We start from the raw sequence: 115343 nt of genomic DNA on the forward strand, positions 1-115343 counted from the left end.
AGGTGTGGGCGCGCCGCCGCGAGCAGGCGCTGCGCATGGCCTGAAAGTCTGTGCCATAAGGAAATTCAGACATCGCATCTCAATCAGCCCTCGCCCTGTGCGAGGGCTTTTTGCAGGTGAGCAGTGAGGCGCGCCAGTATGTCCTGCTGGCGGGGAGTCGTGTCAGAGGGCCGCGCAGCGTTCTGCGTCACTTCCTCGCCGAGCTGGGCCGCATTCAGACGCAGGCCGGATTGTTCGGCATTGAACAGGCTGCCGGGCAGGGTAGCGATGCCTGCATTCAGCAGCTCCTGATGCAACTGCTCAAGCTGGCGCGCCTCAAGGCTTGGCAGGCCACACCATTGCAGATAGCCGCCGCTCGGTGGCGGCAGCCAGACGCTGTCACCCAGCGCTGCGCTCAGGTGCGCGCGCAGACGCTCCAGGCGCCTCGCATAGCAGCGTCGCATGCGCTGTACGTGTCGACCGTAATCCCCGCTGGTGATCAGTTCGCTCAGGGCGGCATGCATCCATGGCATGTCGCCCATGCCATTGGCCCAGCGCGCCCGAATCATCGCCTGCAGCCCCAGTGGTGAATCCTGCTCGGGCCGTGACAGCCACAGCCAGCCGCAGCGGGTGCGGGGGTCCAGCGTCTTGGAAAATGATCCGAGACTGATCAGCGCAGGCATCGGCCTGTCGGCATGGCGGTGGGCGAGGTCGGCCAGCCACGGCTGGCGGGTATCGAAGCTCAGCTCGGCAAAGGTGGTGTTCTCGACCAGCAGGATGGCGTGGCGGGCCGCCAGTGCCAGCAGGCGGTGGCGATCTGACGTGCTCAGCTGTCCGCCCAGGGGATTGTGGCCATCCGCGGTCACGATCAGCGCATCCAGCGTCAGGGCGGGCGTCTTGTCATCATGACGTTCGAGCAGGCGCTCGAGCGCCTCGACATCCAGTCCCTGGTGCGCGCGGGCAGGAATGGCGATCGCCTGATGGCCCTGGGCTTCGATGGCGGCCACGATACCGAAATAGCCCGGCGCTTCGACGCCGACCCGACAGCGGCCCTTGGCGGCACGCAGCTGGCCGAGCAGCAGTGACATGCCATGCTGCGCCCCTTGGCTGATCAACAGGGCATCGCTGTCACAGGGATGACCGTGGTGGCTGAGGTGCTGGGCGATGGCAGTGCGCAGCGCGCTCGAGCCCGGCGGCAGGGCATAGGCGCTGGGATGCTGGGCATGCGCCCCGAGCTGAGTGCGCGCCAGACGATACAGGCGACGCACGGCGGGGGCGTCCAGCTCCGGATGAGCGGCACCCAACGGCGCCAGGCGTGGATCACTGGCATTTGCCATCGCCTGCCAGGCCGGGTCACTGATGGTGAGCGTGGTGATGGCACGCGGCCTGTGATGTGCCTCCCGCTGACCGTGCTGCGACTCGCCGGGATGGCGTGATGAAGTCGGACTGGTCTGTGAGCCGCCATTCAGGGCGCCATTCAGGGCATCCGGGGCGTGAGCAGCCTGCGTCGATGGCGCGACCCGATAGCCGGCACGCGGTTCGGCGATGATCAGGCCCGCCGCCTCCAGCTCGCCATAGGCACGAATCACGCTGTTGAGGCCGAGCCCCGACTGCGCCGCCTGCCGCCTGAGCGAAGGCAGGCGCTGTCCTGCGCTCAGTTTGCCCGTCGCCATCTGGGCCTTGAGCCGCTCGACCAGCTGCTGATAGCGCGGCAGCGTCGCGGCAGTGGCGCCTGAGCTGGTGGTTGAGTTGATGGCGTCGCCGGCAAGCGAAGGGCGGCTGGCGGACGAAGCGTGCTCGGCGGATGACATGCCTGTCTGTACCCCTTGAATTGGTGATTATCTGTATCTTGTGCCCCCTTGAGGGTTCGCGGCAAGCTGAAGGCTCATGTCGTGGTCCCGTCGGTGCACGTCCTGCACCTGCCCCCGGGCCGACCGCTTGTCATTTCTCTCGCTGGAGTCTGCGTGATGTGGATGCCACTTTGCTTCGTGTTTCTGTTCGCCAGCGGCTTCATCGCCGCGCGCTTCGGTACCCTGGACGCTGAACCCTTCACCCTGCTGCTGGTGCGCAGCCTGCTGGTGCTGCCGGTGCTGGGAGTGATTCTGTGGCTGCGCCGCAAGCCGCGTCAGTGGGGCCGGCGCAACGACCGTCTGGCGCAGATGGGCATTGGCATGCTGTTGCATGGCGCCTACCTGGGCGGCGTGTTCGCGGCGGTCAAGGCGGGGCTGCCGGCGGGCCTGACGGCGCTGCTGGTCAGCCTGCATCCACTGGTGACGGCGGCCTTGTCACTGCCGTTGTTCGGCGTGCGTCTGGGCGCCAAGCAGTGGACGGGGCTTGGCTGTGGCGCCATCGGCGTCAGTCTGGTGCTGGGGGCAGGGCTTGCCAAGGACGGCGCGGGTACCCTGGAGTGGCCGCTGATCGGCCTCGTCTGGTGCCTGGTGGCGCTGATCGGCGTGTCCAGCTCGACGCTGTGGCAGAAGCGGGTCTCCGGGCGCATGGGGCTGGTCGAGGGGCTGATGTTCCAGTATCTCGGTGCGGGCGCGGTGTTCGTCGTCGCCGCGACCAGTGTCGGCAGCTTTGCCTTTGACCCCACGCCGCGTCTGCTGCTGACCATGGCCTGGCTGGTGATCGCCATCTCGGTCGGTGCCATCTGGCTGCTGATGCTGATGCTGGAGCGGGGCGAGGCCCATCAGGTCGCGCGCACCTTCTTCCTGGTGCCGCCGTGTGCCGCGCTGATGGCATGGTGGCTGTTCGATGAGCAGTGGACCGCGCTGATGGTGGCGGGCGCGGCACTGGTGGTGCTGGGACTGGTGCTGGACCGCCCGCGTCCGGGCAAGGTGAGCAAGGCGCCGGCAGAGGACGCCACGCCGCCTTCGCCTTCAACGCCCTCAACGCCCTCAACGCCCTCAACCTCAACAGCTACAGCAACTTCCAAGGCTTCGGCAACGAACAGCGGGCAGGCCGCCTCGCGCTGAGGCGTGTCGAGCGCACAACTCACAACGCACTCAGTACAAAGCACAACGCCCCGCCGGCCCGAGTTGGGCTGGCGGGGCGTTGTCGTTTCTGGCCAGTCAGAAGCGCTAGCCAGGAAGTGGCTGATCAGAAGCGGTAGCTGATCCCGGCCATGGTCACGATGGGGTCGATCTCGACCTTGTCGTTGACGCTGCCCGCCACGGTGACATCGGAATCGATATCCAGATACCAGGCGGCGACGTTGGCCGCCCAGTGCTCGTTGATCACCAGATCGACGCCGATCTGTGCGGCCGCGCCCCAGCTGTCATCCATCTCGAGCTTGGTGCCATCGTCGAGGGTTTCATCGGAGAAGTGGGTGTAGTTGACGCCCGCACCGATGTACGGCTGGATGCGCGACTCACGTCCGCCAAGCGGGTAGTACTGCAGTGTCAGGGTCGGCGGCAGGTGATCGACGGAACCGGCTTTCTGGCCATTGAGCGAGATGTCGTGGTCGAAATCCTGCGCCGCCAGCAGCTCGATACCGAAGGTGTCGGTGAAGCGATAGCCGAGAGTGAAGGCAAAGGCGCTGTCATCATCGACATCCACGTCGGCACCGATGGCATCGATGCGACCGTTGTCACTCTTCGGCGAGACCTTGGCGACACCCGCACGCGTCCAGAACTGCCCGGCGCCGTAGTTGAGAGAGCTGAGAGAGCTGTGAGAGCTGTGAGAGTTGGCATTCAGCGAGTCGGCGGCCATGGCCGGTGCGGCGCCGAGCATCGCGAGGCCGGTGAGGCCTGCCAGTGCCAGAATCTGCCACGGGCGTACCGCAGAGCGCGGGCTGCGCGAAGTCAGGTGCGCGGGGAGGGAGGCTGAGCGAGAGACGACGTCGGACATGATGGCTCCTCAAGGATGGCGGGAAACAATGCCCTCATTCTAGGTAGCCGAATTTCGAGAAATTTGATCTGGGGCAAGAGTTTACGGGCGTTCTTGCTCGGTCAGGGGCGTGGTTGATCCAGGTCAATTTCTGCGCCGCGCCGGCGAAGATCCGCCGTGTAGCCGTTGGCTGCCCATAACGAAAACGCCGCAGACCCGAAGGTCTGCGGCGTTTGTGTGTGATGCCCATCTGGCGCCTGGACGGCTCGACGTTGCCGAGCTCCATCGCTGACGCTTTAGTGAATGATGCGGCATCACACGGCTTGCAAGGTACTCGCTGGAGGCATGTTCACGCCTCGTGCAAGAACTTAGAAGCGGTAGGTGACACCGGCACCGACAGTGACCGGGTCCAGCTCGGTGTCGTTCACGTCCTGACCGGCAATCTTGGTATCGGCCTTGACGTCGGCGTAACGAGCGAAGCCGTTGACGGCCCAGGCTTCGGTGATCTTGAGGTCCACACCCAGCTCGGCAGCGGCGCCGTAGCTGTCGTCGATGTCCATGCTCTGGCCACCGGCAGACTCACCGGAGAAGTGGGTGTAGTTCAGGCCGACACCGGCGTACGGCTGGACGCGGGCTTCAGTACCGCCCAGCGGGTAGTACTGCAGCATCAGGTTGATCGGCATCTGATCGAAACCACCGGCGCTGTTTTCCCAGTCAGTGCTGAATTCTTCAGTGGACTGCAGGGCGATGGCCAGGTTGTCGTGGAACATGTAGCCCACGGAACCGGCGAAGCCAGACTCGTCCTTGGCGATCAGACCGTTGCCGTTGTTGCTCTTGCCGTCGACCTTGGCAACGCCACCGCGCAGGAAGATGTCACCCTTGCCATATGCCATGGCGGATTGTGCGCCCATTGCCATGGTGCCGGCGATAACAGTAGCGGTCAGGATCTTGATAGCTTTCATGTGTAGTTCTCCTTGAAGCTTGGCTTCGTGAGCTGCCTGTCAGCAGTGCCTCGCTACCCTACGGCTTGGGCCGTGTGCTCTACGTGGCTGCGTCGATCAGGGGACGCTGCGAACTATAAAAAACAGCGTTCTGTTTGGCAAGCATTTTTTTAGAACGTTGTTTGAAAACTTATTAGGCGTCTTGTTAGCGGATGTTACCGATTATTTCAGGGAAGTTTAATGTCTCACGAGTGAGACTTGTGATGACGCATTCGAGCGACATCCCCATTCATCCTCGCGCAAGGTGACCAAGACCTTGGTCGCATGCCGTGCGCGAGGTTAGTACTCACTACGCCAAAGATCGTCGCCGGCCTCTGCAGGCTCAGCGACGCTTGCGTGCGGCGCGTGCTTCCAGCTCTTTCAGCCACTGACTGACCTCGGCGCTCTGCGCATCCGCATCGCGATAGACGGCAAGAAATTGTCGCCATTCATCGTGCTGCCAGCCCTTCAGGCGGCGCCACAGCACGTAGAGATCGCGCAGGCACTCGTGGCGGCGCAGCACGAAGCGGCGCGTCTTCTCGAGGTCGATGATGACGGCGTCCATCTGCCAGGTGCTGGCCGGCGACTCACTCGGCGGGCGACTCAGGAAGAGGTGCTTGGGGAACAGGCAGCCATGCATCAGGCCAGCCTGATGAATCTCGCGCACGAGGCGGGCGCTGGCGGTGATGACCTGAGAGCGCATGCCGGCATCGAGTTCCGCCCAGCGTTCATGCCAGTGGTCCAGATCATCGCGCCCGGCGAGATCGAAGGTGATCAGGATGGCGCGCCATTCCCGGCCTGCGCGCCGCTCGCCGTACCAGCCGGCGTCCACTGCCGGTATTCCCAGCGCGTGATAGTGGCGGATGGCACGCCATTCGCGAGAGAAGGTCGGTTCGCCCAGCGGGCGCGCCAGGCTGCGGCCCAGGTGGTTGGTCTGGCGCTTGAGATAGAGGCGATGGCTGTTGCCGTCCTCATCCTCGAGCGTCAGCAGCGAAACCGTCGAGACGCCGCCGCGTTCACGATTCGGCGCGTCGACGTCGTGGGCTGCCACTTGCCACAGGGCATCGAAGCTATTGAGGTCGTGCTGTTCCAGCAGGCGGGCGAGGCCGGCTTCGCAGTAATCGCCGTGGCCGCGCGGCGCCGTGGCGCTGGGGCTGGTGGTGGCGGTGTGACCAGCAGAGGGATGAATGGGGGAGCGATGCGTCATGTCAGGTAGGAATCACGGTCTCGGGTGATAGGCGGTAAGCGTTCACTGGCAGTCCTTGTCGGTGAGCGCTGCGATGACTGGCCATGATAGTTAGCCTGCTGGGGGAGTGACAGGCCTGCGGCACAAAACTCTCCTTCCCACCGCGTCAATGACGCGGGGGCGTGATGGCTTGCTGCGCGGCGCCTGGCGCCGCTGGGGTGCGCCAGTCGGTCGCAGCGTGGTGCAACGTCGCAGTGTGGTCGATGGTCGCAGCGCGCGCAGGGGTGCGCAGAGTCAGCGTTGAGATGGCGCCAGGCCAGCGAGGCCCGTCGCTTCAGCATCCATGCGGCTTGCAGCGGAGTTGTCCAATGACAATAGGCACTTGGCGGAGGTGGCGGGTGCGACATTCGGCCGGTGAGTGCGACAACCTGACATCTGGAGACTGGCGCGGGAGGGTAGACAATGTCGACCAAGGTCTTGGTGCTACGGTGCCATTGCCTGTGTGCTTGCCGGCGAGAGTCGGCCTGATGTGTCCGTCCGACGTCGGTGGCAAGCGCATGCAGGGACGGCAGCCTGGCCGTCCGCCTTATCGCAAAGGGGTTAAGACATGATCTCCGATACCGTCGTGGAGCTGTCGCGGTTCCAGTTCGGCATGACCGCGCTCTACCACTTCCTGTTCGTACCATTGACCATCGGCATGGCCTTCCTGCTGGCCATCATGGAATCCCTGTATGTCATGACCGGCAAGCAGGTCTACCAGGACATGACCAAATTCTGGGGCAAGCTGTTCGGTATCAACTTCGCCCTTGGCGTGGCCACTGGCCTGACGATGGAATTCCAGTTCGGCACCAACTGGGCCTACTACTCGCATTACGTCGGCGACATCTTCGGTGCGCCGCTGGCCATCGAGGGCCTGGTGGCCTTCTTCCTGGAATCCACCTTCGTCGGCCTGTTCTTCTTCGGCTGGGACCGCCTGACCAAGCGTCAGCACCTGATGGTGACCTGGCTTGTCGCCTTCGGCTCCAACTTCTCGGCGCTGTGGATCCTGATTGCCAACGGCTGGATGCAGAATCCGGTCGGTGCGGCCTTCAATTTCGAGACCATGCGCATGGAGCTGACCAGCTTCGCGGATGTCATCTTCAACCCGGTCGCCCAGGCCAAGTTCGTGCATACCGTGTCGGCCGGCTATGTGACCGGCGCCATGTTCGTGCTCGGCATCAGCGCCTTCTATCTGCTCAAGGGACGTGATCTGGGCTTCGCCAAGCGCAGCTTCGCCATCGCCGCCGCCTTCGGCCTGTTCTCGGTGGCCTCGGTGATCGTGCTGGGCGATGAGTCCGGCTACGAGGTCGGGGATGTCCAGAAGGCCAAGATGGCCGCCATCGAGGCGATGTGGGAAACCGAGCCGGCACCGGCGTCCTTCACGCTGATCGGTCTGCCCAACGAGGAGACCCAGCACACCGATTACGGCATCCATATTCCCTATGTGATGGGCCTGATCGGCACGCGCTCGCTGGATACCGAGATCCCCGGCATCAAGGAGCTGACCGAGGAGCACCGCGGACGCATCCTCAATGGCATGCAGGCCTATGACCTGCTCCAGCAGCTGCGTGATGGCCAGGACGACATCGCGACCCGCAAGGCCTTCGATGCGGTCAAGGATGATCTCGGTTACGGCATGCTGCTCAAGCGCTACGTCGAGACGCCCTCCGATGCCACGCCGGAGATGATCGACAAGGCCGCCGCCGACTCGATTCCGCCGGTCGCGCCGATGTTCTTCTCGTTCCGCATCATGGTCGCCTGCGGCATGGCGATGCTGGTGATCTTCATCGCGGCGGTGTGGATGACCGCCAAGCAGCGCTTCGACGTGCGTCCCTTCCTGTGGATCTGCCTGCTGTCGATCCCGCTGCCGTTCATCGCCGTGGAAACCGGCTGGTTCGTGGCCGAATTCGGGCGTCAGCCGTGGGCGGTGGGGGAGATTCTGCCGACCTTCATGGCGGCCTCGAGTCTGGATGAGTCCGACCTGTGGTGGTCCATCGGTGGCTTCCTGGCCTTCTACAGCCTGTTCTTCGTCATCGAGATGTGGCTGATGTTCCACTTCGCGCGCAAGGGGCCGTCTTCTCTGCACACCGGTCGCTATCACTTCGAGCGCGGCGGCATCCACCATGGCGCCATGTCCGAAGATGACGGCATGTCACTCAATCCTTCGCTGTCATTCAAGGAGTAACGGATCATGTGGGATTACGAGATCCTCAAGCTGTTCTGGTGGGTGGCGGTAGGGCTGCTGCTGATCGGCTTCGTCATCACCGATGGCATGGACATGGGCGCGGCGATGCTGATGCCGCTGGTCAGCCGCAATGACAGCGAGCGCCGTGTGGTGATCAATACCCTGGCCCCGCACTGGGATGGCAATCAGGTATGGCTGGTCACCGCCATCGGCGCGGTGTTCGCGGTGTGGCCGGTGGTCTACGGCGCCGTGTTCTCCAGTTTCTATTTCGCGATGCTGACCATCCTGTTCTCGCTGTTCTTCCGCCCGCTGGGCTTTGACTATCGCTCCAAGCTCGAGAACACCCAGTGGCGTGGCTGGTGGGACCGCGGCATCGTCGCCGGCAGCCTGATTCCCACCGCCTTCTTCGGGCTGATCTTCGGCAACCTGCTGCAGGGCGTGCCGCTGGAAGTCGATCAGTTCATGCGTGCCAGCTACGCCGGCAGCTACCTGGGCCTGTTCAACCCCTTCGCCTTGCTGTGCGCTGCGCTGTCCGTGGTGATGGTGATGCTGCATGGCGGCACCTGGCTGGTGGCGCGTGCCGATGAGGCCGTCGCCGCACGCAGCGCGCGTCTGGTGCAGCCGCTGGGCCTTTTGACGCTGGGGCTGTTCGCGCTGGGCGGGCTGTGGGTGTGGCTGTCCGGCATGGGCTACAGCATCGATCAGATGGGCGATACCGCCTCGGCCTTGAAGCTGCTCGACAAGCAGGTCGGGCCGGGCAGCTGGCTGGATGTCTATGCACGTGAGCCGCTGACGCTGCTGGCACCGCTCAGCGCGGTGGTCGGTGTGCTGGCCGCCATGGTGCTGTCGGCCCGGCGCAAGGGCGGCGCGGCCTTCACGGCAAGCTCCGTCGGGGTAGGGGGCGTGGTCGCCACCGCGGGCATCAGCATGTTCCCGTTCATCGTGCCGTCCTCACGCATGAGCGAGGCCAGCCTGACGCTGTGGGATTCCGTTTCCAGCGAGCTGACGCTCTCCATCGTCACCGTGGCGGGTCTGGTGATGGTGCCGACCATCATCCTCTACACCACCTGGTGCTACGTGAAGATGTGGCGTCGCGTCACCGTCGCGCATATCGAGCAGGACGGTCACAGCCTGTATTGAGGTGCGCTGACCTGAGTTGAGCTGATCTGAATTGAGTTGAGCTAGCTGAGCCAATTGCTCCCATTTGCTATCAATAGGCGAGGGCAGTGCCCTCGCCAGGAGACGACACCATGTGGTATTTCGCCTGGATTCTCGGTGTGTTGCTGGCCTGCTTCGCGGGCATCATCAATGCATTGTGGCTTGAGCAGACCCACACCTTTGACGATGATTGAGTGAGGCGGCCCCCAACGTTACTTCTGCGCCGCTGACCGTTCCGATCAAGGAGAGCTCGATGTCACGACCCTGGTACGCCTCACGACCACCGGCCTGGTGCCGAACTCGACCTGCCCATCTGGCCTCGCTGCTGCTGTCTGCCATGGTGGCCATCTGGATGCTGCTGGGGCCGGATGCGATAGCCTCGATGCAGACAGGGCCGCGCTATCTGATGTTGCTGGTCGCGCTGTGGGGGCTGGGCGCCGGCTTCACGCATGGCGTCGGCCTGGTGCCGCGCCATGCGACCCGCGCCTGGCTGCTGGGGGCGCCGCTGAGCTGGTGTCTTCTGCTCATCACGCTGGTGACCCTCGCGTCCAGCCAGTAACGCGATTGCGCAGGCTCTATTCATTACATCAACAAACACGGCCGCTCCCTGGAGCGGCCGTGTTTGTTTAGGGCTAAAGGCATGGCTCAAGGGCATGGCTTGCGAGCCCTTGAGTGATTCAGGCTTTACTTGTTGAGGCCGCAGGCTCTATAACGCAGCGAGGTGGCGTCGCGTTCATGGACCCTCGCAAGCCCTTGCCGATTTCTGGCGCTGTGCGGGGCTTTCACGGATTCTTGCAGCTGGCAGACCGGTTCGCGCTGGCCGCCATCCGCATTGACGCTGCGTTGTATTCGTCGCCCTCGGCCCCAAGAGGTAATGGAGCGGAGGGAGGAGAGGCGCCGATCGAGAGCGGGAGAGTGTCTGGTAAGCCGCTGGTGCAGCACCTGTGTCCTCTTCACTCTCACCTTGTCAGATGATGATGCCCTGGCGTGCATGAATGACGGGGCTCTCGATGGAGGAAATACCATGCGGTCCTCAGCTGATGCATCCTGCGGCCAGGCGTCTGGCCGGCAGTCCTCGACCTCGTCGGGGCATATCCCCCGCGACATGTCGCGCCGCCTTTCCGGTGACTGGGTCTTGTCGTTGGTGGTGCCGGTGATGAACGAGGAGGAGACCATCGGTCTCTTTCTGGAGGCCATCGAGAAGACCCTGGGCTCGCAGGTGCCGCATCTTGAAGTGCTGTTCGTCGATGATGGCTCAACCGACGGCACCCTGGCGTGTCTGGAGGCCGCGGCGGCCGGCGATGCCCGCGTGCGCTACCTGAGCCTGACACGCAACTTCGGCAAGGAAGCGGCCATGTCCGCCGGCATCGAGCAGGCGCGTGGCGATGCCATCGTGCCGATGGATGTCGATCTGCAGGACCCGCCGGAGGTGATTCTCGAGTTCATCAGCCAATGGCAGGCCGGCTACGACATGGTCTATGGCGTACGCGCCGCGCGTAATGAAGACACCGCCACCAAGCGCAAGACGGCAGGCTGGTTCTACCGCGTCTTCAACCGCCTGACCTTCACCGAGATACCGCGCGATGCGGGCGACTTCCGCCTGCTGGACCGCCGCGTCGTCGAGGCGCTACGGCGCCTGCCCGAGCGCAACCGCTTCATGAAGGGCCTGTTCTCGTGGCCCGGCTATCGCTCGGTGGGCGTCACCTACCAGCGCCCGTCGCGCACGGCCGGCACCACCAAGTTCAACTACTGGAAGCTGTGGAACTTCGCCCTCGATGGCGTGGTGAGCTTCTCGACCTGGCCGCTGCGGGTCTGGACCTATATCGGCAGTGTCGTCGCCGCTCTGTCCTTCCTCTATATCCTGGTGATCATCAGCAAGACGGTGCTGTTCGGCGCCGATGCGCCGGGCTATGCCTCACTGATGGTCGCGATCCTGTTCTTCGGCGGCATGCAGCTGATCTCGATCGGCGTGCTGGGCGAATACCTCGGTCGTCTGTTCATGGAGACCAAGCAGCGTCCGCTTTACCTGATCGACCATGACAGCTTGCACGACAGCCCGCTGGGCAGCGTGTCACCGGACAGGGGGCTCGACAGCGGCCTGAGCACTGCGCGGGTCGTGCGCGGCGCGTCACGCGACGCGGCGCGAGGTGAATCACTTGAGCGCTGATCGTGAGGGCGCCAGCGAGTCCGACAGACCAGTCACTGCGCGCGCCAGGGAGGAGGCGGGCACCGCGACCCGCTTCGGGCTGGTCGGGCTGGCCGCGACGGGCGTGCACCTGGGCGTCGCCGCCTTGCTGCTGTTCCTGTGGCCGCAGCTCAATGAGTTCATCGCCAATATCATTGCCTTCTGCGTGGCCTTTCAGGTCTCGCTGGTCGGCCACCGGCGGCTGACCTTCAAGCGCCAGGGCAGTGCCTGGCGCTTCGGGCTGGTCGCGGCGGGCGGCTTTGCGCTCAACAATGGCCTGTTGGCAGTGCTGATGCAGGGGCTGGATCTGTCGGGCTTTGTCGCCATCGCGATCGCCACGCTCTCGGTGCCGATCGTGACCTATCTGGCCTCACGGCTGTGGGCCTTCAAGGAAGACCATGCATGAATGACAGCGTCACCGCAGGGCCGCGCTCGACGCTGGGGGAGCGCCTCAAGACATTGGCGGCCGAGACGCCGCCCCCTTTTGAGGCACTCGCGCGGGCGCAGGCCGTAAGCATTCCCTGGGGGCACATCCTGCTGGCGCTGCTGGTGACGCGCGCCGTCTGGCTCGCCATCGCGCTGTGGGGCGATCACAGCTATCTGCACGCCATGGCGCAGTTCGACGGCAGCTGGTTCAAGGGCATCATGACGCGCGGCTACGATGTCGAGGCGCGCGGCATGAGCGATGGCGACGCCGCCAACTGGGCCTTCTTCCCGCTCTATCCGGCGCTGCTGTGGCTGGTGACGCTGGGCGGTCAGCTGGACCCCGAGCTGATGGGCGTGCTCCTGAGCAATGCCTTGCTGGCCGTGGCGCTGGGGCTGGGCTGTCGCTATCTGGCCATCACGCGCCCCGGTGCGCCGTTGCTGCTGTTCGTGTGGCTGGCGGCCAGCATGCCGTACAGCTTCTATTTCAGCGCGCTCTATTCCGAGTCACTGTTCTGGCTGCTGTGCCTGGCGTCATTGATCGACTGGCGCTGTCAGCGCACAGGTCGCGTGATGCTCTGGACACTGCTGTTGTCGATGACCCGCGCCACCGGGGTGTTCTGGGTCATCGCGATGGGAATCGAGCTTGTGGCGCGCCTGCGCCTGCGCGCCTGCGCCGAGCTGTGGCGGCGGCCCGATTGGCTGCTGATCGGCGTGGCGGGGCCCTTGGGGTTGTTTCTGTTCATGGCGCTGCTCTATCACCGGACGGGCGATGCGCTGGCCTTCAGCCATGTGCAGATTTCCTGGGGCCGTGAGATGGGCAATCCCCTCAGCAACCTCATTGAAGGGCTGAGCTACTGGCAGAGCGCGCCGGAAACGCTGCGCCCGGCGTGGCAGGCGAGCATGGCGCTGGTCGGTGTCGGCCTGATCGGCTGGCTGGGCCTGCAGCGGCGCTGGCTGGAGATGGGGCTGGCGGGCTTCACGCTGTTCGTACCGCTGGCGACCGGGCTGGACGCCATTCCGCGCTACATGATCGGCATGCCGGTGTTCGTGCTGGCCCTGCATGACCTGCTCACTCGTCTGCCACGCACGCTGGCCTGGGGCCTGGTCATGCTGGGCGCGCTCGCTAATCTCTGGCTGGTGGAGAACTGGTATGACACCGTCTTCTGGCTCGTCTGATGCCCTGTATGGCGCGCCACGCTCGCGCCGCAGCCAGCGGATCTGGTGGCTGCTGGCCACCGTGGTGGTGCTGGCCTTCGAACTCACCCTGCTATGGCTGGCGCGCACGCCCAGGGTCGATGATCACTATCGGCGCTACTTCATCGAGCATGCCACCACCTGTTACCGGCCGATGGGCGAGGTGCCGGTACTGACGCCGGGTGAGCGCTATCCCGTCCGCAAGGGCGAGCCGCTGGGCAATTGCGGCGTGCTGTGGGCCGGTTTCTACTCGCCCCAGCCAGACGTGCCGGTCAGTGCGCGGCTGGCGGAGGTCACCTTGCGCCTGCGGGTCGCGCCCGAGGTCTCGCCGGCAGGCTCGCAGGCCGTGGTCGTGGCGCTTGAGCTGTCACGTTTCCCGGATTCGGCCGCCGCGCTGCCGGTGGAAGTCATGATCGGGGAGCAGACCGTCACGCGCTGGCCGGTGAGCGGTAATTATGAGCGCTTCGAGGTCGAGGTGCCCGCCGCGCTGATCGCGAGCGACGGCAGCTTCAGCCTGACCCTCAAGGGGCCGCCGCCCATCGCGCCGCGTGATGCGGGCCTGGATGCCAACAAGTTTCCCGTGGGCCTGCGCCTGGATGCGCTGACGCTGCGCTCACCGCTGGGACTGACGCCCGCTCGAGCGCAGCCCTGAATGGATGAATGGCCTGTCAGGGCACGCGGCCCCGGGCGCAAGAGCACTGACGTGACGCCGATAGTCAGGTAAATTGTGTGCGCGTGAATACCCAATGATCCGTTCGGCCGAGTGTCAGTGCGTCCCCGGCGCGCGCCTCGTGCCCTATAACGATAAAGCACCCGGTGGTCAGCTGACTGCCACGCAAGGGATGCTCAAGGAGTTGTCGTGGAATTTTTGAATGCCATCCCCATGGATACCAGTCAGCTGTTCGAGATAGGGCTGCAATGGGGCGGAACCCTGCTGTCGGCGCTGGCCGTGCTGGTCTTCGGCATGTGGGTCGCCAAGCGTCTGACTCAGTGGGCGACCTCGCTGCTGCACCGCAAGAGCATGGACGAGGCGGCGGCCGGTTTCGTCGGCCAGATCGCCTACGCCATCCTGGTGGTCATGGTGCTGCTGACCGCCCTGGACCAGCTCGGTGTCGATACCACCTCCATGATCGCCGCGCTGGGTGCGGCGGGTCTGGCGATCGGTCTGGCGCTGCAGAGCTCGCTGTCCAATCTGGCCTCCGGCTTCCTGCTGGTCACGCTGCGCCCGTTCAAGAAGGGCGATTACGTCGAAGCCGCCGGCACCTCCGGTAGCGTCGATCAGATCACCATGCTGCAGACCCGCCTGGTGACGCCGGACAACCGCAAGGTCACCGTGCCGAACTCCAGCGTGATGTCCAACACCATCACCAACTACTCGGCGCTGCCGACGCGGCGTCTGGACCTGGTCGTCGGTGTCAGCTATGACGACGACATCCGTCAGGTCAAGGCGGTGCTCGAGGAGCTGGTCGCCGGTGATGAGCGCATCATGAAGGAGCCGTCCTACCTGATCGCCGTGGCGGAACTGGCCGACAGCTCGGTCAACTTCAATTTCCGCATGTGGTGCAAGGCCTCCGATTACTGGGCGCTGAAGTGGGACATGACCGAACGCATCAAGCTGACCTTCGATGAGCGCGGCATCAGCATTCCCTATCCGCAGCGCGATGTGCACTTCCATCAGGCCAGCACGCCGGCCGAGTAACTTCCGTAGCACGTATGCAGGTCGACAACGCCACCCTCGGGTGGCGTTTTTCATGGGCTTTCGTCGGGGCATTCCATCGCGCCCCGAGTCAGGTACTCTCGACGTCATCCGTCCTGGGTATCGTTCTGATCGGGAGTCCAGTGCATGACAAGGTCGCAGCCGTTGTCCCAAGCGTGTGATGCCGCTGATGCCAGACGGCGTCAGGCATGGCGCATCCTGCTTGCCAGTCTCGTGGTGATCGGCCTCGGGCTTGTGCCGCTGATCGCCACGCGCGCGCTGTATCTGGATGACATGAGCCGTGCGCTGGATGGCTATTACGGCTGGATGCTCAATGCGCGCCCGGCCGCCGAGGGCATCATGCGTCTGCTGGGCTTCGGCGATGTGCTGGTCAATGTCGCGCCCTTGCCGCAGCTGGCGGCCTGGGGACTGGCGGCGGGCATGGCGCTGGCCTGGTGGCGATGGCTGCCGGGACTTTCGCTGGCGGGCTGCGTAGTGGGCAATGCGCTGATCTGGCTGACGCCCTTCACCCTGCAGAATTTCAGTTACGCCTTCGACAGCCTGCCGATGAGCGTGGCGCTGGCCAGTGCCATACTGGCCAGTCTGGTGCTGCGTGCTGGCGGGAAAAGCGGGGCAGAGGGAGAGCCAACCGGAGGGATAAGCGAAGGGCGAGGCCCATGGCAAGTCTGGCAGCCGCCGCTGAGCGCCTTGCTGCTGTTGTTGCTGGCGCTGTGCTGCTATCAACCAGCCCTGAATGCCTTTCTGGTGCTGAGCCTGCTCGAAGCCCTGTTCGCGGGCGCTGCCAGCACGTCACTGTGGTCGCGCTGGCGGATGCTGTTGCAGCGTGGTGCGCTGGCCGCCGTCGCCTTGCTGCTCTATCTGCCCATCACGCGGCTGCTGGTGGCGGGCGAGTACAGTCAGCAGCATGGCCAGATGCTGCCCTTCGCCGACCCTCAGGCCTTGCTGGCAGGGATCGAGCACAACCTGAGCGTGGCGCTGGGCGCGCTGCGTGAGGGGCTGGGGCAGGTCACGTTGCTGCTCAGTCTGGCGCTGCTGGCCGGGGTGGCGCTGTTGCGACTCCTGCCTCACGGCGTGCCTTTACGTCACGCCGAGGCCGCTGGCGCGCCCGAGGGCAGGTCTCGCTCGGCGCGCCAGCTATCGCTGCAGCGCATGAGCTGGGCCCTGTGGGCGCTGCTGCTGGTTCCCGCCCTGTGGGGGCCGATGCTGTTGCTGGCCGAGCCGGTATTTCATTCGCGCACCCTGATCGCTTGGGGACCGCTGCTGGGCGGTGCCCTGATGCTGGCTCAGAGTACGAGTGAGAGTGTGAGAGCGAGCACGGAAGCAGGCGCAACGCCGAGCATGACGGAAGCGGCCAACACGCAGCGCAAGATATCTGTCTGGCGGCGTTTGACGCAGTGCCCGCTGACGCAGTGCTTGTTGATCGTCGCCTGCCTGTTGCTGGTGCGCCATGCGGTGATCTTCGCCGCCTGGAGCAATGCGCTGGCCGCCCAGCAGGCCCATGAAACACAGCTGGCGAGCACTTTGGTGGCTCAGGCGCGGGAACAGGGCCTGCCGCTGGACTCGCCCCGCGACGCCGAGCGCTACCAGCCGCGCGATGCCTTGCCGGTACTGGTGCTGGGCGAGGCGCCAGTGGCGCCGCTGGCGCGGGTCGCTCGCCAGCAGGTGGCGGCCGTAGGCCAGAATCTGGTTGCCGCCTTCACGCCCGACAACTACTGGGCCGTGGTGCGGCTGCGCCTGGCGGGCGCCAGCGCGGTGACCTTGCTGCGCGATGAGGCGCTCAAGGCACGCCTGCAAGCGAATTCGCCCTGTGCGTCGGGCGATGCTGTCAGTCAGTCCTCCGATCAGCCCACCAGCCAGCCCTCAGCCCCTTCATCGGTTCGGTCTCAAGTACAGTCTCAAGTGCCATCGCCAGCGCTGTCACTGCAAGAGGGAGTCTGGGTGATCGATTTCCGCAAGCCTCGCCAATGTGATTAGGCCATATGAGAAAGCCGTGACAGCGAGAGTCAGTGAGGACAAGTTGCCAGGAACGACAACGCCGCCCCGAGGGGCGGCGTTGTCGTATTGCCGATGTGAACGGCAATAACACAGGCTTCAACAGTGTCTTGTCACACCTCGATCAGGCGTGGTTCTCGACCTTGTCGAATTCCGTGGTGATCTCATCAGCCGGTGCTGCGCTCATGATGCTGACCACGTAGATGGCGATGTAGGCGAAGATGACGCCCGGCACGATCTCGTAGAGATCGAAGATGCCACCGGAAAGCTGCTTCCAGACCACTACGGTCACGCCACCGACGATGATGCCGGCCAGCGCGCCGAAGCGGTTCATGCGACGCCAGTACAGCGACATGATCAGAGCCGGACCGAAGGCGGCACCGAAGCCGGCCCAGGCGTAGGACACCAGACCCAGCACGCTGGAGTTCGGGTCCAGCGCCAGGATCCAGGCGATGATGGCGATACCGACCACCGCGAAGCGACCGACCCACACCAGCTCGGACTGGGTCGCATCCTTCTTGAACAGCGCCTTGTAGAAGTCATCGGCCAGGGCAGAGGACGACACCAGCAGCTGGGAGTCAGCGGTGGACATCACGGCAGCCAGGATGGCGGCCAGCAGCACGCCGGCAACCGCCGGGTGGAAGATGAAGTTTACCATGACCATGAAGATCTTCTCGCTGTCGGCCAGGTCCTTCGGCACGTAGACGAGACCCAGCAGGCCGATGCAGATGGCCGCGAACAGACCCAGTGCAGACCAGACGACGGCGATGGTACGTGCCGCGCCGATGTCCTTCTCGCTGCGGATGGCCGCGAAACGCGCCAGGATATGCGGCTGACCGAAGTAGCCCAGGCCCCACGCCAGTGAGGAGACGATGCCGACCAGGGTCAGCGCTTCGCCGGTGGAGGCGTCACGGAACCATTCCAGCAGCAGCGGGTTCTCGGCGGTGATGCGCGAGGTCGCTTCTGCCACGCCACCCATGTCGGTGAGTGCCACGATGGGCACCACGATCAGGGCAACAGCCATCATCAGACCCTGGATGAGGTCAGTCCACGACACGGCGAGGAAGCCGCCGAAGAAGGTGTAGGACACGATGGCGATGGTACCGACGGTCACGGCGATGGTGTAGTCGAGGCCGAAGACGGTCTCGAACAGCTTGCCACCTGCCACCAGACCGGAGCTGGTGTAGAAGAGGAAGAACAGCAGGATGAAGACGGCCGAGATGACGCGCAACATCTTGGAGTTGTCGCGGAAGCGCTTCTCGAAGTAATCCGGCAGGGTCAGCGAGTCGCTGGCGACGAAGCTGTAGATACGCAGGCGCTTGGCGACGATCAGCCAGTTGAGCCAGGTACCGGCCAGCAGACCGATGCCGATCCAGGCAGCGGACAGGCCGCTGAGGTAGGCAGCGCCGGGCAGGCCCAGCAGCAGCCAGCCGGACATGTCAGACGCACCGGCGGAAATGGCGGATGTCCAGGGGCCCAATGAGCGGCCACCCAGGATGTAATCCGACATGTTGGAGGTGCGCTTGTAGGCCAGCAGGCCAATGCCGAGCATCACCGCCAGATAGATAGCGAACGTGATGAGTATGGTGGGGCTGTTATCGACCATCGTGGAGTAAATCCTTTGCATTTATTGTTGTCGGACGGCGAGCGTCGTGATGATTCACTGCCAGTGACGGTTCCTGTCAGACCGTCGCCGGGAGTCCTGCGTCATGCATCGAACGTCCTTCGAGGGCCATGTCGCGGCGGCTCTCGCAAGTTCCTGCCAATCTTGTACGTTCAGACTAGCGCATAAACGAATCTTCTGACGTTCGTCCGTCCCCGCATATTGCCGTCGAGTCAAAAGGGGAAACGGCAACGGACACCGCAGGGCACGAGCATGAGGGGCCAGTCGCTGGCGATTCATGTCCGTGGGCGTCCCTGTCGGTGTCCGGGGCAGATGACGGCCTGGCGTGCTGCCGTCATCCACTGGGCATCGTCCTGATGCCCTGTCACCTGGCTACCTCATGCACGTCCAGCATGCAGTCTTCCGCCAGGCATGACCTCTGCTGCTGCCGCGAGAGCAGGCAGCGTCGGTCATTCGTCGCCCATGGCGAGAAGAGACGCGTTGCCGCCGAGAGCCGTGGTGTTGACGGTACGGGTCTTCTCGGTAGCGAAGCGGTGCAGGTAGTGCGGGCCGCCGGCTTTCGGGCCAGTACCAGAGAAGCCCTGACCACCAAACGGCTGTACACCTACCACAGCACCGATGATATTCCTGTTGACGTAGACATTACCAACACGAATTTTCTGTGCAACGGCATTAGCAAAACTTTCGTTTCGCGAATGCACACCGAAGGTCAGGCCGTAGCCGAGGCCATTGATGGTATCGATGACCTTGTCCACTTCGCCGCCTTTCCAGGTCGCGATGTGAAGGACCGGACCGAACTGCTCGCTTTCCAGGCTATCGATGCCGTCGATGCGCAGGGCGACCGGCGCGACGAAGGTGCCGTGCTCGGTGATGGTCTTGTCGACGGCGGCTTCGGCGATCACGCGGCCCTGGCTGCGATATTCCTCGATGTGCTTGAGCAGACCGGCACGCGCTTCCTCGTCGATGACCGGGCCGACGTCGGTGCCCAGATCACGCGGGTCGCCGATCTTCAGCTCGTCCATCGCGCCCTTGAGCAGGCCGATGACGCGCTCGGCGACGTCTTCCTGCACGTAGAGCACACGCAGGGCGGAACAGCGCTGACCGGCACTCTGGAAGGCGGACTGCACCACGTCATTGACGACCTGCTCCGGCAGGGCGGTGGAGTCGACGATCATGGCGTTGAGGCCACCGGTCTCGGCGATCAGCGTCGGCAGCGGAGCGTTCTCACGCGCGGCCAGCGAGCGGTTGATGATCTGTGCGGTCTGGGTGGAGCCGGTGAAGCACACGCCAGTGATGCGCGGGTCGCTGGACAGCACGCTACCCACGGTCGGGCCATCGCCCGGCAGCAGCTGGACGACATCGTGCGGCATGCCGGCTTCGCGCAGCAGTTCGACCACGCGGTGAGCGACCAGCGAGGTCTGCTCGGCGGGCTTGGCGACCACGGTGTTGCCGGTGACGGCGGCGGCGACCATCTGGCCGCAGAAGATCGCGACCGGGAAGTTCCACGGGCTGATGCAGGCGAAGACGCCCTTGCCGCCGAGCATGATCTGGTTGTGCTCGCCGGTCGGGCCCTGCAGCTCGGTCGGCTCGGCGAAGTCGGCACGCGCACGGTTGGCGTAATAACGGCAGAAGTCGACCGCTTCACGGATCTCGGCGATGCCGTCGGTGAGCAGCTTGCCACCCTCGCGGGAGCACAGGGTCATCAGCTCGGCGGTGTGGGTTTCCATCAGGTCACCGAAGCGCTCGAGAATCGCGGCGCGTTCCTCGACCGGTGTCTGCTCCCAGCGCGGGAAGGCAGCCCAGGCGGCGTCGATGGCCTTGGAGGCTTCCTCGGCGCTGGTCCACTGCACGTGGCCCAGGGTGTCACGACGGTCGAACGGGCAGGTGACGGCCTGACGACGCTCGGCATTGACCTCGACATCGAAGGCCAGCTGCGGACGCACTTCGTAGGTGGTGTCCATGTGCGTGGCCATCTCGTCGATCAGCGGCTGGTACTGGCTATTGATGTTCAGATTGATGCCCCGTGAATTCAGGCGGTCTGCGCCATAGATGTTCGGCGGCAGCGCGATGCGTGGGTTGTGGTAGGTCTGGTACTGATTGAGCGTGACCACCGGGTGGGTGCACAGGCTCTCGACCGGCACGCGCGGGTCGACCAGCTGGTGAACGAACGAGGAGTTGGCCCCGTTCTCCAGCAGACGACGCACCAGGTACGGGAGCAGGTCCTTGTGCGCGCCGACCGGCGCATAGATACGGCACCAGGTCCCCTTGGGGGCACGCTTGAGCGCGGCTTCATACAGGGCTTCGCCCATGCCGTGCAGACGCTGGAATTCGAACTGACGTGTCTCGCCGGCGTTGGCCACATCCAGAATGGTGCTGATGGTGTGGGCATTGTGGGTGGCGAACTGCGGGTAGATGCGTCCGCGAGTGTTCTCGGACAGCAGGAAGCGCACGCAGACCAGGTAGCTGACGTCGGTGGAGGCCTTGCGGGTGAACACCGGATAGCCTTCGACACCCAGCTCCTGGGATTCCTTGATCTCGCTGTCCCAGTAGGCGCCCTTGACCAGGCGCAGCGGGATCTCGTCGCCTTGCAGGTCGGCGATGCGGTTCAGGTACTGCAGGGTCGGCAGGGCACGTGTCGAGTAGGCCTGCACGACGAGGCCGAACTTGCCCCAGCCACGGCAGGTGTCGCTCTCGTAGACGGCGCGGAACACTTCCAGCGAGATCTCGAGGCGATCGACTTCCTCGGCATCGATGGTGATGGCGACGTTCAGCTCGCGGGCGATGCCGGCCAGTTCACGCACGCTTGCCACCAGCTCTTCCAGCACCTGCTCACGACGGCCGAATTCATAGCGCGGATGCAGAGCGGACAGCTTGATGGAGACGGACGGCGACGGGGTGCCTTCCTTCAGCTTGCGCGAGGTTTCGCCGACGGTGCGGATGGCACGCGCGTAGTCGTCGAAGTAGCCCTTGGCGTCGTCGCGGGTACAGGCCGCTTCGCCCAGCATGTCATAGGAATAGGTGTAGCCCTTGTCGAACAGCGGCTGGGAGCGCTTGAGCGCTTCCTTGATGTCGCGGCCCAGCACGAACTGCTTGCCCATCACCTTCATCGCCTGGTACATGGCGCGGCGGATGACCGGCTCGCCGAGACGATTGACCATGCGGTTGATGAAGGTGGCCGGCTTGCCGTCACCCTTGGGCAGATCCATCTTGATGACGTTGCCGGTCATCAGAAGGCCCCAGGTGGAGGCGTTGACGAACCAGGACTCGCTCTGGCCCAGGTGGGACTTCCAGTCGGCCACGCCGAGCTTGTCCTCGATCAGCGCATCGGCGGTTTCCTTGTCCGGAATGCGCAGCAGCGCCTCGGCCAGACACATCAGCAGCACGCCTTCCTGGGTGTCGAGGCTGTACTGCTGCAGCAGCTCGTCGATGGAATCGACGGCGGTGTCCATGGTGCGGATCTCGCGAACCAGCTCGGCCGTCTTGTCACCGATGCGCTTGGCATCCTTGTCTTCGGCGTTCAGCAGCCCGACCAGCTCGCTGACGTAGGCGCTTTCCTCGACCAGGTAGTGGTCGCTTAAGCGCGCGAACAGCGCCTCCGGAGTCTGCTGCCAGGTGCTGGCGGCCAGCATCTGGTCACTGCGCAGGATGTTGTCCTTGAGCACATTGCCCTTGAGAACCCCTTGCTTGTCGTTTGTCGATGACTGGGCGGCTGTGGACGTGGCCGAGGCGATCGCGGCATTCACTGCACTGGGCTGATCGGAGGAAGTGGAGGTGGTCATGGTGCGAACCCCTTGCTGCTGGGCGTCGAAGCGCCGAATGGGATTGCCGAGTCACAGCGCCGGGAGTGATGCAGAACGCATCAGAAAGCGCGACAGCGGCACGTCTGGATGTATGACTGAGAATGTAGGGTGGCGCAGGGGGGCGGGTCTTTCCAATTTCTCGGCTGCGCATGTCAAATTCACGGGCATGTCAGAAAAGTGACACGCTTCTCCGACCTTTGTCGAAGGCTGTGCCGCGAAATGACGCGATCTTGTTAGACCAAGGTGGCAGAGGCTTGAAGGTGAACCGGCTTGCAGCTGAGGGTGGGAACGACGTTGAACGGCGTGCGTCTCCCAAGCGATGTGCTTCCAGAGAGGGTCGAATTGAGGAAGGGCTGGCTAGAGAGAGGAGCGAATCAAGGAGGGCGTGCTAGAGAGAGCGAATCGAAGAGCGGCGAATTCAAGAGCGGCGTGTCAGACACACGGGCGGATCTGACACGCACGCCTCACCGGCTCCTGCCGACTCGATCAGGACTTGCGCAGTGCCGAAGGCGGGAAGCCGAGATGCTTGCGGAAGGCGTGGGACAGGGCGCTCTGGTTGGCAAAGCCGCAGCGATCCGCGATCTGGGACAGGGAAAGCTCGCTGGTGCCCAGCAGCTGGCGTGCCTCCTCCAGCCGACGGCGCAGCAGATACTGATAGGGCGAGAGCCCGGTCAGGACGCGGAAGCGCTCGCTGAAATGCTGCTCGGAGAGATGCGACTGGCGGGCAAGATCCGCCACGCTGAGGCGCTGGCCGAGATTGGCGTCGATGAAGCGGTTGAGCGCGACCAGATCCAGCTGACGGCCACTGGTGCTCAGCGCGCTCATCGGCTCTTCGATGCGCGTGTTCAGGCAGGCGAGGAAGGTGGCGGCGAGCAGGTCGCCCGGCGCCTGCTGGTAGTCGTTGACTTCCGCGAGCATGAATTCCAGATAGCCGCGCAGGCGGGTGTCCAGCGTGAAGAAGCGTGGACGTTCGAACAGACGCTTGAGCTCGCGGTGATGGCCGGTCAGGTAGGGCGCATCATCGGGCAGGTCGAGAATCAGCTGGCGATTCTCGCCGATGCCCGCGTAGTAGTGGACATGATCGGCCGGCACGATGCAGCCGGTCAGCGGGCGAATCTCGCCGCCCTGGCCCTCGATCTCGAACTCGGCCAGGCCATCGAGGCCGATCACCAGCTGGTGGTAGCTGTGATCGTGGTGCTCACGCAGATTGGAGAGCGGGATCAGGCGCATCTCGCTGGCGGCCATCAGGCGCGAGTCTCCGCGACACCGGTGCGGGCACGCAGATGGCCCAGCAGCACGTTGAGCTCTTCACGGCCGGCGCGCGAGAACAGCGCACCGCCCTGGGCCAGCTGCCACGGCCGGGCATGGTTGTCGAAGATGCCCTGGCAGCGGCGACGCAGGCTCTCCAGATACTCATCATGGCGAATCGGGTAGCCGATCACGCTGTGCCACTCGTTCTCGTTGATCTCGCCGCTGATCGCCTGGTCCAGCACGCGGGCGATATCGCTGTAGTCGGTACGAAAGCGCGGCGTACGCGACATCATCAGCATGGCCACGGTGCCGACGGTGACGATCAGGCAGACCACGAAGGTGATGATGAAGATGGACATGAGCGAACCTTGTGCGGACGTAACCGGAAATAGTGTCGTAGCTCACCATTCTACCACGCTGCACGGCCAGTATCGTCAGTGCGACAGGCGCGTCATGTTCTGTCTGTCAGAACGTTATGGCATGATTCAAGTCCATTGAGACGGCATGGCGCACGTTGCCTGTCAGCCTCGTTCTTCACCTGCCGTGGGAGTCCCGCCGCATGGCCAATCAACGTGTGGAAGCGGTCGAGCGTGCCTTGACGCTGCTGGAAGCCTTTACCACCGCGACCCCTCGCCTGACGCTCAATGAGCTGGCGCAGGCCAGTGGTTTCTACAAGAGCACGATTCTGCGGCTGATGGGCTCGCTTGAGCACTTCGGCTATGTGGCGCGTGACAGCCACGGCATCTACTCCATCGGCGCGGCGCTGGGGCGTTTTGCCCAGCTGGCACCGGCGCTGCCGGCCCGCGAGGCTCAGCTGCGCGGCTGGCTGGCGGCGCTGAATGCCGCCAGTGGCGAGACGGCCAGCCTGATGCTGGTCGAGCATGGCCCGCTGGCCGAGGCGCGACCGGTGGAGGGCGTGACACGCCCGCGTCAGGCGATGTGCCAGTACGCGCATGTCAGCCAGTGGCCGCTGCGTCATCAGCTGGAGGAGGGCGAGCTGGTCGATGAGGCGCTATCCGCCTTGCTGCAGCAGTGTGTCGACAGTGGCGAGATCGAGACCGGTGAAGCCGCCGGCCTGTCGGTGGCGGCGTTGGCGGTCAGCGTCGCCCAGCATCACGACGAGGGGCTGGCACCGGCGGAAGTCATCGTGCTCAGTGGCCCGACGGCGCGCCTGACGCCTGCCCAGGCCCACCGCCTGCTCGCGCAGTGGCAGCAGGGCGACTGATGCGCGCTCACCAGTGACAGGAGTCTTGAAGTGCTGAAATGACATCGCCCCCGCCGGTCTTGCCGGCGGGGGCGATGTCATTTCAGAGCGCTGTCATTCAGAGCGCTGTCATTCAGGGCGCTGTCATTCAGGGCGTGGCACCTCATGAGAGGCGCGGACCCTTGCCAGGATCAGGCGTCGGTGGCGGCCTTGGCGGCGCTCATGCGGCGACGCAGGATGGGGCCGACGATCACCGGCAGCAGCAGACCGGCGATGGCGATGCACCACAGGGTCACGGCCAGCGGGCTGCCGATCAGGATGGTCCAGTCGCCGTCAGACAGCTGCATGGCGTGACGCAGGTTCTTCTCCATCTCTGGCCCAAGCAGCATGCCGAGGATGACCGGCACCAGCGGGATGTCCAGCTTGCGCAGGAAGTAGCCGGCGACCCCGAAGGCGACCATGAAGTACAGGTCGAAGGTCGAGTGGCTGATGGAGTAGATGCCCACGAAGGCGACCATGGTCACCACCGGCAGCAGGTACTTGGGCGGCACGGACAGCAGCTTGACGAAGATACCGACCATCGGGATGTTCATCAGCAGCAGGATGACGTTGCCGATCAGCAGCGCCGCGATCACGCCCCACACGATGTCGCCGTGCTGTGTGAACATCAGCGGGCCCGGGGTGATGTTGAGCGAGATCAGCATCGCCAGCAGCACCGCGGTGGTACCGGAACCCGGCACGCCCAGCGTCAGCATCGGCACCAGTGCACCAGAGGCGGCACCGTTGTTGCCGGCTTCCGGGGCGGCCACGCCGCGCGGATCACCTTCACCGAAGTTGCCTTTCTTGCCGAGGATCTTCTTCTCCAGCGTGTAGCTGATGAAGCTGCCCAGCGACGCACCGGCGCCCGGCAACACGCCGGAGATGAAGCCCAGCACACCGCCGCGGAAGGAAGTCGGCAGGATGGCGACGATGTCCTTCAGCTTCAGGGTCATCTTGTTCATGGCGATCATTGGCTTGCCTTCACCGGCGTGCTGTTCGATGAAGAACAGCAGCTCCGAGATGGCGAACAGACCGACGATGGCGATGATGAAGTCGATGCCCTCGAACAGCTCCAGCACATCGAAGGTGTAGCGCTGGGTGCCGGTGGAGCCATCGATGCCGACGGTGGCGATCATCAGGCCGATGGCGGCGGCCATCAGTGTCTTGACCGGGTTCTTGCCGGTGATGCCGCCCAGGGTGGCGAAGGCCAGCACGAACAGCGCGAAGTATTCCGCCGGGCCGAAGGTCAGCGCGAAGCTGGCCAGCCACGGCGCCATCACGATCAGGCCGATGGTGGCGATCAGGCTGCCGATGAAGGAGGCGATCGCCGAGATGGCCATCGCTTCGGCGGCCTTGCCTTTCTGGGCCATCGGATAGCCATCGAGACAGGTCATCATCGCCGGCTCATCGCCCGGGATGTTGAGCAGGATCGAGGAGATGCGCCCGCCGTACATGGCACCGGCGTAGACCGAGGTCAGCAGGATCAGCGAGGTTTCCGGGCTCAGGCCCAGGGTGAAGGCCAGCGGAATCAGGATGGCCACACCATTGGCCGGGCCCAGGCCCGGCAGTGCGCCGATCAGGGTGCCCAGGAAGGCCCCCAGCACGGCGAACATCAGATTCTCTGGCTGCAGGGCGATGCCGAAGCCCTGCATCAAGAAGCCAAGACTTTCCATTACGCCACCTCCAGGATGCCCAGCGGCAGTGGTAGCTCAAGCACGAAGTTGAACAGGGCGAAGACGACGATGCCGCCGAGCAGGCCTGTCACGTAAGCGCGAACCGGCTTGGAGCCCATGCGCCAGCACAGGGTGCCGACCGCTGCGGTGGTCGTGACGATGAAGCCCAGCGGCTCAAGCAGTGCGGTGTACAGGCACAGGATGACGATAGCCAGCACCATCTCGGCGCCGGTGCGGCTCCACGGCCATTGCTGGTCCGGGTCGGGGCGCACGATCAGATACAGGCTGCTCAGCGCCAGCACGATCGAGAGCACCGTGGGGAAGGTTTCGGGCCCGATGGACTCGGCCCCGCCGAAGGGTTCGGGGAACTGCTGGGCACCCCAGCCGTACGCGACGGCCAGGGTGAGCATCAGCAGACCAAAGATGCGGTCATTCATCAGCGAATCAGCCCAATGTCCTTGGAAAGGGTCTGGATGTCCTTGATCTGTGCCTTCACGAAGGCATCAAACTCGGCACCCGATTTGTGGAACGGCATCAGGCCGCTCTTGGTCATCACGTCTTTCCATTCTTCGCTTTCATAGACGCTGTCCAGCGTGGTGGTCCAGTACTGCTCGGCATCGTCGCTGACACCGGCCGGGATATAGAAGCCGCGCCAGTTGGGGGCGACGGCATCGATGCCCTGTTCGCGAGCGGTCGGCACCTCAGCCAGCTTGCCTGGCAGACGCTCTTCGGAGAGCACGGCCAGCACTTTCAGGTCGCCGGATTCCATGAAGCCCTGGATCTCGGAGATATCACCGGTGAAGGCCTGCACGTGGCCGCCGACGACCTGGGTGATGGCTTCGCCGCCGTTGTTGTAGGACAGGTAGGAGACCTTGGGCAGGTTCTCGACATCGGCTGCCTGGGCAGCGATCAGCACCTTGAGGTGATCCCAGCCGCCTGCGGCACTGCCGCCGGCGAACTTGACGGATTTCGGGTCTTTCTTCAGCGCGTCCATCACCTCGCTCAGGGTGTTGTATGGCGAATCCTTGGAGACGGCGATGGCGCCGTAGTCCGCGCCCAGTGCGCCGATCCACTCGACCTGGTCCTGATTCATGCCCGGGAACTGGCCCTGGGCCAGACGGGTGGTGGTCGCGGTGGAGGCGGCCACCAGCAGCTGCTCGTCACCGGCACGCTTGGAGACGGTGTGCGCGAAGGCGACGCCGCCACCGGCACCGGCCATGTTGATGGTCTGCACGTTGCCCGGCACGAAATCGAGCTCAGACAGGATCTTGCCGACGCTGCGGCAGGTGAAGTCCCAGCCGCCGCCCGGGTCAGCCGGAGCGATGCAGTCAACCTTGCCTTTCGGTTCGAAGGCGAAGGCCTGGGCGGACATGGCGGTGACCACCGCGGCTGTCAGGAGTTTGAGTGTCATATGACGTGTCATGGCGACCTCTAGTGTTATTGGATTGTGGTAGCGGCACATGTCGTGGGTCAGGCGCTGGCAGCGGTCGAGCGAGAGACTCGCCCTGCGGCCGCGAACCTGACAGCAACCTTACAATTCTGTAAGGCGGAACTTTATTCTGTATGGTGAAATTAGACTGCCGCCCGATGGCTCGCAAGATACCCATTCGTCGCACCGACCTTGGTCGAAAGGCATATTTACGCACCTTTGCGGTGCATTTTTGTGAATGATCTGGCTGGACGTCGTGCCGGAATCTGGCACTGTCTGGCGCTCTCTTGCTTCTCTCTCGCTGCTCTTGCATGCCTCCCTCGCACCTCTCACAGCAGGCCTGAGCGGGGCGCTTGCGTCGCCTGCGTGAGCTGTGCGTTCACGGGCGTCATGGCTTGCTTGTCGTGTTTGAAACGTTATGCGGCGTTGCAGCAGAAGCGTGGCCATTGGGCTTTGGTCTAGCGTGTAGCCGGTGGCCAGACTGCGTGCTGACCGGGTGCCATCGGCAATCGTGCAAGGGGACAGGGGAGGTGAGAAGACTCATGGCCAAGGTGTTGGGCAGTGTGTGGGCGTTGTTGCTGGGTATCGTGCTGATCATGCTCGGCAATGGCATGCACTTCACGCTGATCGGTCTGCGTGGCGGCATCGAGGGCTTCTCCTCGGCGGAGCTGGCGATCGTCACCTCGGGCTACTTCGTGGGCTTTCTCTCCGGCGCGCGCTATACGCCGGTACTGATCCAGCGGGTCGGGCATGTGCGGGTGTTCGCGGCACTCGGCAGCTTCATCTCGGCGGCCTTGATCGCCTTGCCACTGCTGACCGAGCCCTGGGCCTGGACGCTGCTGCGCCTGCTGATCGGCTTCTGCATGTCGGGCATCTATGTCACGGCGGAAAGCTGGCTGAATGCGGCTGCCAGCAACGAGACGCGCGGCAAGGTGCTGTCGGCCTACATGATGGCGCAGACACTGGGCATCATCGGCGCTCAGGGCCTGTTGACGCTGGGCGACGCCGCGACCTCGGTGCTGTTCATCTGTGCCTCCATCCTGGTGTCGATCTCCTTCGGGCCGATTCTGCTGTCGGCGGCCGTGGCACCGGCGGTCGAGGTGTCGCGCGCCATGTCGTTCGCGAAACTGTTCAAGGCGTCACCGCTGGGTGCCATCGGCATCTTTCTGCTCGGCAGTGTCTATGCGACCCAGTCGGGAATGGGCGCGGTCTTCGGCACCCAGGTGGGCCTGTCGGGCTCACATATCGCTCTGTTCATCGCCATGCTGTTCGCCGGTGCGCTGGTGTTGCAGACCCCGATCGGCTGGCTGTCGGACCGCATGGACCGCCGCGTGCTCATCTGCGGCCTGTCCGCCGCCGGGGCAGGCTCGTGTCTGTTCGGCTGGATGGCGGGCGATGCGCTATGGCCGTTGATCGCCTCGGCCTTCTTTGCCGGTGGCGTGACCACACCGCTGTATGCGCTGCTGCTGGCCTTCACCAATGATTCGCTGTCGGCCGAGGAGATGCCGGGCGCCTCCGGCGGGCTGGTGTTCGCCTTCGGGCTGGGCGCCATCGTCGGGCCGCTGGCGGCAGGTGGCGCGATGGAGGTGATGGACCCCTACGCCTTCTGGCTGGTGCTGGCGACCACCTTCGTGGCCATCTCGCTGTATGCGCTCTATCAGATCACCCAGCGCGAGATGGTGCCGGTCGAGGAGACCGACAGTTACCTCAACATCCTGCCGACGGCGTCACCGATGGCGGTTGAGGTGGCGGTGGAATGGGCACATGAACACGCCGAGGATGAGCAGCTGGCCGCCGAGGCAGCCGAGGCGGCGGCGCAGGAAGAGGCCTTCGAGGTCGCACTGGAAGAAGCCTTCGAGGAGGCATTGGAAGAGGCGCTGGATGAGGCGTTCGAGGCCAACGTCGCACCGCTGGAGGAGGCGGAGCTGGTGGAGCCGGACCACGAGTACGTGGCAGAGCCGCTGCTTGAGGCTGACGCAGACACGGAAATCGCGTTCGAGACGGAGCGGTTGTCCGAGCTGTTGCCGGGAGCGGAGCTGGCAACTGAGACAGAAGCAGAGCAGGAAGCAGAAACAGAGCCTCGGTCACAGACAGATTCAGAGAGAGATTCTGAGCCGCACGAAGAGCGCGACCAGGCATCGCCCTATCAGTTTGACTCCGAACATCAGCCGCCCAAGGGGCCCTGGCCCTCCATGCCCTGAGGTCGCTGGGGCAAGCCAGTCAGTCGCCAAAAGCCGCCACCTCGGCAAACGGGGTGGCGGCTTTTTTAGGGCTGCCATGAGCTATTGTCAGCCTTGAGGTTTGCCAGTCTTGAGCTCTCGCCACAGACGAGCGCGGCGCTCGGTGTCGCAGGGAGTCGGACCTCAGGCTTCAGTTGATCACTGCAGGCCCAGCTCCTGCGACATCTGCTCGACATCGCTGACCTGCTGGGTGATGAAGCGATCCAACGCCTTGCCGGATTTGTGGAACGGCATCAGGCCGTTGTCCTGCATCACCTGCTGCCACTCGGGCGTCTCGGCCATGCGGTTGAGGGTCTGCTCCCACCAGTCGAAGGCGGCATCCGATGCGCCACCCGGCAGGTAGAAGCCGCGCCAGTTGGGCGCGACCACATCGATGCCCTGCTCACGCGCGGTGGGGATGTCGCTGTACTGACCGGGCAGACGCTCTTCACTGAACACTGCCAGCAGGCGCAGGTGGCCGGATTCGACGAAGCCGCGGGCCTCGGTCATGTCGCCGGTGAAGGCTTCGAGGTGGCCGCCCATCACCTGGGTGATGGCGACGGAGCCGGAGTCGTAGGCGAGGTACGGCAGGGCGCGCAGGTTGTCGATACCCGCCTCACGCGCCGCCATCAGCACCTTGAGGTGATCGAAGCCGCCCGCGACATCGCCACCGGCGAAGCGCACCGCCTTGGGGTCTGCCTGCATGGCGGCCAGCAGCTCGTTCAGCGATTGATAGGGCGAGTCCTCGGCCACGGCAATCACACCGTAGTCGGCGCCGAGGGTCATCAGCCAGCGTACGTCGTCGACCTTGCCGTCCTGATAGGCATGCTGGCCCAGGCGGGTGGTGGTCGCGCTCGAGGCGGCGACGATGACCTGCTCATCGGCGTGGCGCTTGGACTTCACATGCGCGAAGGCGACGCCACCGCTGGCGCCGGGCACGTTGAGGGTCTGCATGCCGGCAGGGATGAGGTTCTGCTCATCCAGCAGGCGGGCCACGCTGCGACAGGTGAAATCCCAACCACCGCCGGGCTTGGCTGGCGCGATGCACTCCGTCTTGCCCTGCGGGGCGAAGTCGGTCTGTTCGTTCTGCTCCTCTTGGGCGGCGTTGGCGCTCAAGGGTGCCAGCAGGCCAAGGCTGAGCAGCAGCGCAGTGGGCAGGGCGCCAGCGCGCTGTCGAGCATGCTTTCTGCGTGAGAAGGGATGGCGGGCAGGGGATATGGCGTGCATGGCAATCATGTCCTTGGTGTTCAGCGTCGATCGTTATGGTTATGTCAGTCAGCGCGGCATGGGGCTGGGCGTTGCTGGCTGTCGCACGCTCATGACTGTTGTGGTGAGCTTGCGAGAGTGCGAATGAACGAAAATAGCCTATTTCGGAGAGTCGCGAAAAGGCACGGCAGGCGGGCATCGCGCAGAGAAATCGCATTTCCCGCGCCGTCACTCCTCAAGGTGGTCTCGGGATTGCTAGAATTGCGCCATCAGGCTGTGGTGAGCGCTCCGCGATCTTCCAGCCGCCGCCTTTCATTGAGGAGACGGGCCATGACCCTTACCCCGCGCATGCACGACTTTCTCGCCCGCCTGCCCAAGGTGGAGCTGCACCTGCACATCGAAGGCTCGCTGACGCCGGCCTTGATGTTCGAGCTGGCGGCGGAGCAGGGCATCGAATTGCCCTACGCCACCCTGGAGGAGGTCGAGGTCGCCTATGACTTCGCGGATCTGCCTGCCTTCCTCGCACTCTATTACCAGGGCATGGGCGTCCTGAATGACGAGTCACACTTCTACCGCCTGGCGCAGGACTACTTCCGCCGTGCGAGCGCCGATGGCGTCAAGCATCTGGAGCTGTTCTTCGATCCGCAGGCGCATCTGGCGCGTGGCGTGAGTCTGGAAACCCAGTTCGCGGGGCTGGAGCGCGCCTGCCGTGAGGCGGTGAAGGAATTCGATATCACCTCGGCGCTGGTGCCGAGCTTCCTGCGTTGTCATTCCGCGGCGTCTGCGCGCGAGCTGTTCGATGCGCTGATTCCCTTCGAGTCACGCTTCGTGGGTGTCGGCCTGGACAGCGCCGAGATCGGCAATCCGCCGGAGAAGTTCACCGAAGTCTTCCAGCTTGCGGGGGAGCGCGGCTGGCATCGTGTCGCGCACGCAGGTGAGGAAGGCCCAGCAGAGTACATCCGCACGGCGCTTGAGGTGCTGGGGGTGGAGCGTATCGATCACGGCGTGCGCTGCCTGGAAGATGCCGCTCTGGTGGCGGAACTGGCCGAGCGGCGTATCCCGCTGACGGTGTGCCCACTGTCCAATGTCGCGCTCAAGGTGGTGGAGCGAATGGAAGACCACCCGCTGCCGAAGCTGATCGAGGCGGGCCTCAATATCACCCTCAACTCGGATGACCCGGCCTATTTCGGCGGCGGCATGCTCGACAACTTCATCGCCGTGCAGCAAGCGCTGGAACTCAGCGAGGCGCAGTGGCTCACTCTGTGCCGCAACGCCATCGACGCCGCCTTCCCGCAGCGCGGCGAAGGCCTCGGCATGAGTGACGCCCGCCGTGGCGTGCTGCTGGCGCAACTCGATAGCTGCGCAGCCTGAGAATTATCACTGGCGCTTGAATACTGAATGCAATCAACGGCTTGGCCACCAACATCGCCAGTACGACGCCGCCTGCGGCAACCGCTCCATCAGATGTTGCTTGACCGCGCTAAGTCGTTGAGTACAATGCAGTTCTGGCGTGCGCAATGCACCGCCCTGCGGGTGTAGCTCAATGGTAGAGCAGAAGCTTCCCAAGCTTAAGACGAGGGTTCGATTCCCTTCACCCGCTCCAGATTCTTCAAAAAAGCCTCCCGAAAGGGGGGCTTTTTTGTGTTTGGAATATCGATATCTCCTATTTTGGCTTCTACTCACTGTTCGCGATTATCAGGCACACTGTGTCAGGAGGTTGACTATTCGATGCCATTTGACCCACGTAAAAAAGAGAGCAATATTTAGCGATAAGAAAATAAGGGGTACTTCATGATTCTCGAGTAAGGTTCATGCTGTGATATATGTGAGAGTGGATAGCCTTGACTACTGGTATGCCTTTATTTAGGCCGACTTCTCTGACCCACTTTTCATCTTCGCTAGATATTCTGGAGCCTAAAATTATTCTGCTTGGTGTAGGAGTGGTTATTACTCTGTTATCGATTCTTGGGGCAACTATCCGCCATTCCTTTTCATATGCCCAATCTATGCTCTTGTTAACTGCAGGCTTGATAAATATATGGTTGAGAACATTTTGAGTTGTTTGTTGAAATATAGAGTCAATGGCTAGTTGTGTCGCATCAGCCATGATGTTGCTATAAAGTACAGGGTACATCCTTTTATTGAATATAGAATATATGTCGCCTTTGAGGTTATCAAGATTGTATTCTATGCAAATACCTTTGTGTTCATTTGCATAATGTGACCACATCAGTGTTGAGGTGTAGCATTCAGAAAAGCAAGAGATGAGAATATCATCTCTTATGTTTTTAATTATATTGCTATAGTCTGGAGTTTCATGATGCTCATCCTCGTACTTTTTTAAATAACTTCTCGTGTAGTGAGAGCAATTAGATATTAGTAAGCGGTAGTCTAATTTATGCTTGCTAAAAACAGGTTTCTTCCAGCGTGAAAATATGTTCAAGTAATTATTTGTGCAGTAGTAGTAGATGATAAGATGATTGCTAATTTTACAGGCGCAGTCATACGGATCATTAAAGTTCTCTGGAGACGATAGATATAAGTTGTCATTTTCGAGATTTTGTTTTTCGCGCAGTTTTTTTTCTAAACTTCTATAACGATATAGTTTATTAGGGAGGTGCTTGTTTTTGTAATCATAAGCTTTTTGCGCAGCTTCATCATTTAATGTTTCTGAAAACGATAATCTCTGGTAAAAATCATCTTTCCACGATCTTGTCATTTTAGTGAGCTCCTTGTTATTAATTATATTTTTATTTCTGAATTTGAGTATAACTTTAGTGGTCTTTAGATGCTATGTAATATGAGTTTCTTATAATGGGTGGTTTTTGTCAATGTTAACCTGTGATTTTGTATCTATAATTTGAGGGGACATTTCACGTCTCGGAACATCATGCGAAAATGCGATGTGTTCAAGATGTTTGAATGTTCGATTTGCGTGAATATTGTTTGGAAGAAGTGATTGTCAAACACATATGTAATGCTATATAAATTTAAGTTTATTTGATAGTGGTATATGAGACCGTATTTAGTTTTTCAGAAGAAATTAAGTTGACAATATGGCAATGATACTAGTGGTTTTACTGGGCGCTTTTCACTTCAGCTTAATGGCTGTTTGAGTATCTATGCCGCCAGTGCCGCTAGTTGCGTATCGTCCCCGCACGGGCCATCGGCGCTGACGACGTAGCCATCGTATTCGGTCATGTAGTACTTCATCTTCGAGTTTCTGGCCTGCCATTCGCCTGGCTGTGTGCCATGCAGCGGGATTAGCTTGGCGTGCAGGTGGTTGACGCCGTAACCCTCGAAGATGATGGCGGTGCGTGCTACCCCGAAGTAGGCGTCGAGCTTGTGTGCCACGCGGCGCGTGAAGCGCATCAGGCCGATAATCACCTCATCATCTTGTTCATACACGCAGCTGCCCAGGTGGCGTTTGGGAATGACGACCGTGTTGCCCGGAGTAGAGGGGAAGATGGAGAGAAAGGCCAGGAAGTGCTCATCTTCGGCCACGACATGGCTTTGACTGTGGCCTGCAACGATCTGACAAAACACGCAGTCACTCATGGTTCTTCCCTGGTAGTTAAGTGTCGCCAGATTCGTCCTGAATCTGGGGCAGAGTTCTGTGATCAGAGCCCTTGTGATCAGAGCTTTTGTAAGCAGGGCCCTTGTGAGCAGGCCCCTTGTGAATAGCGCCCTTGCAAAGAGAGCTTGGCAGTCTCCTTGCTTGAGTGAAGTGTGATGGAGACTGGTTGTCAATGCCTGGCAGCCCCCGCAGAAGTGGTTACCGGCAGCAACAACATGCTCAAAGAGGGGAGCGGCTGTCTTGCCGAGCTGATCGGAGCGAAAAGTGTTGCTGGCGTGGCGTAGAGCCGCGATATTGGCAGGTCACCTTTCAGCAGTTCGTCACTCGTTGAACGACAAGGAACCCCAGTGGAACTCACCGTCTGGCTGGCATATGTCAGCGTCATCACCGCCTTGATCACCTTTCCCGGACCGTTTGCGTTGCTGTGCATGGATCATGGTCTGCGCCACGGCCGACGCCGCTCGTTCGCGACGGTGGCGGGCGGGGCGGCGGCGTCACTGGTGTTGATGGCCTTGTCGTCGCTGGGCCTCGGCGCGGCATTGGCGGCCTCCGAGACGGGGTTTCTGGTGCTGAAGATCGTTGGGGCGCTCTATCTCATCTATCTGGGCATTCAGGCCTGGCGGGCGCCATCCCAGCCGGTGGTGTTCGATGCTGTGGGGGAAGACGGGCAGATGCGCGCCCGAGCCACGCGTTGGCAACTGTGCCGCAAGGGCTTCAGTATCGGGATCAGCAACCCCAAGGACCTGCTGTTCTTCGGCGCGCTGTTTCCCAACTTCATCGACATGGCCCAGCCGCAGCTGCCCCAGTTCGTGGTGCTGGCGCTGACCTGGCTGGTGGTGGACCTGCTGACGATGAGCACCTACGCCCATGCGGGTTCCAGCATCAGTCGCTGGTTTGATAGCCATCGGCGCGTGCGGCTGTTCAACCGCACCACGGGCAGTCTGTTCGTCGTGGCCGGCGCGGGGCTGGCGGCGTCGCATCGTTGAGCCGAGCCCTATTGCACAAGACGTGAAGCGCACGCAGACGACAACGGCACCCGAGGGTGCCGTTGTCGTGTCTGGAGTCTGTCGATCATCAGTGCTTTCGGGCTCAGCGCTCAGGGCGTGATTCGAGATACCTGCTCAGCAGTTCGCGATCTTCACTGGTGACCTTCTGCTTCCAGCTTTCCACCACATGCTGGCTGGCTTCCTCGAGGGCATCCTGCAGCTCAGGTGGGGCCGGGGTGATCAGCTTCGCGCCGTTCTCCTGCAGAGTGGCGTAGGCCTCGTCCAGCACGCTGTGGGTGGCCGTCCAGCCGGCAGACTCGGCGGCATGCGCGGCATCGATCAACGCCTGCTGCTGCGCCTCTGTCAGGTCGTCGAAGCTATCGCGATTCATGTGGATGATATTGAGCGGCATCGCGTAGTTGAGCGTGGTGAAGTGGGGCATGTAGCGGTAGAGCTCCGCACTGACACCGCCCATCGCGGAGGTCAGCGCGCCGTGGAAGCTGCCACTGGGAAGCAGGGGTTTGAGCTCTCCCCAGCTCATGACCTGAGGCGCCGCGCCCAGATTGAGCAGCACACGCTGCGTGTTGCGGTCGTAGGTGCGGATCGGCATGTCCTTCAGGTCATCACCGTCAGCGATGGGCGCTTTCGACCACAGGCCGCTGGGCGTCCACGGCAGGGCATACAGCAGGATCTGGTTGTACTCGGCGAGCAGTTCCTCGTAGCGCGGCTTCGCGACCACGTAGAGGCGGTGAGCTTCATCGAGGTCGTAGGCGATCGCCGGCAGCGAGGAGATGCCGAAGAAGGGGGCTTCCTCGGCGAGCGCGCCACTGAGTGTCGCGGCGATGTCGATGACACCGCCGGTGGTGGCCTGCAGGTGACTGGCGGAGCGAATGTCCGAGCGCAGCGTCAGCGTCAGGTCACCTTCGGACTGGCTGGCGACCTGCTGGCTGAATTCGGCAGCGCGTTGGCCCATCATCGTGTCGGGCTCGTAATCGCTGCTCATGCTGAGGGTCGTCTGAGCGTGCGCGCTGAGTGCGCCGATCAGGCCTGCCGCTGCCAGGCCAGCGGACAACAGGGTGGAGATACGTGAAGAAGGCGTCATGGGGAGTCCTTTCTTTTTGTCTTTTATCTATGCCCGCTAGGGTAGAGCATGCCTGCGTTTATGCTCAGCTGAATCGTGTCTACGCGGTTTTTTCAGCGTTGCCGGGGAAGGTGGCCGTCGTGGCGGCGGCCGTCATGGCCAAGGTTGGAGGCACGGGCGCGCGCCTGACTCAGAGGGTATCGCGTTGTGCGAGATAGCGATCCAGCAGTTCGCTTTGATCGAGGTCAACCTTGCTGCGCCAGCTCTCGATCACGCTGACACTGGCGCGTGCCAGTGAGCGCTTGAGTTCGGGCGAGAGCGGATTGCTGACCGTCACGCCGGCCTCCTCCAGCTGGGCATGGGTCTGCTCCAGGACGCTGGCGATGGCGTTCCAGCTGGTGTCTTCAATCTCGGTCGCGGCGCTGAGAAGGGCCTCGCGCTGGGTCTCGTCGAGCGCTTCGAAGCGTGACCGGCTCATGTGAACGATATTGAGCGGCATGGCGTATTGCAGCGCGGTGTAGTGATCCAGCGTGCGGTTGAGCTCCGCCGTCAGGCCGCCCAGGGCCGAGGTCATCACCGCCTCGATACGGCCTTCGGCCAGTTGCTGTTGCATCGACTCCCAGCCGAGCACGGTGGCGATGGCGCCAAGGTTGAGCAGCACGCGTTGGGTATTGCGGTCGTAGGCCCGCACGGGCACGCCCCGGAGGTCATCGCGTGTGGTGATCGGCTTGCGCGACCACAGCCCGCTGGGCGGCCAGGGCAGGGCATAGAGCAGAATCTGGTCATGCTCTTCCAGCTGCGCTTCATAGCTGGGGCGCGCCAGGCGGTAGAGTTCGCGCGCCTGATGCGGGTCATCGACCAGGGTCGGCAGCGAGCTGAGGCCGAACAGCGGCATTTCGGCGGCCAGCGCGCCGCTGTGGGAGTCGGCCAGCTGGATGATGTCGGCGTTGATGGCCTCGAGATGATTCACCGAGCGCAGCCGACTCAGCGGGCCTTCTCCGAAGGAGATCTCGAGCTCGCCCCCGCTGAGCGATGCCACCTGATCGACGAACTGCTGGGCGCGCTGGCCCATCATGGTCTGGGGGCCGTATTCGCGGCTCATGGTCAGCTCGACAGGCTCCGCCTGGGCGGGCGTGCCCAGGGCGGAAAGCCCCAGCGCCAAGCCCACGCCGAGCGCTCTCTTGATGCCGAAAATTCTCTTCATGTCGAGCACTCCCTGCATGACAAGCACTGCCTTCATGCCGCTACGCTGTCCGATTGGCATTCGTCGTCATCCATCCATCCATAGGGGGTAAATCAAGTATCTCTCAAAAGCGCAGGGCGTGCTGTCGCTGTCTCGGTCAACGCTTCCTGGTTGGCCTGTTTCACGCCTGCACCGGCACGATTCGGAAGGGGCAACGGGCGTTGAACTGCCAGTTGGCGCAATGTGGTCTACGCTCAGAACATGGCTGTGCAACTGCCCTGACACGAACTCCGCGCCGGGACCGCATGGCCGGATTGTCGACGACTGTCAACGGGAGGTAGACCACATGCTGACCCACGTATGGGGCTTGATGGCGCATCCGCAACGGGAATGGCAGACCATCCGCAAGGAACACGAATCCATCACCCACCTCTACGCACATCATGTGCTGCTCATGGCGCTGGTGCCTGTCATCTGCGCCTATATCGGGACCACGCAGTTCGGTTGGAGCCTGACGGAAGGCCATGCCATTCTTCTGGAGCCACTGGATGCCTTCTTCGCCGGTATCGCGTTCTATATCGCCATACTGACAGCGATCGGCTTCATGGGCACTGTCATTCACATGCTCTCGCAGCGCTTCTCGGGGCACCCCAGTCGCCGGCGTTGCATCATCTTCGCGGGCTATGTCGCCACGCCGATGTTCCTCGCGGGGCTGGTCGCGCTCTATCCCGTCATCTGGGTGTGTATCCTCGCGGGCACCATTGGCCTGTGTTACAGCGCATACCTGCTGTATCTGGGCATTCCGCCACTGCTCGACATCTCCAACAAGGAAGGCTTCCTCGTCACCGGGTCGACACTGGGGATCGGGGTGCTGGTTCTCGAGGGCCTGCTGGCGGTCACCGTGCTGCTGTGGGGGTATGGCGCACGCTGGTTCATGTAGTCCTTCGCGGCACGCCGGCGTCTGTCAGCTGATGCCATCGGCGCGAGAAAAGCGCCTCTGCAACGCCTCGCCTTCATCGGCGGGGCGTTGTCGTTCTGTGCGCGGGTTGGCGCGTGGCACTTGTGCTCGGTGGCGGCGGCGTGGAAAGTGTTGGTCTCAATCGACAGTGTGGAAGAAAGCGCATGGACAAGTTTGAACAGCGACTGGAGCAGGCTGCGCGGGCTGCATGGTTGTCATATGTCGGTGGACGGACCCAGGATGACATCGCGGTTCAGCTGGGGGTGTCGCGCCCCGGCGTGCAGCGCCTGCTGTCGTTGGCGCGCCAGGAGCGGCTGGTCAAGATCTCCATCGATCATCCCGTGGCCAGCAGCATGGCGCTGTCGGATACGCTGGTGGAGCACTTCGGGCTGAGCTTCTGCGATGTGGTGCCCTCGGACACCCAGTCACCGGAGAGCATCGCGGAGTATCTGGCGGTGGCGGGTGCCGAGCGTCTGGCGTTCTATCTCGGTCGCCAGCAACCGCAGACCATCTCGCTGAGTACCGGGCGTGCGGTGCGCGCGGCGGTGGAAGCGCTGAGTCGCAGCGAGCGCCCCCAGCATCGCATCGTGTCACTGGTCGGCAATGTGGCGCTGGATGGCTCCTCCAACCGCTATGACGGCGTGATGCTGCTGGCGGACAAGATCGGCGCTGATCGCTTCCTGCTGCCCGCGCCCGTGGTGGCGGCCAGCATCGAGGAGAAAGAGTCGCTGCAGGGGCAGAATCTGGTCAAGGCGGTGTTCAAGGTCGCCTGTGAGGCCGATGTGGGCATGATCGGCATCGGGCGTCTCGATGCCCAGGCGACGCTGTTCCAGGATCAGTTCATCAGCGCCGCCGAGCGCGATGAGCTGATGGAAGTCGGTGCCGTGGGCGAGCTGATGGGCTGGCCGCTGGACACCCATGGCCGGCTGATCGATTGCCCGCTGGCGCAGCGCATCACCAGTGTGCCGCTGACCTCGCTCAAGGCGCAGCCGCTGATCGGGCTGGCGGGCGGGCACGACAAGGTGCCGGCCATCCTGAGTGCATTGCGCGGTGGTTGGCTGCAAGGGTTGATCATCGATGAGGTGGCTGCCCAGCGGGTCTGTGCGGCCCTCAAGGAGTGAGCAGAGAACTGCCGTCTTCGTATGATTTCATCGTGATGTCTGCAGCCTGATGGTTTTCTGCTGATGGCTTGCGCTTGACGAATGACTCCCGATGACAGGCTCCCGTGGATACGCGTCGTACAAGACGCCGTACAAGGCGCCGAGCGAGTCATCGGGAGCAGGGCAGGGCGTATGGCCCCATGCCTTGCTCCTGGTGTCGTTCTTTGTGTCGTTCGCGGTGTCGTTATCGTGGTCAGGGTTCAGCATTGTCGTTGCCCGCGCGATGCCGGGCGTTTCCGTCACCATTCCTTTGCTATTTCTCCGCGATACCTGGGTTTTTTCTTTCTCTTTGCTCTCTCTTGGTTCGCTCTTTGTTCTCTCTTTATTTCCCCTTGGTTCTCCCATCCTTGCGTCGGAGCCACGACTTTTGGGGCGAACGCTGTCTTCTCTTGTCTGACAATCGAGCGCGTTTGTTCGCCTCAATGCTAAAGAATCGGGGCGGCAATCGTGGCGTGCGTTGTTTCGTTTAACGCTAATATCTGTCTATGCTGAATTGCACGCAAGCTCAGTGGCCATGCCGCCTTGTGGCCTACACCCAAAGGATCAGATCCCAAGGTTGTATAGCCCAAGGTATAGCGCTTCAGGGTTTGCTTTTTCACAGGTCTGATCCGATCATTTGTTCACTGAATGACGTTTTGATCGAACGTGTTTGCGTCGCGATGTCTCGCCAGGACATCCGTTCACCAAGCCGGTTGATGGGAAGGTATCGGTGCCCAAGGCGCCGCTGCCCTCGAAAAGAACAATGCCAATAACGCCCCGATGGAGTGCCCTCATGCGCCTACCTCACATCACCAAGTCCCGCCGTCATCTGCTCTCGCTCGCCAGTGTCGCTGCCCTGGCGCCGCTCAGCGCCCAGGCCAGTGCCGAGACCATCACCGTCGCGACCGTCAACAACGCCGACATGGTGGTCATGCAGAGCCTGACCAGCGAATTCGAGAAGGCGCATCCGGACATCACCCTCGACTGGGTGGTACTGGAAGAGAACGTGCTGCGTCAGCGTCTGACGACCGATGTGGCGACTCAGGGTGGCCAGTTCGATGTCATGACCATCGGCACCTATGAAGTGCCCATCTGGGCCAAGCATGGCTGGCTGACCAAGCTCGACAACCTGCCGGAGGACTATCAGGTCGATGACCTGATCAAGCCGGTGCGTGATGGTCTGAGCGTGACCGAAGGCGAGAAGAAGGGCCTCTACGCGCTGCCGTTCTATGGCGAAAGCTCCATGCTCTACTACCGCAAGGACCTCTTCGAGCAGGCCGGTATCGAGATGCCGGAGCAGCCGACCTGGAGTCAGGTCAACGACTGGGCCGCCAAGCTCAACTCCGCGGATGAAGGCGTCTACGGCATCTGCCTGCGCGGCAAGCCGGGCTGGGGCGAGAACATGGCGGTGCTGGGCACCATGGTCAACAGCTTCGGTGGCCGCTGGTTCAATGAGGAGTGGGAACCGCAGCTGGATTCCCCGGCCTGGAGCGAGGCCATCAACTTCTACGTCGACATGATGGGCAAGTACGGCCCGCCGGGCGCGACATCCAACGGCTTCAACGAGAACCTGGCACTGTTCTCCAGCGGCAAGTGCGGCATGTGGGTCGACGCTACCTCGGCGGCCGGCAAGCTCTACAACCCGAAGGAATCTTCCGTGGCCGACAAGCTGGGCTTCGCGCCGGCACCGATCGCCAAGACGGAGAAGGGCTCGCATTGGCTGTGGTCCTGGGCGCTGGCGATTCCGGAATCCTCCAAGTCCAAGGATGCCGCCCAGACCTTCATCACCTGGGCCACTTCCCAGGAATACGTGAACCTGGTCGGCGAGCGTGAAGGCTGGGCCAGCATCCCGCCGGGCACCCGTGTCTCCACCTACGAGAACCAGTCCTACAAGGACGCCGCACCCTTCGCCGGCTTCGTGATGGACGCCATCACCAGTGCCGACCCGACTGACCCGACCCTGGAACCGGTGCCCTATGTCGGCGTGCAGATGGTGACCATTCCGGAATTCCAGTCCATCGGTACCCAGGTGGGTCAGATGATCGCCGCGGCGCTGGCCGGCCAGATGTCGGTCGAGCAGGCACTGTCCTCCGCCCAGCGTTCCACCGAGCGCACCATGCGCCAGTCGGGTTACTGATCTGATCCAACCGGTCTGATCCCAACCGATCTGATCTGAACGTTGCAACGGCCTCCCGTCTTGCCTAGAGCCTCAACAGAGATTGACTCGAAGCACGGCGGGAGCCCCGTCCGGCGCCCGCGGTACCCCCTTCCTCTCGAGACTCCTGCAACGCCCTCGCGGCGTGGCATGGGGAGCCTCGGCCTGAAGCCCGCCGCATTGCCGGACTTCCTCACCGTATCGAAGGACTCACCATGCGCACGAGAGCATCCGGACGCACCGTCGGGGGATTGCGAACCCTGTCGCTGCAAGCCCCAGCCGTAAGCCTGTTGTTGATGTGGATGCTGGTACCACTGGTCATGACCCTGTGGTTCTCCTTCCAGCGTTACAACCTGATGATGCCGTCGGTGTCCGGCTTTGCCGGCGTCGACAACTATTACTACCTGCTGACCGACCCGTCCCTGTGGACCGCCATGGGCAACACCTTGCTGCTGGTGGGCTGGGTACTGGTCGCCACCGTGGTCGGCGGCACGCTGCTGGCGGTATTGCTGCAGCAGGAATTCTTCGGCCGCGGCGTCGCGCGTCTGTTCGTGATCGCGCCGTTCTTCATCATGCCCACCGTGAGTGCCCTGGTGTGGAAGAACATGATGATGCATCCGGTCAACGGCATTCTCGCCTGGGTCGCCGGGCTGTTCGGTCTGCCGGCCATCGACTGGTTCGCCAGTCTGCCGCTGACCTCCATCGTGATCATCGTCACCTGGCAGTGGCTGCCGTTCGCGGTGTTGATCCTGCTGACCGCCATCCAGTCACTGGATGACGACCAGGTCGAGGCGGCGCGCATGGACGGGGCAGGGCCGGTGGCGATCTTCTTCTACATCACCCTGCCGCACCTCAAGCGTGCCATCAGCGTGGTGGTGATGATCGAGATGATCTTCCTGCTGACCATCTTCGCCGAGATCTTCGTCACTACCTCCGGTGGTCCGGGGCTTGCCTCGACCAACCTGGCGTACCTGATCTACATCCGCGCCCTGCTGGACTTCGATGTGGGTGGTGCCTCCGCCGGTGGCGTGATCGCCATCATCCTGGCCAATATCGTGGCCTTCTTCCTGGTGCGTACCGTCGCCAAGAATCTCGAGAACTGATGACAAGCGCTCAGCACAGGGAGACTCAATGATGTCGACTTCAACTTCCAATTCCGTGGCCGCCGCCAGCGCTGCCGTCAGCGCCAGTCGCGCGCGTCGCAGCGTGATCAACAAGAAGCTTGTCCTGACCCTGGTGGCCTGGACCATCGCGCTGGTGATGTTCTTCCCGATCTTCTGGATGATCCTCACCAGCTTCAAGACCGAGGCCGAGGCGATCGCCACGCCGCCGAGCCTGTTCTTCACGCCCAGCGTCGAGGGCTATATCGAGATCCAGGCACGTGCGGACTACTTCAAGTACGCCCTCAACAGTGTGGTGATCTCGCTCGGGGCAACGCTGCTGGCGCTGCTGATCGCGATTCCGTCCGCCTACTCGATGGCCTTCCTTCCCACCAAGCGTACCCAGGGGACTCTGCTGTGGATGCTGTCGACCAAGATGCTGCCGTCCGTGGGCGTGCTGCTGCCGGTCTACCTGATCTTCCGCGATCTGGGCCTGCTGGATAGCCGCACCGGCCTGATCATCATCTACATGCTGATGAACCTGCCGATCGTGGTCTGGATGCTCTACACCTTCTTCAAGGACATCCCCAAGGACATCCTCGAAGCCGGGCGCATGGATGGCGCCAGCACCCTGCAGGAGATCTTCCACCTGCTGCTGCCGCTGACCCTGCCGGGCATCGCTTCCACCGGTCTGCTGTGCGTGATCCTGAGCTGGAACGAGGCGTTCTGGAGTCTGAACCTGACCACCTCCAACGCCGCACCGCTGACCGCCTACATCGCGTCCTTCTCCAGTCCGGAAGGGCTGTTCTGGGCCAAGCTGTCCGCGGCTTCCACGCTCGCCATCGCGCCGATCCTGATCTTCGGCTGGATGACCCAGAAGCAGATGGTACGCGGCCTGACCTTCGGCGCCGTCAAGTAATCCGCGCCAGTCAGAGACATGTAAGACGCACACGCAAGACGCAAAAGCCACAGAGAGGTACGCCGCCTGAGCCACATTGGCTGATGAACATTGCCTGATGAACATTGACTGATAGCAGATCAGCGCAGGCGGCCGAGAGCCACACGCATGTTGCACCCTTGCCATGCCACCCAAATTTGCCATCACCTGCCCTCGGGCAGGTGCGGATAAGGAAACTTCCCATGTCCACACTCACGCTCAAGAACATCGTCAAGGAATTCACCTCCGGCAGCGGCGCCAGCGCCTCCACCACCCAGGTCATCAAGGGAGTCGACCTGGAAGTGAAGGACCAGGAATTCGTGGTCTTCGTCGGCCCGTCCGGTTGTGGCAAGTCCACGCTGATGCGCATGATCGCCGGTCTCGAGAACGCGACCTCCGGTGACATCCTGATCGATGGCAAGCGCATGAACGATATCGGCCCGGCCGAGCGCGGCCTGGCGATGGTGTTCCAGAGCTACGCGCTCTACCCGCACATGACGGTGGGCGAGAACATGGGCTTCAGCCTCAAGCTCGCCGGTGTCTCCAAGGAAGAGCGCGCCGAGAAGGTCAACGCCGCCGCCGAGGTGCTGCAGCTCGGGCCGCTGCTGGACCGCAAGCCCAAGGCACTCTCCGGTGGTCAGCGCCAGCGTGTCGCCATCGGTCGCGCCATCGTGCGCAATCCGAGCATCTTCCTGTTCGATGAGCCGCTCTCCAACCTGGACGCCGCACTGCGGGTGCAGATGCGCATCGAGCTGGCGCGCCTGCATGCCGAGCTCAAGGCGACCATGATCTACGTGACCCACGACCAGGTCGAAGCCATGACCATGGCCGACAAGATCGTCGTGCTGCAGGGTGGCGTGGTCGAGCAGGTCGGCTCGCCGATGGAGCTCTACCATCACCCGCGCAACCGCTTCGTGGCCGGTTTCATCGGCTCGCCGAAGATGAATTTCCTCGATATCACCGTCACTGGCGTGGCCGGCGAGGGCGTCACGGTGCGCCTGCCCGACGGCAGCGAGCGCCTGATTCCGGTGGTGAGCCAGACCGAAGATGGCGCCTCGGTCATCGTCGGCGACAGCCTGACGCTGGGCGTGCGCCCCGAGCATCTGATGCTCGACGCGCAAGGCCCGTTCAGCGGCCAGGTTCAGGTCATCGAGCGTCTGGGCGGGGTGACCTCCCTGTACCTGGCGACTCCGGATGGTTCCGGCGATACGCCGATCGGCGGCCTCAAGTCCGACGAGCAGTCCGACAGCGGCTGGATCCTGATGGCGGATGGCGACGTCAACAGCCGCGTGGGTGACAGCATCCGCTATGGCTTCGATACCGAGCGGGCGCACCTCTTCACCCGTGAAGGGCTGGCGCTGCAGAATCTCAACCGTCACCCGCTGACCAGCCTGACGCGTCAGGACAATTCCCTGTCCAGTGCCAGCGCCGCACAGGAAGCCCGCGCATGAACCGCGCAGCCGCGAATCGGGAAGCCAGAGAGGATGATGAGATGAGTACACCCTTGCAGCAGGTGATCTTCGATTGTGATGGCGTGCTGGTGGACAGCGAAGTGCTGGCCGAGGAGGAGCTGTCGCGTCAGCTGGGTGAGTGGCTGCCGGACCTCGACACCGAGGCCGAGCTGCGCGCGGCGCTGGGCATGACCACCGAGGCCATCCTGGGGCATCTGGAGGCCATGAGCGCTCACACCCTGCCGCCGCAGGCGATGGAGCGCATCGACCACGCCATCGAGTCACGTCTGGCAAAGGAACTTGCGCCCATCAGCGGCATGGCGGAACTGCTTGGCGGGCTGTTGGCGAATGGCGTGGCCGTGGCGATCGTCTCCAACAGTGCCGAGCGGCGAGTGCGTGCCTCGCTGGCCGCTACCGGTCTGGATCGCTGGCTGGGCTCGGTGCCGCTCTTCACGGCCGAGCAGGTCGCGCGCCCCAAGCCCGCGCCGGACGTCTATCAGCTGGCGCTGCGTCAGCTGGGGCGCGATGCCCTGGAGTGCGTGGTGATCGAGGATAGCCTCGCCGGCGTCAGCGCGGCGGTCGCGGCTGGTCTGCGCGTGATCGGCTTCACCGGCGCCGGGCATATTCCGCCGGGCCACGCCCAGCGTCAGCTGGAGGCGGGTGCCTGGCAGAGCCGTGCAAGCATGGAGGAGGTCAGTGGTTTGATCAGTCAGCTGCGTATCGGTCAGGCCAGCGACCTGAGCGCCACATGAGCACCGTCAGGGGGTGACAACATGCAGACGCTATCCGAGTCGGCCAATAATAGTGAGCCGCTGACCTCGCCGCGCAGCGCCCGGCTCGCCGGCAAGGTGGCGGTGGTCACCGGCGCTGCAGGCGGTATCGGCCTGGCCATCGCCACCCGCTATGTCGCCGAGGGCGCCTATGTGGCGCTGGCGGACATCAATGGCGAGGCGGCGGAGCGCGCCGCCCAGCAGCTGCGCGAGCAGGCCGGGCCGCAGGCACGCGTCCTGGCGGTGACGCTGGACGTGACGTCGAGCGTCTCGCGTCAGAGCATGCTGGAATGCGTGCAGGCACAATTGGGGCCGATCGATATTCTGGTCAACAATGCCGCCGTCTTCGCCATGGCGCCGGTGCTGGAGGTCAGCGAGGGCATGCTGCGCCACCAGCTGGCGGTCAATGCCGAAGGGCTGTTCTTCACCCTGCAGGCGGTGGCCAGAACGATGGTCGAGCGCGGGCAGGGCGGCAAGATCATCAACATGGCCTCGCAGGCCGGACGACGCGGCGAGGCGCTGGTCAGCGCCTATTGTGCCTCCAAGGCCGCCGTGATCAGCCTGACCCAGTCCTGCGGGCTTGATCTCATCCGCCATGGCATCAATGTCAATGGCATCGCGCCGGGCGTGGTCGACACGCCGATGTGGGATCAGGTCGATGCGCTGTTCGCCCATCATGAACAGCGCCCGCTGGGCGAGAAGAAACGTCTGGTCGGTGAGGCGGTACCTTATGGACGCATGGGGCTGCCGGATGACCACGCCGGCGCCGCGGTATTTCTGGCCTGTGAAGACAGCGATTTCGTCGTCGCCCAGACACTCAATGTCGACGGTGGCAACTGGATGAGCTAAGGATGAGAGACACCTTCCGTCCCGCTGCAAGGGTGCGCATCCATGAATGAGGTAGTCACGTGACATCTTTACCCGATTCTCGCCTGGCCCACATGTCGCCCTCATTGGACGACATGGCCAGCCGTGTGCTGGCGGAACACGCCTCCAGTCAGCGCACACGTACCATCGTGGCCCTCGCCGGCCCGCCGGCGGCGGGCAAGTCGACGTTGTCGGAATCCCTGTGCGAGACCCTCAATGCGCTGGAACCCGGCATCGCCGTGGTGGTGCCGATGGATGGCTATCACTACGACAATGCCGTGTTGGCGCCGCAGGGCCTGCTCTACGTCAAGGGCGCACCGGAGACCTTCGATGCGCGCGGGCTCTATCATGATCTCGTCAGGGTGCGCGCCGATGATGGCCCGGTCGCCGTGCCGGTCTTCGATCGCCCGCTGGACCTGGCGCGTGCCGGTGGCCGCGTGGTCGAGACCCACCATCGCATCGTGCTGGTCGAGGGCAACTATCTGCTGCTGCGCCACGCGCCCTGGGACGCGCTGCTTGGCTTGTTCGATATCAGCATCTTTCTGGATATCGAGGATGAGGTGCTGGTGCCGCGTCTGCTGCATCGCTGGCGCGAGATGGGCCAGGACGCTCGCGGTGCCCACGAGCGCACCCATCACAAGGACATGCTCAACGCGCACCTGATCAAGCAGGACTCGCTCAGCGCCGACTGGCGTTGGCGCCTCGCGAATGCCCCCATCGGCCCCGATGGGGAAGACCGCTGAATGACGGATGGCAGGGAGAGCCCCATGTGGGTAGGCGTTGATTGTGGGACTCAGAGTACCAAGGTGGTGATCGTCGATCCGGCCTGCGGGAGCATCGTGGCCCAGGGCCAGCGCAGTCATGCGCTGCAGGAAGGCGCCAACGGACGCCGCGAGCAGGACCCGCAGGACTGGGTGGCGGCGCTTGAGGGCGCCTTCGCTGATGCACTGGCTACCTCGCAGCTGGACCCGCAGCGCATCGCGGCGATCGGAGTGTCCGGTCAGCAGCATGGCATGGTGGTGCTGGATGCGGCCGGCGTGCCGCTCCATCCGGCCAAGCTGTGGTGTGACACCGAGACCAGCGAGCACAATGCCACATTGATTGAGGCGCTGGGAGGTGAGGCGGGCTGTCTGGAGACGCTCGGCCTGGTGCTGCAGACCGGCTACACCGCCTCCAAGCTCGCCTGGCTGCGTGAGCAGCATCCCGAGCGCTACCAGCGCATCGCCAGCATCCTGCTGCCGCATGACTATCTCAACTTCTGGCTGACCGGCGAGCGCGTCGCGGAATACGGCGATGCCTCGGGCACCGGCTATTTCGATACCCGGCGGCGCTGCTGGCATCAGGATGTCTTCGCGCAGATCGCCCCGGAGCTCGACGCCCGGCGCGTGCTGCCCCGATTGATCGAATCCCATCAGCCGGCCGGACGCATTCGCCCCGAGATCGCCGCGCGCTTCGGGCTGCGTGACGACGTCATCGTCTCCAGCGGCGGCGGCGACAACATGATGAGCGCCATCGGCACCGGCAACATCGCGCCGGGGCGGGTGACGCTCAGCATGGGCACCTCCGGCACGGTATGCGCCTGGTCGGCGGACTATCCGGCCGGCTGCGATCCCCAGGTGGCCAGTTTCAGCGCCAGCGATGGTGGCTGGCTGCCGCTGGTGTGCACCATGAATGTGACATCGGCGACCACGCGGGTACGCGAGATGTTCGGCTTCGACATCGCCACCTTCTCCGCCCAGGTGACAAGTGCCCCGCGCGGAGCCGAGGGCGTGCAGGTGCTGCCGTTCTTCAATGGCGAACGCGTGCCGATGCTGCCGCGTGCCCAGGCCAGTTTCCATGGGCTGTACAGTCGCAATGCCACCCCGGCCAACCTGTGCCGCGCGACCATGGAAGGCGCAAGTTACGGCCTGCGCTACGCACTCGAGTGCATGGGGCCGCTGGGCAGTGAGGCGCGCCAGATCCGCCTGGTGGGCGGTGGTGCCAAAAGCCCGCTGTGGCGTCAGATGCTGGCCGACATTCTCGGCCTCGAGGTGGTCTGCCCGCAGGTGACCGAGGCCGCCGCCCTGGGCGCCGCGATTCAGGCGGGCTGGTGTCTAGGACAGTCAGGCGCAGATGGACAGGGCCGCCACGGCGAGACGCTTGAGCAACTCTGCGAGCGGCTGGTCGCGCTGGATCACGCGACACTCGCCCGGCCTCAGGCCGAAGGAGTGGCCGCCTACCGCAAGGGCTACGCCGATTACCGCGCGCTGCTCGCCAGCGAGCACGGCATTGCCGCCGGCGGCTGAGCACGTTGTCAGAGCTCGTTGTCAGAGCACGGCGGCTGAACTCAATACATCAGCACGTCACGCCAAAACACATCGCCCCCGTCGAGTCTCACTCGGCGGGGGCGATGTGGTTCACGCGCTTCACTGCATCAGTCGCGGCTCAGGCACGAGCTCAGGCATTGGACGAGCGCGCCCACAGATTGACGCCGCCATCGACGGCGTAGCGATCGATCTCGTCGAGCTCGGCCTGGGTGAAGTCGAGATGATCCAGCGCCTTGACGCAATCGCTGACCTGTTCCGGACGGCTGGCGCCGATCAGTGCGGTGGTGACGCGGTTGCCACGCAGCGCCCAGGCGAGGGCCATCTGGGCCAGCGACTGGCCACGGCGCTCGGCGATGGCGTTGAGGGCGCGCACCCGCTCCAGATTGTCCTCGGTGAGGTGGTCTTCCTTGATCGCTCCGCCGCGTGCCAGGCGACTATCCTGTGGCACGCCGCCCAGATACTTGTTGGTCAGCACGCCCTGGGCCAGCGGCGAGAACACGATGGAGCCGATGCCCTCGTCATCGAGGGTGTCGAGCAGGCCGTCTTCCTCGATCCAGCGATTGATCATCGAATAGCTGGGCTGATGGATGATGCACGGCGTGCCCAGCTCGCGCAGGATGGCGGCGGCTTCGCGGGTACGCTGGGCATTGTAGGAGGAGATGCCCGCATAGAGCGCCTTGCCGGAGCGCACGGCACTGTCAAGCGCGCCCATCGTCTCTTCCAGCGGCGTGTCCGGATCGAAGCGGTGCGAATAGAAGATGTCGACGTAATCGAGGTCCATGCGCTTGAGGCTCTGGTCCAGACTCGAGAGCAGGTACTTGCGGCTGCCCCATTCGCCGTAGGGGCCAGGCCACATGTGATAGCCCGCCTTGGTGGAGATCACCATCTCATCGCGGTAGCCGGCGAAGTCGCGCTTGAGCATGCGACCGAACATTTCCTCGGCGCTGCCCGGTGGCGGCCCGTAGTTGTTGGCCAGATCGAAGTGGGTGATACCCAGATCGAAGGCGGTCTGGCAGATGGCGCGCGCATTATCTTCGTGGGCGTTGTTGCCGAAGTTGTGCCAGAGCCCCAGTGACAGGCGGGGCAGTTTGAGGCCGCTCTTGCCGCAGCGCTGGTAGTGCATGCGTTCGTAGCGATCTTCAGCCGGGGTATAGCGCATGGCGGAGTCCTTTCGCGAGTGGAGGCGTCGATGTCACCTAGGGGTGAGGCGACATCGCATGACGCCTTCAGTCTAGGTCGCGTCTGCAGGTCTGATAAGCACATGCGAACGAATAGATTGTTCGTCAGAACGTACAATGCTGTGGCAGGCTCGTTCACTGAAATCCCGGGTGACTGACATGAGGAGCAGGCAGGATGCGGCATCACAAGCAGGTGGAGCGACTGATGTTGTTCGCTCAGGTGGCGGAATCCCTCAGCTTCACCCGGGCGGCCAAGGCGCTGGGTGTGTCGCGTGCTCATCTCTCCGAGCAGGTGCGGCGGCTGGAGCAGGACATCGGGGCGCCCTTGCTGATCCGCACCACGCGGGCGGTACGTCTCACCGAGGAGGGCGAGCGCATTCGCCAGCGTATGCAGTCGGTGCATGGCGAACTGCTGGCACTGGAGCGCGAGCTTGAACACGACCTGGAGCAGACGAGTGAGTCGGAGCGTCAGGGCTACAGCGGCGTGTTGCGCATCACGGCGCCGGTACTGTTCGCCGAGCGTTATCTGGTCGAGGTCTGCAATGCCTTTCAGGCGCGCCATCCGGCAGTCGAGCTGCGTCTGGACGTCAGTTACGAGAGTCATGACCTGACCCGCGAGCCATTTGATGTGGCATTCCGCGCCACGCGCACGCCACCGGACAACATGATCGCGCGTCGCCTGCTCGATTACGTCCACTGCTGCTGCGCCTCGCCCGAGTACCTTGCCGCGCATGGCACGCCGCACACGGCCGCGGCACTTGGTGATCATCGCTGCCACGTCTGGTCGGGGCAGTCCGGCTGGCCGCTGGCCAGTGGTGAGGTCAGTCTCGCGGGGGGATTGGCCATCAATGATCACCGCCTGCTCAAGCAGCAGGCGCTGGGTCATGCCGGCATCATCCGGGCCGCCCATTACCTGGTCGACCGTGAGCTGGCCGAGGGCCGTCTGGTGCGTCTGCTGGCGCACGAGGAGGGTGAACCCAACAGCATCTACATGCTCTATCCCCAGCGCCTGCCGCAGTCGGGCAAGCTGCGTGCCTTCATGGCCGCGGTGGAAGCCGCCATGCCACCTCGCGGTGCGTGACCGAAAGACCCAGACGCAAGAGTGGCGTATGCAAAAAGACCGCCGTGCCCTGATGGGCGCGGCGGTCTTTTTATTCGCCTCTTTTATCCAGGCTGGCGGGGCCTCTTTATCCAGGCTGGCGGCGCCTCAGAGGCCCAGCGCGGCGACCCCGGCCTTGGCGATCTGGGCATCCTGCTCCGGCTTGACGCCGGACACGCCGATGCTGCCGGCGATCTGGCCTTCGACCATCACCGGCACGCCGCCGCCCAGCATGCCTTCAAGCTGCGGCGCTGACAGGAAGGCGGTGCGTCCGCCGTTGATGGAGTCCTCGAACAGCTGGGTCTCGCGGCGACCCAGGGCAGCGCTCTTGGCCTTCTCCTGGGCGAAGTAGCCGGTCATCGCCGGGGTGTCGTCGAGGCGACGCAGGCCCAGCGGGTGGCCGCCATCGTCGGCAACGGCGATGGAGACGGCCCAGCCATTGGCCTCGGCTTCCTTCTGGGCGGCGTCCAGCATCTGATTGACGTCAGCGAGGGTCAGTACGTGGCGAGTGATCATCGGGCTTCCTTGGCAGTGGTGAGGGAAAAGAACAGTGAAAGAGATAGTGAAACAGATAGTGAAACAGATAGTGACGCTTCATTTCTGCGGGAGCGTCTCGGGCAGGGCGTCATCCACCAGTTCGATCCAGTGACTCACCGGCGTGCGTCCGGCGCTCGAGAGATGCGTCTGGCAGCCGATGTTGGCGGTGGCGATGCGCGCAGGCCCGTTGGCCTCCAGCGCCTCAAGCTTGCGGTCTCGCAGCTGGCGTGACAACTCCGGTTGCGTGATCGAATAGGTGCCGGCGGACCCGCAGCACAGATGGCCCTCCATGACAGGCGCCAGCGTGAAGCCCAGTTGCGACAGAATCTTCTCCACCTCGCCGCCCAGCCCCTGGGCATGTTGCAGGGTGCAGGGGCAATGGAAGGCCAGCGGTTGTTGGTCGGGCGTGGCCGCGAGACTCTGTCGATCATCGCGGGCTATCTCCTCGCCCAGCACTTCGACCATGTCGCGGGCCAGGGCGCTTACGCGCGCGGCGCGCTCAGCATAGTCGGGGTCATCGGCCAGCATCTCGCCATATTCCTTGACGAAGGCCCCGCAGCCACTGGCGGTCTGCACGATCGCTTCCGCACCGGCCTCGATGGCCGGCCACCAGGCATCGATGTTGGCACGCATGCGCGCGCGACCGGCCTGCTGGGCGTTGAGGTGATAGTCGATGGCACCGCAGCAGCCGGCCTCCTGAATGGGCGTGACGCCGATGCCGAAGCGCGCCAGCACACGGGCAGTGGCGGCATTGATGTTGGGGGCCAGGCCCGGTTGCACGCAGCCCTCAAGCATCAGCACCTGGCGAGACAGCAACTGATCAGAAGGCGTCGCGGTGACAGGGGCGGTCGGGGGCTTGGCTTGACGGTCGCGCTCGCGGGCCAGCGGGATCTTGTCGGCCAGCGCGCCAGGCGCGAGGGGACGAAAGCGCACGCCAAGTGCCAGCAGGGCCTTGAAGCGCGTGGGTTCGACCAGCGCATGGCGCAGGCCGCTGCGCAGCAGACGCTCTCGCCACGGACGGCCGACGCGACGCTCCAGTTCCTGACGCCCGATATCGAGCAGGGTGTGATACTGCACGCCCGACGGGCAGGTGGTTTCGCAGCTGCGACAGCTCAGGCAGCGATCCAGATGCCGCTGGGTTTCGCGGGTGATCTCGCTGGCCTGCTGGCGGGTGCTTGCGTCTTGGCTCTCGGGGTCGCTTTCCAGCAGCTGCTTGATCAGATAGATGCGCCCGCGCGGCCCGTCGCGCTCATCGCCCAGCAGCTGATAGGTGGGGCAGGTGGCATTGCAGAAGCCGCAATGCACGCAGCTGCGCAGGACCTTGTCGGCCCGCTGGATATGCGGTCTGGCAAGCGCGGCGTCACTGAAGTGAGTCTGCATTCAGGTGCGTCTCCTGTCGTGGCGTGAGTCACATCTCGGCATACAGGCGACCGGGATTGAGGATGCCGTGGGGGTCCAGCTGCTGCTTGAGCTGAAGGTGATAGCGGGCATTGGGGGCGGCCAGCGGCATCAGCGGGCTGTCCTCGGCGGCGACGGTGCCCGGGGTATAGCAGATGGCGTGGCCGCCCAGTCGACTGGCCAGCGCGCGGATGCGCTGGGCCGGGGCATCGCTTGCAAGCCAGCGCTGGGCACCCGCCCAGTCACACAGCAAGTCGGCATCATCCAGAGGGCCCAGCAGTTCGCTAACGGCGGCTTGCCACTCGAGGTGGTCCAGCGCCAACGGCAGCGACAGTCGCCACAGTGCCTGATGCGGCGCGCGCGCACTGAAGAAGGGCAGGCGGTGCTCACGCAGCTCAGTCCAGTGCGCCGTCGCCTGATCCGTCGTCAGGACCTCGCCGCCCAGCTGCTCGCAACCGGCCTGGACCGAACGCTCGCCTCCTTCCAGGCGCAGGGTGAGGTGGCCGTCATACCAGCTGGTCGCCGTGATCGGCAGCGGCGTGCGGCCCCAGGCATTCAGGCGAGTCAGCGCCTCGGCGAGGCTGAGCGCCAGACACAGCGATTCGCTTGCCACCGGACGCGGCATCACCTTGAGCGAGACTTCACTGATCACGCCCAGCGTGCCCTGAGCGCCGCACATCAGGCGCGACAGGTCATAGCCCGCCACGTTCTTCATCACTTCCCCGCCGAAGCGTAGCGCCTGGCCGTCGGCACTGATGATGCGCGTGCCCAGCACCAGGTCGCGCAGACTGCCGCTCCAGGGGCGGCGTGGGCCGCTGAGTCCCGAGGCGAGCGTGCCGCCAACGGTCGCCGCGGGCCCGAAGTGGGGCGGCTCGCAGCTCAGGTGCTGACTCTGCTCGGCGAGTACGGCCTCGAGCGTCGCCAGCGGCGTGCCGGCGCGCACCGAGACCATCAGCTCCACGGGGTCGTAGTGGGTGATGCCATGATGCGCGCGCATGTCGAGCACTTCCTCGGCGGCCACTTCGCGGCCTAGAAAGGCCTTGCTGCCACTGCCGGCGATGCAAAGCGGGCGCTTCGCCTCATGGGCGGCGCGGACCTGTGCGCGGAGTGCCTCGCTGGCATCCTGTTGCTGCGGGGGCTGGCTGGCGGCAGGCGTAGCGCACTCGGCATGGCTTGGCACCTGATCCTGGAGCGAATCATCTGGCTCTGGCATGGCATGTCTCTATTGAAGTGGCGATGAAGTGGCGAGCGTCAGGTAGCGAAAGGTCAGGCGGTGGCGAATCTAAGAGCCGTCCAGCCACGCGGCGGCTGTCCAGCCACGTGGCAGCTGTCTAGAAACGCGGCAGATCGGGATGCGGCAACTGGTTGTCATGCACATGCATGGCACCGAATTCGGCGCAGCGCGCCAGCGTCGGGATGTTCTTGCCGGGGTTGAGCAGCCCAGCGGGGTCGAAGGCGGCCTTCACGGCATGGAAGACGCTGATCTCCTCGTGGTTGAACTGGGCGCACATCTGATTGATCTTCTCGCGGCCCACGCCATGTTCGCCGGTGATGCTGCCGCCGGCGGCCACGCACAGTTCGAGAATCTTGCCGCCGACCTCCTCGGCCAGTTCCAGCTCGCCGGGCTGGTTGGCATCGAACAGGATCAGCGGGTGCATGTTGCCGTCACCGGCATGGAAGACATTGGCCACCGCGAGCCCCGATTGGCGCGAGAGCTCCGTGATGCCGTTCAGCACGGCGGGCAGCTCGCGACGCGGAATGGTGCCATCCATGCAGTAATAGTCCGGCGACATGCGACCCACGGCGGGGAAGGCATTCTTGCGCCCGGCCCAGAAGCGCGCGCGCTCGGCCTCATCCTGTGCCTGGCGGATCTCGGTGGCGCCGGCGCGCTCCAGCACCTCACGGACTCGCGCGCAGTCATCGATGACATCGGCCTCGGCGCCGTCCAGCTCGCAGAGCAGAATGGCGGCGGCATCGACCGGATAGCCCGCGTGGATGAAGTCCTCGGCGGCGCGGATCGCCAGGTTGTCCATCATCTCGAGCCCGCCGGGGATGATGCCGCAGGCGATGATGTCGCCCACCGCGCGGCCGGCCTTGTCGATATCGGCGAAGCTCGCCATCAGCACCTTGGCGGTCTCGGGCCTGGGCAGCAGGCGCACCGTGACTTCCGTGACCACCCCCAGCATGCCTTCGGAGCCGGTCATCAGCGCCAGCATGTCCAGGCCGGGCGAGTCGAGGCTGTCGGCGCCGATCGTCATCGCCTCGCCTTCGATGGTCAGCATCTCGAGCTTGAGAAGGTTGTGCACGGTCAGGCCGTACTTGAGGCAGTGCACGCCACCGGCATTCTCGGCCACGTTGCCGCCGATGGAGCAGGCGATCTGCGAGGAGGGGTCAGGCGCGTAGTAGAGCCCGAAGGGCGCGGCGGCCTCGGAAATGGCGAGATTGCGCACCCCGGGCTGCAGGCGCGCGGTGCGGGCATCGGGGTCGATCTCGAGAATCCGCGCCATGCGCGACATCACCAGCAGCACGCCTTGCGCCAGCGGCAAGGCACCACCGGACAGCCCGGTGCCGGCGCCACGTGTCACCACCGGCACGCCCAGCGCATGACATTCACGCAGCAGGGCGGCGACCTGCTCGACCCGCTCCGGCAGGGCGACCAGCATCGGCATGACGCGATAGGCGGACAGGCCATCACATTCGAAGGGGTGCAGGTCCTCCTCGCGGTGCAGCAGCGTCAGGTCCGGCAGCAGGGTGGTGAGATGCGCCAGCACCTGGCCCTTGTCGTGCTGGGCCAGCGGTCCATCCAGCGTCGGGTCATAGAGGATATTCATGCACTGCCTCCCGGGAGGTTGGGGTCTGCGCGGCTGCTGTCTGTCGTTTCTGTCGGCTGGTGCGGGGTACGAGCGAGTCGCCTGTCGACTCCGCCGGCGAGAGGGCTCTGCCTTTACTGGCAAGCCTTGACTGATATGCCTCACCTGACCTTCCGCACTTGATCTGCCCACAATCTGGCCTGCCTCCCCGGCCTTGTCCATGCTTCACCTCAGTGGTCTGACCAGACATTCGTCTAGTGTTTGTGCAAGGAAAACCACGCTTTACTGGCCTCACACCCGCTGCCATCAGGTGGCTTTGCGCCCGCTGATCGACAGGTCTGACCAGTCGGAAATCGCCAGGCGCTGCCAGCGGGTTGATCAAGGCCGAGCACACAACGGTTGAGCACCAAAAGGGGAGGGGCAGGATGCTGCGAACCATCGCCGAGTCAGGCGCTGACCCCCGCGCCGCGGATCAGGCGGCGGCACGCCTGGAGCAATTGATTCTGGACGGCGTGCTCAAGCCCGGGCAGATGATCCCCTCGGAGCGCCGGCTATGTGAGCGGCTGGGCATCTCGCGGGCCTCGCTGCGCGAAGGGCTCAGGCTGTTGCGTGGCAAGGGCATCATCGAGACGCGCCATGGCAAGGGCTCGAGCGTCGCGGCGCTGTTGCCGAGCGGCGATATCAGCCCGCTGATGCACCTGTTTCGAGATCAGCCGCGCACCCTGTATGACCTGCTGGAAGTGCGGGCTTTGCTGGAAGGGCAGTCGGCGCGACTGGCCGCCCAGCGCGGCACGCCGGCGGATAGAGTGTTGATCCGGCGTCATTACGAGGCGATGGCGGCCTGCGTGCGCGAGTATCCGCCTGATTTTGAGTCCTCAGCGCCGGGCGATGAGGCGCTGCCGGATGCTCAGCAGCTGGCGCGTCACGACCACGCCTTCCACCACGCCATCTGTGAGGCGTCCCACAATCCGGTGCTGGTGCATACGCTCAAGGGCATCAATGACCTGCTGCTCAGCTCGGTGTTCGCCTCGCTGCGCAATCTCTACCATCGCCCGATTCCCCGCGGCCAGATCAATGCCCAGCACACGGCCATCTACCGTGCGGTGATGGACCAGCAGCCGGAGGCGGCGGAGAAGGCGGCGCTGGAGCATCTGCACAGCATTCGCGACAACCTGCGCGAGCTGGAGGCGGAGGACGAGCGGCTGGTGCGCTCGGCCATGCGGCTGGAAGGCTTCGAGTAGCGCGTCAGGGTTTTTGGCTCAGGCTCAGGCGTGCTGGACTGGAGTGCGCGCTGGCGGACAAGCAGGCTGGCAAGCGGGGCGGACTCAAGGCAAAGTGGTCAGCTCATCGCCCAGGACAACGTGCTTCCTTCATGTGGAAACTCTCTTCCGCGAGTGATTGGCTCGACCGCCTCAATCACTCTCGCCACGCCATGCTGTGGCTGTTCATCGCCTCGATGCTGGAAACCCTGCTGATCCCGATTCCCATCGAGGTCGTTCTGATCCCGTGGATGCTGCGCCACCCCGAGCGCCGCTGGCGCGTGGCCGCGGTGGCACTCGCCGGCAACCTGACCGCGGCATTGCTGGGCTTCTATCTGGGAGCCTACGCGCTGGCGACGTGGGGCGATGGGTTGATCGGCTTCTTCGGCGGGCAGCAGGCCTTCGAATCCTTCCAGCAGCGTTTCAGCGAGCAGGGCTTCCTTGCCATCATGCTGATCGGCATCGTGCCGATTCCCTTCCAGAGCGCCATGCTGGTCGCCGGTGCCAGCGGCTATCCGGTCGCGTTGTTCCTGCTGGCGGCGTTGGTCGGGCGCGGGGTGCGCTATTTCGGGCTGGCAGCCCTGGTGGCACTGGTCGAGGATCAGGCGCTGGCGCTCTGGCAGCGCTACTCGCGCCCGCTGGGAGTGATCGGGCTGGCGCTGACCGGCGTGTGGCTGTGGCAGGCCTTCATCGCCTGATCGCTCACTTTCGCCGGTTTGCGCCGGCCTGTGACAGCAACGCCTTGCCGCGCTGATAGTCGGCCTGCCAGATCGCCTCTGGCACCATGCTGCCGCCGGTGGCCCAGACGACATGGGTGGTATTGGCCTGCACCTCGCCGTCATCCAGCCCGTTGGCCGTCCGCCAGGCGTGCCACTCGGGGGCGGCATTGCGCAGTACGTGGCGGATACCGGGCACGCCGGCCAGCGCGGACGGCTCAAGCATGAGTCCTTCACTGTCATATGCCAGCGCGAGCAGCTCGAGCAGATGCTCGTCACGCACGGTATGGATGCCGCTGAGCAAGGGGGCCATCACGCGCCCGACGAAGGCCGAGGCGCGACCCACCGCCAGGCCATCGGCACAGGTGCGATTGTCCAGCCCGATATCCTCCACCGCGATGCCGTCATGTTCGCCGGTCAACATGCCCAGCAGCATGCAGGGGGAGTTGACCGGTTCAGCAAAGAAGCAGTGCACGGCGTCACCGAAGACCTGCTTGAGGCCGTAGGCCACGCCGCCCGGGCCGCCGCCGACGCCACAGGGCAGATAGACGCAGAGCGGGTGGCGGGCATCCACCGGGATGCCCTGCGCCGAGAGCTGCTCCGCGAGGCGGCTGGCCGCCGTGGCGTAGCCCACGAACAGGTCCCGCGAGCTTTCGTCATCGATGAAGTGGGCGTTGGGCTGCTGCGCTTCCTGGCGCCCCGCGGCGACGGCCTTGCCGTAATCCCCGCTGTGCTCCACGACCTCTGCACCCCGCGCGCGCAGCAGGTCCTTCTTCCATTGCTTGGCATCCGCCGACATGTGCACGGTGACGCGAAAGCCGAGCCGCGCGCTCATGATGCCGATGCTGAGCCCCAGATTGCCGGTGGAGCCCACCACGACCTGTTGGCCGGCCAGCAGATCACGTATCTCATCACGCTGGAAGGCGCGGTAGTCGTCTTCCTGACACAAAATCCCTGCGTCAATGGCGAGACGCTCGGCATGCTTGAGCACCTCATGGATGCCGCCGCGCGCCTTGATCGAACCCGAGATGGGCAGGGCGTTGTCACACTTGATCATCAGGCGGCCTGGCAGCGGGGATTCGGTTGCGCCGAGGGGAGAAGCGGTCGAGGCTATGCCGCTCAGCGCCTGCTGCAAGCCGGGCGCTGCCACCAGCGGCGATTCGATGCGCCCTGACGCGGCGGCGGTCTCGGGGAAGGCTTCGGCAATCCAGGGAGCGAAGCGCATCAGACGTGCGTCGGCGTCCTCGATGTCCTGGGCTCCCACGCCACTCGCCTGCAGCGCCGGTGAGTCGAGCGCCTTGGCAGTCGCGACGCGTTCAGGGTTGAGCCAGCCGATTTCGCGGCCGGCCATCAGGCTGGCGATTTCCGGGTGACGCTGCGTCAGGGCGTGGAGGTCATGGGGCGTGGCAGACATGCGGTGTCCTTGTGGGGGCTCGATCCAGCGATCAGGTCAGATCACAGGTTAGCGCGTCTTCCACTGGCAACGCACGTAGCCCAGCTTTCACATTCCGTAAAGGTCAGTGACAAAAAAGGCCGAATTTTTTGGCAGCCGTCGGGATAGAAATGCAAAAGGTGCAGTCATAGTAAGCAAGGACATGATGTTATCGCGATGTTATGTCTGGCTTTAACTGTTCTTTGGTCCGCCACGGTTTTCCTGGCGGATTTTTTTATGCCTGAAATACGCGGGCTTTGGCAGGTTTTCGCCTGGGGCGTTTGGATTCTCCCAAGGTTCAGCGACTTTCACTGTGGCCAGAGGTCCTGGCGGCAGGGTGCGGCACAGCGCTTCCCAGCGACTGTCACCGCCTCGGGTTGCGGCGCGTAAATTGTTGGGCGTCAGGCTGGCAGCAGAGATTGATTAGCCATTGGGTAATCTTCGAGGCGTTGGCCTGCTGGTGCAAGCATGCTGAAGGCGCTCTCGATGCACTCGGTTTTCTCAGCCATCACGCACAGAGCCCCCAGCGGCGATGACCGCTGGGGGCTCTGTGCGTTTGGTCTGGCTCTAAGCAGTTTCTTGATGGGTGAACTGTCTCAACAGCCGTTCTGCATCACCAGCAGGGCACTCAGGACATCGCGGCGGGTGACCATACCGATCAGGCGGCCCTGCTCGACCACCGGATAGACCTTGGGACGCTGGCCATTCATGTGCTGCGCCAGATCCGTGATGCTGTCATTCGGGCCGACGCTGAGGACTTCGTGACGCATCAGGTCGCCGACCTGGGCATGCTGGCCGCAGTGATAGGCACTGTCGAGCAGCTTGCCGAGGATGTCCTGTTCGGAGATGAAGCCGATCAGGCGGTCCAGGTCATCCACGACCGGCACGCCGGGCAGACGGTGGTGGGTCAGGCCCTGGGCGAGTTCGAGAATGCTGGTGCGCGCCTTCACGCGATAACAGTCGCGGGACATGATGTCGCGAAGGGTCGAGGGCACCTTGAGCTGGGTGGCTTTCATGGGCAGGTCTCCTGCGTCACTGCTCTTCGACTCTCCGATGAGGGAGCCGTGCGATGAATGCCGGCAGCCACTTTCGTGACTGCCGGCGACATTCAACATCTGTTCAGAGCATAGGGCATCACTGCGTGAGCTGCGCGTCCCGTTGCCTTGAGGGGGTATCAGTCACCCGGACCGCATTCCATGCAGCGCTCGACGATGGCCGGGCCCAGCTGCAGGTTGGCGTTGAGGTCACGCAGCGCAGTGCGCAGGCCTTCCTCGATCACCGGGTGATAGAAGGGCATTTCCAGCATCTGCTCGATGGTCATGCGTTGCTGATGGGACCAGGCCAGCAGGTGGGCGAGGTGCTCGGCACGCGGGCCGAAGATCTCGGCGCCCAGCAGCAGGCCGGTGCCTTGCTCGCCATAGACACGCAGCATGCCCTTGTTCATGCGCATCACGCGGGAGCGACCCTGGCCGGTGAAGTCGACTTCGCCCACCGCGTAGCAGTCGCAGGCACCGTAGCGCTGTTCGATCTCGGCGGTCGAGAGGCCGATGGTGGCCATCTGCGGATCACTGAACACGACGGCGATGGTGCTCTTGCGCTGACCGGCACGCACGTCGGGGAAGCGACCGGCGTTGTCACCGGCGATACGGCCCTCATCGGAGGCTTCGTGCAGCAGCGGCAGGTCGTTGTTGGCGTCGCCGGCGATGAAGACATGGCTCGGCGTGTCGTCGCTCAGACGAGTCTGCAGGGTGTGACGATTGAAGATTGGCACGCCGCGCTCGTCCAGCTTCAGACCCAGCGCCTCGATATTGAGGCGATCGACGTTCGGGCGACGGCCGGTGGCCGCGAGCAGGTAGTCGAAACGCTCGGTGAGACGCGCTTCGCTGCCACGCTCGATGAAGGTGATCTCGACACCGGCGCCGTTCTCGTCCTCGACGCGTTCGATCTTCTCGACCTTGGCGTCCGGGTCGAGATAGAACTCCTCGTTGAAGACGCGATCGGCATTGGCACGCAGCTTCTCGTCACGTAGCGGGCCGATGGCACCGCCGACACCGAACATGCGGATGCGCACGCCGAGACGCGTGAGCGCCTGGCCCAGTTCCAGCCCGATGACGCCCGGGCCGAAGACGGCGACAGATTCCGGCAGGTCGTCCCAGTCGAAGACGCTGTCGTTGATGATCAGGCGGTCACCGGCATTCTCGAAGAAGCCCGGGTAGCTGGGGCGTGAGCCGGTGGCGATCACGACACGCTCGAAGGTGACGCGGGTCTCGTTGTCGCCGATGATCAGGCTGTTGGCGGTCTCGAAGCGCGCATTGCCGCGCAGCTTGTCGTGGGAGGGGATGCCTTCCACGGACTCGACCACGAAACCGACGAAGCGGTCGCGCTCACGCTTGACGCGGTCCATCACGGCGCGGCCATCCACCTTGACCTCGCCTTCGATATTGATGCCGAACGGTGCGGTGTCACGGGCGTGATGCGCGGCTTCGGCCGCACTGATCAGCAGCTTGGACGGCATGCAGCCGACACGGGCACAGGTGGTGCCGTAGGGGCCACCTTCGATCATGACCACGGAATCGGTGTGTGCCTTGGCGGCGCGATAGGCACCCAGACCGGCACTGCCGGCACCGATGATGGCGACTTCAACCTGGCGTTCGTTCACGTCGTACTCCTCAAGGCGCGCCAGCGGCGCACCTGACAATGGGGTCTCAGGCGCGAGCGTGGCCCGCGCGTGATGAAAAGAGAAAGTTATCGGGGCCTGTCAGCGTGATGCGTTCAAGCGCTGGTCAGGCTGCCGAAGTAGCGGGCGACTTCATCGCTGCCGCCGACATGCTCGCCGTCGATCCAGACCTGCGGCACGGTGGCCTGGCCGGTCATGGCGCGCAGGGTGCGTGAGGTCACGCCGCGGGTGCCGACTTCGATGACTTCGTAGCTGATGCGCGCTTCGTCGAGCATCTGCTTCGCACGTGCGCAGTACGGGCAGCCCGGCTTGCTGAACAGGGTAGCGAAGCTGGGACGGCCGGCGTCCGGGTCCAGATAGTCGAGCATGGTATCGGCGTCGGAGACTTCAAAGGGGTCGCCCGGCTTCTGCGGCTCGATGAACTGCTTCTCGACCACTCCGTTGCGTACCAGCATGGAATAGCGCCAGCTGCGCTTGCCGAAACCGATGTCGCTCTTGTCGACCAGCATGCCCATGCCGGCGGCGAAGTCGCCGTTGCCATCGGCGATCAGGCTCAGGTTCTCGGCTTCCTGATGCTCGCCCCAGGATTCCATGACGAAGGCGTCATTGACGGACAGGCAGACGATCTCGTCGACGCCGACAGCATAGAAGCGATCGGCCAGCTCGTTGTAGCGCGGCAGGTGAGTGGAGGAACAGGTCGGGGTGAAGGCGCCCGGCAGGGCGAAGACCACTACGTTGCGGCCCGAGAAGATCTCCTCGCTGGTGCGCTCGACCAGACGGCCGTCGCGGCGGATCTTGAAGCTGACGTTCGGGACCTGCTGGCCTTCGTGTGATTCGAGTTGCATGAAATTGGCTCCGGTCTCGATGAGACGTATCTAAAGGGGATGGCAGGCGACTGAGGCTCGATGACGCTGTCGAGTGCATGAGAAATCAGTGCCTTGCGAAACTGGAGCCAGTCTAGGGGCAAGCCTCTTGCGGGTGAATTTGATTGCATCAAGCGAGGCGATAGCTTTTCTTGATGATGGTGCTGACAGTCAGTCGTGGGCTGGCTCATGGCCTTGTTCTCGGCAGGAACGTGCTGGCCGGCAAGCGGCTTTTTTGCCGGAAATAGTTATACAGACTTGATATTTGCCCCTGTCAGCCATAGGTAGTGGGTACGTCACAGCATCGTCAGGCGTCGAGTCTGGCAAGCGAGGCAATAGATGAACGCACGAGAGTACATGGCGAAGCACGGCCTGGACGGCGACAAGGACAAGGAGGAGGACAAGCCTCAGAGTCTGGAAGAACATGCCTGGGCACGTGCACGTGAGTCCGGCAGCCATCGGCCACGCACCGGGACGCCGCATGACTGGGAAGACTGGGAGCGCTACCACGAGCAGCTGGCCGCGGACTCCGAGAAGCTGTCCCAGAAGATCGATCGTCAGGCCCGCGCCGGCGGATCCGCCTCAGCGCACGACGATGACGTCGACAAGGCCAACACTGATCGAGAAGGGCAGTGATCAAGAAAGTCAGTGATCAAGACCGTCAGTCCTCAAGACGGGAGCTGATATAGAAAGACAGTGATCAAGAGGGACACTGATCAACACGAGTACCGAACATTCATGACCTCCGTGGAGTCACGGTTGTCACAATCGCAAGGAGCAACTCATGGATATCATTCGCATCATTCTGGCCATCATCCTGCCGCCGCTGGGCGTTCTCATGCAGGTGGGTGTCGCCAACAAGCATTTCTGGATCAACATCATCCTGACCTGCTTCGGTTTCCTGCCGGGGATCATCCACGCGGTGTGGGTCATTACCAAGTTCTGACCGCCGCTGAGCCCCACAGGCTCTGATATGGCTGCCCACCGCGGGCAACCCAGAGTTGAAAGGCCCAAAGCCCCCGCTGCCTTGTGTGCAGCGGGGGCTTTTCAGTGGGCGCTCACCGGGGAAGCGCCATGTGGCGTCGGTGATTCAGCGGCGGTGCTTGCCGAGGGCCCTCGGCGAATGGCAGGCGACGGTAGTTCAACATGTAGACTTTCGCATAGCCTGATTTCAACGCTTTTCAGCGAGCGCGGCGCTTGTCGCCTCTCGCTTGCCCCCGTAGGGTCAAATGGGACTGAGGGCAGCGATCAGGGCCGGTTAAGCCTGTTCGATCACATGCTCCACGATAACAACAACACGTATGGATACCACGCATGGTCACGACTGCTGAGCCCGACGCGCCGCAGGAGACCAGCTCCTGCTTCGCGATCTTCAATGATGTGCAAAAGAGCTATGACGGCGAAACGCTGGTGGTCAAGGGCTTCAATCTTGAAGTCCAGCGCGGCGAGTTCGTCACCCTGCTGGGGCCGTCCGGTTCCGGCAAGACCACCTGCCTGATGATGATGGCAGGCTTCGAAACGCCGACCCACGGCGACATCCTCCTCGACGGTACCCCCATCAACGACTTGCCACCGCACAAGCGCGGTATCGGCATGGTCTTCCAGAACTATGCACTGTTTCCGCACATGAGCGTGGCCGAGAATCTGGCCTTCCCGCTGGAAGTGCGCGGCATGAGCAAGGAGGAAATCTCGACCAAGGTGGCCAACGCGCTGGACATGGTGCGACTCGGCGAATTCGGCGATCGCCGTCCGGGGCAGCTCTCCGGCGGGCAGCAGCAGCGGGTCGCCCTGGCGCGCGCGCTGGTCTTCGAGCCGGAGCTGGTGCTGATGGATGAACCGCTGGGGGCGCTGGACAAGAATCTGCGCGAAGAGATGCAGTTCGAGATCAAGCGCATACACCAGCGCCTCGGCGTCACCATGCTCTATGTGACCCACGATCAGACGGAAGCGCTGACCATGTCGGATCGCATCGCGGTCTTCAATGACGGCATCGTCCAGCAGCTGGCAACCCCCGAGGCGCTGTATGAAGCGCCGGAGAATGCCTTCGTCGCCTATTTCATCGGCGAGAACAATCGCCTCAACGGCCAGGTATCGCAGCTCGACACTCAGGGTGAGCATTGCACGGTGACCCTCGACAGTGGCGAGCAGGTACGGGCACTCAAGGTGGCCGTCAATGAGGTCGGCGAGCGCACCCAGCTGTCACTGCGCCCGGAGCGGGTGCGCCTGCTGTCGGCGGAAGAGCCAGGCGCCGCGGGCACGCAAAGCCCTCCCGACAATGTCTTCTCCGCGGAGGTGCTCGAGGTGATCTATCTTGGAGATCATCTACGCACGCGCGTGGCGGTATGTGGCAGTGACGAATTCATCATCAAGACACCCAACGCCGAGGGTTATCCGCCCTTGCGGCCCGGGCAGACCTTGCAGGTGGGATGGGACGCCTGCGATTGCCGGGCGCTGGATGCCTGAGGCCAGCAAAGGTCAGAACAGGCCAGTTAAGGACAGACTAGAAAAGGACAGGCGAGGAAGGACAGGCGAGTAAAGACAAGGCAGCACGGGAGGTGAAGCACGCTTCCTCAGCAGAGCAAGAGCAGATTTCGCGACAAGAGTGCAGCACAACAACAAGAAATCAGGGAGATTCATCCATGTCAGTCATCAATCAGTTCACCGCGTCATTCACTACCTCGCGCCCGGGCATGCCGCTGCGCAGCCTGCTGGCGGTTGCCGTGGCAGCGGCCGGCATGAGCGCCGGTGCGGCCCAGGCCGAGACGCTCAATATCGTCTCGTGGGGCGGCGCCTATACCGACAGCCAGAACAAGGCCTATCACGAGCCCTGGGAGGAGAAGAGCGGCGACACCGTCGTCAATATCGACAAGTCATCCAATGCGCTGTCCGGACTGCGCGCACAGGTCCAGGCCGGCAACGTCACCTGGGACCTGGTCGACATGCTGCCCAGTGATGCCTTGATCGCCTGTTCGGAAGGCCTGATCGAGCCGCTGGACCCGGACACCCTGTTCGCGGCAGCGCCGGATGGCACGCCGGCCAGCGAGGACTTCATCGAGAATTCGCTCAGCGAGTGCTTCGTGCCGCAGATCGTCTACTCCAACATCGTGGCCTTCAATACCGAGATGTTCCCCGAGGACAAGCAGCCGGATTCCATCGATGACGTCTTCAATCTCGAGGAATTCCCCGGCAAGCGTGCGCTGCAGAAGAAGCCGATCAACAACATGGAGTGGGCGCTGGTAGCCGATGGCGTGGCCCCGGAAGATGTCTACGAGATGCTGGATTCCGAGGAAGGCATCGAACGTGCCTTCGCCAAGCTCGATACCATCAAGGACAGCGTGATCTGGTGGGAAGAGGGCGCACAGCCACCGCAGCTGCTGGCGGACAAGGAAGTGGCCTTCGCCTCGGCCTACAACGGACGCATCTTCGATGCCGAGGTCAACGAGAAGCAGCCATTCTCCATCGTCTGGGATGCCCAGGTCTTCGAGCTGGATGGCTGGGTGGTGCCGACCGGCAAGCTCGACAAGGTCAAGGATTACCTGATGTTCGCCACCGATACCCAGCGTCTGGCGGATCAGGCCAAGTACATCTCCTACGGGCCGGCGCGTACCTCCTCCGCGGCACTGGTCTCGACCCATGCGGACACCGGCATCGACATGAAGCCGCACATGCCCACCTATGGTCCCAACTTCGAGACCGCCATCCCCAAGGATGACGAATTCTGGGCCGATAACCTCGATGAACTGAGCCAGCGCTTCAACGCCTGGCTGGCACGCTGACCCCTGCACTGACCCGCTGGCCCCGGTGGCGCACACCCGCGCGCCGGGGCCTTTTTGATCATGCCTGATGGCCCGTCGGCCATGCTCGATTCCGCCAGGTTGGCTTCCGTCACTGTCACGCGGAAGCCGGCTGGCGACTCAGGCATCCTCGGATAGCCGATCAAGGAGTGCAGGATGAGCGATTCCTCCGCCCCGGCCACGTCCGGAAGCGCAGCACATGACCCCAATGGTGCCCCCGGCGCGGCGCTGACCACCGCCGATGGCGTACCGCTGAAACAGAGCCTCAATCGCGCCATCCGTCGCAGCCGCATCAAGGCGTTGCTGCTGGTGGCGCCACTGCTGGTCTTCATCGGGCTGGCATTCGTCATGCCCATCTTCGACATGCTGTCACGCAGTGTCGACAACCCGGAAGTCTCCACCTATCTGCCACGCACCAGCGAGGTGCTGGTCGACTGGGACGGCGAAGGGTTGCCGGAAGAGGCCGCCTACGCCGCCCTGGCGCAGGACCTGGCCGCGGGACTCAAGGCGCGCAATCTCGGGCGCGTCGCCTCGCGTCTCAACTACGAAAAGTCCGGCATGCGGTCGCTGTTCATGAAGAGCGCCCGCCGTGCCGGTCGCATGGAGGCTCCTTACAAGGCCGCGCTGATCAAGGCCGATGAGGATTGGGAGGACCCGGATATCTGGCGTCTGATCAAACGCGAATCATCGCCTCTCACCGCTTCCTACTATCTGGCGGCGGTGGATCGCCAGTTCTCACCGACAGGCGAGATCGTCGAGAAACCGGAGTATCTGCAGATCCACGTCTCGCTGTTCATTCGCACCTTCTGGATGAGCGCGGCGATCACCGGGCTGTGTCTGTTGCTGGCCTATCCGGTGGCCTGGCTGCTGGCGACCCTGCCGGCCAGTCGCGGCAATCTGCTGATGATTCTGGTGCTGCTGCCGTTCTGGACCTCGCTGCTGGTGCGAACTACCACATGGATCGCGATCCTGCAGCAGCAGGGGGTGCTCAATGACATGCTGGTGGGCGTCGGGATACTCGCCGAGGAGGCGCGTATCCAGATGATCTACAACAAGACCGGCACCATCATCGCGATGACCCACATCCTGCTGCCGTTCATGATCCTGCCGCTGTACTCGGTGATGAAGACCATCCCGCCCAGCTACATGCACGCGGCGCGCTCGCTGGGCGCCGGGCCGATCACCGCCTTCCGGCGCGTCTACTTCCCGCAGACCCTGCCGGGCATCGGGGCGGGCTCGATTCTGGTCTTCATCCTCTCCATCGGCTACTACATCACGCCGGCACTGGTGGGCGGGCAGTCGGGCCGCTTCATCACCAACTTCATCGCCTATCACATGCAGACCTCGCTCAACTGGGGGCTGGCAGCGGCCATTGGCTCGATACTGCTGGTCGTGGTGATCCTCTTCTATCTCGTCTACAACCGTCTGATCGGTGTGGACAAGGTCAAACTGGGGTGACAGATGGCCATACCTTCCTATGCAACTCGTGGTGAGCGGATCTGGCATTGGGTGTTCTGCGTGCTCTGCGCGCTGATCTTCCTGTTCCTGATCGGGCCGATCCTGGTGATCATTCCGCTCTCGTTCAATGCCGAACCCTACTTCACCTTCTCGGAGAAGATGCTGTCGCTGGACCCGGAGGGCTACTCGCTGCGCTGGTATCAGGAGTTCTTCACCTCGGATGAGTGGATGCGCTCGATCAAGAACAGCATCATCGTGGCGGTGTGCGCGACGGTGCTGGCCACGGTACTGGGCACGCTTGCCGCACTGGGGCTTTCCAGCCGCTTCATGCCGTTTCGCAATACCATCATGGCGATCCTGATCTCGCCGATGATCGTGCCACTGATCATCAGCGCCGCGGCGATGTTCTTCTTCTTCTCGAAACTGGGGCTGACCCAGACCTATCTGGGCGTGATTCTGGCGCACACGGCGCTGGGCATTCCCTTCGTGGTGATCACGGTGACGGCGACGCTGTCCGGCTTCGATCACTCGCTGACACGTGCGGCACACTCGCTGGGGGCCAGTCCGAGCCGCACCTTCTTCCGCATCATCCTGCCGCTGGTGACGCCGGGAGTGGTGTCCGGTGCGCTGTTCGCCTTCATCACCTCGTTTGATGAGGTGGTGGTGGTGCTGTTCATCGCCGGGCCGGCGCAGACCACCATCCCGATCCAGATGTGGTCCGGTATCCGCGAGGAGATCAGCCCGACGATTCTGGCGGTGGCCACGCTGCTGGTTCTGGTCTCGATCCTGCTGCTGACGACACTGGAGCTGATTCGCCGCCGCAATGAACGTCTGCGCGGCCTGACGCCGAGCTGAGCACTGTCCTCGACCCTCAGCCCTCTGCTCTTGAGCGCTGAGCGCTTGATGGCTGTGAGAAACAGGAGTCGCAAGAAACGCCCGCGCCCCCGCAGACAGACTCTGCGGGGGCGCGGGCGTTTCAGGGCCAGGGCTTGGAGACAGGGCTTGAGGAAAAGCCTGCTGCGTCAGGCCGCGCCGAGTCGCTTGTAGAGCGTGGTGCGACTGATGCCCAGCTCCCGCGCGAGACGCGAGACGTTGCCGCCCAGCGAGTCCAGCGCACTCTGCAGCTCCTCGGCGCTGGAGAGATCATGCAGCGAGGGCTGGCCGCTGGTTTGCGAGGGCTGGCGGGCGATCTGGCCCTCTGATGCGGGACAGTCGCCCTGTGAGGCGAGACAGTCGCCCGCCAGCATCACATGGCACGGCTCCAGGGTCGGCCCATCGCACAGTGCCAGTGCCAGGCGCAGCACGTTGTCCAGCTCGCGCACGTTGCCGGGCCAGTCATGCTGGGTGAGGCGATCGAGGAAGGCGGGCGTGAGGCGCGGTAGCTCACGTTGCTGCTCCCGGCACAGCCGTGTCAGCAGGGCACGACTCAGGCCGGCGATGTCGTGACGCTCCCTCAGCGGCGGTAGGGCGATGCTGGCGCCACACAGGCGATAGTAGAGATCTGCCCGGAAGCGCCCGGCCTTGACCAGCTCGCTGAGGGGCTGATGGGTGGCGGCCACCAGTTCGAAATCGACCCGCTGCGGCTTGCCGCCGCCCAGCGGGGTGACTTCACGCTCCTGCAGCACGCGCAGTAGACGCGCCTGCACATGCAGTGGCATGTCGCCGATCTCATCCAGAAACAGGCGCCCGCCATTGGCCTCGAGCAGGCGGCCTTCGCGTCCGGCGGGGTCGGCACCGGTAAAGGCACCGCGCCGATAGCCGAACAGCTCGGCCTCGACCAGCTCATCAGGCAAGGCGGCGCAGTTGATGGCGACCAGCGGCTGATGGGCGCGATGACTGGCCTGATGCAGCGCCTTGACCACTTCCTCCTTGCCGACGCCGGTCTCGCCCTGCAGCAGCAGTGGCAGGCGGGCGTTCACCAGCCGCGTCAGCAGTTCGCAGACCCTGGCCCAGCCGGCATCGCCATGATGCAGGCGCGCAAGACTCGGGTGGCACGCAGTCTCTCGAGCGGCGGTTTCGGCCGGTGGCTGGCTTTCTGGGTGCTTGGCTGGCGCGCGGGGCACGACCCGTGGCCTGGGCGGGGCTGCACACAGGGCGTAGCCCGTGAAGCGCGGGTGCTGTGTGAGCGTCACACACTGCGCCTCGGCGAGCTGGGCCAGCGGCGCCCAGTCCAGCTGCCAGCGTGCCAGCGGCTGGCCCAGCAGCAGGTGGATGTCATCGCGGGTGGCGCAGCTGTCGCTGTCCGCTGCATGGGCTGTGCTGTTCGATGCATTGGCTGCGTTTTCGGAAGCGGGCGTGAGTTCAAGGTGAGCCGCCAGCAGCTGCAGTCCCCGGCGACTGGCAGCCGCGACCTGACCTTGCGGCGTGATGGCCAGCAGGGCCGCGCTGGGCGAGTCCAGCTGCGAGCGGTTGAGATGCAGGCGCAACAGGTGATGGTCGTGCCCATGCGCCTCGCCCAGACGGCGTTGCTCGATATCATCCGCCAGTACCCCGAGCATGCCGAGGCTGTACTGGCGCACACGGTAGGGATCGCAGATCAGTCCCAGGCACCCCTCGCAGGCGCCGGGCGCCAGGCCGCGACTGGCACTCCAGCTGGCGGGCGCCAGCAGTGCGGCACTGGCGCTGGCCAGCCCCTTGAGGCATTCGGCGTCATGCGCCTCGAGGGCGATGCGTGCCAGGCGATTGGCGCGCGGCGCATTCAGGGTCTCGGCGATGGCGTTGTGACCCAGCGACTCCTCACGCCAGCGCGCGCCAGGGTGCAACAGGGCGGCGTCATTGCCCAGCAGCTGTTGATGGCCGTAGCTTGCCAGCACCACGCCGTCGCGGTCGGTCAGTACCAGACACGCCTGCCAGTGTTCGAGCAGGTTGAGGGTATGGCCGGCCACCGCTGACGCCACCGTCGCCATCAGGCTGGCGGCCTGACGCTGACGCCAGACGAGCTCCTCCGGCGGACACCGGAGGGTTGAGGGCGGCAGCGCCGAGGGGAAAGAAGAGGGAAGAGAAGAGGAGGGAGCAGGGGGAAGCGCCGCCGCAGGCGTTGTGCAGGCGGAGCCTCGATCGAGCGCCTGATCCTCAGCATGGCGAGCTGAATGCTTGGCCGAATGGTGGGCAGCGTGGCGCGCTGAGTGCTTGGCGGCGTGGGGTAGTGGCATGCGACGTCCCTTGTGCGGCGGGCCTTTCAGGCCTCTGTTGTTATGGGTGCTGTTATCGATGCTGTTTTCGGTCTGGGGGAGTGTTCACGGCAATGTTCACTTGTGCGTGGTGAGTGTTCAGTTCCGAGGACTCCAGTGTTCAGACACTGTTCATCAGAGTAGCGGCAGACGCGGCGGATGACGGGCTAGACCATGGTCTGCCCCTGCCTTGGTCGCATCCGGCAAGTAACTGAATGATCGACAGAAGAGCGGAATCCGGCGCCCTCCGAGGGCTGAAGGAGGGTGTCTGTGGGCAGGGGGTTGCGCGCGGCTGGCACAGGGTTCGCTTGAGGATAGTCACCAGGTGGGTGTGAACACTCGGCAGTGGTTGGCCGTGTCCTTGCCCCGATGACTTTCACCAGACGAGACAGCGCCATGTCCTTGAGCCTTGAGGCGGTCACCCGCCGGGTTGGCCGCGAGACCCATATCGACAGGGTGGACCTGACCTTCGAGCCCGGCTCCTTCAATGTGCTGCTGGGACGCACCCTGTCCGGCAAGACGTCGCTGATGCGCCTGATGGCGGGTCTCGATGTGCCCAGTGACGGGCGCATCGTGATGAACGGCGAGGACGTGACCGGTCGTCCGGTGCGCGAGCGCAACATCTCGATGGTCTATCAGCAGTTCATCAACTACCCGAGCCTGAGCGTCTACGACAACATCGCCTCGCCTTTGAAGCTGGCGCGCATGGCGCCCGAGGAAATCCGCCGCCGCGTGCACGAGATCGCCGAGATGCTGCATATCGAGCAGTTCCTTGCGCGTCAGCCGGCGGAGCTGTCTGGTGGCCAGCAGCAGCGCACGGCCATGGCGCGGGCGCTGGTCAAGGACGCCGACCTGGTGCTGTTCGATGAGCCGCTGGTCAATCTCGACTACAAGCTGCGCGAAGAACTGCGCCACGAGATGCGCAGCCTGTTCGCGACCCGCAACACCATTGCCGTCTACGCCACTACCGAGCCCGGCGAGGCGCTGGCACTCGGCGGCACCACAACGCTGATGCATGAAGGGCGGGTGCTGCAGTCCGGGCCTACCGAGGCCGTCTACCATCATCCGCTGAGTGTCGAGGCGGCGAAGCTCTATTCCGAGCCGCAGATCAATCTGTTCGAGGCCGAGGTGCGCGGACGTGAGCTGGCGTTCTCCGGCGCGGCCAGTGCCGGCGAGCAGGGCAGTCGTTTCGTGCTGCCCACGCCACTGGCGGGGATCGAGAGCGGGGCCTACCGCTTCGGTATCCGCCCCAGCCATCTGGGGCTGGCACCGCTGGCCGATGATGATCTGGAGTTCGCCGTCACGGTGGATATCGCCGAGATCTCCGGCTCCGAGACCTTCCTGCATGTCAGCAATGCCGATCACTCGCTGGTCCTGCATCTGGCCGGCATCCACGACTTCGCCGTGGATGATGCCATCCGCGTCTATGCCCCCGCCCACAAGCTGTTCGTCTATGCCGCCGATGGCGGTGGCGGGGCGGAACAGCATGGCGATGGGGCACTGATCCGCTCGCCCGAGCGACCCACCACGACTGGCGGAGGGCTGGCCTGATGGCGGAAATACACCTCAAAGATCTGGCGCACAGCTACCTGACGGCGCCCACCGCGGACAGTGATTACGCCATCCGGCGCATGAATCATGTCTGGCAGCAGGGCGGCGCCTATGCACTGCTCGGCCCGTCGGGGTGTGGCAAGAGCACGCTGCTCAACATCATCTCCGGGTTGCTGGCTCCCTCCGAGGGTGAGGTGCGCTTCGATGATCGCGTGGTCAATCGGCTGCCGCCGGAAGAGCGCAACATTGCTCAGGTTTTCCAGTTCCCGGTGGTCTACGACACCATGACGGTCTTCGACAACCTGGCCTTCCCGCTGCGCAATCAGCGCCAGCCGGAGCACAAGGTGCAGTCCCGGGTGCGTGAGATCGCCCAGGTGCTGGAGCTGGAAGACCTGCTGACGCGGCGTGCCAGCAACCTGACGGCCGACGAGAAGCAGAAGGTCTCGATGGGCCGTGGCCTGGTGCGCGATGACGTGGCCGCCATCCTGTTCGATGAACCGCTGACGGTCATCGACCCCCACCTCAAGTGGAAGCTGCGCCGCAAGCTCAAGCAGATCCACGAGCAGTTCAACATCACCATGGTCTACGTCACCCATGATCAGCTGGAGGCCTCGACCTTCGCCGACAAGATCGCGGTGATGTACGAGGGCCGCATCGTGCAGTTCGGCACCCCGCGCGAGCTGTTCGAGGACCCCGCGCACACCTTCGTGGGCTACTTCATCGGCTCGCCGGGCATGAACCTGGCCAGCATCACGCTGGAATCGCAGGGCGTGCGGCTCGGCACGGGGGAGGATGCACCCTTGCTGCATCTCCCACGGCCGCTGCTGGCGACACTGGCGGAGCGCAAGGGCGAGTTGAAGCTGGGCATTCGCCCCGAATTCGTCGAGCTCGAGGCCAGCGACGGTTCACCAGCGGCGGCGGTTCCCGACACCCGCGAGCATTGGCTGAGTGGTCAGGTCACGCTGGTGCAGGATCTTGGCACCTACAAGGTGGTAGATCTCGACATCGGCGGCGGCTGCCTGTTCAAGGCGCGCATCGAGGAAGATGCGCCGCTGCCGACAGGCCGCGTGCGTCTGCGCTTGCCGGCCCGCTGGCAGCGCTTCTATCTCGATGAGCATCTGCTGGATCTGTCGCAGGCCGGCGCACACGACAGCGGCGAGGCGGAAAGCCTTGCCAGAGGGGAGAGTGGCGGCTCTGTCAGAGGGGAAGATGACCAGCGGCCGGGAGGAAACGCCTGATGCAACGCACACACAACAATCGCGCCTGGTGGCTGGTGCTGCCGGTGGTCATCGTGGTGGCGTTCTCGGCCATCATCCCGATGATGACGGTGGTCAACTACTCGGTGCAGGACATCTTCGATCCCTCCACGCGCTTCTTCGTCGGCACCGAGTGGTATCGCGAGATCCTGCGTGACGAGCGCCTGCACGACTCGCTGATCCGTCAGTTCGTCTATTCCTTCGCGGTGCTGGCCATCGAGATTCCGCTGGGGATCGCCGTGGCGCTCTCGATGCCGCGCAAGGGCTTCATGGTCTCGCTGTGCATGATTCTGCTGGCCTTGCCGCTGCTGATTCCCTGGAACGTGGTCGGCACCATCTGGCAGATCATCGGTCGTGAGGACATTGGTCTCTACGGCTGGGCGCTGGGCCAGCTGGGCATCGACTACAACTACGCCTCCAATCCGGCAGACGCCTGGGTGACGGTGCTGGTGATGGATGTCTGGCACTGGACGTCGCTGGTGGCGCTGCTGTGCTATTCGGGGCTGCGTGCCATTCCCGATGTCTATTACCAGGCCGCGCGCATCGACCGTGCCTCGCCCTGGGCCGTGTTCCGCTACATCCAGCTGCCCAAGCTCAAGAGCGTGCTGTTGATCGGCATCATGCTGCGCTTCATGGACAGCTTCATGATCTACACCGAGCCCTTCGTGCTCACCGGTGGCGGGCCGGGTACCACCACCACCTTCCTGTCCCAGACCTTGACCCAGATGGCGATCGGCCAGTTCGATCTCGGACGTGCCGCTGCCTTCTCGCTGATCTACTTCCTCATCATCCTGCTGGTCTCGTGGCTGTTCTATACCGCCATGACCCATCAGGACAGTGACGACGCCTGAGGAGACGAGTGATGACCACACGCAAGCGTCTGGTAATGACGATCTATCTGCTGTTCCTGCTGGTGCCGATCTACTGGCTGCTGATCATGTCCTTCAAGTCGAATCAGGAGATTCTCGGCGGCTTGACCCTGTGGCCCGAGAACTTCACCTTCGACAACTATCGGGTGATCTTCACCGATCCCAGCTGGTACATGGGCTACCTCAACTCGATGAGCTACGTGGTGCTCAACATGCTCATCTCGCTGGCGGTGGCGCTGCCGGCGGCCTATGCCTTCTCGCGCTATCGCTTCCTGGGCGACAAGCATCTGTTCTTCTGGCTGCTGACTAATCGCATGGCGCCGCCGGCGGTCTTCCTGCTGCCGTTCTTCCAGCTCTATTCCTCGGTGGGGCTGTTTGATACTCCACTGGCGGTGGCACTCGCGCACTGTCTGTTCAACGTGCCGCTGGCGGTCTGGATTCTGGAAGGCTTCATGTCCGGCGTGCCCAAGGAGATCGATGAGACGGCCTATATCGATGGCTACAGCTTCCCGCGCTTCTTCCTGACGCTGTTCATTCCGATGATTCGCCCGGGAATCGGGGTGACCGCCTTCTTCTGCTTCATGTTCTCGTGGGTGGAGCTGTTGCTGGCGCGAACCCTGACCTCGACGGAGGCGAAACCGATAGCGGCGGTGATGACGCGAACGGTCTCGGCCTCGGGCATCGACTGGGGCGTGCTGGCCGCCGCCGGTGCCCTGACGCTGATTCCCGGCATTCTGGTGATCTACTTCGTGCGCAACCATGTCGCCAAGGGCTTCGCCCTGGGCCGGGTGTGATCGGCACCAGGCCGAGCGCCGCTGTCATTGCCGTCAGCAAGTCTCTGCTGACGGCCCACAAGAGGACATGATGATGGAATGGATGGCCTGGACACTGCCCACGTCACTCTTCTTTGCCGGTATCGGCACCCTGCTGCTGGGCATGACCGCCTGGCAGTTCGTGACCCCGACGCTGAGTCGTCAGGGATTTCTGCCCATCGCGACCACGCGGGGCGACAGACTGTTCATCGGCCTGCTCTCCAGCGGCTGGCTGCATCTGCTGTGGTTGGGCTTTACCGATCAGGTTTTGTGGATGATCAGCATCGTGTGTGTTGTCTGGATGCTGGTGTTGATGAAGTGGGGATGAAATGCGGGGGGGAGATGTGGAGAGGACAGAGCGCTGACGACAGGCAGCGTCGCCCGGTGGCAACACGGAACCGGACAGCCTGAGGGGAGTCCCAAGCGGTTCTGGCTGGCATCCGCCAGTGTCATTCGCCGCTCTGGAATCTCGTTGCATGTCGTCATCTCGCTCACCGCATGGCTCGTCTACAGGTAGTGCTTCCAAGGGTGCGTCACATGGCGCTTCACAAGGCGACTGTCCCTCGCCGGGCCGCAAGAACCGCCGTCGCCTCTGGGCGGGCGTGACAGGGCTGAGCATTGCCTGCGTTGTCGCCCTCGGTTGGTGGGCTGGTACACCGCTCGACAATCCGGACGCCGCGACGCCTGATCAGCAGGTCGGGGATGGCGAGGCGGGGCAATCAACATTGTGGCGGCAGTATCAGCGCGTGTGGCAGGCCAATCAGACCCGCCCACCCGAGGCGCGCAAGCCACTGCCACTGCCTGACGTTTCCCGCGCCGGCTACCGCCAGGGCGAGGCACTTCCGGCGCTTGAGCTCGAGTCGCGTGACGAGGGTGAAGCGACTGGAGCGGGCACGGCAGGTGAGAGCGAAAAGGGCGCGCTGCGCCGGTTCGATGTCACGGCCTACGGCGCGGATGGCAGTGACACCCTGAGTGATCGCCGCGCCATTCTCGAGGCGCATGCCGCCATGCGTGACTGGCAACGTCAGGGCAATGATGACGCTGACCGCCCGGCGCGGCGCGGCGTGCTGTATTTCCCGGCGGGGGATTACGTGGTGTATGGGGTGGCCGAGCGCGACTGGTTTCACTCCCGCCTGGTGGCACTGAAAGCCGCGGTGGCGGATGCAGAACGCCAGCAGGCGCTGCGTGAGGCATTGCTCAAGATGCAGGGTTTGAGTCTGGCAGGCAGTCATTGGACCTTGATGGGCGCGGGCAGTGATGTCACGCACCTCAAGCAGACCCGGCCGATGCTGCCGTTGCACGCCAGCTGGTACTGGAGCACTCCCTGGCTGCTGCATCTGGGCAATCTGGCCGAGGGTGGCAAGCAGGAAGAATGGCAAGCCATCACGCCGACGAGCCACCGGCAGTCGGCGGATACGCAGGACACGATCACGCTGGCGGATGAGGCGGGTCAGTCGGATGAGACAGATGGCGCAGCGCTCGCGCCAGGCGACGAGGTGTTGCTGGAGAGTATCGACAAGCGACCTGAGGCAGTGGCTCGCGCCCTGGCGCCCTATCAGATGGAAAAGGACGCCAGCACCGGCGAGTCACGCTGGTTGATCGAGCGTGACGGAGTGATCAAGCGGGCGCGCTATCGCGTGGTGGCACGTGACGGCAAGCGTCTCACGCTCTCGTTGCCGGTGGTGCATGAACGCTTTCCCGGTGAGCAGTGGCGCATCGCACGCCTGCACCCGGCGCGGGAAGTCGGGGTGCAGGGCATCACGCTCAAGGGCAACTGGCGGGGGCACTTCAAGCATCACCGCAGTGCCGAGGATGACAGCGGCTTCGGCCTTCTGGACCTGGATGGCATCACGGATGGCTGGGTACGTGACGTACGGCTCGACAGTTTCAATCAGGGGGTGAAGGTGCGCCACAGCTCACAGCTGACACTCGAAGACGTGACGATGACCGGCAAGCCCGGGCATATCGCGATGACGATCAGTGACAGCAATCAGGTACTGGCCCGCCAGGTAGTCGACCAAAGTCATGCCTGGCATGCGCCCGGGGTGGCCCGCTACGCGACCCATAACGTCTACCTTGAACTGGAGCACGCCGGTGACAGTGGTATCGAGCTGCATGGTCAGCAATCGTGCGACAACGTGTTCGATCGCAAGCGTGGCGGTCATGTGCGTGACCGCTGGGGCGCGAGTGTCGGCCATCAGCCCAATCATCTGCGCGGGCTGGTGCTGTGGAATCCGGTCAATACCGGCAAGCCGCATGCTGCCTGGCCTTTCATGCGCGCCGATTCTCACTTCGGCAAGGTGATCATGCCGACGGTCGTCGGGGCGACCGGACATGCGCTGGGCATCGCCAATCGCCATGACTATGCCCGGGTGATGAATGCCAAGGGCGTGACCGAGTATGACCCCTTGCCGCCGATGGATGCCTTGCAGGCCCGCGTCGAGTCGCCGGGCGAGGCCGTGAAGCCCGCCTCGCTCTACCGCGCCCAACGCGAGCTGCTGCAGGAGACGCGAGAGTGACAGCAAGCCGCTGAGCGTCAGTGCATCAGCGCAGCAGAGCAATCAGGGCAGCAAGGACAACAGAGCAGCAGCCAACGACAGCCGATCGCAACGGCAGGAGGACGAGCAGCACCGATAGCAAGCAAGGCGGCGAATCGCGCCGCGCGACACGTGATTGACGGAAGTGGTTGTTGGAAGACGCGACACAACAATAACGCCAATGAAGGGACATCCCATGAGTCAGCACATCATTCGACCCGCACGCCTGCGTTACGCCATCGCCTTCGCCACGGCGGCGGGGCTCGCCGGCCTTTCCAGTCAGGCTATGGCCGATCAGTATCAGGATGCGGCAAGGAAGTGGATCGATCAGGAGTTCTCACCCTCCACGCTGAGCAAGGACGAACAGATGTCCGAGCTCGAATGGTTCATCAAGGCCGCTGAACCGCTGCGCGGCATGGAAATCAAGGTGGCCTCGGAAACCCTGACCACCCATGAATACGAGTCCAAGGTGCTGGCCAAGGCCTTCAGCGAGATCACCGGCATCAAGCTGACCCACGACTTGATTCAGGAAGGCGACGTCATCGAGAAACTGCAGACCCAGATGCAGTCCGGGCGCAATATCTACGATGGCTACGTCAACGACTCCGACCTGATCGGCACGCATTTCCGCTATGGCAAGGTCGTGCCGATCAGCGACATGATGGAAGGCGACGGCAAGGCCTTCACCTCGCCGACGCTGGATCTGGACGACTTCATCGGGCTGGATTTCACCACCGGCCCGGATGACAAGCTCTATCAGCTGCCGGACCAGCAGTTCGCCAACCTCTACTGGTTCCGTGCCGACTGGTTCGAGCGCGAAGATTTGAAGAAGCAGTTCAAGGACAAGTACGGCTACGAGCTGGGGGTGCCGGTCAACTGGTCGGCCTATGAGGACATCGCCGACTTCTTCACCAATGACGTCAAGGAAATCGACGGTGAGCGGGTCTATGGCCACATGGATTACGGCAAGAAGGACCCGTCACTCGGCTGGCGCTTCACCGATGCCTGGTTCTCCATGGCGGGTGCCGGTGACAAGGGCCTGCCCAATGGCCTGCCGGTGGATGAGTGGGGCATTCGTGTCGAGGAATGTCAGCCGGTGGGCTCCTCGGTGACGCGTGGCGGCGCGGCCAACGGCCCGGCGGCCGTCTATGCCACCACCAAGTATGTCGACTGGCTGGGCAAGTACGCACCGCCGGAAGCCCAGGGCATGACCTTCTCCGAGTCCGGTCCGGTGCCGTCCCAGGGCAACATCGCCCAGCAGATCTTCTGGTACACCGCCTTCACCGCCGACATGACGCGGGATGGCCTGCCGGTGGTCAACGACGATGGCACCCCGAAGTGGCGCATGGCGCCGTCGCCGCATGGCCCGTACTGGGAAGAGGGCATGAAGCTTGGTTATCAGGACGTGGGCGCCTGGACCTTCTTCGATTCCACCCCGGAGAAGAACCGTCACGCGGCCTGGCTGTACGCGCAGTTCGTCACCGCCAAGACCGTCTCGCTCAAGAAGACCCTGGAAGGGCTGACGCCGATCCGCGAGTCGGATATCCAGTCCCAGGCGATGACCGATGCTGCGCCGAAGCTGGGTGGCCTGGTCGAGTTCTATCGCAGCCCGGCGCGGGTGCAGTGGTCGCCGACCGGCACCAACGTGCCGGATTACCCGAAGCTCGCCCAGCTGTGGTGGCAGTACATCTCCCAGGCCGCCAGCGGCGAAGCCACGCCGCAGGAAGCCCTCGATGGCCTGGCCAAGGCGCAGGACCGCATTCTCGAGCGTCTCGAGCGCGCCAAGGTGATGGACAACTGTGGGCCGAAGCTCAACGAGGAGCGTGATGCGGAGTACTGGTTCGCCCAGCCGGGTGCGCCGAAGGCCAAGCTGGACAACGAGAAGCCCAAGGGCGAGACCATCGCCTATGACGAGCTGCTCAAGAGCTGGAAGGAGTAAACGCGACTGGCGCGACACTGCGCCTTCGAGCAGTTTCCTGAAAGACAGCAGCAACGACAACGCCCCTGCCGGTTTCCCGGCAGGGGCGTTTTTGTGCCACAGCGATCAGCGACAGCGTTTCATCACTTTCTCATTGCTGGCTTACCGTTACGGCTTTTAATTACCGCGTTCAGTCACGGCTCTCAATCACGATAGAGATCGATGCTCGGGCAGGAGCAGATCAACTGACGATCGCCGTGCACGTTGTCAACCCGGTTGACCGCCGGCCACTGCTTGGCGGCCTTGACGTGCTCGCTGGGGAAGGCGCCGATCTCGCGGGAGTAGCTGCGCGTCCACTCGGCGTCCATCAGGTCGGCCTGGGTGTGCGGCGCGTGCACCAGCGGGTTGTCTTCCAGTGTCCACTCGCCTTGCTCGACACGGGTGATCTCGGCGCGAATCGCGATCATCGCCTCACAGAAACGGTCGATCTCGTAGAGCGACTCGGACTCGGTGGGCTCGACCATCAGGGTGCCCGCCACCGGGAACGACATGGTCGGCGCGTGGAAGCCGTAGTCGATCAGGCGCTTGGCGATGTCTTCCTCGCTGATGCCGGAAGCGGCCTTCAGCGGGCGGATATCGATGATGCACTCATGCGCCACGGTGCCGTTCTTGCCGCGATAGAGCACCGGATAGTGCCCATCGAGACGCGTGGCGATGTAGTTGGCGTTGAGGATCGCAAGCTCGGTGGCTTCACGCAGCCCCTGCGCGCCCATCATCTTGATGTAGGCCCAGGAGATCGGCAGGATCGCCGCGGAACCGAAGGCGGCGGCCGAGACGGCGGTGCATTCCGGCTTCACGCCTTCCAGCGGGGTGACCACGTGGTTGGAGACGAACGGCGCCAGGTGGGCCTTGATGCCGATCGGGCCCATGCCCGGGCCGCCGCCGCCGTGGGGAATGCAGAAGGTCTTGTGCAGGTTGAGGTGCGAGACATCGCCGCCGAAGTCACCCGGGCGGCAGATGCCGACCTGGGCGTTCATGTTGGCACCGTCGATGTAGACCTGGCCGCCGTGATCGTGAACGACCTGACAGGCCTCGCGCACGGTTTCCTCGAACACGCCGTGGGTGGACGGGTAGGTGATCATGATCGCGGACAGCTTGTCGCTGTGCTGCTCGGCCTTGGCACGCAGGTCGGCGATGTCGATGTTGCCGTTGGCGTCGCACTCGACCACCACCACCTTCATGGCGGCCATCGCGGCCGAGGCCGGATTGGTGCCGTGGGCGGAGCTGGGGATCAGGCAGATGTCGCGCGCGCCCTCGCCGATGGAGGCCTGATAGCGACGGATCGCGACCAGCCCCGCGTATTCCCCCTGCGCGCCGGAGTTCGGCTGCATGGAGATGGCGTCGTAGCCGGTGATCTCGACCAGGAAGGCCGACAGCTCATCGATCATCTGCTTGTAGCCGACTACCTGATCCGGCGGTGCGAAGGGGTGGACGTTGGCGAATTCGGGCCAGGTGACCGGGATCATCTCGGTGGTGGCGTTCAGCTTCATGGTGCAGCTGCCCAGCGGAATCATCGCGTGGGTCAGCGACAGGTCCTTGTTCTCCAGACGCTTCAGGTAGCGCAGCATCTCGGTTTCCGAGTGGTAGCGGCTGAAGGTCGGGTGGGTCAGGAAGTCGCTGTCACGCTGGCAGGTCGCCGGAATCGCGCTTGCGCCCTTGGCCAGCAGGTCCTGATCCAGCGCGGCGACGGACAGGCCGTGCTCCTCGCCGAGCAGCACGTCGAACAGCACGCCGACATCAGCGGCGGTGGTGGTCTCGTCGAGGTTGATGGTGATGCGGCCATCGCCGTGGTGGCGCAGGTTGATCTCGTGGGTCAGCTCGCGACCGTGGATCTTGCCCTCATCCACGCCGGTCACGGTGATGGCATCGAACCAGCTGTCGTGGGCCAGCGCCATGCCGCAACGGCTGATGCCCTCGGCGAGAATGCTGGTCAGGCGGTGCACGCGGGTGGCGATGCGCTTGAGGCCCTCGGCACCGTGATAGACGGCGTAGAAGCCGGCGATGTTGGCCAGCAGCGCCTGGGCGGTACAGATGTTGGAGGTCGCCTTCTCGCGGCGGATGTGCTGCTCGCGGGTCTGCATCGCCATGCGCAGAGCCGGGTTGCCGCGCGAGTCCTTGGAGACGCCGATGATGCGGCCCGGGATGGAGCGCTTGAGCTTGTCGGTGGTGGCGAAGAAGGCGGCGTGCGGGCCGCCGAAGCCCATCGGCACACCGAAGCGCTGGGAGGTGCCGACGACGATGTCGGCGCCGAGGCTGCCCGGCGACTTGAGCAGCACCAGGCTCAGCAGGTCGGCGGCTACCACGCTCATCGCGCCATTGGCGCGCGCGGCGTCCAGCAGCGGCGCGAGGTCGCGCACCTGGCCGGTGTTGCCCGGATACTGGAAGAGGGCACCGAAGATGTCGTGCTCGCCGACGTTCTCGGCGGCATCGATGATCAGCTCGAAGCCGAAGTAGTCGGCGCGGGTGCGCATGACGTCCAGGGTCTGCGGCAGCACGTCATCGGCGATGAAGAAGCGCTTGCTCTTGCTCTTCTTGTTGCCGCGCTGACACAGCGCCATGGCCTCGGCAGCGGCGGTGGCTTCGTCCAGCAGGCTGGCGTTGGCCAGCTCCATGCCGGTCAGGTCCATCACCGCCTGCTGGAAGTTGAGCAGCCCTTCGAGACGACCCTGGGCGATTTCCGGCTGATACGGCGTATAGGCGGTGTACCAGCCCGGGTTTTCCAGCACGTTGCGCTGGATGACCGCCGGCAGGTGGGTGTTGTGGTAACCCTGGCCGATATAGGTCTTGAACACCTTGTTCTGACGCGCGAGGCGCTTCAGGTAGTCCAGTGCTTCGGATTCCGTGCGTGGCCCTTCGAGATCCAGCTCACGGCCCAGACGAATGGCGGTGGGCACCGTGCGGTCGATGAGTGTGGCGATGCTCTCTTCGCCCAGCGTCGCCAACATGCGCGTCACATTGGCATCGGTCGGCCCATTGTGGCGGGAGATGAAATCGTCGTGTCCGGCCAGCTGGGCCAGGGTAAGCGTCTCGTGAGCCATGCAAGAAATCCTGTGCTGCAACGGGGACTGCAAAGGGCAGTCCGCGGGAGGAACATCACCGTGCCAGCGAGGAAGCGGCGGGCAGGGCGTCGGGAATCATGGGGGCATCGACATCACTGCCGAGCATGCTGCAGTTGCTTCACTCGCCGCGCGACCTGCAAGGGCAGTCGCGTCAGGCGGTGTCGTGCCATCGAAACGGGGTGGCGCAGTCACGAAGGTGGCTGTGCGCGAGTGCGATTTTATGCGAGTGCGGCTATATGCGAGCGCGGAAAGGCGCTGAAACCTCCTGCCCAGAGCGTCTGCGGCATGGACAGGAGGTTGACGGCGATCAGGCTTCGCTTTCGACCAGCTGAGAATAGGCATCAGCGTCGAGCAGCTTGTCGAGTTCGGCGCTGTCAGCGACCTTCATCTTCAGAATCCAGGCATCGTCATAGGGGCTTTCGTTGACGGATTCCGGCGCGTCTTCGAGGCTCTCGTTGACGGCGATGACTTCACCGGCCAGCGGCGCGTACAGATCAGAGGCCGCCTTGACGGACTCGATGACCCCGAACTCTTCTTCCAGCGCCAGCTCACGGCCGACTTCCGGCAGTTCGACGAAGACGACATCGCCCAGCGCTTCCTGGGCGTGGTCGGTAATCCCGATGGTCACGGTGCCATCACCGTTGTCCTGAACCCACTCGTGACTCTCGGTGTACTTCAGCGTGGCGGGAATATTGCTCATGAGTGTTTTCCTATGTGAAAAGATTTTCTGATTCAGGGAATCGGTACGTCATTATGCCCCAAGGTCCCGGCGTGTGGCAGTGGCAGACTGCCGCGTGATGCTACGACTTTGGGCGTGTATTGCTGACGGCCGTACCTCTATCGTGGTCTGTCACTCTTCGGGCGTCCAGTGTCTTGCGTGGTTCACTCATGAAGCCCGCCATCACGGGCCTGCCTGGCCCATGGCTGTGCATCGCTGGCCAGGCCGCCCAGCGCCTTTCCAGCGCGCCGTGACACCTCGTGAGAGGTTGAGTGCATTGCAGCAGCGCGGGAGATCGGTCGCGCCAGTGGGCGAGGATGTCCGGGTCACTGTTGCGAGGCGCTCAAACTCGCGTTATGGTGCCGACAGTTTCTTATCGGAAACTTGTTTCCATGTTGTGTCGTGAAGACCCGGCTGTCAATGCCTGATGCGTTCAAGCAGAGCGAACTTTATGAGAGCGCATGAGAGCGCTGGTGGCGCTGAGAGAGTCTTTACCTGAGGGTTACCGCGCCGGGCATGCGGCTCGGCTTTTGGTTCGGCATTCGGCTCGGTTTGTTGTGAGACTTTTTTCGCCAGTCTCGAGATCACCCGGCGCAGGATCTGCTGCCAGAAGACACGATGAGGCGATGAAACATGCGAGTTGGCGCAGTCTCATCGTACTTTTTACGCAATGATTGCCTCACCTGCCAGCGTAAAGCACTGTTGGGCTAGTGAAGTGAGATAGCTTCCGCTAATGTGAGCTGTCCCAACGGTGAAAATGCCGTGGGAGGCTCGTCGCGGGTCGATCACCCGCCTGGGGATGGCACCGCCACGAGTCACTGCGCATCGTGTGATAACAACAATTCAGCGGAGGAAATCTGCGTGGAAATGATCAGTTCCGTCTTTAGTGCCATCAATGGCGTCGTCTGGGGCCCATTGATGCTGATCCTGCTGCTCGGGGTCGGCTTCTATCTTCAGGCAGGCCTCAAGGGCATGCCGCTTCGCAAGTTGGGTACCGGCTTCAAGCTGTTGTGGAATGGTCGTGCGCCGGGCAAGGATGGCGACGGCGAGATTTCTCCTTTCAACGCCCTGATGACGTCGCTGTCGGCGACCATCGGTACCGGTAACATCGCGGGCGTGGCAACCGCCATCGCGCTGGGTGGCCCGGGGGCGATCTTCTGGATGTGGATCACCGCGCTGGTCGGCATGGCGACCAAGTACGCCGAGGCCGTGTGTGCCGTGCGTTATCGTGAAGTCGATGACACCGGCAACCATGTCGGTGGCCCGATGTACTACATCCGCAACGGTCTGGGCGCCAAGTGGGGCTGGCTGGGCGGTGCCTTCGCCTTCTTCGGTTGCTTCGCGGCCTTCGGCATCGGCAACACCGTGCAGTCCAACTCGGTCGCGGATGCGCTGGAAACGTCCTTCGCCATCCCGCACTGGGTCTCAGGTGTGGTGATGATGGTGCTGGCCGGCGCCGTGATTCTCGGTGGTATCAAGCGTATCTCCAGTGTGGCGGGCAAGCTGGTGCCGTTCATGGCCATCGCCTACTTCCTGGCCGGCATCATCATCCTGGTGATCAACGCCGACCAGATCGGCCATGCATTCGGTCTCATCTTCACCTATGCCTTCAATCCGGTCGCGGCTACCGGCGGTTTTGCCGGGGCAGCGGTGATGGCCGCCATTCGCTTCGGTGTGGCGCGCGGTATCTTCTCCAATGAAGCGGGCCTGGGCAGTGCGCCCATCGCCCACGCGGCGGCGCAGACCAAGAACCCGGTCCGTCAGGGTCTGGTCGCGATGCTGGGGACCTTCATCGATACCATCATCATCTGCACCATCACGGCGCTGGCGATCATCACTTCCGGCCTGTGGTCTTCCGGGGAAACCGGCGCGGCCCTGACCTCGATGTCCTTCGATCAGGCGCTGCCGGGCGTGGGTAATCACCTGGTGGCCATCGCGCTGGCGGTCTTCGCCTTCACCACCATCCTTGGCTGGTCCTTCTATGGTGAGAAGTGCTTCCAGTACCTGTTCGGTACGCGTGCCATCATGCTGTATCGCATCGTGTTCGTGATCGCGATTCCGCTGGGCGCGATGGCCAAGCTCGACCTGATATGGCTGATGGCGGACACCTTCAATGCGCTGATGGCGATCCCGAACCTGATCGGTCTGGCGCTGCTGTCGCCAGTGGTCTTCAAGCTGACGCGTGATTATTTTGATGGCAAGGAAGTGCTGGCTGGCGAAGATCGCTGAACGACCTGATGACTCGCCTGGCCCTACCGTGCCACTGACTGCCTTCTGCATCGCCCGGGTCACCTGACCTGGGCGGTGCAGGCGCAGGGCGCCCTGTTCAAGTCGGCAGGGCTCCTGAAAGCAGTGCCCATGACAACAAGCCTCCAGAGAGCGTGTGCCGTTCGGGTGCCATCTCTGAGAGTCATCGCAAGCCAACCTGGAGAATGACGATGTCCGATTCCGCCGCAGTGACGGGTCTCAAGCAGACCGCCCTTCATGACCTGCATGTCGAGCAGGGGGCCAGGATGGTCGAGTTCGCCGGCTATTCCATGCCCGTGCAGTACCCGCTTGGCGTCAAGAAGGAGCATGAACACACGCGCGCCAAGGCAGGGCTGTTCGATGTCTCGCACATGGGGCAGTTGATCCTGCGTGGCGAGAATGTGCAGGCGGCGCTGGAGGCCTTGGTGCCGACGGATATCATCGACCTGCCGGTGGGCATGCAGCGCTATGGCCTGCTGACCTCCGACACCGGAGGTATCCTGGATGACCTGATGATCGTCAATGGCGGTGATCACCTCTACGTGGTGGTGAACGCTGCCTGCAAGGATCAGGACATCGCGCATCTGCGGGTCGGCCTGCCGATGGATATCGAGCTTGAGGTGCTGGATGATCGGGCGCTGCTCGCACTGCAGGGGCCGATGGCTCACGCGGTGATGCAGCGTCTGTCGCCCGAGGCCTGCGAGCTGACCTTCATGCATCATGCCCACGTCACTATCGAGGGCATCGAGTGTTGGGTCAGCCGCAGTGGCTATACCGGCGAGGATGGCTTCGAGATCTCCGTGCCCGATGCCGATGCAGAGCGCTTCGCGCGTCTGTTGCTGGCGATGGAGGAGGTGGAGTTCATCGGTCTTGGCGCGCGGGACTCGCTGCGTCTCGAGGCGGGGCTGTGCCTGTACGGTCACGATCTCGATACCACCACCTCACCGGTGGAAGGCAGCCTGATCTGGGCATTGGGCAAGGTGCGTCGTCAGGGCGGCGAGCGTGAAGGCGGCTTCCCAGGGGCCGATGTCATCCTGACCCAGATCGCCAACAAGGATCACACCCGCAAGCGGGTGGGGCTGGTCGCGCACGGGCGTGCGCCTATCCGCGAAGGGGCTGAGCTCTATGATGCCCATGACAACCGTATTGGTGTGGTGACCTCCGGCAGCTTCGGGCCGACCTATGGCAAGCCGGTGGCGATGGGCTACGTGAGCATCGCTCACAGCGCACTCGAGACCGAAGTGTTTGCCGATGTGCGTGGCAAGCGTCTGCCGATGACGGTGACGAAGATGCCGTTCGTCGAGCAGCGCTACTATCGGGGGTAAGCGCGCCGTGGTCAGGTGAGCCACAGTCAGGCTCGCTGCGAGGCGTGACGCTCCGTCGCGGGTAGCAGCGCCTTGAAGAGATGCGAAAAAGGAAGAGGAACGAAAAAGGGACTGCCCAGGCAGTCCCTTTTTTCATGTCTGGCACTCGGGCATGCGGAAGGATGCGATACCCCGCGGCGTGCGCGAACGCCAGACGCAGAAAAGCCCGCCGAAGCGGGCTTTTCTGTCGGAGGAGGGGTTAGCCTCTTCCAGCTAAAATCAAAGCTTAGTCGATCAGCTTGATGTTAGCGGCCTGGAGGCCTTTCTTGCCCTGGGTGACGTCGAAGGAGACCTTCTGACCGTCTTGCAGAGACTTGAAGCCTTCAGCCTGGATTTCGGAGAAGTGTGCGAACAGGTCGTCACCGTTGTCGTCCGGAGAAATGAAGCCGAAACCTTTGGTGTCGTTGAACCACTTGACTGTGCCAGTTGCCATGATCGTAATTCCTTACTGATGATATTGCCGGGAGTTACCCGATAAACGTGGGTAAAACAAGGAGGATATACACCAGGTACCGAAGTGCTTCGATCACGACTGACGATATTCGACTTGCTAACCAACGAGAGCAATACTGCGCTGCTCGGGCGGCAAGGTCAAATGAAATATCAAAAACTTATCCTTTTGCCTAATAATCGTGCGCAGAATTCGCCCGCAAAGCCGTGCCAATAGTGCTGAGAATTTCGCCACACCGAGGGCAAGGAGTCCGCTTGTTTTTTATCCCGTTATCTTGATGTGAGCGATGACAGCTGTAGGAAAAAGACCATAGTGCGGCTTTGCTTGTATAGGGGGTTGAATGGCGCAAAGCCCCGTATGGCGGGCGATGGACACAAAAAAGCCGGCAGCGATGGCAGCGCTGCCGGCGGATGGCGTCGAAGCCATCAAGGCTCTCGGAGAGAGGATGTGATGCGCCCATCACATCATGAGAGATTTTCCTCAAAAGAGTCGGCAAAAATCCGTGGGATGTCGGGGCCGCGATTCGCCACCCTCGAGCGCAATTGTTTCGTGAGTCAAAAGTGGCTCGATGGTCAAAAGCGGCGCGAGGGTGGCCAGTAGTCCATGCGCAGAAAGTGCCTCAGGCGTCCAGCTGCATTTCCGGCACGTGTTCGGGGACGACCAGCTTGCCTGCGGTCAGACGCTCGATTTCCTCGACGCTCACGCCTGGCGCGCGCTCCAGCAGGTGGAAGGCACCATCCTTGATCTCGAGGAAGGCGAGGTCCGTCAGCACGCGACGGATGCAGCCGGCACCGGTCAGCGGCAGTTCGCACTGGCTGAGCAGCTTGGATTCGCCGTGCTTGGAGGCGTGGGTCATGGTGCAGATGATGTTCTCGGCACCGGCGACCAGGTCCATGGCGCCGCCCATGCCCTTGACCAGCTTGTTGGGGATCATCCAGCTGGCGATGTTGCCGTTCACATCCACCTCGAAGGCGCCGAGCACCGTGAGGTCGACGTGGCCGCCACGGATCATGGCGAAGGATTCGGCCGAATCGAAGATGGCGGCGCCATCGATGGCGGTCACGGTTTCCTTGCCGGCGTTGATCATGTCGGCGTCGACTTCGTCTTCATAGGGGTAGCGGCCCATGCCGAGCAGGCCATTTTCGGACTGCAGCATCACCTCGATACCGTCGGGGATATAGTTGGCCACCAGTGTCGGGATGCCGATTCCCAGATTGACGTAGGAGCCGTCCTGGATTTCCTGAGCCACTCGCTGGGCCATCTGTTCGCGTGTCAAAGCCATGATTGTTTCCTTGTCTTGGGTGCCATCAACCATGAGGCACTGTGCCGTGTCGTGAAGGCGGTCGAGAAAGTTCGCCGTGGGGCCTGTCGCCCTGATGGCGGCGATTCATGCCGGCGGAGCCCTGGGCTCAACGCGAGCGGACGGTGCGTTTCTCGATGCGCTTCTCGAAGTTGCCCTTGATCACGCGATCCACATAGATGCCGGGCGTGTGGATGTCGGCGGGGTCCAGTTCCCCCGGCTCGACCAGCTCTTCGACTTCGACCACGGTGATCTTGCCGGCGGTGGCGGCCAGCGGGTTGAAGTTGCGCGCGGTATGGCGGTAGACGACATTGCCGTAGCGGTCCGCCTTCCAGGCCTTGACGATGGCGAAGTCGCCCTTGATGGACTCTTCCAGGATGTAGGGGCGGCCATCGAACTCGCGCACTTCCTTGCCTTCGCCGATCGGTGTGCCGTAACCGGTGGCGGTGAAGAAGGCGGGGATACCGGCGCCGGCAGCACGCATCTTCTCGGCCAGCGTGCCCTGGGGGGTGAGGATCACTTCCAGATCGCCGTCGAGCAGCTGCTTCTCGAACAGCGCATTCTCGCCGACGTAGGAGCCAATCATGGTCTTGATCTGACGGTCTTCCAGCAGGATACCGAGCCCGAAGCCATCGACGCCGCAGTTGTTGGATACAACGGTGAGGTCCTTGGCACCGAGGCGCTTGATCTCTGCAATCAGGTTCTCCGGGATACCACACAGGCCGAAGCCACCGGCGATTACCGTCATGCCATCTTCGAGACCTGCCATGGCCTCCGCGTAGCTGGTCACCACCTTGTTGAATCCTGCCATGCGAATCTCCTTGAGTATCCAAGCTGTTGTTGTCGGGATGTCTTCATCATTGCCGACAATCCTGAGTCTGTATATATTTAATAAGTTTGTTTTTTCTATCCATTGATCAGTTTTTGATAAGAATTGATCTGCTGTTTATCGAACCTGCTCGCAAGGAAAAAGCCTGCCAAACCCCATGCTGACGCGGTAGCGGGGCGGAACGGCCTGAGCTGAACGGTCAGTCATGTGAGAGCTTCGTGGCTGTCATCTATGACCAATGGCCTAGATGCCCTGCAAGCGCCTGACCTGCAAGCGCCTGACCTGCGAGCGCCTGCCCTGCGAGCGCCTGCTCTGCGAGCGACAGACGACGAACTGCGCCGCATCACTTCTTGTGACATCTCTTGAAACAACCCCGGGACAGGACACGACATGACTCTTAAACAGCTGAAGGCCTTCGTGGCCGTGGCGCGCACGTTGTCCTTCGCCGAGGCGGGCACGCTGGTACATCTCTCGCAGCCAGCCCTGTCGTTGGCGGTCAAGAATCTGGAGGAGTCGCTGGGCGGGCGCCTGTTTCAGCGCTCGACCCGACAGGTCAGCCTGACGCCGGAGGGGCGCGCCTTCTTCCCGCTGGCCAGGCGTCTGCTGTCGGACTGGGAGCATGCCGAGGATGAGATGCGCCAGCGCTTCAGCCTCGGGCGCGGTCGGGTGGCCCTGGCCGCGATGCCGACCTTTGCCGGTAATCTGCTCCCCGGGGTACTGGCCGATTTTCGCCGCCAATATCCGGAGATCACCATCGAAGTGAATGACGTCATCGCCGAAGAGGTGGTCGAGCGGGTCACCGATGGTCGTGTCGAGCTGGGGATCTGCTTCGACCCCGGCGTGCGCCAGGACCTGGTGTTCGAGCTGCTGTTCGAGGACCGCTATGTGGCGATCATTCCCCCCGGCCACGCCTTGCTGGCAGAGGCGCCGACCTCCATCGAGTGGTCACGGCTGCTCAAGGAAGACTTCATCACGCTGCAGCGGCCCTCGGGGGTGCGTCGCATGCTCGAGAAACGCCTCGAGGATGCGGGCATGGCGCTGCATGTCGCCTTCGAGACCCACCAGCTGGTCACCTGCGGGCGCATGGTGGCGGAAGGTCTGGGCGTCAGCGCGGTGCCGGCGATGAGCGCGGCGCAGATGAGTGCGCTGGGCTGTCAGTGCCTGCCGCTGACAGGCCCCGAGATTCAGCAGCGGGTCGGGGTGATCCGTCGCGGCCGCCATGAGCTGTCGGTGGCGGTACAGGCGATGCTGGAGACCCTGCGCGCGCGTTATCCGTCGGCGGATTGAGTCCGGGGCGCAGTGACGCAGGGAGCGACAACAAAAAGGGACAACAAAGAAGGCGTTAGAGCAGGAAGTGGGGAGGAAGAGAGCAGGAAGAGGGCAAGAGGAGAGCGAGAAGAGAGAAAGCAGAGTGCACAAGAAAGATGGCCTCAGCGCGAGGGCGTCAGCAGCTGGCGATAGGTCAGGCTGATGCGCAGTCCCTCCAGCTTGCGCGGCGGCAGCGCATGATGGAGGCGGTCCTGGCAGCCACGGCCCATCACCAGCAGCGAGCCGTGCGGCAGCCACAGATTGAACGCCGGCGTGTCGGCATAGGGGCTGCGCGGATGGCCCTTGAAGCGCAGGGGGCGCTCTCGTCCCAGCGAGATGGCGAGCACGATCGGGCGTGTGCCCAGTTCCGGCTCGTTGTCGCTGTGCCAGCCCATGCGGTCGGCGCCATCGGCGTAGCGATTGGCCAGCAGGCTGTTGAAGTGCTCCGGGATCACGGGCTCGCTGCGCCCCAGGTCATCGCGTTGCGGGCTGAGCTCCTGATTGATGGCATGACGCGACAGCTCGCCCAGCTGCCAGGCCGTCAGGTGCCAGGGGTTGGGTTCGAACAGGCTGCCGGAGTAGCGATAGCGGGCGCCGACATCGCCCATCCACACCTGGCGGCGTGGAATCGGATGCGTCTTGCCATGCACGCTCAGGCTGGGGCGCTGCCAGTCGAGATCGCCCTCCAGCGTGACGAGGGCCTGATCGGCCTGCAGCGGCGTCAGGGCGCGCGGCTTGAGATACAGCGGATGCAGAGGATGGCGGTACCAGCCGTGTGCGAGGGTAAGCCAGTCCTCGGGCAGCTCGCGCGGGCGAGCTGCCAGGACCGAGCCATGCGCCGCCTGGCGCGCAGCCCCATCAGCCGCGGACGTCGAATCAGAGGTCGAGAGGGCGGCGAAGAGATCGTCGCCAGCAGAAGGAGTCGTCATGCGGCGAGAGTGCCAGAGCCGCGTCAGGTTGGGCAAGTGGCTCTCGATTCGCGCCGACCCCGGGCTGACGCATGCTTCGCGAGCGTCAGGTCGTCAGCAGCGCCTCGAAGGTCAGGATGGCCACCTCGGCAAGGCCCAGCCCCAGCAGCGCGCCGGCCAGCACATCACTGACGTAATGCAGACCGAGGATCACCCGGGAAAGCGCGATCAGCAGCGCCAGCGGCGTGACGAGGATGGCAAGCTCCGGCAGCTGCTGAGCGGTCAGGCTGGCGAAGAGGGCGGCATGCAGGGTGTGACCGCTGGGAAAGCTGTAGCGGTCCAGCGGCGGCATGGTGCAGTTGATGGTATTGAAGGTGATGAACGGGCGTTCCCGACATAGCCGTGTCTTGAGCGCGCGGTAGAGCAGGGCCCCGGCGCCGGCCGCCAGGCCGAATTCCAGAAACAGCCAGCCGCCCATGGCATGGTGCAGCGGCAGGCTCAGCGTCAGCAGCGCCCATACCGGCCAGTCGCCCAGGCGCGAGACGATACGAAACAGGGTGAGTATCGGCCGGAACAGCGCCAGGCGTGCGACCTGGCGGCACAGGCGCCACTCGAGAAGGTCCAGTCGCTCAAAGACGGGAAGGCTGCGATCGTGCATCGGGCTTCTCCTCGGCGTGACGCAGGCAGGTCAGAAAGCCCTCGGCGATGCGGCTCCAGCCCAATGGTTCGACGCGCACGCGGGCGGCACGTCCCAGTCTGGCGATGCGGGCCGGCCGCTGGCAGGCCTCCACCGCCTGTTCGATGAAGCGCTCCGGCTGGCTGCAGGGCGCCAGCAGGCCCTGGTGATCGTCGCGGATCACCTCGGCTGCCGCCGCGTAATCGAAGGCGATCACGGCCAGACCGCTGGCCATGGCTTCCAGTACCACATTGCCGAAGGTCTCCGACAGTGACGGGAAGACGAACAGGTCGGCACTGGCGTAATGGGCGGCCAGCGCCTCACCGGTCTGGAAGCCGGCGAAGATCGCCTCGGGCAGGCGCTGTTCCAGGCGCTCGCGCAGCGGGCCGTCTCCCACCAGCACCAGGGCGAGGTCCGGTTGCACGGCCAGCATGGCCTCATAGGTGCGGATCAGCAGCTCGATGTTCTTCTCTGCGGCCAGACGCCCGACGTGCAGCGCGACGGGTTGCTGTGAGCTGACGCCCCATGACTTGCGCAATGCTTCGCTGCGATGACTGGGCGAGAAGCGCTCGCAATCCAGGCCGCGTCCCACCACCTGCACATGCTCGAAACCTTGCTGCATCAGGCTGTCTGCCTGGGTGCGGGTCGGTACCAGCGTCATGTTGGCGGCATTGTGGAAGCGGCGCAGGCCGCGCCGCACCAGCGGGCGTAGCGCCTTGAGCCGGTAGTGGGTGCTGTATTGATCGAAATTGGTATGAAAGCCCGCGACCACTGGCAGGCCCAGACGGCGGGCGACCATCAGCGCGCTGATGCCCAGCGGGCCTTCGGTGGCGATATAGACGACGGAGGGGCGATGCTCGCGCCACATGCGCATCAGGCGCTGCGGTGCCGGCACGCCGACCTGCACGGTGTCATATCCGGGCAGGCGGAAGCCGCGTACCTGAAGCTCCTGCTGGACACGCGGCTCCAGGCTGCCATCTCGGGTGGCGGGACGAATGAGTTGGAGCTCACAGCCGCGTGCGATGAGTTGATCGCACAGATGACTCAAGGTATGAGCCACGCCATTGATCTCCGGATGCCAGGTTTCACTGACGAAGGCAATGCGCTCCATGACGTCTCCCTAGATGACTATTGTGGTCATTATCGAGAGAGGGAGTGACGGCGGCATAACAAGCAGGTGACGAAGCGATGACACACCCTCAACCCCTCACAACCCAGAGGTATGAGGGTTGTCTCATGAATCGTCAAGCAAGGACGACAGCCACCGGCGTGGCACCGGCGCTGTCGTCATCTGGCGGGTATTGGAAGTGGCGCCATATCGGGCTGGCGCCTTGAAGCAACGCTGGTTCAGCGCTTCTCGAGAATCTCGCGCGGGTCGATCGGCTTGCCGCCGTGGCGCACATCGAACAGCAATTCATGCTGACCGTTGTTGCCGCGTGCGACGCGACAAAGCGGCGTGCCCGGAGTGACCTGCTGACCCACCTTGACCAGAATCTCGCCGCATTGGGCCAGCACGCTCTGCAGGTTGCCGGAGTGGTGCAGGATGACCACGTTGCCCAGTTGGCGCATGGAGTCGGCGAAGCGCACTTCGCCCCGCGCCGGTGCACTGGCGATGCCGCTGGCGGCGGTACGAATCTGCATGGGCGCCAGCTGGCCATTGCCGTTGGTGCCGAATTCACGCGTCACGCTGCCGGCGGCAGGCCAGCGCCATGACTGGCCCGGCTTCTGCAGCGGGCCGGGGTCCGGGCGGGCGACCAGGCTGCCACCGCTGGCACGCGCGGCTGGGGCGCTGCGGCTCGGGCCACCGTTGAGCGGCACCGAGATCAGCATGCCGACATCGAGATCATTGGGGTCCTTGCCGGGGTTGGCGGCCTGAATGCGCTGCGGGCTGGCACCGAAATAGCGCCCGACCTTGGAGTAGGTATCGCCGGGGCGCAGCTGATAGCGATACGGGCCGCCGGAGGGCGCCCGCTCACGCGCGGTGGGCACCAGGATGCGCTGACCGACCTTTAGGTCGCGAATCTTGACGCTCGGGTTGAAGCGCGTGAGGCGCAGCAGGGGAATATCGGCATCGCGTGCGATCTGCCCCAGGGTATCGCCCTTCTGGATGGTGACCCACTGGCCGGCCGGCGAGCCGGAGTAGCTGCCGGTCGCGCAGCCGCTCAGCCACAGGCCGAGGCAGATCAGCGCCAGCCAGCGCAGCGCGAGGCCGGCACGCTGCAGAAGTGGACGGTTCACGTCAGGTTCGGCCTGCGCTCGTGCCGAGAAGTCCACGGCATTCAGGCCGTATTCAGTGTTCATCAATGTCATTCCCTGCACGTGACAGTCGGGCATCCTTGTCCTTCCAGACCTGATTGAGCCATTGCTGGAAGCGCTCGCGATAGGCGGCGTCCGCATGATAGTTGCCGTCCAGCATCCAGGGCTCCAAGGGCCGCTGAGTGATGACGAGCGTGATGTCGCCCCCGTGACCGCACAGGAACTGCCAGAAACTGGCATCGGCATGCCGGTAATCGAGGGTGGCATCCAGAATACCGGAAAGTCGATCGCCAAGCGTGTTGATCACCTGGGCACTGCCGCCGGCACGCGGCTTGAGCAGATGCTGGAAAGGACTTTGCTGCTGGCTGTGCTTGGCGGGCGTGAAGCGAGTGCCTTCCACGAAGTTGAAGATCGCCATCGGCGCCTGACGCGAGCGCTCGCACATGCGTCGCGTCGCTTCGCGATCACGCTCGGCGAGCCGCGGATTGCTGGCCAGTTTCTGCTGGCTGTAACGGCGCATGAACGGGAATTCCAGTGCCCACCAGGCAAGGCCGATCACCGGCACCCAGATGAGCTCCTGCTTGAGGAAGAACTTGGGCATCGGCGTGCGGCGATGCAGGGCGTACTGGAGAACGAAGATGTCAGTCCAGCTGCGATGATTGGCGATCACCAGCCACCAGCGACGTCTGGCAGACCCATCGCGCAGCGATGGCGGCACGTGGATGTCCCAGCGCGGGCGCAGTACGTGGCGAATCCACAGATTGTTGGTGCCGATCCAGCCCATGGCGAGGCGGTTGAGCCCCTCCAGCATGTGCAACTGCAGGCGGCGCGATGGCGTGATCAGCTTGAGTACGGCCAGCAGATACAGTGGCAGCGCCCAGCACAGGGTATTGATGATCAGAAAGACAAGGCTGATGACACCTCTGATACTCGACATGCATGACTCCTTCATCAGGTGGCGCCATCGTAATTCACCCAAGAGTGGATGCCCACCCCGCTTGCGTGGGGGATGGCAACCCTGCGTTGCACGAAGCGAACGCCCCTCAGGTCGAATGGCGGGGCGCACGCAGCTGTGATGAGATGCATCGCCGGTCGTGTGACGGGTCGGTGCAAGGGAAAGGTCGTGGCAGGGTTCACGTTGAAGTCACGCCGGGCACCGTCAATCATCGCCGCCGCTGCGCGGCGATATCTCAGGGAGTGATAGTGGCATGTGGTTGCAGGGACTGTTGATCGGGCTGGCGCTGGCCGCCTTCGTGTTGATTGCCATCGAGGATGTGATCCATCTCAACAAGGCCAAGACGACCTTGTTGCTGGGCACCTTCAGCTGGTTGCTGCTGTTCATCTTCGGCCCCGCGGCCCTGGCGGTGGATGATGTCCCCGAGGCCTTGAACGAGAACCTGCTCGAGATCGCCACCTTGTGGCTGTTTCTGATGGCGGCGATGACCTTCGTGGCCTTTCTCAATGCCAAGGGGCTGATCGCCAATCTGATCTACCGCCTGCTGCCGAAACGCATCGGGGAGCGCGGCCTGCTGTATCTGACGGGACTCTTTGCCTTCGCCTTTTCATCGCTGGCCGACAACATCACCGCGACGCTGGTATCGCTGACCCTGGTACTGTCGCTGGGCCTGGCGCCGAAGAAGACGCTGCGCTTTGCGGTGCTGGCGGTATTCGCCGTCAACTCCGGCGGGGTGGCGCTGATCACCGGGGACGTGACCACGCTGATGATCTTCCTGGCGGGTAAGGTGCGCATCAGCGAGCTGATGCTGCTGGCGCTGCCGTCCTTCCTCAGCGTGATGCTGCTGGCGACGCTACTGCTGCCCGGGCTGGGAGGCGAGGTGAATCTGGTGCGCGAGCCGCGCGAGACCCGGCGTCTTGATCGTCTGATCGCCTGGCTGTTTCTGGCCACCATCCTGTCGACCCTCGGGCTCAACGTGCTGTTTGGCGTGCCGCCGCTGCTGACCTTCCTGTTCGGGATGTCGTTGATGTTCCTGCTCGGGCATGTCGCCGAACGACGCAGCGACAGCGAAGAGCGCCGCATACTTGATTACATTCGTATTATCGAATTCGATACATTGCTATTCTTCCTCGGCATCCTGCTGATGGTCGGGGCGCTCAAGGAAGCTCGTCTGCTGGAAGGCCTGGCACAGCTCTATGCCCTGATGCCGGCGATGCAGGCCAATTATCTGGTCGGGCTGCTTTCGGCGCTGGTGGACAACGTGCCGCTGACCGCCGCAGTGCTCAAGGCGGATGTCAGCATGAACGATGCGGAGTGGCTGGCGCTGACCTATGCCGCAGGCGTGGGTGGCTCGCTGCTGGTGATTGGCTCCGCCGCCGGGGTGATCGCGCTTTCCAAGGTGCGCGAGGTGAGCTTCATGAGTTATCTGCGCTTCTTCCCGGCGTTGTTGCTGGCCTACAGCGTGGGCTATCTGGGGGCATACTGGCTGGGCGGGCAGATCACGAACACGCCAGTGACATTGGCGCTGTCGTCTCTGATCTGATGTGGGTAATTGCTGGGGGTGTTCACTACGGCCACAGCCGCTGCCACAGCGGCCGTTTGATCCACTGTCAGATGCACCGCCAGATGCGCTGGCGGGAGGTGAATTGGCGCTGTTTGCAGTCGACTGATCATTTTTTGATCAATCTGTCTGCGCTCGCCTGATCTCGATGGCGATACCTAGATGTACAGAGATTCTTCACAGCTTTTTCCACAGCTTCTGTTGATAACCTGTCTGCGACGTTAGGTTTAGAGGCTCAGACACAAGGCGCAGGCATGGCGGGGGAAAGCGGCGGGGGAAGCGGCGAGTCGTGCAGTGATGACATCATGAGGTGATGCCATGAAGGGTATGGCATGACAGGTCATGTCACCCGCTGAACACAAGAGCCCCCTACGCATGCGCAGGGGGCTGAATGCGACTCATCTCATTGCGCAGTGCTGCCAAGAGGCCATTACGCGCTGAGCTGGCACAGCGTATGTTCCGGCAGCAGTTGTTCTGCGGGACGCTGTTTTCCTTCTTGTTGAGTCGTCACCGGTGCCGTCGCCAGCAGGGCGATGCCGCCCAGTACCACCATATGCTCGTCACCGTCCGCGAACACCATGCGCTGGGCGTGGGCCGGGTAGTAGTGATACTGCAGCTTGGGATTGATGGGCAGTACCGCATGATGGCGCCCGGTCTGCGGTGCCATGCCGTAGGCCAGCATGCCCTCGCAGACCGCTTCCAGCGTTTCGCCAAGCTCTTCGGCATTGAAGCCGACATGGTGCAGGCGCGGCCCCATCACGGAGAGCCAGGCAGCCAGCGGGTTGGCCTCGAGCAGTCGCTCGAAGGTCGGCCAGTCCGGCATGTCCCACGGACGGCAGGGCGCGAGCAGGTTCTGTCCCTTGCAGTCATCACGATGACTCTGACTGATCAGGCGCTTGAGCAGGTCGCGGTGCATCGGCGGCAGGCTGTTGGCTTGCAGTTCCGCCAGCATGACGGCAGCGCCACCATCCGGGGGAAGCAGCAGATCGACCAGCAGGCCGCGGTCAGCCATGGCGTACTGTTTCACGCGGCGATAGCCCTGGTGATACAGGCTGGGTAACAGTTTCTCGCTTCTGAAAGGCCCCTGATTCAGCGTCAGGAACATCAGATATTCAGGGTTGATGCTGTCTGGCCAGATATCCAGCGCCCCGATGTCGGGATGGCGATGGACGAAGTCCAGCCATAGCTGCTGTTGGAATTCCTTGCGTTGCATGATGCCTCCTTGGACGGCCCCTATGACCTCAGTGCTGGAGCGATTATAGGTAGTCGTGCAAAGGGGTATTCAACGCCATTATCCGTTTTTTCGCGTTTCTTGATCGGAGAGTAAAAATGCCAGTGCTGGTGGCGTATTGCGTGGTTCTCATGGTGTGGTCGACGACACCGCTGGCCATCTCGTGGAGCGCCTCGGGCTGGCTGCCTGCCTGGTCGGCGATGGGCAGAATGTTAATTGCCGCATGCCTTGGTTACCCATTGTTACGCATGATGGGGCTGAAAATGGATCTTTCGCGTGGGGCACTGCGCAGCTACTCGGCAGCCGCTCTGGGTATCTGGGGTGGCATGTACTTCGCCTACCTCTCTGCAGCCTGGTTACCAAGCGGTATCATGTCGTTACTGTTTGGACTGGCACCTTTGCTATCAGGGCTTTATGCACGCTGGTGGTTGAAAAGTGCTCCACTTGACAAGTTGCAGTGGATGGGGTTTGCGTTGGCATTGAGTGGACTGGCCGTCGCGGTCTCGGATTCCCTGGCGTTGCCGCCGGGCAGCTGGAAGGGAGTGCTGACCATGCTGCTGGCCGTCAATTGCTTCGCCGCCTCGGGAGTACTGGTGCAGCGCGAGCGGGCAGGGCTACATCCGCTGGTCCAGACGGAGGGTGCGTTGCTGGTCTCGCTGCCGCTCTATCTGGTGTGTGCGCTGATCGTCGATGGCGTGCCGCAGGCCCTGCCGGAGGGGCGTCCGATGGCGGCCATCCTCTACCTTGGCATCTTCGGCTCGCTGATCGGCTACCTGTGCTACTACTTCGTGCTGTCACGCCTGTCGGCCAGTACGGTGGCGCTGGCGACCTTGATCACCCCCATCTTCGCCATGAGCCTGGGCGCGGTGCTCAATGATGAGCTGATCTCCAGCCGCGTGCTCGCCGGGGCCTTGCTGATCGTGATCGGGCTGTGCGCCTATCTGTTCGGCCCGCAGTGGCGGGCGCGCCTGACGTCCCGCCGTCTGTCGCAGGGCTGAGCATGCCTCGGGCCGCTCGCCTTTCGAGGAAGCGGGTCTGCACGCAAGGCCTTGCCGAGTGCCCCAACGACAAGGGCCGCCCCTGCCGGGGCGGCCCTTGTGTCTTTTCAGGCGCCACGTAGCGCACTGGCAAGTCGTGCGACGTCAGTCCTGATTGTTCTGGAACAGACGCTTGAGCTCGACCATGGCGGCCTGCTCGCTGTTGACGAGCGCTTTCTGGTCGTGGCGGTGCTCATAGTTCTGTTTGAGCATGTTGTCATCCATTTCCCGGAACGCACGCGCCACTTCCGCCGCGCGAGCACTGGGGTAGCCCATCGCCACCAGCAATTCTCCGCCCATCTCCAGGCTGCTGGCATAGGTGTCACGAATCACGTGCTCCACGCCCAGTTCCATCAGCTCCCAGGCGTGGTGGCGGTTGCGGGCACGCACGAACAGCTTCAGGTGCGGGAATTGATGGCGCACCATGCGCACGATGCCTGTCGAGGTCTCGGCATCATCGACCGCCACCAGCATGATCCTGGCCTGCTCGGCACCCGCCGCCCGCAGCAATTCGGCGCGGCTGGCATCGGCGTAGAAGATGCGCGACCCGAACTGACGCACGAACTCGACCTGGGTGATATTGGGGTCAAGGGCGGTGAAGTTGATGCCCTGGCTCTTGAGCATGCGCGCGCTGATCTGGCCGAAGCGGCCAAAGCCGGCGATCACCACCTGCGGCGTCTCCTCACCGAAGTCCTCATCATAGGGACGCTTGGCTTCGCTGGTGGCGCCGAGGTGGCGGGCATAGCGATAGAGGAAGGGCGTGGCAGCCATCGACAGGGTCACCGCACTGATCACCAGGCTGGTGAGGGTCTGATCGAAGATGCCGGCGGCCATGCCGGCGGTCAGCAGCACGAAGTCGAACTCACCACCCTGTGACAGGACCGCCGCCAGCGGCAGGGCCTCGGCCATCTTGAGGCGTGCGACGCGTCCGACCAGCGTGATGACGATGACCTTGCCGAACATCAGCGCCAGCGTCAGCGCCAGCACGGTCAGCGGACGCTCCATCACCAGCGACACGTCGACCGACATGCCCACGGCCATGAAGAACAGCCCCAGCAGCAGCCCCTTGAAGGGCTCGATGTTGGCTTCCAGCTCATGGCGGTAGACGGTGTCGGCCAGCAGCACCCCGGCCAGGAAGGCGCCCAGGGCCATGGACAGGCCCACCCACTCCATCAGCAGCGCCGTGCTGATCACCACGAACAAGGCCGCGGCGGTGAAGATCTCATGGATCTCGCTGCGCGCGACCATCTTGAGCAGGCGCGGCACGACAAAGCGGCCGACGATGATGACCGCCGCGATCATGCTGATGCCCTTGGCGATGCCGATCCAGTTGGTGCCGGTGGAGGCATCGAAGTTGTCAGCGAACAGCGGCATCAGGGCCAGCAGCGGAATCACCGCCAGGTCCTGGAACAGCAGGATGGCGAAGGTCGACTGGCCGTGCGGCGTCGCCAGCTGCTGATTCTCGCTCAATACCTGCAGCGCGAAGGCGGTCGAGGACAGCGCCAGAATCAGGCCCAGCAACACGGCGGCGGGCAATTCCAGCCCCAGCCACAGGCCGACAGGAGTGAGCAGGGCGCCGCACAGCAGCATCTGGGCGCTGCCCAGGCCCGCAAGCTTGAGGCGCATGTCCCACAGACGCTTGGGCTCCAGTTCCAGTCCGATCATGAACAGCAGCATGACGACCCCGAATTCGGCGAAGTGCAGTACTTCGCCAGGCTCCGAGATGAAGCCGATCAACGACGGACCCAGCAGTACCCCGATGGCCAGATAGCCCAGGATGGAGCCGAGGCCCAGGCGTTGGAAAAGTGGCACGGCAACCACCGCGCACCCCAGCAGCACGGCGCCTTCCATCAACATGTTCATGTGCGTGTCCTTGTGCATACACGGGCGGAGAAGGCAGCGATTGTCGCTGCCCCCTCCTTTTGTCGCAAGCGGCAAGGTGCGCAAGACGCGACCTTGCGCACAGCGTGGTGGTGCGAGTGAGTGTCGTGACCAGGGGCGGGAGGCGGTGACGCAGGCACAAAAAAGCCCCCGCCAATGGCGAGGGCTTCAGCAGTGAAGCGGCTGATGGCGGCGATCAGGCCTGCGGCATCAGAGCTTCGTCCTGCACGTACTGGTTGAACTCGGTGAAGCCACCGATGTGGGTCTGATCGACGAAGATCTGCGGCACGGTCTCGACCGGCTTGCCGATGGTCTTTTCCATGTCGGCCTTGCTGATGCCTTCGGCATGGATGTCGATGTAGCGGAAGTCGAAATCATCGCGCTTGGCGGTGAGCTCTTCCGCGAGGTCCTTGGCGCGGACACAGAAAGGGCAACCCGGACGACCGAAAATGACTGCAAGCATGAGACTCTCCTAAGGTTCGTGACTCTCGTTCAGCCCGTACTGGGTGGGCCGAGAAAATGGCGCCGGCACTGCCGGTGAGTAATCGATGACCGCCATTGTGCTTGAGCCTGCCCGGGTTTGCCAATTGAGCCGTACTACCAAAGTCATTGGGGCAATCAATCACTGCCGTGCTGTGGACTAGCCCATCAGCAGCAGATTGGCGCCAAAGCCACCGACGATCAACAGCGTGAACAGGATCAGCGCGAGCAGGAAAGGCTTCATGCCCAGTGAGCGCAGACGATCGATGCGAGTCTCGACGCCCAGGCCCGCCATGGCCATGGTCAGTGCCACGCTGCCGAGGGTAGAGAGGCTTGAGTGCACTGCCGCCGGGATCGCGCCGGTGCTGTTGATGCCGGCCATGGCGATGAAGCCCAGCGCGAACCACGGAATCGTCATGCTGCCGCCGGTCTCGCGGTCATCACCTTCGGTGCGGGCACGCATGGCCCACAGTTTCGGCAACAGCAGCAGGAAGGGTACCAGCATCATCACGCGCATCAACTTGACGATCAGCGCATTGGCCAGGGCGTCCGGGCCGACCGCTTCACCGGCGGCCACGACCTGAGCGACCTCGTGGATGGTGGAACCGATATAGATGCCGAACAGGCCTTCATGCATGCCGCTCAGCGGGTAGAGCAGCGGGTAGACCAGCATCGCCAGCGAGCCGAACAGCACCACCGTGGCAACGGCCATGGCGGTGGCCGCCGGGCGTGCCTTGATCATCGATTCGGTCGCCAGCACCGCCGCGGCGCCACAGATGGCGGAACCGGCACTGGTCAGCAGTGCGGTGTCGCGGTCCAGCCCCAGCCAGCGCGTGCCGATGAAGTAGCCGCTGCTCAGCACCGCGGTGATCACCAGCACATCGAGGAAGACGACGCTCCAGCCCAGGCCGAGAATCTGCTGCAGGGTGATGGAGAGGCCGAACAGGATGATGCCGAGACGCAGCAGCTTCTTGGTCGCGATATGCAGCCCCGGGGAGAGCGCCGCGGCGTGCCGGCTGGTGATCGGCAGGTTGCCGACCACGATACCGCACAGCAGGGCGAAGACCAGCGGGCTGATGCCGGTGGAGGCCAGCGCCGGAATGGAATGCAGTGCCAGTCCCACCAGGGTCAGGCCGCCACACAGGGCGAGGCCCGGCAACATGCGGCGCAAGCGCTCGGCAGTGGCGGGGGGAGTCAGGGTCTGTGCGTCCATGAGCATTCTCCTTGAGGAAAGTGGCCTATCCCGTGCGGAACATGGCCTGTCTTGTTATGGGTCGTGCGCTGGCGTGGGGTGCACGGCTGTCATCGGCAAGGGCGCTTGTGTCTGCGTCACTTGCTTAGTGTCTCTGGTTTGATGATTAGTCTATTCGGGAATATTATTCGGCAGTTAGTCGATTATTCTTTTATTACATACCGGAAAAACCGATATGCAGATCCACATCACGCTGCGCCAGTTGCAAGTGTTCGTGGCGGTGACCCGCCACGGCTCCGTCAGCGCCGCGGCGCGCGAGATCGGCCTGTCGCAATCGGCGGCGAGTCAGGGGCTATCCGAGCTTGAGCGTCATCTCGAGGTGCAGCTGTTCGAGCGCCTCGGCCGTCGCCTGGCCCTGAACGCCAATGGCCGCCGCCTGTTGGCGCGCGCCGAGCAATTGCTGGAGCAGACCCATGCGCTGGAATTGGAGGCGCGTGAACCCGGCGTGGTGGATGGCAATCTGCGCGGCGAGCTGGAAATCGCCGCCAGCGCGACCATCGGCACCTGGTTGTTGCCGGGGCTGGCGGGGGCCTTCATGCGCGAACATCCGGGCACCGAGCTCAACCTGCGTCTGCGCAATACCCATCAGGTGGTGGAGGCGGTGCTCAACTATGACGCCGAACTCGGCCTGATCGAGGGTGACTGCCATGCGCCGCGCCTGATGAGCCAGACCTGGCGCGAGGATGAGCTGGTGGTGGTGGCGCCGCCGAGCCATCCGCTGGCCGTGCGTGGCGTGGCGCTCAGCGACGAGGACCTCGCCACGGCCGACTGGATTCTGCGCGAGGGGGGATCGGGCACGCGGGCGGTCTTCGAGCGTGCACTGCACGGGCGGATCGAGCGCCTCAAGGTGCGCATGGAGCTGGGCCAGCACGAAGCCATCAAGCAGGCCGTGTTCGCCGGGCTGGGGCTGGGATGTCTGTCGCGGCTGTCGGTGGCGGCCGAGATCGCGCGTGGCGAGCTGGTGGTGCTGGCCACGCCCCAGCTCAACCTGAAGCGGCGCTTCTCGATGCTGTGGCACCCGGAGCGTTACCGCAGCCCGCTGTGGCAGGCGGTCAAGGTCTATCTGGAAGCCAGCCCGCGCTGAGCCGTCGAGGACGGAGCCGCCGCGCGCTTGATAGTTTGCTAACATAGGCGCTCCCCGCGAGCCGGCTGCCGCCGAGCCACGCCATTGAGCCACGCCACTGAGCCACGCCGCTGAGCCTGAGCTACTGCGCCTGAGCCACGGGGAGCGTAACGGTCTGTCTAGCGTCCATGGAGATGATGATGAGCACAACGGTCGAGCTTTATTACCACGAGAGCGATGCTCGTGATGGCGCCGAGGAACAGACAACGAGCCAGCAGGACGCGACGCCGCTGGTCATTCTTCACGGCCTGTTCGGCAGTGCCGACAACTGGCGTTCGCATATCAAGTCATGGTCGCGGACGCGCCGCGTGATCGCGGTGGATCTGCGCAACCACGGCCGCAGCCCGCACGTGGCCGGCATGAGCTACCCCGAGCAGGCCGCGGATGTCATCGCGCTGCTCGACCGCCTCGCCATCGAGCGCTGTGACCTGCTGGGCCACTCGATGGGCGGCAAGGTCGCCATGCAGGTCGCGCTCGAAGCGCCCGAGCGTCTGCGCAGCCTGCTGGTCGCTGATATCGCGCCGGTCGCCTATGGCCACGGGCATGACGATATCTTTGCCGCCTTCGAGGCGGTGCGTGACGCGCGCCCGGCCTCACGCAAGGAGGCCGACACGGTGATGGCGCAGCATGTCGATACCCCGGCCATTCGCCAGTTCCTCGCCACCAATCTGGTGCGTCTCGACGATGGCGCCATGGGCTGGCGCGTCGGGCTGGACCATATCGCGGCGGGCTACCCGCAGATCGTCGAGGCGCCGCACGGTCAGGGGCCGGTCGAGTTGCCGGCATTGCTGCTGTGGGGCTCGCGCTCCAACTACGTGCAGGCCGAGGGCCTGGCGACGATGCGCGAGCACTTCCCTGCGTTGGAAGACGACTCGCTGGAGGCCGGCCATTGGCTGCACGCCGAGCGTGCCAGCGAGTTCCAGCAGGCGGTGGTGGCGTTCCTTGATCGCGTCGCATGCGCTTGAGTACGCCGAGCCGCCACTCCGAAAATCGTCAGCCGGCCGCGAGCGAGCGGGTCATCCCGCCCGTGACCACCCACGAGCGCCTGGTGGTGGCGCTGGTCACCCTGCTGCAGTTCGCCGTCATTATGGGCTTCACCATGGTGATGGCGCTGGGCCCCGACTTTGCCACTTCGCTGGGCATTCCGCTGGACCACCTCGGCTATATCGTCGGCAGTTATCCGCTGGCCGCCGCGGTGGGCACTCTACTGTGGACGCGACACGCCGATCGCTTCGACCGGCGCTGGGCGGTGCTGGGCTTCCTGTTCGGCGCGGCGCTCTGTCACCTGATCGCCAGCTTCGCCACCGACTTCGAGACCCTGCTGGCGGCGCGCATGCTGGGCGGCCTGTTCGGCGGGCCGGCGGCGGCGACGGCGCTGGCCATCGTGATCGACGTGGTGCCGGGAGTACGCCGGGGGCGCGCCATGGGCCTGGTGATGGGCGCTTTCTCGGTGGCCTCGGTGCTGGGGCTGCCGTTTGCGCTGTGGCTGTCGCAGGGCTTCGGCTGGCAGGCGCCATTTCGCGCCGTGGCGCTGTTGGCACTGCTGGTGTGCGGGCTGCTGGCCTGGATACTGCCGCCGATCCGCGGCCATCTCGATAACCCCGAGACGCGTCAGCGCAGCCGCAAGGGCACCACGATCCTGAACATCCTGGCCCAGCCCGACCATCGGCTGGGGCTGGCGCTGATCGCCACGGCGATGTTCAGCAACTTCCTGGTGATTCCCAACCTGGCAAGCTATCTGCTGTTCAATCTGGGCCTGCCGCGCGAGGATCTCGGTGGGCTCTACATGATCGGTGGCGGGCTGTCGCTGGTCGGCATGCAGCTGACGGGACGGCTGTGTGATCGCTATGGCTGTGTCTGGCCGGGCACCATCACCTGCCTGATGACGGCGCTGGTCGGCTGGGCCTTCCTGCTGCATTCGCCGGGGCCGTCGCTGATCTGGATCGGCTTCGGCGCCTACATGCTGTTCTCGTCGGCGCGGCGTGTGACCCAGAATACGCTCAACAGCTTCATTCCCGCCGACCACGAGCGAGCGGCCTTCACCAGCACCCAGAGTGCCGTGCAGCATCTGAGCTCCGCCGCCGGCAGCTATGTGGGCGCCGGACTGTTGGTCAGCACCCCGAGCGGCGCGTTGGAAGGCATGCCGTTGCTGGTCGCGGTGCTGATGGTCGCGCTGGTGATTCAGCCGCTGCAGATCCTGTGGCTGTCGCGTCGCCTGGCACGCCGCTAGCGCTTGTGGAATAGGCACAAGACGGCGAGAGCGAGCCGCTCCTGAACCCAAAACGCCCTGTCGGAATCTCCGGCAGGGCGTTTTGCATGGGGCGCGCAAGCGCTCAGCGTTTCAAGAGCTCTGGGCGCTCAACGCCTCAGGGCGCGTTGACGTCGACGGCCAGATGGCTCAGCGACTGGCGCTTCTTGATCATGCCGCGTTCGAACAGGAAGTCCTCGAAGTCACGATAGCGGCCTGCATCCAGCGCGGCAGGACGCAGCGCGAAGCGCGGCAGGGTGGCGTACCAGGCTTCCTTGTTGAGCTCGGTATCCAGTGCCGGGTCGGAGTCGCGGAACATCTCCCAGCCCTGGTCAGGATGGTTGATGATCCAGGCGGTGGCTTCGCCGACGGCGGCGAGGAAGCCTGCGTACTGTGCCTGCTTGCGCTCGTAGCTGTCGCTGTTGGCGACGAAGATCAGCTCGTCATAGGTCGGCACGCCTTCTTCCTCGATGTAGAAGGCGCGGCCCTTGACGCCTTCCTGGGCCATCTGGGCCAGCTCGAAGTTGCGGAAGGCGCCGGTGACGGCATCGACCTTGCGCGTCAGCAGTGACGGCGTCAGCGAGAAGTTGACGTTGATCAGCGTGATGTCATCCAGCGTCAGGCCGCTGTGCTGCAGCATGGTGGAGAGCAGCACTTCCTCGACACCGCCCACCGAGTAGCCGACCCGCTTGCCCTTGAGGTCGGCGACCGACTGGATGTCGCTATCGGCGCGCACCACCACCACATTCAGCGGCGTGGCGACCAGGGTGCCGATACGCACCAGCGGCAGGCCCTGATCGATCTGCAGGTGCAGCTGCGGCTGATAGCTGATGGCGATGTCGACGCGCTCGGCGGCGGCCAGCTTGGGCGGCACGCTCGGATCGGCGGGGGCGATCAGCTCGACATCAAGGCCGTGCTTCTTGAACAGACCCAGCTCCTGCGCCAGCACCAGCGGGGCGTGGCCGGGGTTGGTGTACCAGTCGAGCATGACCTTGAACTGCGTCAGCGGCTGCTCGGCGGTGGCGGCGTCCTTGGTAGCGTCATTGGCGGCGCCCTTCGAGTCACCATCAGCGTTCTGTTCGTCGCTGGCGGCTGGCGGGGCATCCGCGGCCGGTTCAGCACCGTTCTTGGCCTGCTCAGCGGCGCCGGCGGTCGCTTCCACGGCTTCCTGGCTTGCCACCGGCGCCGAGGCGGCCGAGTCGGCCGAGTCGCCGTTCACTCCGACCTCGGCCTGTTGAGCGACGATTTCCGGGGCTGACTGGGTGCTGGTGGCGGGTTCTGCGTCGGCGGCGTGGGCCGACATGGCGGTGGCTGGCAGGCTGCTCAGGCACAGCGTGGTCAGCAGGGTGGCGAAGGCGGTGGACAGCAGCGAGGCACGCGGTGAACGTGTCGGCTGCGCTTTGCGCCGTGGCGCCGATGACGAAAGAGACATGGCGGAGTTCCTTGTGATCACAGGGTAGTGGTGCTGCCGTTCGTGGGCGGCAGTCGTCAGGCTCATGCAATTTGTGTCGAGCGTCGTTGCGTCTTTCGGTTACGCGATCTTGCGGTCTTGCGGTAGTTACTCGAAGCCCAGGCGTGTCAGCTCAGATGTGTCAGCCGGTCGCGATGCCAAGGCATCAGGACGCGCAGCAGCGCATCCAGCGAGAAATAGAGCAGCAGGGAGAAGGCGACCAGCACCAGCAGGGCGGCGAACATCAGATCGATCTCCATGCGCGCGTTGGCGTTGAGCATCAGATAGCCCAGCCCCTGACTGGCACCGGCCCATTCCCCGATGACGGCGCCGATGGGGGCAGCGGTCGCGGCCATGCGTATGCCGGAGGCCAGTGCCGGCAGCGCGGCGGGCAGCTGGATGTGGATCAGTCGGCGCCATGGGCTGGCACCCAGGGTATGGGCAAGATCCAGCCAGCCCTGCTGGGTCTGACGCAGGCCGTCGTAGCCGGTAGAGGCGACCGGGAAGTAGATGATCAGTGTCGCCATCACCACCTTGGACAGCATGTCATAGCCGAGCCACAGCACCAGCAGCGGCGCGATCGCGAACAGCGGTATCACCTGGCTGATCAGCAGCATCGGCAGCAGGGTGCGGCGCAGGCGGGGAATGAAGGCCAACGCCAGCGCGGTGGCAAGGCCGAGCAGAATGCCCAGCACCAGCCCGGCCAGTATCTCGCTGATGGTGACGCCAGCGTGATGGGCCAGCAACGGCGCCTTCTGGATCAGCACCTCGAGCACGGCCTGCGGCGTGGGCAGAATGTAGGGCGGTACGGCGGTAACGGCAATGATCAGCTGCCAAAGCCCCAGCAGGAGCAGCGCGCTGATGACGAGGTGACGCATGGCGTGCAGACGTTTCATGCGGCCTCCTCGCTATCACGCAGGCGGGCTATCAGTTGCGCCTGCGCCGGTGGCAGGGCCGGGTCATCCAGCGGCACCGGGCGTGCGGCGCCAAGCCCTGGCAGGCGTTCCAGCTCGGCGCCGTGGCCCGGGAGGCTCGAGGGGCGCAGCACCAGCAGCTGATCGGCGAGGCGCAATGCCTCAAGCGGATCATGGGTCACCATCAGGACGGTGCGGCCCTTGAGCAGGCGGCTGGCCAGATCATGCAGCTCCAGACGGGTGATGGCATCCACCGCCGAGAACGGCTCGTCCATCATCACGACCGGCGCCTGCTGGTAGAGCGTGCGGGCGAGGGCGACGCGCTGGCGCTGACCGCCGGAGAGGGCGTCCGGCCAGGCCTGCTCACGGCCCTCAAGCCCGACCGCGGCCAGCAGTTCATGAGCGAGTTCGCGATTGCGCGGCCGCCGGCGCAGGTCATCGCCCAGCCACAGGTTGTCGATGACGCGCCGCCACGGCAGCAGCAGGTCCTGCTGCGCCATCCAGGCCACGCGGTCGGTCAGCGGCTGACCGTCATCGGTGACGAGGTCGAGCTGGTGGAGGTCTGACATTTCCAGACCGGCCAGCAGGCGCAGCAGCGAACTCTTGCCGCAGCCGGAGCGCCCCAGCAGTGCCGTCCAGCTACCGGCCTCCAGACGCGCGGAAATATCGCGGAACAGCGTGTGGCCGGCGTAATCGATTCGTGCGTTGTTGAGGGTGAGTCCCAGCGACACAGGCAATTCCGTGGTCAGGCGGCGTGCCGGCAGGAGGAAGCAGGTGACGCGCCATGCAGGGCACGCGTCGGGGATTCCCTCCGCCGGTATCAACCGGATCAGGTTCCAGGGGTTGTCGCGCGACGTATCGCTGCGGCTCTCAGCCCATCCTCGGGCACCCCCATCCAGGCCGACAGTGTAACGTCACTGTCTTGCCGGTGTCTTGTCCGACGCGGGTCAGGGGGCGGGTCAGGTGGGCAGAGCAGAGGTGGCGTGCGAAACGGACTATGCCGATGTGCCACGCCTTGGGTATGCTGAGGATTACTGTAACAAGACGTGTAGCCCAAGGAGATCATCATGCCCGACACACCGGATCTCTCGACCTGTTCCAGTTATCCCGTTCCCCCACGGCGGCCGAGCACGGCTGAGGCCATGGGCGAGCCGCGCCCCGTGCCCAGGGGCTGGCCCGAGGAGTCACTGACCCGCCGGCTCTCGACCTATCTGGGTCAACCGCTCGAGCCGTTGGCACTCGCCTGGCCGGATAGCGCCAACTGGCTATGGCGCCAGCGTGGCGGCACGCCCGGCCTCATCAAGCTGGCGCGCACCGGCCCAGACCATGACCCCTTCTGGCGCGCCATGCGCGGGGTCTTCGGCGCCGATCGCTGGGCGACGCCGGAGGGGCTGACGCGACTGGCGGGCGCCTTGCCCGCGCGTCTGCCGATTCCGCCACTGCCCCTGACCTTTCTCGGGCGCCTCGATGGCGCGCCCATCTGGCACCTGCCGTGGTCCAGCGGGCAGCCGAGTGATCTCAGCATCACCTTCTGTGAGCTGCTGGGCGACCAGCTCGGTCGCCTGCATCAGGATACGGTGTCGGGCTTCGGTCAGCCGCTGGCGCAGCCGATGCCGCTATTGCACTGGAATACCCGCGTCACGCGCTTTCTCGCCCATCACCCGCGTCGCGCGGAGCTTGGCGCGCTGCTCAAGCGCACCTTCCCGGCACCGACTCGCGCGGTGTGGTGTCTGCCGGACATGCGCGCCGATCAATATCTGTGCGCCGCCACTGGCTGGGTATGGAGCGATTGGGAAGCGCTGGTGTGGGCACCGATCGAGTTCGACTGGGCGCTGGTGGAGTTGCTGCTGGAAACGCCGGAGCAGCGTCAGGCCTTCATGAAGGGCTATTCGCGCCATGGGCGCATGATCGATCTCGATGGCCAGCGTGAGCTGTGTCGTGCGCTGCTGTGGGCGATGGAGGCCTTCGGTCCGCGGTCCTATGCTGAGCTTGCGGCAGCCCCAGCCTGGGTCTCGCCGCGCAGCCTGGCGTGAAATCCGCGTGCTGCACGCTGCAAGTACATGAAAGGTGTGAAATTTCTCTGCAGCCCCATCGCTGACATGGAATACTGTGGGTGAGTCGTCGTGGACGTCACTCGAGATCTGATGTAGGGCTTGGCGGGGGAGCACTCGTGGTAGAGAACCTGAATTATTATTTCTTGCTGGCAGGCACGCTGATCGCCTTGAGCGTGTTGGCCAGCCGCGTCTCGGCGCGTCTTGGCATGCCGCTGCTACTGCTGTTCCTCGGCCTTGGCATGCTGGCGGGTGAAGATGGCGTGCTGGGCATCCAGTTCGACGATGCCTCATCCGCTTACATGATCGGCAACCTGGCGCTGGCGCTCATCCTGCTCGACGGCGGCCTGCGCACGCGGCTGTCCACGTTTCGTGCCGGCCTGAAACCGGCACTGGTGCTGGCCACCGTCGGGGTCTTCATGACCAGCGGCCTGGTGGGCCTTCTGGCCATGTGGCTGTTTGACCTCACCCTGATCGAAGGCCTGCTGGTCGGGGCCATCGTCGGCTCCACCGATGCCGCGGCGGTCTTCTCGCTGCTGGGCGGCCAGGGTGTCCACCTCAATGAGCGTGTCGGTGCGACGCTGGAAATCGAGTCTGGCACCAACGACCCGATGGCGATCTTCCTGACCATCACGCTGGCCGAGATCCTGACCGGTCAGCTCTCCGGCGTCGCGTCGGGCATCATGAGCTTCCTGCTGCAGTTCGGTGTCGGCGCCGCCATGGGGATCGCCGGTGGCTGGCTGATCGCCCGTCTGATGCGCTATCTGGACCTCGCGCCCGGCCTCTATTCGCTGCTGGCGCTGGCGCTGGGCCTGAGCCTGTTTGCCACCACCAACGAGATGGGCGGCAGCGGTTTCCTCGCCATCTATCTGTGCGGTCTGATGATCGGCAATCACCCCGGCCGGCATCTGGAGCACATCCTGCCGGTGCATGATGGCCTGGCGCACCTCTCGCAGATCGTGCTGTTCCTGATGCTGGGCCTTCTGGTCTCGCCCTCGACCATGCTGCAGTTCGCGCTGCCGGCCGCCATCCTCAGCGTGGCGCTGATTCTGGTGGTGCGCCCGCTGGCGGTCATCCTGTGTCTCAAGCCGTTCTTCCGCTTCCGCTGGCGTGAGTTGTGGTTCATCAGCTGGGTCGGGTTGCGAGGGGCGGTGCCGATCGTGCTGGCGATCTTCCCGGTGATCACCGGGGTCGAGAATGCCGGTCTCTACTTCAATGTCGCCTTCTTCGTGGTCATCATCTCGCTGCTGGTGCAGGGCTCGTCGCTGGCGCCGATGGCCCGCAAGCTGCGGGTGGTGGTGCCGCCGGGCGCACAGCCCAGTCGCCGCAACCTGCTCGGTATCATGCCGGTCAATGACTACGAGATGCTGGTCTATCGCGTCGACAACACGGCGCTGGAAGGCGTGGCGCTGCGCATGCTGCGCTTCCCGTCGGGGGCCAAGGTCGGGGCGCTGTTCCGCAACAAGGTGTTGATCCACCCCAAGGGCAGCACCTGTCTGCATCAGCAGGATGTGCTGTGCGTGGTGGGGCGCTCGTGTGATGTGCCGAGCCTCAATCGCATGTTCAATGGCGAGAGTCTGCAGCACGAGCAACGTGCCTTCTTCGGGACCTTCACGCTGGAAGGCGATGCCAACATGCAGGATATCGCCGATGTCTACGGCTTGACGCTCTCCCAGGGCGAGCACCACCTGACCATCGCCGAATTCATTACCCGGCGAGTCGGCGGGGTGCCGGTGGTCGGCGACGATGTCGACTGGCATGGCATCCACTGGGTGGTGAACGAGGTGGAAGGCAATCGCATCACCAAGGTCGGCCTGCGACTGCACTGAGCCTGAATCTGTGTCAGGACCTGCGCCTACGCTTCACACACTACGACGCCCCCATTGCACTGCGTGTAATGGGGGCGTCGTGTTTGGACTCATCAATATCGTATTCTGTTGATGTCAGGCCAATTTGTCCGTGACAGCGCCTGGCCACCGATTGTGGCCAGCGACAAGGAGGTGACTACATGGCCAGCCCACATCCTCATCTCGCGGGCTTTCTGCGACGATTCGAGCAATTCCCGCCCGGACTCACGGCGGATGAGAAGACCTTTCATGCCACCTTCAACGTGGTCTACGTGCTGGCGGTCAGCTGCCATCTGCTCTACGCCATCCTGCTGTTATGGCTGGGCGAGATGGGCATTCTGGCGCTGAATCTGGCGATGCTGATCGTCGATCTGGTCTGCCTGCAGCTGCACCGTGCTCGCCGTGAAGCCCTGGCGGCCACGCTGATGGCGCTGGGCACCTGCGCGCAGATCAGTTTCTCGTTGCGCTATTTCGGCTCGGAGGCCGGGTTCGACTACTTCTACTTCGGCGCCTTGCTGTGCATCTACTCGATCCGCATGTCGTTCATGCGGCGCGTTCTTCTGTGCGCCGCCTGCCTGAGCATGCCGCTGCTGGCCTACATCATCCTGATGCTGGAAGGGCCGACCAATCCGCTGCCCGCCGGCTGGATGCTGGCATTTCGCATCATCAATCTGGGCGTCTTGACCATCTTCTTCACGCTGGTGCTGGTGCAGATGGGCTGGTCGGTGGAGCGCCTGCAGCAGCGTTTCGAGACGGGAGGGCGCTTCGATGCGCTGACCGGCGCCCTGAGTCGCGCCGAGCTGGTCGACAGCGGGCGTGGCATGTTGATCAACAACGGGGCGCTGAGCGTGATGATGGTGGATGTCGACCATCTGGCGCTGATCAACGAGACCTGGGGTCGCCAGGCCGGCGATCAGGTGCTCAAGGAGCTGGTGCGGCGCATGCGCAGCATCCTGCGCGGGGAGGACCTGGTCGGGCG

The 115343-nt window shown here is 63.7% G+C and carries 96 protein-coding genes, 1 tRNA gene and 1 riboswitch (2 of these 98 running past the window's edge); of the genes, 54 read left to right on the plus strand and 43 right to left on the minus strand.

All coding sequences use genetic code 11. The annotated features are described in order from the left end of the window. On the plus strand, positions 1-44 hold the 3' end of the coding sequence (locus R2R70_RS03160; RefSeq protein WP_043335420.1) for a carboxylate/amino acid/amine transporter. It extends 832 nt beyond the left edge of the window; the window shows 44 of its 876 coding nt (coding positions 833-876); its start codon lies off the left edge, out of view; it ends in the stop codon at positions 42-44. A gap of 39 nt (positions 45-83) precedes the next feature. Here R2R70_RS03160 and R2R70_RS03165 read toward each other — a convergent pair whose 3' ends face one another. Beyond that, a complete protein-coding gene (locus R2R70_RS03165) occupies positions 84-1790 on the minus strand; it encodes a PLP-dependent aminotransferase family protein (protein WP_410977241.1) in 1707 nt (568 codons plus the stop codon). A gap of 156 nt (positions 1791-1946) precedes the next feature. Here R2R70_RS03165 and R2R70_RS03170 point away from each other — a divergent pair, with 156 nt between their 5' ends. Then, positions 1947-2954 carry a DMT family transporter gene (locus R2R70_RS03170; RefSeq protein ID WP_410977242.1) on the plus strand — a complete coding sequence of 336 codons (1008 nt, stop codon included), beginning with the start codon at positions 1947-1949 and terminating at the stop codon, positions 2952-2954. Between the two features lie 124 nt (positions 2955-3078). Here R2R70_RS03170 and R2R70_RS03175 read toward each other — a convergent pair whose 3' ends face one another. The 3 genes from R2R70_RS03175 to R2R70_RS03185 form a co-directional block, all read right to left on the minus strand. After that, on the minus strand, positions 3079-3828 hold the full coding sequence (locus R2R70_RS03175) for an OmpW/AlkL family protein (protein ID WP_410977243.1): 750 nt from the start codon (positions 3826-3828) through the stop codon (positions 3079-3081). A 347-nt stretch (positions 3829-4175) separates the two neighbouring features. Beyond that, positions 4176-4769 (minus strand): OmpW/AlkL family protein, encoded by a 594-nt coding sequence (locus R2R70_RS03180; RefSeq protein WP_054556795.1) that lies wholly within the window; start codon positions 4767-4769, stop codon positions 4176-4178. Between the two features lie 361 nt (positions 4770-5130). Beyond that, complete coding sequence (locus R2R70_RS03185) at positions 5131-5994, minus strand: lipopolysaccharide kinase InaA family protein (protein WP_063124274.1); 864 nt, start codon at positions 5992-5994, stop codon at positions 5131-5133. 586 nt (positions 5995-6580) lie between these two features. Between R2R70_RS03185 and R2R70_RS03190 the strand changes: the two genes are divergently transcribed. The 10 genes from R2R70_RS03190 to R2R70_RS03235 all read left to right on the plus strand — a co-directional run bounded on the left by R2R70_RS03190 (position 6581) and on the right by R2R70_RS03235 (position 16851). Continuing rightward, the gene (locus tag R2R70_RS03190; protein ID WP_054556794.1) at positions 6581-8197 is read left to right on the plus strand and encodes a cytochrome ubiquinol oxidase subunit I; all 1617 of its coding nucleotides are present in this window, start codon (positions 6581-6583) and stop codon (positions 8195-8197) included. 6 nt (positions 8198-8203) lie between these two features. After that, the gene (gene cydB / locus R2R70_RS03195; protein WP_209443815.1) at positions 8204-9337 is read left to right on the plus strand and encodes a cytochrome d ubiquinol oxidase subunit II; all 1134 of its coding nucleotides are present in this window, start codon (positions 8204-8206) and stop codon (positions 9335-9337) included. Positions 9338-9447: 110 nt separating this feature from the next. Further along, complete coding sequence (gene cydX / locus R2R70_RS03200) at positions 9448-9549, plus strand: cytochrome bd-I oxidase subunit CydX (RefSeq protein WP_024951692.1); 102 nt, start codon at positions 9448-9450, stop codon at positions 9547-9549. Between the two features lie 59 nt (positions 9550-9608). Next, entirely contained in the window at positions 9609-9914 is a 306-nt protein-coding gene (locus R2R70_RS03205; protein ID WP_082388798.1) for a cyd operon YbgE family protein, read from the plus strand. A 465-nt stretch (positions 9915-10379) separates the two neighbouring features. Next, positions 10380-11522 carry a glycosyltransferase family 2 protein gene (locus tag R2R70_RS03210; RefSeq protein ID WP_410977244.1) on the plus strand — a complete coding sequence of 381 codons (1143 nt, stop codon included), beginning with the start codon at positions 10380-10382 and terminating at the stop codon, positions 11520-11522. Next, positions 11512-11946: a GtrA family protein gene (locus tag R2R70_RS03215; RefSeq protein ID WP_410977245.1), complete on the plus strand. Its 435-nt coding sequence runs from the start codon at positions 11512-11514 to the stop codon at positions 11944-11946. Before R2R70_RS03210 ends, R2R70_RS03215 begins: the two co-directional genes overlap by 11 nt. Further along, on the plus strand, positions 11943-13142 hold the full coding sequence (locus tag R2R70_RS03220) for a hypothetical protein (protein WP_410977246.1): 1200 nt from the start codon (positions 11943-11945) through the stop codon (positions 13140-13142). The genes R2R70_RS03215 and R2R70_RS03220 overlap by 4 nt, the downstream gene beginning before the upstream one ends. Continuing rightward, on the plus strand, positions 13117-13812 hold the full coding sequence (locus R2R70_RS03225) for a hypothetical protein (protein ID WP_410977247.1): 696 nt from the start codon (positions 13117-13119) through the stop codon (positions 13810-13812). The genes R2R70_RS03220 and R2R70_RS03225 overlap by 26 nt, the downstream gene beginning before the upstream one ends. A gap of 207 nt (positions 13813-14019) precedes the next feature. After that, on the plus strand, positions 14020-14859 hold the full coding sequence (locus tag R2R70_RS03230; RefSeq protein WP_233593456.1) for a mechanosensitive ion channel family protein: 840 nt from the start codon (positions 14020-14022) through the stop codon (positions 14857-14859). 144 nt (positions 14860-15003) lie between these two features. Then, a complete protein-coding gene (locus R2R70_RS03235) occupies positions 15004-16851 on the plus strand; it encodes a glucosyltransferase domain-containing protein (protein WP_410977248.1) in 1848 nt (615 codons plus the stop codon). A 142-nt stretch (positions 16852-16993) separates the two neighbouring features. On the opposite strand, the gene putP is transcribed toward R2R70_RS03235, so the two are convergent. The 4 genes from putP to R2R70_RS03255 form a co-directional block, all read right to left on the minus strand. Next, positions 16994-18475 (minus strand): sodium/proline symporter PutP, encoded by a 1482-nt coding sequence (gene putP / locus R2R70_RS03240; protein ID WP_107335200.1) that lies wholly within the window; start codon positions 18473-18475, stop codon positions 16994-16996. Between the two features lie 467 nt (positions 18476-18942). Beyond that, positions 18943-22122 carry a bifunctional proline dehydrogenase/L-glutamate gamma-semialdehyde dehydrogenase PutA gene (gene putA, locus R2R70_RS03245; protein WP_410977326.1) on the minus strand — a complete coding sequence of 1060 codons (3180 nt, stop codon included), beginning with the start codon at positions 22120-22122 and terminating at the stop codon, positions 18943-18945. A gap of 657 nt (positions 22123-22779) precedes the next feature. Next, a complete protein-coding gene (locus R2R70_RS03250; protein ID WP_054556785.1) occupies positions 22780-23538 on the minus strand; it encodes an AraC family transcriptional regulator in 759 nt (252 codons plus the stop codon). After that, positions 23538-23903 (minus strand): hypothetical protein, encoded by a 366-nt coding sequence (locus R2R70_RS03255; protein ID WP_043335450.1) that lies wholly within the window; start codon positions 23901-23903, stop codon positions 23538-23540. The genes R2R70_RS03250 and R2R70_RS03255 overlap by 1 nt, the downstream gene beginning before the upstream one ends. A 200-nt stretch (positions 23904-24103) precedes the next feature. Between R2R70_RS03255 and R2R70_RS03260 the strand changes: the two genes are divergently transcribed. After that, positions 24104-24769, plus strand: coding sequence for a helix-turn-helix domain-containing protein (locus tag R2R70_RS03260; RefSeq protein WP_410977249.1), 666 nt, complete (start codon positions 24104-24106; stop codon positions 24767-24769). A 170-nt stretch (positions 24770-24939) separates the two neighbouring features. Here the strand turns inward: R2R70_RS03260 and R2R70_RS03265 are convergent, their stop codons facing one another. Genes R2R70_RS03265 through R2R70_RS03275 form a run of 3 tightly spaced genes read right to left on the minus strand, consistent with a single transcriptional unit; the run spans position 24940 to position 27871 of the window. Next, complete coding sequence (locus tag R2R70_RS03265; protein WP_043335451.1) at positions 24940-26460, minus strand: tripartite tricarboxylate transporter permease; 1521 nt, start codon at positions 26458-26460, stop codon at positions 24940-24942. Continuing rightward, positions 26460-26897 (minus strand): tripartite tricarboxylate transporter TctB family protein, encoded by a 438-nt coding sequence (locus tag R2R70_RS03270; protein WP_043335453.1) that lies wholly within the window; start codon positions 26895-26897, stop codon positions 26460-26462. Before R2R70_RS03270 ends, R2R70_RS03265 begins: the two co-directional genes overlap by 1 nt. Further along, complete coding sequence (locus R2R70_RS03275; protein WP_225996384.1) at positions 26897-27871, minus strand: Bug family tripartite tricarboxylate transporter substrate binding protein; 975 nt, start codon at positions 27869-27871, stop codon at positions 26897-26899. The genes R2R70_RS03270 and R2R70_RS03275 overlap by 1 nt, the downstream gene beginning before the upstream one ends. A gap of 560 nt (positions 27872-28431) precedes the next feature. On the opposite strand from R2R70_RS03275, the gene R2R70_RS03280 reads away from it, so the two are divergent. Next, the gene (locus tag R2R70_RS03280) at positions 28432-30090 is read left to right on the plus strand and encodes an MFS transporter (RefSeq protein WP_410977250.1); all 1659 of its coding nucleotides are present in this window, start codon (positions 28432-28434) and stop codon (positions 30088-30090) included. 177 nt (positions 30091-30267) lie between these two features. Here the strand turns inward: R2R70_RS03280 and R2R70_RS03285 are convergent, their stop codons facing one another. Then, positions 30268-31335, minus strand: coding sequence for a Bug family tripartite tricarboxylate transporter substrate binding protein (locus R2R70_RS03285; protein WP_410977251.1), 1068 nt, complete (start codon positions 31333-31335; stop codon positions 30268-30270). Positions 31336-31644: 309 nt separating this feature from the next. Between R2R70_RS03285 and R2R70_RS03290 the strand changes: the two genes are divergently transcribed. Both R2R70_RS03290 and R2R70_RS03295 read left to right on the plus strand, forming a co-directional pair. Beyond that, positions 31645-32685, plus strand: a complete 1041-nt coding sequence (locus R2R70_RS03290) for an adenosine deaminase (protein ID WP_410977252.1) — start codon at positions 31645-31647, stop codon at positions 32683-32685. A 158-nt stretch (positions 32686-32843) separates the two neighbouring features. Beyond that, positions 32844-32917 (plus strand) — tRNA-Gly (locus R2R70_RS03295). Positions 32918-33103: 186 nt separating this feature from the next. On the opposite strand, the gene R2R70_RS03300 is transcribed toward R2R70_RS03295, so the two are convergent. Then, the gene (locus R2R70_RS03300; RefSeq protein ID WP_410977253.1) at positions 33104-34033 is read right to left on the minus strand and encodes a DUF2971 domain-containing protein; all 930 of its coding nucleotides are present in this window, start codon (positions 34031-34033) and stop codon (positions 33104-33106) included. Between the two features lie 401 nt (positions 34034-34434). Continuing rightward, on the minus strand, positions 34435-34872 hold the full coding sequence (locus tag R2R70_RS03305; protein WP_410977254.1) for an HIT family protein: 438 nt from the start codon (positions 34870-34872) through the stop codon (positions 34435-34437). 366 nt (positions 34873-35238) lie between these two features. Between R2R70_RS03305 and R2R70_RS03310 the strand changes: the two genes are divergently transcribed. Beyond that, on the plus strand, positions 35239-35877 hold the full coding sequence (locus R2R70_RS03310) for a LysE family translocator (RefSeq protein ID WP_410977255.1): 639 nt from the start codon (positions 35239-35241) through the stop codon (positions 35875-35877). Between the two features lie 103 nt (positions 35878-35980). Here R2R70_RS03310 and R2R70_RS03315 read toward each other — a convergent pair whose 3' ends face one another. Both R2R70_RS03315 and R2R70_RS03320 read right to left on the minus strand, forming a co-directional pair. Beyond that, positions 35981-36979 carry a TRAP transporter substrate-binding protein gene (locus tag R2R70_RS03315; RefSeq protein ID WP_410977256.1) on the minus strand — a complete coding sequence of 333 codons (999 nt, stop codon included), beginning with the start codon at positions 36977-36979 and terminating at the stop codon, positions 35981-35983. Between the two features lie 169 nt (positions 36980-37148). Beyond that, positions 37149-38162, minus strand: a complete 1014-nt coding sequence (locus tag R2R70_RS03320; RefSeq protein ID WP_410977257.1) for a TRAP transporter substrate-binding protein — start codon at positions 38160-38162, stop codon at positions 37149-37151. A 325-nt stretch (positions 38163-38487) separates the two neighbouring features. On the opposite strand from R2R70_RS03320, the gene R2R70_RS03325 reads away from it, so the two are divergent. The 10 genes from R2R70_RS03325 to xylB all read left to right on the plus strand — a co-directional run bounded on the left by R2R70_RS03325 (position 38488) and on the right by xylB (position 49803). After that, complete coding sequence (locus R2R70_RS03325; RefSeq protein ID WP_082388794.1) at positions 38488-39081, plus strand: Yip1 family protein; 594 nt, start codon at positions 38488-38490, stop codon at positions 39079-39081. Between the two features lie 182 nt (positions 39082-39263). Then, positions 39264-40220 carry a sugar-binding transcriptional regulator gene (locus R2R70_RS03330; RefSeq protein ID WP_043334551.1) on the plus strand — a complete coding sequence of 319 codons (957 nt, stop codon included), beginning with the start codon at positions 39264-39266 and terminating at the stop codon, positions 40218-40220. A gap of 811 nt (positions 40221-41031) precedes the next feature. Further along, positions 41032-42375, plus strand: a complete 1344-nt coding sequence (locus R2R70_RS03335) for an ABC transporter substrate-binding protein (RefSeq protein ID WP_043334548.1) — start codon at positions 41032-41034, stop codon at positions 42373-42375. A 233-nt stretch (positions 42376-42608) separates the two neighbouring features. Beyond that, positions 42609-43496: a carbohydrate ABC transporter permease gene (locus tag R2R70_RS03340; RefSeq protein WP_043334545.1), complete on the plus strand. Its 888-nt coding sequence runs from the start codon at positions 42609-42611 to the stop codon at positions 43494-43496. A gap of 31 nt (positions 43497-43527) precedes the next feature. Further along, positions 43528-44412: a carbohydrate ABC transporter permease gene (locus R2R70_RS03345; protein WP_043334580.1), complete on the plus strand. Its 885-nt coding sequence runs from the start codon at positions 43528-43530 to the stop codon at positions 44410-44412. 221 nt (positions 44413-44633) lie between these two features. Continuing rightward, the gene (locus tag R2R70_RS03350; protein ID WP_054556774.1) at positions 44634-45881 is read left to right on the plus strand and encodes an ABC transporter ATP-binding protein; all 1248 of its coding nucleotides are present in this window, start codon (positions 44634-44636) and stop codon (positions 45879-45881) included. Then, complete coding sequence (locus R2R70_RS03355) at positions 45878-46633, plus strand: HAD family hydrolase (protein WP_410977258.1); 756 nt, start codon at positions 45878-45880, stop codon at positions 46631-46633. Before R2R70_RS03350 ends, R2R70_RS03355 begins: the two co-directional genes overlap by 4 nt. 21 nt (positions 46634-46654) lie before the next feature. Then, positions 46655-47500 (plus strand): L-iditol 2-dehydrogenase, encoded by an 846-nt coding sequence (locus R2R70_RS03360; protein ID WP_410977259.1) that lies wholly within the window; start codon positions 46655-46657, stop codon positions 47498-47500. 59 nt (positions 47501-47559) lie between these two features. Continuing rightward, a complete protein-coding gene (locus tag R2R70_RS03365) occupies positions 47560-48261 on the plus strand; it encodes a nucleoside/nucleotide kinase family protein (RefSeq protein WP_367998228.1) in 702 nt (233 codons plus the stop codon). Positions 48262-48285: 24 nt separating this feature from the next. Then, positions 48286-49803 (plus strand): xylulokinase, encoded by a 1518-nt coding sequence (gene xylB, locus R2R70_RS03370; protein ID WP_410977260.1) that lies wholly within the window; start codon positions 48286-48288, stop codon positions 49801-49803. 151 nt (positions 49804-49954) lie between these two features. On the opposite strand, the gene mgrA is transcribed toward xylB, so the two are convergent. Beyond that, the gene (gene mgrA / locus R2R70_RS03375; RefSeq protein WP_192837910.1) at positions 49955-50983 is read right to left on the minus strand and encodes an L-glyceraldehyde 3-phosphate reductase; all 1029 of its coding nucleotides are present in this window, start codon (positions 50981-50983) and stop codon (positions 49955-49957) included. 194 nt (positions 50984-51177) lie between these two features. Here mgrA and R2R70_RS03380 point away from each other — a divergent pair, with 194 nt between their 5' ends. Beyond that, positions 51178-52083: a LysR family transcriptional regulator gene (locus tag R2R70_RS03380; protein ID WP_410977261.1), complete on the plus strand. Its 906-nt coding sequence runs from the start codon at positions 51178-51180 to the stop codon at positions 52081-52083. A 126-nt stretch (positions 52084-52209) separates the two neighbouring features. Here the strand turns inward: R2R70_RS03380 and R2R70_RS03385 are convergent, their stop codons facing one another. From R2R70_RS03385 to glcD, 4 genes are all read right to left on the minus strand, one after another. After that, the gene (locus R2R70_RS03385) at positions 52210-52617 is read right to left on the minus strand and encodes a GlcG/HbpS family heme-binding protein (protein ID WP_043334532.1); all 408 of its coding nucleotides are present in this window, start codon (positions 52615-52617) and stop codon (positions 52210-52212) included. Between the two features lie 78 nt (positions 52618-52695). Beyond that, complete coding sequence (glcF, locus tag R2R70_RS03390) at positions 52696-54018, minus strand: glycolate oxidase subunit GlcF (RefSeq protein ID WP_410977262.1); 1323 nt, start codon at positions 54016-54018, stop codon at positions 52696-52698. A 28-nt stretch (positions 54019-54046) separates the two neighbouring features. After that, positions 54047-55249 carry a glycolate oxidase subunit GlcE gene (gene glcE, locus R2R70_RS03395; protein WP_410977263.1) on the minus strand — a complete coding sequence of 401 codons (1203 nt, stop codon included), beginning with the start codon at positions 55247-55249 and terminating at the stop codon, positions 54047-54049. 118 nt (positions 55250-55367) lie between these two features. After that, entirely contained in the window at positions 55368-56867 is a 1500-nt protein-coding gene (gene glcD / locus R2R70_RS03400; RefSeq protein ID WP_410977264.1) for a glycolate oxidase subunit GlcD, read from the minus strand. 404 nt (positions 56868-57271) lie between these two features. Between glcD and glcC the strand changes: the two genes are divergently transcribed. Together glcC and R2R70_RS03410 are read left to right on the plus strand one after the other, a co-directional pair. Further along, positions 57272-58087 (plus strand): transcriptional regulator GlcC, encoded by an 816-nt coding sequence (glcC, locus tag R2R70_RS03405; protein WP_043334527.1) that lies wholly within the window; start codon positions 57272-57274, stop codon positions 58085-58087. Positions 58088-58218: 131 nt separating this feature from the next. Then, positions 58219-58803 (plus strand): YqaA family protein, encoded by a 585-nt coding sequence (locus R2R70_RS03410; RefSeq protein WP_131431669.1) that lies wholly within the window; start codon positions 58219-58221, stop codon positions 58801-58803. Between the two features lie 4 nt (positions 58804-58807). Here the strand turns inward: R2R70_RS03410 and R2R70_RS03415 are convergent, their stop codons facing one another. The 4 genes from R2R70_RS03415 to R2R70_RS03430 form a co-directional block, all read right to left on the minus strand. Then, on the minus strand, positions 58808-60235 hold the full coding sequence (locus R2R70_RS03415) for a D-serine ammonia-lyase (protein ID WP_410977265.1): 1428 nt from the start codon (positions 60233-60235) through the stop codon (positions 58808-58810). A gap of 614 nt (positions 60236-60849) precedes the next feature. Further along, positions 60850-61269, minus strand: a complete 420-nt coding sequence (locus R2R70_RS03420) for a CBS domain-containing protein (protein ID WP_043334523.1) — start codon at positions 61267-61269, stop codon at positions 60850-60852. Positions 61270-61427: 158 nt separating this feature from the next. Beyond that, positions 61428-62912: a dihydrolipoyl dehydrogenase gene (locus tag R2R70_RS03425; protein WP_192837919.1), complete on the minus strand. Its 1485-nt coding sequence runs from the start codon at positions 62910-62912 to the stop codon at positions 61428-61430. 113 nt (positions 62913-63025) lie between these two features. After that, entirely contained in the window at positions 63026-63775 is a 750-nt protein-coding gene (locus R2R70_RS03430; RefSeq protein ID WP_107335176.1) for a glutathione peroxidase, read from the minus strand. A gap of 375 nt (positions 63776-64150) precedes the next feature. Between R2R70_RS03430 and R2R70_RS03435 the strand changes: the two genes are divergently transcribed. The 6 genes from R2R70_RS03435 (at position 64151) to R2R70_RS03460 (ending at position 69900) form a co-directional block, all read left to right on the plus strand. Further along, on the plus strand, positions 64151-64429 hold the full coding sequence (locus R2R70_RS03435) for a hypothetical protein (protein WP_205741694.1): 279 nt from the start codon (positions 64151-64153) through the stop codon (positions 64427-64429). 148 nt (positions 64430-64577) lie between these two features. Next, positions 64578-64739: a YqaE/Pmp3 family membrane protein gene (locus R2R70_RS03440; RefSeq protein WP_043334518.1), complete on the plus strand. Its 162-nt coding sequence runs from the start codon at positions 64578-64580 to the stop codon at positions 64737-64739. A gap of 368 nt (positions 64740-65107) precedes the next feature. After that, positions 65108-66256 (plus strand): ABC transporter ATP-binding protein, encoded by a 1149-nt coding sequence (locus R2R70_RS03445; protein ID WP_131431673.1) that lies wholly within the window; start codon positions 65108-65110, stop codon positions 66254-66256. Positions 66257-66432: 176 nt separating this feature from the next. Beyond that, the gene (locus tag R2R70_RS03450) at positions 66433-67569 is read left to right on the plus strand and encodes an extracellular solute-binding protein (RefSeq protein ID WP_225347830.1); all 1137 of its coding nucleotides are present in this window, start codon (positions 66433-66435) and stop codon (positions 67567-67569) included. Positions 67570-67743: 174 nt separating this feature from the next. Next, positions 67744-69045 carry an ABC transporter permease gene (locus R2R70_RS03455; RefSeq protein ID WP_054556762.1) on the plus strand — a complete coding sequence of 434 codons (1302 nt, stop codon included), beginning with the start codon at positions 67744-67746 and terminating at the stop codon, positions 69043-69045. A gap of 3 nt (positions 69046-69048) precedes the next feature. Continuing rightward, complete coding sequence (locus tag R2R70_RS03460) at positions 69049-69900, plus strand: ABC transporter permease (RefSeq protein WP_043334517.1); 852 nt, start codon at positions 69049-69051, stop codon at positions 69898-69900. Between the two features lie 167 nt (positions 69901-70067). Here the strand turns inward: R2R70_RS03460 and R2R70_RS03465 are convergent, their stop codons facing one another. Continuing rightward, positions 70068-72197: a sigma-54-dependent Fis family transcriptional regulator gene (locus R2R70_RS03465; protein WP_410977266.1), complete on the minus strand. Its 2130-nt coding sequence runs from the start codon at positions 72195-72197 to the stop codon at positions 70068-70070. A gap of 414 nt (positions 72198-72611) precedes the next feature. Here R2R70_RS03465 and R2R70_RS03470 point away from each other — a divergent pair, with 414 nt between their 5' ends. The 7 genes from R2R70_RS03470 to R2R70_RS03500 all read left to right on the plus strand — a co-directional run bounded on the left by R2R70_RS03470 (position 72612) and on the right by R2R70_RS03500 (position 81179). Further along, on the plus strand, positions 72612-73766 hold the full coding sequence (locus tag R2R70_RS03470) for an ABC transporter ATP-binding protein (RefSeq protein WP_054556759.1): 1155 nt from the start codon (positions 72612-72614) through the stop codon (positions 73764-73766). Beyond that, positions 73766-75004, plus strand: coding sequence for an ABC transporter ATP-binding protein (locus tag R2R70_RS03475; RefSeq protein WP_410977267.1), 1239 nt, complete (start codon positions 73766-73768; stop codon positions 75002-75004). The genes R2R70_RS03470 and R2R70_RS03475 overlap by 1 nt, the downstream gene beginning before the upstream one ends. Next, positions 75004-75873 (plus strand): carbohydrate ABC transporter permease, encoded by an 870-nt coding sequence (locus tag R2R70_RS03480; RefSeq protein ID WP_043334509.1) that lies wholly within the window; start codon positions 75004-75006, stop codon positions 75871-75873. Before R2R70_RS03475 ends, R2R70_RS03480 begins: the two co-directional genes overlap by 1 nt. Positions 75874-75884: 11 nt before the next feature. After that, positions 75885-76685, plus strand: a complete 801-nt coding sequence (locus R2R70_RS03485) for a carbohydrate ABC transporter permease (RefSeq protein ID WP_043334505.1) — start codon at positions 75885-75887, stop codon at positions 76683-76685. A 73-nt stretch (positions 76686-76758) separates the two neighbouring features. Next, positions 76759-77031 carry a DUF2160 domain-containing protein gene (locus R2R70_RS03490; protein WP_043334560.1) on the plus strand — a complete coding sequence of 91 codons (273 nt, stop codon included), beginning with the start codon at positions 76759-76761 and terminating at the stop codon, positions 77029-77031. A 148-nt stretch (positions 77032-77179) separates the two neighbouring features. Then, complete coding sequence (locus R2R70_RS03495) at positions 77180-79222, plus strand: DUF4955 domain-containing protein (RefSeq protein ID WP_410977268.1); 2043 nt, start codon at positions 77180-77182, stop codon at positions 79220-79222. Positions 79223-79526: 304 nt separating this feature from the next. Continuing rightward, positions 79527-81179 carry an ABC transporter substrate-binding protein gene (locus R2R70_RS03500; protein WP_225348116.1) on the plus strand — a complete coding sequence of 551 codons (1653 nt, stop codon included), beginning with the start codon at positions 79527-79529 and terminating at the stop codon, positions 81177-81179. A gap of 182 nt (positions 81180-81361) precedes the next feature. On the opposite strand, the gene gcvP is transcribed toward R2R70_RS03500, so the two are convergent. Together gcvP and gcvH are read right to left on the minus strand one after the other, a co-directional pair. Further along, entirely contained in the window at positions 81362-84256 is a 2895-nt protein-coding gene (gene gcvP, locus R2R70_RS03505; protein WP_410977269.1) for an aminomethyl-transferring glycine dehydrogenase, read from the minus strand. Between the two features lie 328 nt (positions 84257-84584). Continuing rightward, positions 84585-84977 (minus strand): glycine cleavage system protein GcvH, encoded by a 393-nt coding sequence (gene gcvH, locus R2R70_RS03510; RefSeq protein WP_043334495.1) that lies wholly within the window; start codon positions 84975-84977, stop codon positions 84585-84587. A gap of 885 nt (positions 84978-85862) precedes the next feature. Here gcvH and R2R70_RS03515 point away from each other — a divergent pair. Together R2R70_RS03515 and gcvT are read left to right on the plus strand one after the other, a co-directional pair. Further along, positions 85863-87224, plus strand: a complete 1362-nt coding sequence (locus R2R70_RS03515) for an alanine/glycine:cation symporter family protein (protein WP_225996440.1) — start codon at positions 85863-85865, stop codon at positions 87222-87224. 209 nt (positions 87225-87433) lie between these two features. Further along, on the plus strand, positions 87434-88567 hold the full coding sequence (gene gcvT / locus R2R70_RS03520) for a glycine cleavage system aminomethyltransferase GcvT (protein WP_131431678.1): 1134 nt from the start codon (positions 87434-87436) through the stop codon (positions 88565-88567). Positions 88568-88832: 265 nt separating this feature from the next. Here the strand turns inward: gcvT and R2R70_RS03525 are convergent, their stop codons facing one another. The 3 genes from R2R70_RS03525 to R2R70_RS03535 form a co-directional block, all read right to left on the minus strand. Next, entirely contained in the window at positions 88833-89039 is a 207-nt protein-coding gene (locus tag R2R70_RS03525) for a cold-shock protein (protein WP_043334489.1), read from the minus strand. A 637-nt stretch (positions 89040-89676) separates the two neighbouring features. Continuing rightward, positions 89677-90339 (minus strand): 3-oxoacid CoA-transferase subunit B, encoded by a 663-nt coding sequence (locus R2R70_RS03530; protein ID WP_043334487.1) that lies wholly within the window; start codon positions 90337-90339, stop codon positions 89677-89679. A 127-nt stretch (positions 90340-90466) separates the two neighbouring features. Continuing rightward, a complete protein-coding gene (locus R2R70_RS03535; RefSeq protein ID WP_410977270.1) occupies positions 90467-91168 on the minus strand; it encodes a CoA transferase subunit A in 702 nt (233 codons plus the stop codon). Between the two features lie 408 nt (positions 91169-91576). Between R2R70_RS03535 and R2R70_RS03540 the strand changes: the two genes are divergently transcribed. Then, positions 91577-92473, plus strand: a complete 897-nt coding sequence (locus tag R2R70_RS03540; protein WP_043334482.1) for a LysR family transcriptional regulator — start codon at positions 91577-91579, stop codon at positions 92471-92473. A 143-nt stretch (positions 92474-92616) separates the two neighbouring features. Here the strand turns inward: R2R70_RS03540 and R2R70_RS03545 are convergent, their stop codons facing one another. The 5 genes from R2R70_RS03545 to R2R70_RS03565 all read right to left on the minus strand — a co-directional run bounded on the left by R2R70_RS03545 (position 92617) and on the right by R2R70_RS03565 (position 97271). Next, positions 92617-93423, minus strand: coding sequence for an alpha-ketoglutarate-dependent dioxygenase AlkB family protein (locus tag R2R70_RS03545; RefSeq protein ID WP_410977271.1), 807 nt, complete (start codon positions 93421-93423; stop codon positions 92617-92619). A gap of 85 nt (positions 93424-93508) precedes the next feature. After that, complete coding sequence (locus tag R2R70_RS03550; RefSeq protein ID WP_043335024.1) at positions 93509-94060, minus strand: phosphatase PAP2 family protein; 552 nt, start codon at positions 94058-94060, stop codon at positions 93509-93511. Next, complete coding sequence (locus tag R2R70_RS03555; protein ID WP_043335027.1) at positions 94032-95189, minus strand: glycosyltransferase family 4 protein; 1158 nt, start codon at positions 95187-95189, stop codon at positions 94032-94034. The genes R2R70_RS03550 and R2R70_RS03555 overlap by 29 nt, the downstream gene beginning before the upstream one ends. 236 nt (positions 95190-95425) lie before the next feature. Further along, positions 95426-96379, minus strand: coding sequence for a LysM peptidoglycan-binding domain-containing protein (locus tag R2R70_RS03560; protein WP_410977272.1), 954 nt, complete (start codon positions 96377-96379; stop codon positions 95426-95428). After that, positions 96369-97271, minus strand: a complete 903-nt coding sequence (locus R2R70_RS03565; protein ID WP_410977273.1) for an acyltransferase — start codon at positions 97269-97271, stop codon at positions 96369-96371. The genes R2R70_RS03560 and R2R70_RS03565 overlap by 11 nt, the downstream gene beginning before the upstream one ends. Before the next feature lie 271 nt (positions 97272-97542). Here R2R70_RS03565 and nhaD point away from each other — a divergent pair, with 271 nt between their 5' ends. Further along, positions 97543-98832 carry a sodium:proton antiporter NhaD gene (gene nhaD, locus R2R70_RS03570; protein WP_131431688.1) on the plus strand — a complete coding sequence of 430 codons (1290 nt, stop codon included), beginning with the start codon at positions 97543-97545 and terminating at the stop codon, positions 98830-98832. Positions 98833-99280: 448 nt separating this feature from the next. Here nhaD and R2R70_RS03575 read toward each other — a convergent pair whose 3' ends face one another. Further along, the gene (locus tag R2R70_RS03575; protein WP_043335032.1) at positions 99281-100063 is read right to left on the minus strand and encodes a DUF1338 family protein; all 783 of its coding nucleotides are present in this window, start codon (positions 100061-100063) and stop codon (positions 99281-99283) included. Positions 100064-100212: 149 nt separating this feature from the next. Between R2R70_RS03575 and R2R70_RS03580 the strand changes: the two genes are divergently transcribed. Beyond that, positions 100213-101079: a DMT family transporter gene (locus R2R70_RS03580; RefSeq protein ID WP_225348118.1), complete on the plus strand. Its 867-nt coding sequence runs from the start codon at positions 100213-100215 to the stop codon at positions 101077-101079. Between the two features lie 144 nt (positions 101080-101223). Here the strand turns inward: R2R70_RS03580 and R2R70_RS03585 are convergent, their stop codons facing one another. The 3 genes from R2R70_RS03585 to R2R70_RS03595 form a co-directional block, all read right to left on the minus strand. Beyond that, positions 101224-102981, minus strand: a complete 1758-nt coding sequence (locus R2R70_RS03585; RefSeq protein ID WP_131431690.1) for a monovalent cation:proton antiporter-2 (CPA2) family protein — start codon at positions 102979-102981, stop codon at positions 101224-101226. A gap of 214 nt (positions 102982-103195) precedes the next feature. Then, complete coding sequence (locus R2R70_RS03590) at positions 103196-103462, minus strand: GrxA family glutaredoxin (protein ID WP_043335038.1); 267 nt, start codon at positions 103460-103462, stop codon at positions 103196-103198. A gap of 177 nt (positions 103463-103639) precedes the next feature. Continuing rightward, entirely contained in the window at positions 103640-104692 is a 1053-nt protein-coding gene (locus R2R70_RS03595; RefSeq protein ID WP_233593462.1) for a YeiH family protein, read from the minus strand. 214 nt (positions 104693-104906) lie between these two features. On the opposite strand from R2R70_RS03595, the gene R2R70_RS03600 reads away from it, so the two are divergent. The 3 genes from R2R70_RS03600 to R2R70_RS03610 all read left to right on the plus strand — a co-directional run bounded on the left by R2R70_RS03600 (position 104907) and on the right by R2R70_RS03610 (position 108084). Continuing rightward, entirely contained in the window at positions 104907-105815 is a 909-nt protein-coding gene (locus R2R70_RS03600) for a LysR substrate-binding domain-containing protein (RefSeq protein ID WP_043335040.1), read from the plus strand. A gap of 179 nt (positions 105816-105994) precedes the next feature. Next, the gene (locus tag R2R70_RS03605) at positions 105995-106819 is read left to right on the plus strand and encodes an alpha/beta fold hydrolase (RefSeq protein ID WP_410977274.1); all 825 of its coding nucleotides are present in this window, start codon (positions 105995-105997) and stop codon (positions 106817-106819) included. Continuing rightward, positions 106810-108084 (plus strand): MFS transporter, encoded by a 1275-nt coding sequence (locus R2R70_RS03610; RefSeq protein WP_410977275.1) that lies wholly within the window; start codon positions 106810-106812, stop codon positions 108082-108084. Before R2R70_RS03605 ends, R2R70_RS03610 begins: the two co-directional genes overlap by 10 nt. Before the next feature lie 136 nt (positions 108085-108220). On the opposite strand, the gene R2R70_RS03615 is transcribed toward R2R70_RS03610, so the two are convergent. From R2R70_RS03615 to R2R70_RS03625, 3 genes are all read right to left on the minus strand, one after another. After that, positions 108221-109534 (minus strand): ABC transporter substrate-binding protein, encoded by a 1314-nt coding sequence (locus R2R70_RS03615; RefSeq protein WP_410977276.1) that lies wholly within the window; start codon positions 109532-109534, stop codon positions 108221-108223. Between the two features lie 146 nt (positions 109535-109680). Then, positions 109681-110448: an ABC transporter permease gene (locus tag R2R70_RS03620; RefSeq protein ID WP_107335162.1), complete on the minus strand. Its 768-nt coding sequence runs from the start codon at positions 110446-110448 to the stop codon at positions 109681-109683. Then, positions 110445-111197 (minus strand): ABC transporter ATP-binding protein, encoded by a 753-nt coding sequence (locus R2R70_RS03625; RefSeq protein ID WP_199852366.1) that lies wholly within the window; start codon positions 111195-111197, stop codon positions 110445-110447. The genes R2R70_RS03620 and R2R70_RS03625 overlap by 4 nt, the downstream gene beginning before the upstream one ends. A gap of 58 nt (positions 111198-111255) precedes the next feature. Then, a riboswitch (TPP riboswitch) is annotated at positions 111256-111369 on the minus strand. A gap of 164 nt (positions 111370-111533) precedes the next feature. Between R2R70_RS03625 and R2R70_RS03630 the strand changes: the two genes are divergently transcribed. The 3 genes from R2R70_RS03630 to R2R70_RS03640 all read left to right on the plus strand — a co-directional run. Further along, complete coding sequence (locus R2R70_RS03630) at positions 111534-112499, plus strand: hypothetical protein (protein WP_159055766.1); 966 nt, start codon at positions 111534-111536, stop codon at positions 112497-112499. A gap of 137 nt (positions 112500-112636) precedes the next feature. Continuing rightward, entirely contained in the window at positions 112637-114346 is a 1710-nt protein-coding gene (locus R2R70_RS03635) for a potassium/proton antiporter (protein WP_131431696.1), read from the plus strand. A 179-nt stretch (positions 114347-114525) separates the two neighbouring features. Beyond that, positions 114526-115343, plus strand: the 5' portion of a protein-coding gene (locus R2R70_RS03640) for a GGDEF domain-containing protein (protein ID WP_054557336.1). Its footprint extends 307 nt past the window's final position; the window shows 818 of its 1125 coding nt (coding positions 1-818); the start codon lies at positions 114526-114528; its stop codon lies off the right edge, out of view.

Origin of the sequence: Cobetia sp. SIMBA_158 (assembly GCF_046566945.1) — a bacterium.
GTDB classification, from domain to species: Bacteria; Pseudomonadota; Gammaproteobacteria; order Pseudomonadales; family Halomonadaceae; genus Cobetia; species Cobetia amphilecti.

Coding starts and splice junctions, on each gene's coding strand:
- R2R70_RS03165 (WP_410977241.1), bottom strand. CDS start 1,790: ATGTCATCCGCCGAGCACGCTTCGTCCGCCAGCCGCCCTTCGCTTGCC.
- R2R70_RS03170 (WP_410977242.1), top strand. CDS start 1,947: ATGTGGATGCCACTTTGCTTCGTGTTTCTGTTCGCCAGCGGCTTCATC.
- R2R70_RS03175 (WP_410977243.1), bottom strand. CDS start 3,828: ATGTCCGACGTCGTCTCTCGCTCAGCCTCCCTCCCCGCGCACCTGACT.
- R2R70_RS03180 (WP_054556795.1), bottom strand. CDS start 4,769: ATGAAAGCTATCAAGATCCTGACCGCTACTGTTATCGCCGGCACCATG.
- R2R70_RS03185 (WP_063124274.1), bottom strand. CDS start 5,994: ATGACGCATCGCTCCCCCATTCATCCCTCTGCTGGTCACACCGCCACC.
- R2R70_RS03190 (WP_054556794.1), top strand. CDS start 6,581: ATGATCTCCGATACCGTCGTGGAGCTGTCGCGGTTCCAGTTCGGCATG.
- cydB (WP_209443815.1), top strand. CDS start 8,204: ATGTGGGATTACGAGATCCTCAAGCTGTTCTGGTGGGTGGCGGTAGGG.
- cydX (WP_024951692.1), top strand. CDS start 9,448: ATGTGGTATTTCGCCTGGATTCTCGGTGTGTTGCTGGCCTGCTTCGCG.
- R2R70_RS03205 (WP_082388798.1), top strand. CDS start 9,609: ATGTCACGACCCTGGTACGCCTCACGACCACCGGCCTGGTGCCGAACT.
- R2R70_RS03210 (WP_410977244.1), top strand. CDS start 10,380: ATGCGGTCCTCAGCTGATGCATCCTGCGGCCAGGCGTCTGGCCGGCAG.
- R2R70_RS03220 (WP_410977246.1), top strand. CDS start 11,943: ATGAATGACAGCGTCACCGCAGGGCCGCGCTCGACGCTGGGGGAGCGC.
- R2R70_RS03225 (WP_410977247.1), top strand. CDS start 13,117: ATGACACCGTCTTCTGGCTCGTCTGATGCCCTGTATGGCGCGCCACGC.
- R2R70_RS03235 (WP_410977248.1), top strand. CDS start 15,004: ATGACAAGGTCGCAGCCGTTGTCCCAAGCGTGTGATGCCGCTGATGCC.
- putP (WP_107335200.1), bottom strand. CDS start 18,475: ATGGTCGATAACAGCCCCACCATACTCATCACGTTCGCTATCTATCTG.
- putA (WP_410977326.1), bottom strand. CDS start 22,122: ATGCTGGCCGCCAGCACCTGGCAGCAGACTCCGGAGGCGCTGTTCGCG.
- R2R70_RS03250 (WP_054556785.1), bottom strand. CDS start 23,538: ATGGCCGCCAGCGAGATGCGCCTGATCCCGCTCTCCAATCTGCGTGAG.
- R2R70_RS03255 (WP_043335450.1), bottom strand. CDS start 23,903: ATGTCCATCTTCATCATCACCTTCGTGGTCTGCCTGATCGTCACCGTC.
- R2R70_RS03260 (WP_410977249.1), top strand. CDS start 24,104: ATGGCCAATCAACGTGTGGAAGCGGTCGAGCGTGCCTTGACGCTGCTG.
- R2R70_RS03265 (WP_043335451.1), bottom strand. CDS start 26,460: ATGGAAAGTCTTGGCTTCTTGATGCAGGGCTTCGGCATCGCCCTGCAG.
- R2R70_RS03270 (WP_043335453.1), bottom strand. CDS start 26,897: ATGAATGACCGCATCTTTGGTCTGCTGATGCTCACCCTGGCCGTCGCG.
- R2R70_RS03275 (WP_225996384.1), bottom strand. CDS start 27,871: ATGACACTCAAACTCCTGACAGCCGCGGTGGTCACCGCCATGTCCGCC.
- R2R70_RS03280 (WP_410977250.1), top strand. CDS start 28,432: ATGGCCAAGGTGTTGGGCAGTGTGTGGGCGTTGTTGCTGGGTATCGTG.
- R2R70_RS03285 (WP_410977251.1), bottom strand. CDS start 31,335: ATGCACGCCATATCCCCTGCCCGCCATCCCTTCTCACGCAGAAAGCAT.
- R2R70_RS03290 (WP_410977252.1), top strand. CDS start 31,645: ATGACCCTTACCCCGCGCATGCACGACTTTCTCGCCCGCCTGCCCAAG.
- R2R70_RS03300 (WP_410977253.1), bottom strand. CDS start 34,033: ATGACAAGATCGTGGAAAGATGATTTTTACCAGAGATTATCGTTTTCA.
- R2R70_RS03305 (WP_410977254.1), bottom strand. CDS start 34,872: ATGAGTGACTGCGTGTTTTGTCAGATCGTTGCAGGCCACAGTCAAAGC.
- R2R70_RS03315 (WP_410977256.1), bottom strand. CDS start 36,979: ATGACGCCTTCTTCACGTATCTCCACCCTGTTGTCCGCTGGCCTGGCA.
- R2R70_RS03320 (WP_410977257.1), bottom strand. CDS start 38,162: ATGAAGAGAATTTTCGGCATCAAGAGAGCGCTCGGCGTGGGCTTGGCG.
- R2R70_RS03325 (WP_082388794.1), top strand. CDS start 38,488: ATGCTGACCCACGTATGGGGCTTGATGGCGCATCCGCAACGGGAATGG.
- R2R70_RS03330 (WP_043334551.1), top strand. CDS start 39,264: ATGGACAAGTTTGAACAGCGACTGGAGCAGGCTGCGCGGGCTGCATGG.
- R2R70_RS03335 (WP_043334548.1), top strand. CDS start 41,032: ATGCGCCTACCTCACATCACCAAGTCCCGCCGTCATCTGCTCTCGCTC.
- R2R70_RS03340 (WP_043334545.1), top strand. CDS start 42,609: ATGCGCACGAGAGCATCCGGACGCACCGTCGGGGGATTGCGAACCCTG.
- R2R70_RS03345 (WP_043334580.1), top strand. CDS start 43,528: ATGTCGACTTCAACTTCCAATTCCGTGGCCGCCGCCAGCGCTGCCGTC.
- R2R70_RS03350 (WP_054556774.1), top strand. CDS start 44,634: ATGTCCACACTCACGCTCAAGAACATCGTCAAGGAATTCACCTCCGGC.
- R2R70_RS03355 (WP_410977258.1), top strand. CDS start 45,878: ATGAACCGCGCAGCCGCGAATCGGGAAGCCAGAGAGGATGATGAGATG.
- R2R70_RS03360 (WP_410977259.1), top strand. CDS start 46,655: ATGCAGACGCTATCCGAGTCGGCCAATAATAGTGAGCCGCTGACCTCG.
- xylB (WP_410977260.1), top strand. CDS start 48,286: ATGTGGGTAGGCGTTGATTGTGGGACTCAGAGTACCAAGGTGGTGATC.
- mgrA (WP_192837910.1), bottom strand. CDS start 50,983: ATGCGCTATACCCCGGCTGAAGATCGCTACGAACGCATGCACTACCAG.
- R2R70_RS03380 (WP_410977261.1), top strand. CDS start 51,178: ATGCGGCATCACAAGCAGGTGGAGCGACTGATGTTGTTCGCTCAGGTG.
- R2R70_RS03385 (WP_043334532.1), bottom strand. CDS start 52,617: ATGATCACTCGCCACGTACTGACCCTCGCTGACGTCAATCAGATGCTG.
- glcF (WP_410977262.1), bottom strand. CDS start 54,018: ATGCAGACTCACTTCAGTGACGCCGCGCTTGCCAGACCGCATATCCAG.
- glcE (WP_410977263.1), bottom strand. CDS start 55,249: ATGCCAGAGCCAGATGATTCGCTCCAGGATCAGGTGCCAAGCCATGCC.
- glcD (WP_410977264.1), bottom strand. CDS start 56,867: ATGAATATCCTCTATGACCCGACGCTGGATGGACCGCTGGCCCAGCAC.
- glcC (WP_043334527.1), top strand. CDS start 57,272: ATGCTGCGAACCATCGCCGAGTCAGGCGCTGACCCCCGCGCCGCGGAT.
- R2R70_RS03410 (WP_131431669.1), top strand. CDS start 58,219: ATGTGGAAACTCTCTTCCGCGAGTGATTGGCTCGACCGCCTCAATCAC.
- R2R70_RS03415 (WP_410977265.1), bottom strand. CDS start 60,235: ATGTCTGCCACGCCCCATGACCTCCACGCCCTGACGCAGCGTCACCCG.
- R2R70_RS03420 (WP_043334523.1), bottom strand. CDS start 61,269: ATGAAAGCCACCCAGCTCAAGGTGCCCTCGACCCTTCGCGACATCATG.
- R2R70_RS03430 (WP_107335176.1), bottom strand. CDS start 63,775: ATGCAACTCGAATCACACGAAGGCCAGCAGGTCCCGAACGTCAGCTTC.
- R2R70_RS03435 (WP_205741694.1), top strand. CDS start 64,151: ATGGCGAAGCACGGCCTGGACGGCGACAAGGACAAGGAGGAGGACAAG.
- R2R70_RS03440 (WP_043334518.1), top strand. CDS start 64,578: ATGGATATCATTCGCATCATTCTGGCCATCATCCTGCCGCCGCTGGGC.
- R2R70_RS03445 (WP_131431673.1), top strand. CDS start 65,108: ATGGTCACGACTGCTGAGCCCGACGCGCCGCAGGAGACCAGCTCCTGC.
- R2R70_RS03450 (WP_225347830.1), top strand. CDS start 66,433: ATGTCAGTCATCAATCAGTTCACCGCGTCATTCACTACCTCGCGCCCG.
- R2R70_RS03455 (WP_054556762.1), top strand. CDS start 67,744: ATGAGCGATTCCTCCGCCCCGGCCACGTCCGGAAGCGCAGCACATGAC.
- R2R70_RS03460 (WP_043334517.1), top strand. CDS start 69,049: ATGGCCATACCTTCCTATGCAACTCGTGGTGAGCGGATCTGGCATTGG.
- R2R70_RS03465 (WP_410977266.1), bottom strand. CDS start 72,197: ATGCCACTACCCCACGCCGCCAAGCACTCAGCGCGCCACGCTGCCCAC.
- R2R70_RS03470 (WP_054556759.1), top strand. CDS start 72,612: ATGTCCTTGAGCCTTGAGGCGGTCACCCGCCGGGTTGGCCGCGAGACC.
- R2R70_RS03475 (WP_410977267.1), top strand. CDS start 73,766: ATGGCGGAAATACACCTCAAAGATCTGGCGCACAGCTACCTGACGGCG.
- R2R70_RS03480 (WP_043334509.1), top strand. CDS start 75,004: ATGCAACGCACACACAACAATCGCGCCTGGTGGCTGGTGCTGCCGGTG.
- R2R70_RS03485 (WP_043334505.1), top strand. CDS start 75,885: ATGACCACACGCAAGCGTCTGGTAATGACGATCTATCTGCTGTTCCTG.
- R2R70_RS03490 (WP_043334560.1), top strand. CDS start 76,759: ATGGAATGGATGGCCTGGACACTGCCCACGTCACTCTTCTTTGCCGGT.
- R2R70_RS03495 (WP_410977268.1), top strand. CDS start 77,180: ATGTCGTCATCTCGCTCACCGCATGGCTCGTCTACAGGTAGTGCTTCC.
- R2R70_RS03500 (WP_225348116.1), top strand. CDS start 79,527: ATGGCCGATCAGTATCAGGATGCGGCAAGGAAGTGGATCGATCAGGAG.
- gcvP (WP_410977269.1), bottom strand. CDS start 84,256: ATGGCTCACGAGACGCTTACCCTGGCCCAGCTGGCCGGACACGACGAT.
- gcvH (WP_043334495.1), bottom strand. CDS start 84,977: ATGAGCAATATTCCCGCCACGCTGAAGTACACCGAGAGTCACGAGTGG.
- R2R70_RS03515 (WP_225996440.1), top strand. CDS start 85,863: ATGATCAGTTCCGTCTTTAGTGCCATCAATGGCGTCGTCTGGGGCCCA.
- gcvT (WP_131431678.1), top strand. CDS start 87,434: ATGTCCGATTCCGCCGCAGTGACGGGTCTCAAGCAGACCGCCCTTCAT.
- R2R70_RS03525 (WP_043334489.1), bottom strand. CDS start 89,039: ATGGCAACTGGCACAGTCAAGTGGTTCAACGACACCAAAGGTTTCGGC.
- R2R70_RS03530 (WP_043334487.1), bottom strand. CDS start 90,339: ATGGCTTTGACACGCGAACAGATGGCCCAGCGAGTGGCTCAGGAAATC.
- R2R70_RS03535 (WP_410977270.1), bottom strand. CDS start 91,168: ATGGCAGGATTCAACAAGGTGGTGACCAGCTACGCGGAGGCCATGGCA.
- R2R70_RS03540 (WP_043334482.1), top strand. CDS start 91,577: ATGACTCTTAAACAGCTGAAGGCCTTCGTGGCCGTGGCGCGCACGTTG.
- R2R70_RS03545 (WP_410977271.1), bottom strand. CDS start 93,423: ATGACGACTCCTTCTGCTGGCGACGATCTCTTCGCCGCCCTCTCGACC.
- R2R70_RS03550 (WP_043335024.1), bottom strand. CDS start 94,060: ATGCACGATCGCAGCCTTCCCGTCTTTGAGCGACTGGACCTTCTCGAG.
- R2R70_RS03555 (WP_043335027.1), bottom strand. CDS start 95,189: ATGGAGCGCATTGCCTTCGTCAGTGAAACCTGGCATCCGGAGATCAAT.
- R2R70_RS03560 (WP_410977272.1), bottom strand. CDS start 96,379: ATGAACACTGAATACGGCCTGAATGCCGTGGACTTCTCGGCACGAGCG.
- R2R70_RS03565 (WP_410977273.1), bottom strand. CDS start 97,271: ATGTCGAGTATCAGAGGTGTCATCAGCCTTGTCTTTCTGATCATCAAT.
- nhaD (WP_131431688.1), top strand. CDS start 97,543: ATGTGGTTGCAGGGACTGTTGATCGGGCTGGCGCTGGCCGCCTTCGTG.
- R2R70_RS03575 (WP_043335032.1), bottom strand. CDS start 100,063: ATGCAACGCAAGGAATTCCAACAGCAGCTATGGCTGGACTTCGTCCAT.
- R2R70_RS03580 (WP_225348118.1), top strand. CDS start 100,213: ATGGTGTGGTCGACGACACCGCTGGCCATCTCGTGGAGCGCCTCGGGC.
- R2R70_RS03585 (WP_131431690.1), bottom strand. CDS start 102,981: ATGAACATGTTGATGGAAGGCGCCGTGCTGCTGGGGTGCGCGGTGGTT.
- R2R70_RS03590 (WP_043335038.1), bottom strand. CDS start 103,462: ATGCTTGCAGTCATTTTCGGTCGTCCGGGTTGCCCTTTCTGTGTCCGC.
- R2R70_RS03595 (WP_233593462.1), bottom strand. CDS start 104,692: ATGGACGCACAGACCCTGACTCCCCCCGCCACTGCCGAGCGCTTGCGC.
- R2R70_RS03600 (WP_043335040.1), top strand. CDS start 104,907: ATGCAGATCCACATCACGCTGCGCCAGTTGCAAGTGTTCGTGGCGGTG.
- R2R70_RS03605 (WP_410977274.1), top strand. CDS start 105,995: ATGAGCACAACGGTCGAGCTTTATTACCACGAGAGCGATGCTCGTGAT.
- R2R70_RS03610 (WP_410977275.1), top strand. CDS start 106,810: ATGCGCTTGAGTACGCCGAGCCGCCACTCCGAAAATCGTCAGCCGGCC.
- R2R70_RS03615 (WP_410977276.1), bottom strand. CDS start 109,534: ATGTCTCTTTCGTCATCGGCGCCACGGCGCAAAGCGCAGCCGACACGT.
- R2R70_RS03620 (WP_107335162.1), bottom strand. CDS start 110,448: ATGAAACGTCTGCACGCCATGCGTCACCTCGTCATCAGCGCGCTGCTC.
- R2R70_RS03630 (WP_159055766.1), top strand. CDS start 111,534: ATGCCCGACACACCGGATCTCTCGACCTGTTCCAGTTATCCCGTTCCC.